This is a genomic window from Streptomyces caelestis, assembly GCF_001279005.1.
GTDB classification, from domain to species: Bacteria; Actinomycetota; Actinomycetes; order Streptomycetales; family Streptomycetaceae; genus Streptomyces; species Streptomyces heliomycini.
Map to the genome: position 1 here is coordinate 166,347 of NZ_LGCN01000119.1, position 101,459 is coordinate 267,805.

The 101,459-nt window shown below is 74.1% G+C and carries 62 protein-coding genes and 1 pseudogene (1 of these 63 only partly in view); 39 read left to right on the forward strand and 24 right to left on the reverse strand.

What is annotated here, in order from left to right:
• Both ADK41_RS11600 and ADK41_RS11605 read left to right on the forward strand, forming a co-directional pair.
• Window positions 1-361, forward strand: the 3' end of a protein-coding gene (locus tag ADK41_RS11600; protein ID WP_030821223.1) for a sensor histidine kinase. 1,370 nt of this gene lie to the left of the window's left edge; only the last 361 of its 1,731 coding nucleotides appear in the window; its start codon lies beyond the left edge, outside the window; the stop codon is at window positions 359-361.
• A gap of 177 nt (window positions 362-538) precedes the next feature.
• Entirely contained in the window at window positions 539-2,908 is a 2,370-nt protein-coding gene (locus ADK41_RS11605) for a glycoside hydrolase family 65 protein (protein ID WP_030821221.1), read from the forward strand.
• 75 nt (window positions 2,909-2,983) lie between these two features.
• Here the strand turns inward: ADK41_RS11605 and ADK41_RS11610 are convergent, their stop codons facing one another.
• From ADK41_RS11610 to ADK41_RS11620, 3 genes are all read right to left on the reverse strand, one after another.
• Complete coding sequence (locus ADK41_RS11610; RefSeq protein WP_030821218.1) at window positions 2,984-4,348, reverse strand: FAD-dependent oxidoreductase; 1,365 nt, start codon at window positions 4,346-4,348, stop codon at window positions 2,984-2,986.
• A 134-nt stretch (window positions 4,349-4,482) separates the two neighbouring features.
• Window positions 4,483-7,221, reverse strand: a complete 2,739-nt coding sequence (locus ADK41_RS11615) for a SpoIIE family protein phosphatase/ATP-binding protein (protein ID WP_199821762.1) — start codon at window positions 7,219-7,221, stop codon at window positions 4,483-4,485.
• A 208-nt stretch (window positions 7,222-7,429) separates the two neighbouring features.
• On the reverse strand, window positions 7,430-7,975 hold the full coding sequence (locus tag ADK41_RS11620) for a hypothetical protein (RefSeq protein ID WP_030821213.1): 546 nt from the start codon (window positions 7,973-7,975) through the stop codon (window positions 7,430-7,432).
• Window positions 7,976-8,686: 711 nt separating this feature from the next.
• On the opposite strand from ADK41_RS11620, the gene ADK41_RS11625 reads away from it, so the two are divergent.
• Window positions 8,687-8,917 carry a DUF397 domain-containing protein gene (locus ADK41_RS11625; RefSeq protein ID WP_030821210.1) on the forward strand — a complete coding sequence of 77 codons (231 nt, stop codon included), beginning with the start codon at window positions 8,687-8,689 and terminating at the stop codon, window positions 8,915-8,917.
• A gap of 156 nt (window positions 8,918-9,073) precedes the next feature.
• Window positions 9,074-9,994 carry a helix-turn-helix domain-containing protein gene (locus ADK41_RS11630; RefSeq protein WP_030821208.1) on the forward strand — a complete coding sequence of 307 codons (921 nt, stop codon included), beginning with the start codon at window positions 9,074-9,076 and terminating at the stop codon, window positions 9,992-9,994.
• Between the two features lie 70 nt (window positions 9,995-10,064).
• On the opposite strand, the gene ADK41_RS11635 is transcribed toward ADK41_RS11630, so the two are convergent.
• Window positions 10,065-10,886 (reverse strand): SAM-dependent methyltransferase, encoded by an 822-nt coding sequence (locus ADK41_RS11635; protein ID WP_030821206.1) that lies wholly within the window; start codon window positions 10,884-10,886, stop codon window positions 10,065-10,067.
• 930 nt (window positions 10,887-11,816) lie between these two features.
• On the opposite strand from ADK41_RS11635, the gene ADK41_RS11640 reads away from it, so the two are divergent.
• Window positions 11,817-13,502, forward strand: a complete 1,686-nt coding sequence (locus tag ADK41_RS11640; RefSeq protein WP_030821204.1) for a tetratricopeptide repeat protein — start codon at window positions 11,817-11,819, stop codon at window positions 13,500-13,502.
• Between the two features lie 42 nt (window positions 13,503-13,544).
• On the opposite strand, the gene ADK41_RS11645 is transcribed toward ADK41_RS11640, so the two are convergent.
• On the reverse strand, window positions 13,545-13,751 hold the full coding sequence (locus ADK41_RS11645; protein ID WP_030821202.1) for a hypothetical protein: 207 nt from the start codon (window positions 13,749-13,751) through the stop codon (window positions 13,545-13,547).
• A gap of 647 nt (window positions 13,752-14,398) precedes the next feature.
• Here ADK41_RS11645 and ADK41_RS11655 point away from each other — a divergent pair.
• The 8 genes from ADK41_RS11655 to ADK41_RS11690 all read left to right on the forward strand — a co-directional run bounded on the left by ADK41_RS11655 (window position 14,399) and on the right by ADK41_RS11690 (window position 24,976).
• A complete protein-coding gene (locus ADK41_RS11655; RefSeq protein WP_030821198.1) occupies window positions 14,399-15,301 on the forward strand; it encodes a bis(hydroxyethyl) terephthalate hydrolase in 903 nt (300 codons plus the stop codon).
• A 157-nt stretch (window positions 15,302-15,458) separates the two neighbouring features.
• The gene (locus tag ADK41_RS11660) at window positions 15,459-18,290 is read left to right on the forward strand and encodes a helix-turn-helix domain-containing protein (RefSeq protein WP_030821196.1); all 2,832 of its coding nucleotides are present in this window, start codon (window positions 15,459-15,461) and stop codon (window positions 18,288-18,290) included.
• A 146-nt stretch (window positions 18,291-18,436) separates the two neighbouring features.
• Window positions 18,437-19,696, forward strand: coding sequence for a helix-turn-helix domain-containing protein (locus ADK41_RS11665; RefSeq protein WP_030821194.1), 1,260 nt, complete (start codon window positions 18,437-18,439; stop codon window positions 19,694-19,696).
• Between the two features lie 386 nt (window positions 19,697-20,082).
• Window positions 20,083-20,865, forward strand: a complete 783-nt coding sequence (locus ADK41_RS11670) for an ABC transporter ATP-binding protein (protein ID WP_030821192.1) — start codon at window positions 20,083-20,085, stop codon at window positions 20,863-20,865.
• The gene (locus ADK41_RS11675) at window positions 20,862-21,665 is read left to right on the forward strand and encodes an ABC transporter ATP-binding protein (protein ID WP_030821190.1); all 804 of its coding nucleotides are present in this window, start codon (window positions 20,862-20,864) and stop codon (window positions 21,663-21,665) included. Before ADK41_RS11670 ends, ADK41_RS11675 begins: the two co-directional genes overlap by 4 nt.
• Window positions 21,662-22,558, forward strand: a complete 897-nt coding sequence (locus ADK41_RS11680) for a branched-chain amino acid ABC transporter permease (RefSeq protein ID WP_030821188.1) — start codon at window positions 21,662-21,664, stop codon at window positions 22,556-22,558. The genes ADK41_RS11675 and ADK41_RS11680 overlap by 4 nt, the downstream gene beginning before the upstream one ends.
• Window positions 22,551-23,693, forward strand: a complete 1,143-nt coding sequence (locus ADK41_RS11685) for a branched-chain amino acid ABC transporter permease (protein WP_030821185.1) — start codon at window positions 22,551-22,553, stop codon at window positions 23,691-23,693. The genes ADK41_RS11680 and ADK41_RS11685 overlap by 8 nt, the downstream gene beginning before the upstream one ends.
• Window positions 23,690-24,976 carry an ABC transporter substrate-binding protein gene (locus ADK41_RS11690; protein ID WP_030821182.1) on the forward strand — a complete coding sequence of 429 codons (1,287 nt, stop codon included), beginning with the start codon at window positions 23,690-23,692 and terminating at the stop codon, window positions 24,974-24,976. Before ADK41_RS11685 ends, ADK41_RS11690 begins: the two co-directional genes overlap by 4 nt.
• Window positions 24,977-25,022: 46 nt before the next feature.
• On the opposite strand, the gene ADK41_RS11695 is transcribed toward ADK41_RS11690, so the two are convergent.
• Both ADK41_RS11695 and mgrA read right to left on the reverse strand, forming a co-directional pair.
• Window positions 25,023-25,505 (reverse strand): MSMEG_6728 family protein, encoded by a 483-nt coding sequence (locus tag ADK41_RS11695; RefSeq protein ID WP_030821179.1) that lies wholly within the window; start codon window positions 25,503-25,505, stop codon window positions 25,023-25,025.
• 90 nt (window positions 25,506-25,595) lie between these two features.
• Window positions 25,596-26,639 (reverse strand): L-glyceraldehyde 3-phosphate reductase, encoded by a 1,044-nt coding sequence (mgrA, locus tag ADK41_RS11700; RefSeq protein WP_030821178.1) that lies wholly within the window; start codon window positions 26,637-26,639, stop codon window positions 25,596-25,598.
• 226 nt (window positions 26,640-26,865) lie between these two features.
• Here mgrA and ADK41_RS11705 point away from each other — a divergent pair, with 226 nt between their 5' ends.
• Window positions 26,866-27,432: a snapalysin family zinc-dependent metalloprotease gene (locus tag ADK41_RS11705; protein ID WP_030821177.1), complete on the forward strand. Its 567-nt coding sequence runs from the start codon at window positions 26,866-26,868 to the stop codon at window positions 27,430-27,432.
• A 321-nt stretch (window positions 27,433-27,753) separates the two neighbouring features.
• On the opposite strand, the gene ADK41_RS11710 is transcribed toward ADK41_RS11705, so the two are convergent.
• From ADK41_RS11710 to ADK41_RS11725, 4 genes are all read right to left on the reverse strand, one after another.
• Window positions 27,754-28,929 (reverse strand): S1 family peptidase, encoded by a 1,176-nt coding sequence (locus tag ADK41_RS11710; protein ID WP_030821175.1) that lies wholly within the window; start codon window positions 28,927-28,929, stop codon window positions 27,754-27,756.
• 245 nt (window positions 28,930-29,174) lie between these two features.
• Window positions 29,175-30,482, reverse strand: a complete 1,308-nt coding sequence (locus ADK41_RS11715) for a cation:proton antiporter (protein WP_030821173.1) — start codon at window positions 30,480-30,482, stop codon at window positions 29,175-29,177.
• 399 nt (window positions 30,483-30,881) lie between these two features.
• Window positions 30,882-32,780, reverse strand: coding sequence for a molecular chaperone HtpG (htpG, locus tag ADK41_RS11720; protein WP_030821171.1), 1,899 nt, complete (start codon window positions 32,778-32,780; stop codon window positions 30,882-30,884).
• Between the two features lie 69 nt (window positions 32,781-32,849).
• A complete protein-coding gene (locus ADK41_RS11725) occupies window positions 32,850-33,446 on the reverse strand; it encodes a TetR/AcrR family transcriptional regulator (RefSeq protein WP_030821170.1) in 597 nt (198 codons plus the stop codon).
• 127 nt (window positions 33,447-33,573) lie between these two features.
• On the opposite strand from ADK41_RS11725, the gene ADK41_RS11730 reads away from it, so the two are divergent.
• From ADK41_RS11730 to msrA, 9 genes are all read left to right on the forward strand, one after another.
• A complete protein-coding gene (locus tag ADK41_RS11730) occupies window positions 33,574-34,482 on the forward strand; it encodes an NAD(P)-dependent oxidoreductase (RefSeq protein ID WP_030821168.1) in 909 nt (302 codons plus the stop codon).
• Window positions 34,483-34,525: 43 nt separating this feature from the next.
• Window positions 34,526-35,332, forward strand: coding sequence for an alpha/beta fold hydrolase (locus ADK41_RS11735; protein ID WP_030821165.1), 807 nt, complete (start codon window positions 34,526-34,528; stop codon window positions 35,330-35,332).
• Window positions 35,329-36,603: a PP2C family protein-serine/threonine phosphatase gene (locus ADK41_RS11740; RefSeq protein ID WP_030821162.1), complete on the forward strand. Its 1,275-nt coding sequence runs from the start codon at window positions 35,329-35,331 to the stop codon at window positions 36,601-36,603. The genes ADK41_RS11735 and ADK41_RS11740 overlap by 4 nt, the downstream gene beginning before the upstream one ends.
• The gene (locus ADK41_RS11745; RefSeq protein WP_030821159.1) at window positions 36,600-36,923 is read left to right on the forward strand and encodes an STAS domain-containing protein; all 324 of its coding nucleotides are present in this window, start codon (window positions 36,600-36,602) and stop codon (window positions 36,921-36,923) included. Before ADK41_RS11740 ends, ADK41_RS11745 begins: the two co-directional genes overlap by 4 nt.
• 171 nt (window positions 36,924-37,094) lie before the next feature.
• On the forward strand, window positions 37,095-38,285 hold the full coding sequence (locus ADK41_RS11750) for a carboxylate-amine ligase (protein WP_030821157.1): 1,191 nt from the start codon (window positions 37,095-37,097) through the stop codon (window positions 38,283-38,285).
• 147 nt (window positions 38,286-38,432) lie between these two features.
• Window positions 38,433-40,217 (forward strand): N-acetylglutaminylglutamine amidotransferase, encoded by a 1,785-nt coding sequence (locus ADK41_RS11755; protein WP_030821155.1) that lies wholly within the window; start codon window positions 38,433-38,435, stop codon window positions 40,215-40,217.
• Window positions 40,190-42,328, forward strand: coding sequence for a prolyl oligopeptidase family serine peptidase (locus tag ADK41_RS11760; RefSeq protein WP_030821153.1), 2,139 nt, complete (start codon window positions 40,190-40,192; stop codon window positions 42,326-42,328). Before ADK41_RS11755 ends, ADK41_RS11760 begins: the two co-directional genes overlap by 28 nt.
• Before the next feature lie 90 nt (window positions 42,329-42,418).
• Window positions 42,419-42,862 carry an ATP-binding protein gene (locus tag ADK41_RS11765; RefSeq protein WP_030821151.1) on the forward strand — a complete coding sequence of 148 codons (444 nt, stop codon included), beginning with the start codon at window positions 42,419-42,421 and terminating at the stop codon, window positions 42,860-42,862.
• Window positions 42,863-43,184: 322 nt separating this feature from the next.
• A complete protein-coding gene (gene msrA / locus ADK41_RS11770) occupies window positions 43,185-43,697 on the forward strand; it encodes a peptide-methionine (S)-S-oxide reductase MsrA (protein ID WP_030821149.1) in 513 nt (170 codons plus the stop codon).
• Window positions 43,698-43,744: 47 nt separating this feature from the next.
• Here the strand turns inward: msrA and ADK41_RS11775 are convergent, their stop codons facing one another.
• Window positions 43,745-44,218 (reverse strand): carboxymuconolactone decarboxylase family protein, encoded by a 474-nt coding sequence (locus ADK41_RS11775; RefSeq protein ID WP_030821146.1) that lies wholly within the window; start codon window positions 44,216-44,218, stop codon window positions 43,745-43,747.
• A 176-nt stretch (window positions 44,219-44,394) separates the two neighbouring features.
• Here ADK41_RS11775 and ADK41_RS11780 point away from each other — a divergent pair, with 176 nt between their 5' ends.
• The 6 genes from ADK41_RS11780 to ADK41_RS11810 all read left to right on the forward strand — a co-directional run bounded on the left by ADK41_RS11780 (window position 44,395) and on the right by ADK41_RS11810 (window position 53,341).
• Window positions 44,395-44,619 carry a hypothetical protein gene (locus tag ADK41_RS11780; RefSeq protein ID WP_030821143.1) on the forward strand — a complete coding sequence of 75 codons (225 nt, stop codon included), beginning with the start codon at window positions 44,395-44,397 and terminating at the stop codon, window positions 44,617-44,619.
• Window positions 44,620-45,362: 743 nt separating this feature from the next.
• Complete coding sequence (locus ADK41_RS11790; RefSeq protein WP_030821138.1) at window positions 45,363-47,642, forward strand: catalase; 2,280 nt, start codon at window positions 45,363-45,365, stop codon at window positions 47,640-47,642.
• 531 nt (window positions 47,643-48,173) lie between these two features.
• On the forward strand, window positions 48,174-49,355 hold the full coding sequence (locus ADK41_RS11795) for a spore photoproduct lyase family protein (protein ID WP_030821136.1): 1,182 nt from the start codon (window positions 48,174-48,176) through the stop codon (window positions 49,353-49,355).
• An 80-nt stretch (window positions 49,356-49,435) separates the two neighbouring features.
• Window positions 49,436-50,290, forward strand: a complete 855-nt coding sequence (locus ADK41_RS11800; protein WP_030821134.1) for an ABC transporter ATP-binding protein — start codon at window positions 49,436-49,438, stop codon at window positions 50,288-50,290.
• Window positions 50,287-51,270: an ABC transporter substrate-binding protein gene (locus tag ADK41_RS11805; protein ID WP_030821133.1), complete on the forward strand. Its 984-nt coding sequence runs from the start codon at window positions 50,287-50,289 to the stop codon at window positions 51,268-51,270. Before ADK41_RS11800 ends, ADK41_RS11805 begins: the two co-directional genes overlap by 4 nt.
• A 4-nt stretch (window positions 51,271-51,274) precedes the next feature.
• The gene (locus ADK41_RS11810) at window positions 51,275-53,341 is read left to right on the forward strand and encodes an iron ABC transporter permease (RefSeq protein WP_030821132.1); all 2,067 of its coding nucleotides are present in this window, start codon (window positions 51,275-51,277) and stop codon (window positions 53,339-53,341) included.
• Between the two features lie 420 nt (window positions 53,342-53,761).
• Here the strand turns inward: ADK41_RS11810 and ADK41_RS44220 are convergent, their stop codons facing one another.
• The 6 genes from ADK41_RS44220 to ADK41_RS11840 form a co-directional block, all read right to left on the reverse strand.
• Window positions 53,762-54,076, reverse strand: coding sequence for a hypothetical protein (locus tag ADK41_RS44220; protein WP_053634758.1), 315 nt, complete (start codon window positions 54,074-54,076; stop codon window positions 53,762-53,764).
• 75 nt (window positions 54,077-54,151) lie between these two features.
• Complete coding sequence (locus ADK41_RS11820; RefSeq protein WP_030821130.1) at window positions 54,152-56,191, reverse strand: RICIN domain-containing protein; 2,040 nt, start codon at window positions 56,189-56,191, stop codon at window positions 54,152-54,154.
• A 121-nt stretch (window positions 56,192-56,312) separates the two neighbouring features.
• Window positions 56,313-58,358 (reverse strand): beta-galactosidase, encoded by a 2,046-nt coding sequence (locus ADK41_RS11825; RefSeq protein ID WP_030821129.1) that lies wholly within the window; start codon window positions 58,356-58,358, stop codon window positions 56,313-56,315.
• A gap of 82 nt (window positions 58,359-58,440) precedes the next feature.
• Entirely contained in the window at window positions 58,441-59,778 is a 1,338-nt protein-coding gene (locus ADK41_RS11830; protein WP_030821128.1) for an ABC transporter substrate-binding protein, read from the reverse strand.
• Between the two features lie 100 nt (window positions 59,779-59,878).
• Window positions 59,879-60,826, reverse strand: coding sequence for a carbohydrate ABC transporter permease (locus ADK41_RS11835; RefSeq protein ID WP_030821127.1), 948 nt, complete (start codon window positions 60,824-60,826; stop codon window positions 59,879-59,881).
• Window positions 60,827-60,830: 4 nt separating this feature from the next.
• The gene (locus ADK41_RS11840) at window positions 60,831-61,757 is read right to left on the reverse strand and encodes a carbohydrate ABC transporter permease (protein ID WP_030821125.1); all 927 of its coding nucleotides are present in this window, start codon (window positions 61,755-61,757) and stop codon (window positions 60,831-60,833) included.
• 367 nt (window positions 61,758-62,124) lie between these two features.
• On the opposite strand from ADK41_RS11840, the gene ADK41_RS11845 reads away from it, so the two are divergent.
• Entirely contained in the window at window positions 62,125-63,117 is a 993-nt protein-coding gene (locus ADK41_RS11845; RefSeq protein ID WP_030821124.1) for a LacI family DNA-binding transcriptional regulator, read from the forward strand.
• Window positions 63,118-63,527: 410 nt separating this feature from the next.
• The gene (locus ADK41_RS11850) at window positions 63,528-64,289 is read left to right on the forward strand and encodes a sulfite exporter TauE/SafE family protein (protein WP_030821123.1); all 762 of its coding nucleotides are present in this window, start codon (window positions 63,528-63,530) and stop codon (window positions 64,287-64,289) included.
• A 29-nt stretch (window positions 64,290-64,318) separates the two neighbouring features.
• Here ADK41_RS11850 and ADK41_RS11855 read toward each other — a convergent pair.
• A pseudogene (locus tag ADK41_RS11855) lies at window positions 64,319-64,850 on the reverse strand (SDR family NAD(P)-dependent oxidoreductase); the annotation flags it as partial.
• A 185-nt stretch (window positions 64,851-65,035) separates the two neighbouring features.
• Here ADK41_RS11855 and ppk2 point away from each other — a divergent pair.
• Entirely contained in the window at window positions 65,036-66,034 is a 999-nt protein-coding gene (gene ppk2 / locus ADK41_RS11860; protein WP_030821122.1) for a polyphosphate kinase 2, read from the forward strand.
• Window positions 66,035-66,039: 5 nt separating this feature from the next.
• Here the strand turns inward: ppk2 and yicI are convergent, their stop codons facing one another.
• Entirely contained in the window at window positions 66,040-68,310 is a 2,271-nt protein-coding gene (gene yicI, locus ADK41_RS11865) for an alpha-xylosidase (RefSeq protein ID WP_030821121.1), read from the reverse strand.
• A gap of 294 nt (window positions 68,311-68,604) precedes the next feature.
• Between yicI and ADK41_RS11870 the strand changes: the two genes are divergently transcribed.
• Genes ADK41_RS11870 through ADK41_RS11885 form a run of 4 tightly spaced genes read left to right on the forward strand, consistent with a single transcriptional unit; the run spans window position 68,605 to window position 73,076 of the window.
• Window positions 68,605-69,864, forward strand: coding sequence for an ABC transporter substrate-binding protein (locus ADK41_RS11870; protein WP_030821120.1), 1,260 nt, complete (start codon window positions 68,605-68,607; stop codon window positions 69,862-69,864).
• Window positions 69,865-69,875: 11 nt separating this feature from the next.
• Window positions 69,876-70,829: a carbohydrate ABC transporter permease gene (locus tag ADK41_RS11875; RefSeq protein ID WP_030821118.1), complete on the forward strand. Its 954-nt coding sequence runs from the start codon at window positions 69,876-69,878 to the stop codon at window positions 70,827-70,829.
• A 5-nt stretch (window positions 70,830-70,834) separates the two neighbouring features.
• On the forward strand, window positions 70,835-71,662 hold the full coding sequence (locus tag ADK41_RS11880) for a carbohydrate ABC transporter permease (protein ID WP_030821116.1): 828 nt from the start codon (window positions 70,835-70,837) through the stop codon (window positions 71,660-71,662).
• A gap of 34 nt (window positions 71,663-71,696) precedes the next feature.
• Window positions 71,697-73,076, forward strand: a complete 1,380-nt coding sequence (locus tag ADK41_RS11885) for a GH1 family beta-glucosidase (protein WP_030821114.1) — start codon at window positions 71,697-71,699, stop codon at window positions 73,074-73,076.
• Between the two features lie 10 nt (window positions 73,077-73,086).
• Here the strand turns inward: ADK41_RS11885 and ADK41_RS11890 are convergent, their stop codons facing one another.
• From ADK41_RS11890 to ADK41_RS11905, 4 genes are all read right to left on the reverse strand, one after another.
• Window positions 73,087-74,301: a PP2C family protein-serine/threonine phosphatase gene (locus tag ADK41_RS11890; RefSeq protein WP_106979384.1), complete on the reverse strand. Its 1,215-nt coding sequence runs from the start codon at window positions 74,299-74,301 to the stop codon at window positions 73,087-73,089.
• Window positions 74,302-74,441: 140 nt separating this feature from the next.
• Window positions 74,442-75,194, reverse strand: a complete 753-nt coding sequence (locus ADK41_RS11895; protein ID WP_030821108.1) for an IclR family transcriptional regulator — start codon at window positions 75,192-75,194, stop codon at window positions 74,442-74,444.
• 81 nt (window positions 75,195-75,275) lie between these two features.
• The gene (locus tag ADK41_RS11900; protein WP_030821105.1) at window positions 75,276-75,698 is read right to left on the reverse strand and encodes a DUF6003 family protein; all 423 of its coding nucleotides are present in this window, start codon (window positions 75,696-75,698) and stop codon (window positions 75,276-75,278) included.
• A 276-nt stretch (window positions 75,699-75,974) separates the two neighbouring features.
• Window positions 75,975-77,381, reverse strand: coding sequence for a cellulose binding domain-containing protein (locus ADK41_RS11905; RefSeq protein ID WP_030821102.1), 1,407 nt, complete (start codon window positions 77,379-77,381; stop codon window positions 75,975-75,977).
• 357 nt (window positions 77,382-77,738) lie between these two features.
• Here ADK41_RS11905 and ADK41_RS11910 point away from each other — a divergent pair, with 357 nt between their 5' ends.
• From ADK41_RS11910 to ADK41_RS11920, 3 genes are all read left to right on the forward strand, one after another.
• Window positions 77,739-78,584: a GntR family transcriptional regulator gene (locus ADK41_RS11910; RefSeq protein ID WP_030821099.1), complete on the forward strand. Its 846-nt coding sequence runs from the start codon at window positions 77,739-77,741 to the stop codon at window positions 78,582-78,584.
• Window positions 78,585-78,871: 287 nt separating this feature from the next.
• Entirely contained in the window at window positions 78,872-79,909 is a 1,038-nt protein-coding gene (locus ADK41_RS11915) for a GDP-mannose 4,6-dehydratase (protein ID WP_030821096.1), read from the forward strand.
• Between the two features lie 391 nt (window positions 79,910-80,300).
• On the forward strand, window positions 80,301-101,459 hold a 21,159-nt coding region (locus tag ADK41_RS11920; protein ID WP_030821093.1), incomplete at its 3' end, for a type I polyketide synthase.

Below are 101,459 nucleotides of genomic sequence, written 5' to 3' on the forward strand. Positions count from 1 at the left end.
GGTGGCCGGTGAGGCCGCGTCCGTGCTGGGCTTCCCCCCGAGCGTGCGGATGGAGGGCCTGATCGACACCCACGTCTCCAAGGAGGCCGCCGACCACCTGGTGGCCGTGCTCTCCGAGGCGCTGACCAACATCGCCCGGCACGCCCGCGCCGACCGGGCCGAGGTGGTCCTCGAGACCGACGGACGCGAGGTGCGGCTGACGGTCTCGGACAACGGCGTGGGCGTTCCGGAGGAGGGCCGCCGCAGCGGGCTGCGCAACATGGCCGAACGCGCGGAACGGCTGGGCGGCACGTTCGAGGTCACCGGTTCCGCCGGCCGGGGCACCACCCTGCTGTGGCGCGTGCCGGTGGGGGAGCGGTAGGCGGCTCCCTCCGGGCCGTGTGTGCCGGGCACCCGCCACGGGTACTCCGGTGATCGGCCGTCGGCCGTGGCGGCCGTCCGTCCGGGGCCGACGGAGGCCTCACCGTCGGTGACCGCTCCGGGACGGACCGCCGCGGCGCGCAGCCGCGCGGCAGCCGTCGGCGGGAGGAGCGTCGCAGTGACGGGCTGGACCTGGGAGTACGAGGGGTACGACGCCGCCGACGCGCGCCTGCGGGAGTCGCTGTGCGCCCTCGGCAACGGGTACTTCGCCACCCGGGGCGCGCTGCCGGAGTGCTCCGCGGACGAGGTGCACTACCCGGGCACGTACGCGGCCGGCGTCTACAACCGGCTCGTCTCCGAGGTCGCCGGACGACACGTCGAGAACGAGGACATGGTCAACCTGCCCAACTGGCTGCCGCTGCGCTTCAGGCTCCCCGGCGGGCCCTGGCTCACCCCCGACACCGCCCACGTGCTCGACCACGGTGAGACCCTGCACCTGTCCTCGGGGCTCCTGGAGCGCAGGACGCGGTACGGCCTCGGCCCCGGACGGGCCCTCCTGGTGCGCCAGCACCGCTTCGTGCACATGGCCGACCCCCATCTGGCGGGCCTGCGCACCGATTTCACCGCCGAGGGCTTCTCCGGCGCCCTGGAGACCGAGGCGGCGCTCGACGGCGACGTCACCAACACCGGGGTGCCGCGCTACCGGGATCTGGACGGCCGTCACCTGACCCATGTGCTCACCGGCACGACCGCCGCGGACACCGTGTGGCTGCGCTGCCGCACCCGCACCTCGGACGTCCGGGTCGCGCTCGCCGCCCGGCTGACGGCGCCCGCTCCCGTCACGAACCGGCACGACCGCCCGCGCGCCCTGCAGAGCACCCGTCTGGACCTGGCCGCCGGGGACACCGTCACCGTCGACAAGATCGTCGCCCTGCACACCTCCCGCGATCCCGCGATCAGCGACCCGCTGCACGCCGCCGTCGACCGGGTGGTCCGGGCGGGCGGCTTCGACGAGCTGCTCCCGCCGCACCTGACGGCCTGGGACCAGTTGTGGCGCCGGGCCGAGCTGGACGTGCCCGGCGAGGCGGGCCGCATCCTGCGGCTGCACCTCTTCCACGTCCTGCAGACCCTCTCCCCGCACACCGCGGACCTGGACGTGGGGGTCCCGGCCCGGGGACTGCACGGCGAGGCGTACCGGGGGCACGTCTTCTGGGACGAGCTGTTCGTCCTGCCGTACCTCAACCTGCACTTCCCCGAGGTCTCCCGCGCGCTGCTGCACCACCGTCACCGGCGTCTGGAGCGCGCCCGCACCGCCGCCCGGGACGCCGGGCGCCGCGGCGCGATGTACCCCTGGCAGAGCGGCAGCGACGGCCGGGAGGAGGCCCAGCAACTGCACCTCAACCCCCGCTCCGGCCGCTGGCTGCCCGACCACTCCGACCTCCAGCACCACGTCGGATCGGCGATCGCGTACAACGTCTGGCAGTACTGCGAGGCCAGCGGCGACCAGGAGTTCCTGCACACCAAGGGCGCCGAGATGCTGCTGAACGTCTCCCGCTTTTGGGCGGACTCCGCCACCTTCGACGACCGTCTGGGCCGCTACCGCATCAAGGGCGTGGTCGGCCCCGACGAGTACCACGACGCCTACCCGGACGCCACCGAACCGGGCCTCGACGACAACGCGTACACCAATGTCACGGCCGCCTGGGTGCTCGCCCGCACCCTGGACGTGCTGCGCGGTCTGCCCGAGCCGCGCCGTCGTGAACTCGCCGAGCGGACCGGTCTGGACGCGAGGGAGCTGGAGAAGTGGGAGGAGGTCTCCCGCACCCTCCACGTCCCCCTCCACCACGGCGTCATCAGTCAGTTCGAGGGCTACGGCGAACTCGCCGAACTCGACTGGCGGGGCTACCGGCACCGGTACGGCGACATCCGGCGCCTGGACCGGCTGCTGGAGGCCGAGGGCGACTCCGTCAACCGGTACCAGGCCTCCAAGCAGGCGGACGTCCTGATGCTGGGCTACCTCTTCTCGCCCGCCGAACTCCGGGGGATCTTCCGCAGGCTGGGGATGAACCTGGACGAACGGACCTGGCGGCGCACGGTCGACCACTACCTCCACCGCACCAGCCACGGCTCCACCCTCAGTGGCCTGGTCCACGGCTGGGTGCTGGCCCGGGCCCGGCGCGCCGACGCCTGGCAGTTCTGTCAGGAGGCCCTGCGGGCGGACATCGCCGACATCCAGGGCGGCACCACCGGGGAGGGCATCCACCTCGGCGCCATGGCCGGCACCCTCGACCTCGTCCAGCGCGGACTGACCGGTCTCGAGACCCGCGGCGGAGCCCTGTGGCTCGACCCGGTGCCCCTGCCCGAACTCTCCTCCTACGGCTTCACCCTGCGCTACCACGGCCACTGGGGCGTCCGGCTGCGGCTGGAACACGGCCTGCTGGAGATCACCGTGCCCTCCTCAGGCCGCTCCGCGATCGAGGTCCACCTCCCGGACCGCACGGTCCGCCTCCAGCCCGGCGAGACGGACCGCCTGGCCCTCCCGGACTGACGCACGCGGGCGCCCGCCCGGTCCGGGGGACGGACCGGGCGGGCGCCCGGCGGTGAGCCCTCGCGGGGCAGGGGGTCAGGCGCCGCTCTCCCGCAGCATGTCCTCGCGCTCCACGAGCTTCACGCGTTCGCGGCCCTGCGGCTCGCCCAGCGCCTTCTCCGCGGCGTCCAGGCGGTACCAGCCGTCCCAGGTGGTGAAGCGGACGCCGCGCTCGGCGAGGAACGCGTCCACGGCCTCCGGGGCAGGCGACGCGGGCTCCTGGAGCCGGCCGTCCGCGTAGTCCTTCAGCAGGTTCCCCACCGTCTCGTTGGCGTCGCCCTTGGTGTGGCCGATCAGGCCCACCGGACCGCGCCGGATCCAGCCGGTGACGTACGTGGAGTCCAGGTGCTCGCCGGTCTCCTGGACGACGCGCCCGCCCTCGTCCGGGACGGTGCCGGAGCCGATGTCCCAGGGCAGCTTGGGGAGCTTGTCGGAGAGGTAGCCCACGGCCCGGTAGACCGCGGTGACGTCCCAGTCCTTGAACTCGCCGGTCCCCTTCACGTTGCCGGTGCCGTCGAGCGCGGTGCGCTCGGTGCGCAGGCCGACGACCTTGCCGTCCTCACCGAGGATCTCGGTGGGGGACTCGAAGAAGTGCAGGAACAGCTTGTGCGGACGGTCGCCGACATCGCGGATCGCCCAGTTCTCCAGGGTCTTGGCGACCATGTCGGCCTGCTTGTTGCCGCGCCGGGTGGCGATCGAGCCCTCGTCGTAGTCGATGTCCTCGGGGTCGACGATCACCTCGATGGTGGGGGAGTGGTCCAGCTCCCTCAGCTCCATCGGGCTGAACTTCGCCTGCGCCGGGCCGCGGCGGCCGAAGACGTGGATCTCCATCGCCCTGTTGGCCTTCAGGCCTTCGTAGACGTTCGGCGGGATCTCGGTGGGCAGCAGCTCGTCGGCCGTCTTGGCCAGGATGCGGGCCACGTCGAGGGCGACGTTGCCGACGCCGAGCACGGCGACCTTCTCGGCCTCCAGGGGCCAGGTGCGCGGCACGTCCGGGTGGCCGTCGTACCAGGAGACGAAGTCCGCGGCGCCGTAGGAGCCGTCGAGGTCGATGCCGGGCACGTCCAGCGCGCGGTCGGCCGTGGCGCCGGTGGCGAAGATCACGCCGTCGTAGAACGCGCGCAGGTCGTCGAGGTGGACGTCGGTGCCGTAGTCCACGTTGCCGAACAACCGGACCTGCGGCTTGTCGAGCACCTGGTGCAGGGCGGTGATGATGCCCTTGATCCGCGGGTGGTCGGGGGCGACGCCGTAACGGATCAGTCCGAACGGTGCCGGCATGCGCTCGAAGATGTCGATGGACACGCCCGGTTCGGCGGCCACGTCGGACTTGAGCAGGGCGTCGGCGGCGTAGATCCCGGCGGGGCCGGATCCGACGATGGCTACCCGCAGGGGGCGGGGCATGGTCAGGTTCCCTTCGAGTGAGGACAGGCGGCTCGATGGGAAGCCTAAACTGAGGCATGCCTTACCTGGTACGCGGGTCCGGTCTATGGACTCATAAGTTTCTCTTATGAGCTCTCCCCACGTGGGCTTATGCCTCACGGAACGGGCTGTTCCGCCCAGATGACCTTGCCGGCGGGCAGATAGCGGGTGCCCCAGCGCTCGGCGAGCTGGGCGACCAGGAACAGGCCGCGGCCGCCCTCGTCCGTCATGGTGGCGTACCGCAGATGGGGCGAGGTGCTGCTGCCGTCGTACACCTCGCAGATCAGGTTGCGGTCGTACAGCATCCGCACCTGGATGGGGCCGCCGCCGTAGCGGAGCGCGTTGGTGACCAGCTCGCTCAGGATCAGCTCCGTACCGAACGTCAGCTCCTCCAGCCCCCACTCGGCCAGCTTCCGGGTGACCGCCGCCCGCACCTCGCCGACGGCCGCCGGGTCCGGCGGCACCGGCCACTGGGCGATCCGGCCGGCGGCCAGCGCCCGTGTCCGCGCCACGAGCAGCGCGATGTCGTCACCGGCCCGTACCGGGCGCCGGGACTCCAGTACGGCCCTGCACGTGTCCTCGGGGGAGTCGCCGGCCCAAGACAGCGCCTCGCGCAGCCGTTCCAGGCCGACGTCGATGTCGTGCCCCCGGTCCTCGACCAGCCCGTCGGTGTAGAGGACGAGCCGGCTGCCCTCCGGCAGTTCCCGATCGGCCGACTCGAACGGCAGACCGCCGAGCCCCAGCGGAGGGCCGGCGGGCACGTCCCAGAACTCCGCCCCGCCGTCCGGGCGGACCACGGCCGGCGGCGGATGGCCCGCGCGGGCCACGGTGCAGTGCCGGGAGACCGGGTCGTAGACCGCGTACAGACAGGTCGCCCCCGTCACCGGTGCGCTCTGCTCGTCCTGCGCCTCGTCCTGGTCGATGCGCCCGACCAGCTCGTCGAGCAGGGTCAGGAGCTCGTCGGGCGGAAGGTCCAGCGCGGAGAAGTTGTGCACCGCCGTGCGCAGCCGCCCCATCGTGGCCGCCGCGTGCAGGCCGTGGCCGACGACGTCGCCGACCACGAGCGCGACCCGGGCCCCGGACAGCGGCAGCACGTCGAACCAGTCCCCGCCCACCCCCGCCTGCGCGGGAAGGTAGCGGTAGGCGATCTCCAGGGCGCTCTGTTCGGGCAGGGTCCGCGGCAGCAGGCTCCGCTGGAGCGTCACCGCCATGCTGTGCTCGCGCGTGTAACGGCGGGCGTTGTCGATGGAGACCGCGGCCCGGGCGACCAGCTCCTCCGCGAGCGCCAGATCCTCGGCGTCGAACGGCTCCGCCTTCCGCGAACGCCAGAAGCTGACCACCCCGAGCACCAGCACCCCGGCCCGCAGCGGCACGGTGATCAGCGAATGGATGCCGTACTCCATGATCCGCCCGGAGCGCTCCACGTCCTGGGCGTGCCAGCCCGGCGCCTCGCCGAGCCGGGGCTCCAGGACCGGCCGTCCGGTGGCGAGGCTGACGCCCTGCGGGGACGACGCGACGAAGCGGATCCGCTCGTCCTCGGGGTAGAGCGGGGCGTCCGCGTCGACCCCCGCCGACGCCGCGCGGCGCAGTACGCCGGCCGCGTCGGGGTGGCCGCCGGCCAGCACCGACGCGAACAGGTCCACCGTGACGAAGTCGGCGAACCGCGGCACGGCAAGCTCGGCGAGTTCCTCGGCCGTGCGGGTGACGTCCAGGCTCGTCCCGATGCCCACCCCCGCGTCGTACAGCATGTTGAGCCGCTCACGTGACTCCTCCGCCCGGCCGGACAGGGCGCGCAGCTCGGTGGAGTCGCGGATCGTGGCCACGCTGCCGGGCGGGCCGCCCGCCCGGTCGGTGGGCCGCTGGTTGACCGCCAGCAGCCGGTCGCCCACCAGGTGCACCTCGTCCGTGGCGGTGCGGCCCGAGCACAGCAGCTCGGCGGTGCCGGGGTCCAGGCCGAGGGCCGGCACGGACCGGCCCTCGGCGTCCCCGGGCAGGCCGAGCAGCCGGCGCGCCTCGTCGTTGGCGAGCATGAGCGTCCCGTCCCCGTCGACGATGACCACCCCTTCGCGCACCGCGTGCAGCACCGCGTCGTGGTGTTCGTACATCCGGGTCATCTCGCGCGGGCCCAGGCCGTGGGTCTGGCGCAGCAGCCGTCTGCTCACCAGGGCCGCGCCGCCGGTCGCCAGGGCGAGCGCGGCGAGCGCCGCGCTCAGGACGAGGGGCAGCTGGTCCTTCGCCGCCCCGCCGACGCGCTCGGTCGTGATGCCGGCCGACACCAGGCCCACCACCTTGCCGTCGGCGTCCTTCACCGGCACCACCGCCTGCACCAGTCGCCCGATGGTGCCCTCGACCTCCTCCACCACCGGCTCGCCGGCCAGCGCGGGCCCGATGGTGCCGACGAACCGCTTGCCGATGCGGTCCGGCCGGGGATGGGTGTAGCGGATGCCGTCGGTGTTCATGACGACGACGAAGTCGACCCGCGCCCGCTCGCGCGCCGCCTCGGCACGCGGCTGGAGCACGGCCGTGGGGTCGGGGGACTCCAGCGCCTCGACGATGCCCGGCGCGTTCGCGAAGGTCTCCGCGACGGCGAGCGAGCGGTTGCGGGCCTCCTGCGTGCTGTCCCGCTGCACCTGCAGCACCAGCGCCACGACGGCCGCCACGACCAGCAGCAGCACGATCACCAGATGCAGCGCGAACACCTGTCCGGCGACGCTGCGCCCGCTCAGCACCGACCGCAGTCCCGCCGCCGGGCGCCACCGGGAGCGGCCGTCCGCGTCCCGCCGACGCCGTACGGACGCCGCGGCACCGGGCCGCAGGGACGACCGGGGCCGGGAGCGACCCATGAGTCGGACCATGTGCCATGTCTACACCGCCGTGCCACGCGAGGCGAGGGACGGCGTCCGCCCGGCCGGCGGGTCGCCACCGCCGTGGCGCCGGTTCCCCGGGTCGCGCGCGGCCGTCCCCCGTTGACCGCGCGCGACCCTCCCCCCGGCGCGCGACCGTCCCCCGAAGGCCGCGCGCGTTCCTCGACCGGGCCACCCCGGCACACTGTGCTCCGCGGCCTCAGTCGGCCAGGGCGCGGGCCAGTTCCGTGGTGGCGCGGGCGATCTCGGTGTCCGGCTCGGCCAGCAGCCGGTTCAGGTCGCCGCGCCGGGCGCGCACCGCCTGCCGGGCGGCCCGCTCCCACACCACCGGGTTCTCCCGGCGGTTGAGCAGCTTGGGATACGCGGCGGCGGTGCTCTCCCACTGCCGGGCGTCGGCGATGGCCTTGAGCAGCTGGATGATCCCGGCCCGGCAGGCGACGTGCGGCAGCTGGGCCAGCTCCCAGAGGAAGGGGACCGTGGCGGCGGTCGCCTGTTCCGTGACGAAGCCGTACTGGCAGATCCGTTTCCGCAGATCCGCCAGGGCGGCGCGGGCGGTGCCGGCGTCCCCCCAGGCGATGCCGTTCAGCAACAGGGGGATGGCCGCCGCCGAGCCGGTGGAGTCCTGCATGTCGGCCCACGGCACGCGGGACAGCGCCGTGAGGGGCGTGGTCCGTGCCACTCCGGTGGGGGGCGTGTGGCGCACGGGGCGCTCGCTGCTCGGCCGTTCCGTGGAAGCGCTGCGCATGGCGTGGGTGCCTTTCCGCGGCAGTCGTGTCGGGTGGGGGGACGGGTCGGCGACCGGGCCCGCACCGTCCTGCCCGCCGGAGGGGCGGCGGACCGGTCCCGCCTCCTCGGGCGGGACGTCGACGATGCGCGGCCCTCGGCCGTGCGCCTTTGGACCGGAGCCGGCGCCGCGGACGGGCGGGTGGTCGTCGGGGTCGGCGACGGTGGGCGGCGGGTGCCCGGGCGCCGGGCGGAACCCGGGCCGGACGTCCGGCGCACCCGTGCACCGCGGTGCCGCGCGCGTCATGGCGTCGGCGGCGAGCTCGGTGATCACGAGGGCGGTGTCGTCGCGGTCGTGGCCGAGCGGCCGGTCGCGCGGGGTGCCCCGGGTGGAGGACCGCGCCCGCGGGAGGCGCGGCGTGACCGGGGTGGAGGCGGGGCGGGCCGTCCCCGGCCCCGGGAGCCGCAGGCGCGGATCCGCCGTCGCCGCGCCGCTCGTCCGTAGGGCGGCGGCCGGTGGCCGGAATAACGGATGCGCAGGTGATGACACGGCATCTCCCTGATGCGACGTCAGGACAGGGCGCCAGCAAGGGGGTTGACGCCGCAGCTATTATCCACGCTGACGGTGCTCGCGTGCAATTGCACGAGAAATTGCGCGAGATTTTTCCGGTGCACGCGGCCGGACGCCCGGGCCGCGCGCACCGGGAGACACGGGAACAGCGAGGAGACAGCGGTGCCAGGAGTGCGCAACGGAGTGCGGGCCAGTCAGTTGGACGCCCGCTGGATCAAGAGCCGGCACAGCAACGCCGAGGGCAACTGCGTCGAGCTGGCCCCGCTGACCGACGGGGGGATCGCGATGCGCAACTCCCGTGACCCCGACGGTCCCGCCCTCGTCTACACGGCCGCGGAGCTGGCGGCGTTCCTGGCCGGCGCGAAGGACGGAGAGTTCGACCACCTGCTCTGAAACGTCCGCGCCGAACCGGCGCCGGCCGTCCGGGCCGGCGCCGGTGAAGCGGAGCTCGACGCGCCACTTCCTCGGTGCTTTCGCGCGCGGATACGGTGAGGGGCGGTCAGGTGCGATAGTGTTAACCGCCCTTGTGTCGGTCTGCTGGGAGCCAGGATGTCCGCCGCGTCGCATCGAATCTCCCGTCTGGAACCCTATCTGGACAGGCCCGAGCCCGCTCCGACCCTGCTGAAGATGCTGGTCGGCGTGCAGCTGGCGGGTTTCCGCGACGATGCCGGGCTGTCCCAGGACCAGGCGGCGCGCTCCGTCGGCTTCAGCCCGGCGAAGCTGTCCCGCATCGAGTCGGGCAAGAGCCGCCGCCCGCCGACCGAGGGCGATGTCCGGGCCCTGCTGAAGCTGTACGGCACCGACGCGTACGAGGCCTCGGTACTGCTCAAGCTGCTCCGGCGGGCCGGGGAGCCCGGCTGGTGGCAGCGGTACGACAAGCGGCTGATGCCCGAGTGGTTCGACCGTCTGGTCGGGCTCCAGGAGGCCGCCGCCACCATCCGCACCTTCGAGATCCAGTACGTCCCCGGACTGCTGCAGACCGCCGCCTACACCCGCGCGGTGGTCGAGCGGGGACTGCCGAACGTCCCGGCCGGCGAGGTGCAGCGCCGGGTCGAACTGCGCATGCGCCGCGCCGAACTGCTGCTGCGCGAGGCCGCGCCGCAGCTCTGGGCCGTCATCGACGAGTCGGTCCTGCTGCGCGTCCTGGGCAGCCCCGCGGTGATGCGCGAGCAGCTCGAGCACCTGGTGACGATGGCCGAGCGGACCAACGTGACGGTGCAGATCGTGCCGCTGGACGTGACGAACGCGTCGGCTCCCGCCATCCCCGTGACCTATCTGCGCTTCGGCGGACTCGACCTGCCCGACGTGGTTTATCTGGAGCACATCAAGAGCGCCAACTTCCTCGAGGACCGCGACGAGACGGAGGAGTACCGGATCGCGCTGGACCGCCTCGCCGACGAGGCGCTCAAGCCGCGCGACTCGGTGGAGCTGCTCCGCAGGACGATCGAGGAGCGCTACGCCACGGCGTAGTGGAAGGCGCGAACACGCCGACGCCCCGTAGGACCCGAGAGGTCCGGCGGGGGCGTCGCGGCGTCAGGGGCTACAGCGGGATCCGGCCCACACCACCGAACTCGATCCACTCGTCGGTGAGCTGGCGGGGCGCCACCTCGGTGTCCGGGCGCCAGGTGGACACCTCCACCAGGCCCGGCTCCAGGATCTCCAGACCCTCGAAGTACGACTCGACGTCCTTCGGCTCGCGCACCCGGCCCCAGTTCCCGTGGGTCGCCCGGTCCATGAAGTCGGTGACGAACGCGCGGACCTCGGCGTCGTCGCTGACGAGCTGGCACATCACCATGAAGCTGCCGGGCGCCAGCCGTTCGCGCACCCGGCGGACCAGGGCGAGCGGGCCGTCGGTGTCGTCGTCCGGGATGCAGTGGAAGACCGAGTTGAACAGCACGCACACCGGCTCCGAGAAGTCGATCAGCCGCCGGGTCTCCGGGTGGCCGAATATCCCGTCGGTGTCCCGCATGTCGGCCTGGATGACCACGGTGCGCTCGTCCTGCTCCAGCAGGGCGCGGCCGTGCACCAGCACCATCGGGTCGTTGTCGGCGTAGACCACGTGGGTGGTCGGGTCGACGCGCTGGGCGACCTGGTGGACGTTGTCCTGGGTGGGCAGGCCGGAACCGTGGTCGACGTACTGCCGTATCCCGTACTCCTGCGTGAGGGTGCGGACCACTCGCTGGAGGAAGCGCCGGTTGTTCAGCGCCAGGCGGCGGGTGCTGGGCACCACCTTGTCGAGTTCCTCGGTCGCGGCGCGGTCCGCCGCGTAGTTGTCCTTGCCGCCCAAGTAGTAGTCGTACATGCGCGCTGCCGTCGGCACGGTCGCGTCGATCTCGGTGGACAGCTGCTTACCGGTGTGCATCGTTCCCCCTGCGGGCGGCGCCAACTGGACTGGCTGGACAGGGAGTACATCCTAGGGAGCCGTAGAGGGACCGTGCCAGTCCGTTGGTGAAGGTCACCCGGAGGGAACGGCGCGCCGGTCGTCCGCGATGGCCGGGAGCGCCGCACGGGGTGAGCGCTTGCGCTCCTGGGAGGGGGTGCTCGCGGGGCGACGCCGTTTCCCCGCGGGGCGGACCTCGGACGGCTCGACGGACCGGATCGCGGACCGTCCCCGGCCGGTGAGCGGCAGTGGGCCGTGGATCCGTGCCGGTCCGCTGCGGACATCCCGGACGGTGCGGGGTGTCCTGGCCGCCCGTGTCCGCTCCGCGGCCGGCGGCGCGGACCGGGTCCGTGGTCCGGGAAGGCGGGGGCGGGGTTCCTCGCACCCGGGTGGTCCGGCGCCCGTGCGCGTCGCTCCGGTGCGCACGGGGCGGCGCCGTCCGCAGTAGGCGGGGACGCCCCTGGGCGGCGTCGTCCGACCGCGACGCCCGCCGCGTCGTGACGGGCGATCGTGCGGGTGGCGCCGGCCGGGGCCTCTGCCGGTGCCGGGCGCCCCCTTCCGAGGCGCCGGCGGGGCCGGCGGTGATGACGGCGGTCACGATCTGCGCGCCCCGCATCCGGCCGCCGCACACCACTCGCTCCGCCGGGAGATGCCCGCCCGGGCGGCCCGGACCGGGATCCGCCGGAGCCGGCCTCCTCCCGTCGTCCGCGGGCCCTCCGCCGGACGCGCCGGACCAACGCGATGAGCGAGGTGCTGTCGCCGCGGCTCCTCGTCGGCGTGCGACCGGTCCGGGCGGTGGATCCCCGACGACGCCTGCGGCAGCGGCTGTGTCCCGCTATCGTCGGTTTCGTCCCCAAGGGACGTCCGTCGCCGGCGTCACCGGCTGGCCATCCGCTGCCCCGGGAGGCACGCATGGACGACTACTACGACCTCGGCGACCACCGCAGGCCCGTGACGACCTCCTCCGCCGACGCCCAACTCTGGTTCGACCGCGGGCTGATATGGACGTACGCGTTCAACCACGAGGAGGCGGTCTCCTGTTTCGAGAAGGCGGCCGAGGCCGACCCGGACTGCGCCATGGCCCACTGGGGCATCGCCTACGCCCTCGGCCCCAACTACAACAAACCCTGGGAGGCCTTCGACGGCGACGAGCTCGTCGGCGCCGTCGCACGCACCCACCGGGCGGTGGAGCGGGCGCACGAGAAGGCCGCGCACGCCACCCCCGTCGAGCGGGGCCTCATCGAGGCCCTGCGCGCCCGCTACCCGCAGGCGGAGGCCGTACCGGACTGCTCGGTGTGGAACGAGCCCTACGCGGACCGGATGCTCGCCGTGTACGAGGACGCCCCCGGCGACCCGGACGTGGCCACGCTCTGCGCCGACGCCCTGATGAACCTCACCCCCTGGCAGCTGTGGGACCTGCGGACCGGCCGTCCGGCCGACGGCGCCCGCACCCTGGAGGCCAAGGCCGTCCTCGACGGCGCGCTCGCCACCGACGCGGGCGTCCGGCACCCCGGCATCCTCCACCTGTACATCCATCTGATGGAGATGTCCCCCACGCCGGAAGCCGCCCTCACCGTCGCCGACCGGCTGCGCGGCGCCGTGCCCGACGCCGGGCACCTGAACCACATGCCCTCGCACCTGGAGGTGCTGTGCGGCGACTACCGCCGGGTCGTCTCCGACAACACCGCCGCCGTCGCCGCCGACGAGAAGTACCTCGAGCGGGCCGGCGCCATGAACTTCTACACGCTCTACCGCGCCCACAACCACCACTTCAGGATCTACGGCGCCCTGTTCGCCGGCCAGTCGGAGGTCGCCCTGGACGCCGCCGCGCGGCTCGAGGCCGCCGTCCCCGAGGACCTCCTCCGGGTGCAGAGCCCGCCCATGGCCGACTGGCTCGAGGGGTTCCTGGCGATGCGCGTCCACGTCCTGATCCGCTTCGGCCGCTGGGACGACATCCTGGCGCTGCCGTTCCCCGCCGACCCGGAGCTGTACTGCGTGACCACCGCCATGCTCCACTACGCCCGGGGCGTCGCCCTCTCCGCGACCGGCGCCACCGACGGGGCCGGGGCCGAGCGGGACGCCTTCCGCGCGGCCGTGCGCCGCGTCCCCGGGACCCGGATGCTGTTCAACAACACCTGCCACGACGTCCTCGCCATCGCGTCGGCGATGCTGGACGGCGAACTCGCCTACCGCAAGGGCGAGTACGACACCGCCTTCGCCGCTCTGGAGCGGTCGATCGAACTGGACGACAACCTGCCCTACGACGAGCCCTGGGGCTGGATGCAGCCCACCCGGCACGCCTACGGGGCGCTGCTGCTGGAACAGGGCCGCGTCGAAGAGGCCGAAGCCGTGTACCGGGCCGACCTCGGCCTCGACGGCACGCTGCCCCGGCCCCTGCAGCATCCGGGCAACGTCTGGGCGCTGCACGGGTTCCACGAGTGCCTGCTGCGCACCGGGAGGACCGGGGAGGCGGCGATCGTCGCCCCGCAGCTCAAGCAGGCGGCCGCGCTGGCGGACGTGCCCGTCGAGTCGTCCTGCTTCTGCCGGCTGGAGACCCACCGCCCGGCAACCTCCGGCGCGGACCACCCCTGCCACTGAACCGGCCCGGCGGGCCGGTCCAACGGGCCGGGGGATGCCCCCTCAGCTCGCCTCGACGACGTCCTGGAACGTCTTCATGCAGGAGAAGCAGTGCCGATCCGTCACATGCCGACGAGTCGACTCGTCCTGCTTCTCCACTCCGCAGAGCGTGGATGACTTGTCCGACGTGAGGACATGCCACACCAGCTCCCCCGAAGTGTCTGCACCGCACCACATCTCGTGCATTTCCAGCTCCCTCCGGGTAGGCATGGAGGCCGCTTCCATACCAGCACGGCCCGGGGCCGGACGGCTCGTCCGGTGAGCCGGTCGGGTGATGTGCGGGCCCGGGACGCATACCGGCGGTACCGGCGGTACCGGCCGGATCCCGGAAGGACGACGGGGGACCGGACGCGGCGGGATCACCGGCTTCGCGCGCTCCGGCCGGGACGCGGAGGATCTCCGCGGCGCGCGGAGGCTCCCGGAGGACGAACGGCTGCCGGACGGTCCCGCCCCGGCCGAGCGGGCCGGCGGCCGGGCCCACGCCCACGACGCGGCGCAAGGGGCCGCGCGCGACCGCCGCGGGGACGGCCCCCCGTCCACCGCGGCCACCGTCAGTGCCGACTCCGACGGTGACCGCGCGCCCGGACACCCCCGTTCCACCCCGGCGCGCCGTGCGAACGGGCACGGCCGCCCCGCGCGCCCGAACCCGGCGCGAGGCGGCGCGAACCGGCCCCGGAACGTCCGGCACGGCGCACGAGACCGGTGAGATTGCCGGTCCGTACCGGCCCCCTCCTCTCCGACAGTGGCACCCCCAGTCAATCGGCGGCGCCCCCGGCCGGGGCACGACCCCCACCACGCAGTGACCCCCGTGCCCCGGCCGGGCGGGCCGCCCGCCGCGACAGAGAGGACCACTCGTCGTGCAGCAGCACCCCCACACCAGCGGGCGCAGGACCCGCAGGCTCGCCGCGCTGACCGCGGCCGTCGCCGCCGTCGTCGGTCTCACCACCCTCGGCGGCCCCGGCGCCCAGGCGGCCGGCAACCCCTACGAGCGCGGCCCGGCGCCGACCGAATCGAGCATCGAGGCGCTGCGCGGCCCGTACGCCGTGTCGGACCTCTCCGTCTCCTCGCTGGCCGTCACCGGCTTCGGCGGAGGCACCATCTACTACCCGACCAGCACCGCCGACGGCACCTTCGGAGCGATCGCCATCTCGCCCGGTTTCACCGCCTACCAGTCCTCCATCGCCTGGCTGGGCCCGCGCCTGGCCTCCCAGGGCTTCGTGGTGTTCACCATCGACACCAACACCACCCTCGACCAGCCCGCCTCCCGCGGTGACCAGCTGCTCGCCGCACTGGACTACCTGACCCAGCGCAGCGCGGTCCGCGGCCGGATCGACAGCAGCCGGCTCGGCGTCATGGGCCACTCGATGGGCGGCGGCGGAACCCTCGAAGCCGCCAAGGACCGTCCTTCGCTCCAGGCGGCGATCCCGCTGACGCCCTGGAACCTCGACAAGACCTGGCCCGAGGTCCGGACCCCCACCCTCCTCTTCGGCGCCGACGGCGACACCGTCGCCCCCGTCTCCAGCCACGCCGAGCCCCTCTACACCGGCCTGCCGTCCTCCCTGGACCGGGCCTACATCGAGCTGAACGGCGCCACCCACTTCACGCCCAACTCGTCGAACACGACGATCGCGAAGTACAGCGTCTCCTGGCTGAAGCGGTTCATCGACAACGACACCCGCTACGAGCAGTTCCTGTGCCCGCTGCCCCGGCCGAGCCTGACCGTCGAGGAGTCCCGGGGCAACTGCCCGCACACCTCCTGAGCCCCGCCGCACGACCACCCGGTGGCGGTCCGCGCACGACGCGGGCCGCCACCGGCGTCTGTGCGCGCGCACCGCCGGACGCCGGGCGGCCTGTGCCCCGGCACATGCGTGGACGCGCCCCCTCCACCTCGCCTTACGCGTGAGTAAGGTCGAGTGAATGACCGGACAGACGACCCCGCGGCGGCAGGCGGTCCACCGGCTGCTGGACGGGCTGAGCACCGGCGGCGACGTCCGCGTCGTGACCGGTGAACCCGGCTGCGGCCGTACGGCGTTCCTCGAGTACGCCGCCGGCTCCTTCCGCGCCGGACCGGTGTGGCGCGTACGCGCCGACCCCGGCCGTGCCGCACCGCCGCTGAGCGGCCTGCACACCCTGCTGCGCACCGCCGGCCGCACCGCGCGGGGCACGGGGGACGGTACGGCGGGGGAGACGCTGTTCGACGTCCTGCGCGCGGCGGCCGGCGCGTCGCCGCTCCTGGTGTGCGTGGACGACGCGCACCTGTGGGACGCCGCGTCGCGCGCCGCGCTGGGACACGCCGCCGCGCGGGTGCGTGCGACGGGGGTCCGGGCGGGGCTGCTCCTCACGGTCCCCGGGCACCGGCCCGTCGACCGTGAGCTGGCGGCACTGCCCGTGCTGCGGCTGGGGCCGCTGGCGCCCGGGGACGCGGCCCGTGTGGTCGACGACGTGACCGGCGGCGCCGTCGACCCCGGCGTGCGCGAGGAACTGGTGACGGCGGCCGAGGGCAACCCCGCGCTGCTGCTCGCGCTGATCCACCGGCTGTCGCCCGCCCAGCTCGCCGGACGCCGGGCGCTGCCCCGGCCGCTGGCCGACGGGGAGGCCCTCGCCAAGGTGGCCGGCGGGTGCCTGACCGACGTACCGCCGGACCGGGCCGGCCTGCTGCTGACGGCGGCGGCCGCCGTGCGCGCCACGGGGGAGCCGGACGCCGACGCGGACCTGGTACGGCGGGCGGCCGGGGCCGGCGCGCCGCGTCCGCTGCCCGAGGCGCTGGTCCTGGCGGAGGGCCGCCTGCGGTTTCGCAGCGCGCTGCTGGGAAGGGCGGTGTACGCGGGTGCGCCGCCCGAACGACGCCGTGCCGCGCACCGCGCACTGGCCGCCTGCCTGACGGGCACGGGTGCGGACGGTGTCCTCGCGCTGCTGCACCGCTCCTGGACCGTCACGGGCCCCGCCCCCGCCCTCGCCGCCGAGCTCGCGGCGGCGGCGGCCCTGGCGCCGCCGGGCCTGCGCTGCCGGGCGCTCACCCGCGCCGCCGAACTGACGGCGGACGAGGCGGAGCGGGCGCACCGCCGCACCGCCGCCGCGGAACAGGCCCTGCTCGCCGGGCGCCCTCCCGAGGCCCTGCGCCTGCTCGACGCCGCCCGGGGCCGTCCGGCCCCCGCCTCCGTACGCGGCGGCGCGGAGCTCCTGCGGGGCGCGGTGCTCCTCGCCGACGGGCCGGTGGACGACGCCCGCGAGTCCTTCCTGCTGGCCGCGGGGCTGCTCGCCGGGGCCGACCACGAGGCCGCCGGCACGGCGATCCTGGGAGCGGCGGACGCCGCCTGGGCGGCAGGCGATCCCACCTCCTGCCTCCAGGTCCTCGCGACCCCCGCGACGCACACGCCGGTCGCCGGGGTCCCCGTCGTGGGCGGTGCCGGGCGGGTGGTCGTCGGCGGAACCCCCGGTGGGGCGGAGGCCGGCCGAGGTGTCCTCGGCGGGGGGACCCCGGGCGCGGGCGGTGGGGGAGCCGCCGTCGGAGGTGACGCGGAGGGCGCCGTCCCGCTTTCCGGGCTGCTCCGGGACCATCGGGACGGGATGCGGGCCGTCCTGCTGGGGCGGTTCGACCGTGCCGCCGGCCCGCTGCGGCGGGTGGTCGAGCGGGGGCTGTCCGGCGACGGGCCCGAGCCGCTCCTGCGGTCCGCCTCCGCCGCGCTCATGCTCGGCGATCCGACCGCGGCCCGCCGCGCCGGCGCGCGGGCACTCGCCGCGGCCCGCACCCTCGGCTGCGCCGCCCTCGAACCGAGGGCGCTGGAATACCTGGCCTACGCCGAACTGCGGGCCGGCCGCCACCAGCTCGCCCGGACCCACGCCGAGGAAGGGCTGCGCACCGCGTCGCGGACCGGACAGCGGAACACGGCCGCCCACCACCACGCGGTGCTGGCGCTCGCCGCGTCCATCGAGGGGGAGCGGGAGATCGTCGCCGAGCACGTCGCCGCGGCCCTGCGCACCGCCCGCCGGCACGGACTCGCGCAGGCCGCGACGCTCGCCCAGTGGGCCGCGGCCCGCTCCGACCTCGGCGCCGGCCGCCCCCGCGAGGCCGCGGACCGGCTGGGCCCCCTGGTCCGCCCCGGCGTGCGCCGCGGCCACTTCGCGGTGTGGATGCTCGCCGTCCCCTGTTTCGTGGAGGCCACCGCGCTCGCCGGACGTCCCGAGGACGCGGCCGCGGTCGTCGAGGACTTCGCCCTGTGGGCCGCCTGCGGAGCCGACCCGCAGGCCCCCGCCCAACTCCTGCGCTGCCGCGCCCTCCTGGCCGCCCCGGACGCGGCCGGCCCGCTGTACCTGCGTGCCCTGGAGCGCCACGAGGAGACGGCCGGGGACTTCGAGCGGGCGCGCACCGAACTGCTCTACGGCAAGTGGCTGCGGCGCAGACGCCGGCTGCGCGAGGCGCGGAACCGTCTCGGGGAGGCGCTGATGGGCTTCGAGCGCTGCGGCGCGCACCTGTGGGCGCAGCAGGCCGCCGCCGAGTCGCGGGCGGGCGGTGCGGCCCCCGGCCGGCCGGGGGCCGGGGAGCTGTCCCGGCTGACCCCGCAGCAGCTGCGCATCGCACGGCGCGTCGCCGAGGGCGCCACCAACCGGGAGGTGGCCCTGAGTCTGTCCGTCAGCACCCGCACCGTCGACTACCACCTGCGGAACATCTTCGCCACGCTGGGGGTGCGGTCCCGGGTCGAGCTGGTCCGCCTCGTCGAACAGCCGGAAAAGACCGGTGCACAACCCTAGGGACCGACCGGACGGTATGTCATCCTTCGGGCAGGACGAGTCCGACGGCGGCCGGCCCACGGGCTCCCCCGTACCGGCCGGGCGCCGATACGGGGACCGCCGCCGCACGGGCGCCGCCGGGAAGCCGACCCTGGGGGAGATGCGCGATGCCACACGCCGTACGGCCACGTACCCTGCCGCGCCCCGGACCCGCGCCCGCTCCGCGGCCCCGGACACCGCGCGTGCGGTCGCTGATCGACGCCGACGCGCTGCGCGTGCTGCACCGGGCCGCCCGCGTCCTGCTGGACGACCTGCCCCAGCTCACCGACGGGCTGGTCGCCGCGCTGCAGGAGCGGGAGCCCGCCTACCGGGCCGCGGTGGAGGACGACGCCACCGAGACCTGGCAGGAGGTGCACCGCTCACTGCGGCACAGCATCTCCTCCCTGCTCGATCCGCGCGGCGCCCGTGACGCGGCGCGGCGCTGCTCCTGGAAGATCGGCGCCACACGCGCCGAGCAGGGGCTGCCGCTGGACGCCCTGCTGCACGCCTTCCGGCTGGGCGGCTCGCTGGTGTGGCAGGGCCTGGTCGACGAGACGTCCCGGACGGCGCCCGAGGACGTACGGCTGCTGGTGCACGTGGCGTCCGACGTGTGGGACTTCGTCGACGAGCACTGCACCCTCGTCGCGGACGCCTACCGGCAGACCGAGCGGCAGCTGGCGTGGCGGAGGGAGAACAGGGTGCGTCTGCTGGCCGCGGCCCTGCTGGACGGCACGAGCAGGATCGCCGACCTGCCCGAGGCCGCGCGGGCCCTCGGCCTGCCCGAGCACGGCCGGTACGTGGTCGTCGCGGTCGCCGGCGGCCGGCCCGCCGGTTGTCCCGGTGCCCAGGCGGCCCTCGCCCCGGGTGTGCGCGTGCACTGGCACACGGGCGTGGACGCCGATCACGGCATCGTCCTGGTCGAGGACGGTACGGAGTCCGTCGTGCCGAAGGAGCGGCCGGCCGGTGCGCGGGTGGGCGTCAGCAGCGAGGTCGACGGACTGTCCGCCGTGGGGGAGGCGCGGCGGCTGGCGGACACCGCGTTGAGCCTGTGCCCCGAGGAGGGCGGCACGGTCCATCTGACCGAGCACCTGCCGGCGGCGCTGGTGGCGTCGAGTCCCGAACTCGGCGCCGCGCTGGCCGAGCGGCTGCTCGGCCCGCTGGCCCGGCTCGAACCCGCCGACGCGGAGGTCCTGCTGGACACCCTGGCCACCTGGCTGGCCTGCGACGGCTCGGCCCAACGGGCCGCCCGGCGCCTGTACTGCCACCGCAACACCGTCCTCAACCGCCTCCGCCGCTACGAACAGCTCACCGGCCGCTCCCTCTCCCGCCCCACCGACCTGATCGAAGTCGGCCTGGCCCTGACCGCCCGCACCCTCCTCCACCCCTGACCCCACCCCACCACGGCCGGCCACACCTCCCACCCGGCCGCGGGCAGTCGTGCCTTCCCCAGTGCCTCAAGGGCCCGGGAGGCACCCCCAGGGCGGCACGGGTGGGCGCTGAGGGCCCCCTCCGGGGGAGGCACCCTGCCGGAGGCGGCAAGCGACACCCCGGCCCGGCGCCGCGGCCCCGGCGCCGCGGCCCCGGCGCCGCGGCTCCGGCGCCCCGGGTCCCGGCCCCCGCCTGGGCACCCGCACAACCCCCGCCCGACCCCCTTGGTACGCCGCAGCGCACGGGCGCCGAAACCTGTACCGGCCGCCCGCCGCCGTGCTGTCGTGAGGCACCCCTTCCCCCGAAGCCGTGACCGCCCCGCGCGGCCCGGCCCCGAGGAGCCGTGATGCCCGAAGCACCACCGGACGACCCGCCCGCGCTGCACGTCGAGAACGTCGACGTGACGTACGGGCGCGCGCTGTCCGCTCTCCGCTCCGTGTCCCTGACCGTGCCGCACGGCGCCGTCGTCGCCCTGCTCGGCGCCAACGGCGCCGGCAAGACGACCCTGCTGCGGGCCGTGTCCGGCACGCTGCGCCTGCACCGCGGCGTGATCACGGCCGGCCGCGTCCGCTACGGCGAGACGGTGCTCGACGGCAGGGACCCCGTCGCGGCGGTACGCGCCGGAGTCGTCCAGGTCCCCGAGGGGCGACGGGTGTTCGCCGGACTCTCGGTCGACGAGAACCTGCGCTCCGGCGGCCTCGGCCTCGGCCGGCGCGGGCGCGCCCAGGCCCGGGAGGCCCGCGACCGGGTCCTCACGCTCTTCCCCCGCCTCGCCGAACGCACCCACCAGGCCGCCGGCCTGCTCTCCGGCGGCGAACAGCAGATGCTCGCCATCGGCCGCGCCCTGATGGCCGCCCCGCGCCTGCTGCTCCTCGACGAGCCCTCCCTCGGACTCGCCCCGCGGATGGTGTACCGCATCGCCGAGGTGATCCGCGAGATCAACGCCCAGGGCACCGCCGTGCTCCTCGTCGAGCAGAACGCCGGCATGGCGCTCTCCCTCGCCGGCCACGCGCACGTCCTGGAGGTCGGCGAGACCCGCCTGTCCGGCCCCGCCGACGAACTCGCCCGCACCGACGCCGTACGCCGCCTCTACCTGGGCGAGCCGGCCGAGGACCAGGGGGCGGCGTGACCGACCGCACCACCACAGCACCGCCCGTGCTGGACGTACGGGACGTCACCGTGCGCTTCGCCGGGCTCACCGCCCTCGACGGCGTCTCCTTCACCGTCGCCCCGGGCTCGGTGCACGCGCTCATCGGACCCAACGGCGCCGGCAAGTCCACCTGCTTCAACGTGCTGTCCGGCCTGTGCCGCCCCGCCGCCGGCACGGTGACGCTCGGCGGCACCGAGCTGACCCGGCTCGCCCCGCACCGCATCGCCGCGCTCGGCGTGGCCCGCACCTTCCAGAACATCGTCACCACCCACGGCACCGTCGCCGACAACCTGATGCTCGGCCGCCACGCCCTGTCCCGCGCCGGGTTCGCCGCGAGCGCGCTGCGCCTGCCGAGCGCCGTGCGGGAACAGCGCGAACACCTCGCCAGAGCACGCGAGATCGCCGGACTCACCGGTCTCGCCCACCACTTCGACACCCCCGTCGCGCTGCTGTCGTACGGCGACCGCAAGCGCGTCGAACTCGCCCGCGCCCTCTGCCTGGAGCCCCGCGTGCTGCTCCTCGACGAACCCGTGGCCGGCATGAACGCCGCCGAACGCGCCCGCACCGCCGAGGTGGTGGGCGAACTCCGCGCCGGACTCGGCCTGTCCGTCGTCCTCGTCGAGCACGACATGGGCCTCGTCATGCGCCTCGCCGACGACGTCACCGTGCTCGACTTCGGCAGGCCCATCGCCCACGGCACCCCCGACGAGGTCCGCCGGGACCCCGAGGTGCTGCGCGCCTACCTCGGCACCGACGCGACCGGGGAGGACGCGGCATGACGACACTCCTCGACAACATCCTCGGCGGACTGGCGCTCGGCGCGGTCTACGCGCTGGTAGCCCTCGGCTTCGTCGTCATCTTCAAGGCCTCCGGCGTCCTCAACTTCGCCCACGGCTCCCTGCTGCTGCTCGGCGGTTACCTCACCGCCGTCCTCCACGACGACCTCGGCTTCGCCGGGGCGCTCGCCCTGGCGGTCCTCGTCACCGCCGCCCTCGCGGGCGCGCTCGACCGGTTCCTGCTGCAGCGCGGCGGCCAGGACGCCCACTCCGCCCACGTGCAGACCATCGTCACCATCGGCATCGACATCGTCCTGCTCACCGATCTGTCCCGGCGCATCGGCGGCGACCTGCTGTCCCTGGGGGACCCGTGGGGCGACGCGGTGACCGAGCTGGGCCCGGTGACCGTCGCCGACAGCCGGCTCGCCGCGATCGTGGTGTCGGCCGTGGTCATCGGCGCGGTGTTCGCGCTCTTCCGGTTCACCTCCTGGGGGCTGTCCCTGCGGGCGGCGGCCGAGGACCTGGAGGCCGCCGCGCTCATGGGCGTACGGCTCGGCCGGGTCCGCGCGGGCGCCTGGTGCCTGGCGGGCGCGCTCGCCGCGCTGGCCGCCGTGTTCCTCGCCGCGTTCCCCGCGCCCGGACTGGAGCGCACCACCGGACAGATCGCCCTCAACGCCTTCCCGGCCGCGATCCTCGGCGGCCTCGCCTCCCCGGCCGGCGCCCTCGCGGGCAGCCTGATCATCGGCCTGACCGAGGCGTTCGTCGTCGGCTACCAGTCCGAACTGCACGTCCTCGGCGAGGGCTTCGGCGACGTCGCCCCGTACGCCGTGATGCTGATGGTCCTCCTCGTACGGCCCACCGGGCTGTTCGGCGCGAAGGGGGCGGCCCGTGTCTGACCGACTCCCCGCCGCCCTCACGCGCCGCCGGGCCTCCCTCCCGCTGCTCGCCGTGGCGCTGTGCCTGCCGCCGTTCTACCTGGACGCCTTCTGGCTGCGCATCGGCCTGTTCTCCATGGCGGCCGCCATCGGCGCCGTCGGCCTCGCCCTGCTCAGCGGCACCGCCGGACAGCTCTCCCTCGGCCACGCCTTCTTCCTCGCCGTCGGCGCCTACGGCTACGCCTGGCTGGCCGGCGAACCCGGACCGGGACTGCCGCCGGCCCTCGCCGCGCTCCTCGCGGTCCTGCTCGCGGGAGCGGCCGGCGGACTGTTCAGTCCCGTGGCCGCCCGGGTGAAGGGCGTCTACCTGGGCATCGCCACCCTCGCGCTGGTCTTCCTCGGCCACCACGTCCTGCTGACCGCCGACTCCGTCACCGGCGGCTTCAACGGCCGCTCCGTGCCCCCGCTGACCCTCGGCGGGTTCGCGTTCGCTCGGAGCGACCCCGAACCGACCGTCCTCGGCGTGCCGTTCGGTGCGGAGGAACGGCTGTGGTACCTGGGCCTGGCCCTGTTCGCGTTCACCTGGTTCACCGCCCGCGGCCTGCTGCGCTCACGCCCCGGCCGGGCGCTGGCCGCCCTGCGCGACAGCGAGACCGCGGCCTCCGTGATGGGCGTCGACGTCGCCCGGCACCGCTCGGCGGCCTTCGTGGTGTCGTCGATGTACGCGGGCCTCGCGGGGGTGCTCCTGGCGCTCGCCTTCCGCCGCGTCGTCCCCGACTACTTCTCCCTCGCGCTCTCCGTCGACTACCTCGCGATGATCGTCATCGGCGGCCTGGGTTCCGTCGCCGGAGCCACCGCCGGCGCCGTCTTCGTCACCGCGCTGCCGCTGCTGATGACCCGGTACGCCGACCAGCTCCCGCTGGTGACCGCCCCGGGCTCCGCCGAGGGCGCCGTGGGCCCCACCGAGGCGGCCCGCTACCTCTACGGCGCGGCGATCGTCCTGGTCCTGCTGTACGCCCCCGACGGCCTGCACGGCCTGGCGCGCCGGGCACGGGACCGCGTACGGCGCCGCCGCTCCCGGGCCCCCGCCCCGGACGCCGTCGTCCCTCCGCCTTCGCAACCGACCGCCGCACGAACCAAGGAGCACACTCCGTGAACACCACGCACCGCACCCGCCGCACCCGGCGCCGCACCGCCAAGGCCGTCCTCGCCGGCGCCCTCGCCCTGCTGCTCGCGGCCACCGGATGCAGCTCCAAGGCGGACGACGGCGACAAGGGCGGCGAGGCCGCCGACGGCGTCCGCACCGGACCCGGCGTCGGCGCCGACACCATCAGGCTGGGCGCCCTCACCGACCTGACCGGCCCCTACGCCACCCTCGGCAAGAGCATCGTGCAGGCCCAGCAGATGTGGGCCGAGGAGACCAACGCCAAGGGCGGCATCTGCGACCGCACGGTGGAGATCGTCGTCAAGGACCACGGCTACGACGTGCAGAAGGCGGTCACCGCCTACGCCGACATCGCCCCGGACGTCGTGGCGCTGCCCCAGGTCATCGGCTCCCCGGTGGTCGCCGCGCTGCTCGACGACATCGAGCGGGACAAGGTGCTCACCTTCCCGCAGGCCTGGGCGGCCTCCCTGCTCGGCAGGGACGCCGTCCAGGTGCTCGGCACCACCTACGACGTCGACATGATCGCCGCCGTCGAGTTCCTCACCCGCACCAAGGGCCTGAAGAAGGGCGACACGATCGGCCACGTCCACTTCGAGGGCGACTACGGCGCCAACGCGCTGGAAGGATCCACCTGGGCGGCCCGGAAGGCCGGACTGAAGGTGACCGGGCAGAAGATCAAGGCCACGGACACCGACCTGTCCGCCCAGGTCTCGGCCCTGCGCAAGGAGGGCGTGAAGGCCGTCCTGATCAGCGCCGGACCCGCGCAGACGGCCTCCCTCGTCGGCGTCGCGGCCTCCCGCGGTCTGAAGGTCCCCGTCGTCAGCAGCGCACCCGGCTTCGCGCCCCAGCTGATGAAGACCCCCGCCGCGCCCGCCCTGGCGGCCATGCTCAGCATCGTGAGCGCGGCGCCCGCGGTCAGCTCCGACCTGCCCGGCGTGAAGGACATGGTGGCGTCGTACCGGAAGAAGTACCCGGACTCGCCGGTCGACTCCGGAGTGCTCTCCGGGTACAACGCCGCACAGCTCATGGGCGCCGACCTGAAGAAGGCCTGCGAGGCGGGCGGCCTCACCCGTGAGGACGTCGTCAAGGCGCACCGCGCGCAGACGAACGCCGACACCGGCCTCGGCACCCCGCAGAACTTCTCCGACGTCGACCGTCCCGCGAGCGTCGAGACGTATGTGCTCAAGCCCGACGCCGAGGCGGTCGGCGGCGTGGTGAACGCGGAGGACGCGCACGCGGCGCCGGGAGTGGAGGAGTACCTGTCCGCGCGGTGACGGACGGCCGGGCGCCCCGGCGGGCCCCGGGGAGGGGACGCCGGGATCAGCCGCCGGCCGCCTCCGGATCGCGGTCGGACGACGGCCACACGTACGGCAGGTCGTCCGGCTCCCCGGGGAAGAGCTCCGTGTAGACGTCCGGTTCCTTGCGGAGCAGCGCCGAGCGGTGGCTGCGGTGCACGGCGTCGTCCCCCAGCCAGGGCGGCAGCTCCCCGGCCTCGGCCAGCTCCCGCTGACCGCGCACCGGCGCTCCGGGCCGCACCCGGGCGAGGTCGGCGACGAGGGTGGCGGCGCAGCTGTCCTGGTGGCCCCGGTCCCGCCAGACCCGGCAGATCTCCAGGCCGTACCGCACCAGCGCCTCCTCGTAGCCGGTCCACATGCGGACCGCGGGATGGCGGCGCCACCCGTAGCCCGGCACGGTCAGACCGCGCAGCACCTGGATCGTCTCCACCCGCTGTTTGCCCAGCCGGCGCCGGTCGAGCACCAGTGCCGACGCGCAGAAGTCGGGGTACGGCAGGAAGGTCTGCATACGGCCGTCCGAACGGGGTGGGGGCCACGCGGCTCACCGCACCGCAGTTCCCCTCACACGGCGGCGCACACCTCGCACCGCCCTTGAGGCTCAGTCCAGCGTGCCCAGCCGGGCCTCGCGCCACAGGTCGACGCCGCCCTCGGTGGCGTACGCGTCGATCTCGGCCAGCTCCTCGCCGCTGAAGTCGAGGTTCTCCAGCGCGGCGACGTTCTGTTCCAGCTGCTCGGTGCGGGACGCGCCGATGACCAGCGAGGTGACCCGCGGGTCGCGCAGGGCCCAGGCCAGCGCCAGCTGCGCGAGGGTCTGCCCGCGCCGGGCCGCGATGTCGTTCAGGGCGCGCAGCCGGCGCCGCATGTCGTCGGTCAGCCACGCGGGGTCGAACGACGTGCCGGCCGCCGCCCGCGAGTCCCCGGGCACACCGTCGAGATAGCGCCCGGTCAGCAGCCCCTGCGCGAGCGCGGTGAAGCCGATGATCCCGAAGCCCTCCTCCTGGGCCACGTCCAGCAGACCGTCCGTCTCGATCCAGCGGTTCAGCATGTTGTACGACGGCTGGTGGATCAGCAGGGGGGTGCCGAGGTCGCGGAGGACGGCCACGGCCTCACGGGTGCGCTCGGCGTCGTACGAGGAGATGCCGACGTAGAGCGCCTTGCCCTGGCGGACCGCCGTGTCGAGGGCGCCCATCGTCTCCTCGAGCGGAGTGGTGGCGTCCAGCCGGTGCGAGTAGAAGATGTCCACGTACTCCAGGCCCGTGCGCCGCAGCGACTGGTCCAGCGAGGCCAGCAGGTACTTGCGGGAGCCGCCGCCCCGGCCGTACGGGCCGGGCCACATGTCCCAGCCGGCCTTGGTGGAGACCACCAGCTCGTCCCGGTACGGCGCGAGGTCCCGCTTCATCAGCCGGCCGAAGTTGATCTCGGCGGAGCCGTAGGGCGGACCGTAGTTGTTCGCCAGGTCGTGGTGGGTGATGCCCAGGTCGAAGGCGCGCAGGGCGATCTCGCGCTGCGTCTCGAACGGCTTGTCGTCGCCGAAGTTGTGCCAGTACCCCAGGGACAGCAGGGGGAGGTCGAGTCCCGAGCGGCCGGTGCGCCGGTAGCGCATGGTGCCGTCGTAACGTTCGGGGCGGGCGATGTGGTTCATCGGCGGTTCTCCGGTGGTGCGGGCGGGGGCGTCCCGTGGGACGGTGTTGATCCTTGCCACAGTGCCCCCGCCCGATCGGGAAGTCCAACCGGTCCCTTCACGGAATTCAGCGGTACGGCTTCCTGCCCGGGTCGGCCGGAATGAGGGATTGGAGGCCGTGCCGGCGGGGCAGGAACGCCAGGTGTGTCATGTGCACGACTACCTTTCCCCCACATGGAGGTCGACCATGCACGTTCGCAGGATGACCGGCGGCCTGGCCGCGGTCGTCACGATGTCCCTGGCCCTGCTGGGCGGCCAGGCCGCGGCCGCGCCGTCCGAGGAGGTCGCGCGATCGGCCGCCGCCCGGGTGCTCACCTACGACGCGAGCGGTTCCGCGGAGTTCCGGTCCGCGGTCGACCGGGGCGCGGCGATCTGGAACGAGAGCGTCGACGCCGTGGAACTGCGCCCGGTGGCGTCCGGGCAGCGCGCCAACATCCGGGTTCTGGCGGACAACGGCTGGCCGCGTGCCTTGCCGGGCTCCCTGGGCAACGGCACCGTCTACATCGGCCGCCAGGCCGTGAACCAGGGATACAACACGGTCCGCATCTCGTCCCACGAGCTCGGCCACATTCTGGGCCTGCCCGACCGCAAGCCCGGTCCCTGCTCCAGTCTGATGTCCGGTTCCACCGCGGGTGTGGCGTGCACGAACCCGTACCCGAACGCGGCGGAGAGGGCGGAGGTCGAGGACGACTTCGCCCGGGCGGCCGTCGGGCAGCCGGTACCGGCGCCGCGAGCCGTCCCGGCCGGGGACTGACGGACCGCCCGACGCCCGCTCGGGATGCTTCCTGCCCCAGCACTCGTGTGACCGATGTGACTACTGAGGCGGATGCCGCTATGGTTGAGGCACGTCACGGCGGCAGGGGAACCTGCAGCCCGACCGTGCGTTGGTGGTCCAAGGAAAGACGCCCCGCTTCCTGCGGGGAGATGCAGGTGCAAGGCCTGCCCGGCGCTCCGTCACGAGCCCCGTACCGGAATTGCGGTACGGGGCTCGTCGCATGGCCGGCGGCGGACTCCGGGCGCACGCGGGAGCGGGCCCCGCCGGTCGCCCGGCGGGGCCCGCTCGCGTCGTGGCCGGTCAGGCCGTGTGCAGCGTCAGCCCGTAGCGGTTGAGGATCTCGTTGACCGGCTGGAACCAGGTCTCGCCCCCGCCGGAGCAGTTGCCCCAGCCGCCGGAGGTGACGCCCTGCGCCTGGTCGCCGCTGATGAACGAGCCGCCCGAGTCGCCCGGTTCGGCGCAGACGCTGGTCTTCGTCATCTGACGGACCGCGCCCTGGCTGTAGTTGACCGTCTCGTTCTTGGCCAGGACCCTGCCGCAGTGCCAGTGGGTCGTGGAGCCGGAGCGGCAGATCGAGGCGCCGACCGGCGCCTCCGCCGAGCCGCGCACCAGCTGGTCCGACACGGTGCCCCAGCCGAGCACCACCGGCACCGTCCACCAGCCGCTGCCCACGTTCACCCAGGCGTAGTCGTCGCCCGGGAACGAGGAGCCCTGGAAGTTGCCGATGTACGAGCCGTCCCAGCCCCTGACCTGGCCGCCGACGCCGCCGCAGTGGCCGGCGGTGACGAAGCCGCCGTGCACCGAGAAGCCTATGGAGCAGCGGACGTTGCCGGTGTAGTACGGGTCGCCGCCCACCGTTCCGGCGGCGAAGGTCTCCGCCGGGGCCCGCACGGTCCGCACGGTGACCGGGCCGGCCTCGCGGGCCTCGTCCACGAAGGAGCGGACATCGTTGTCCGTGCGTGTGCCGGCGACGACGTTCACGACGACCGTGTTGGCGGCCGGGTCGACGGCCCAGCTGCTGACGCCCGAGGGCGCGTCGAGGCGATCGATGCGGGACTTTGCGGCGTCGAGCTGCCGTGCGCTGTGCTCGACGGTGCGGACGGCCGCGCCGGACGCGCGCAGGGACCGTACCGTCGAGGCGTCGGCGTCCGAGGTGACGGCCACGGTCAGCTTCTCGCTCCCGGCGTCGAACCAGGCGCCGCCGTAGGCGGATCCGGCGGTCCTGCGGGCCTCGGGCGCGAGATCGGTGGCCTTCCGCTCGGCGGCCAGCCGGTCCTCCGCCTCGGCGCGGGTCAGCCCGAAGTCCCGCTGCATCGCCTCCAGCAGGCCGGCGGAGGCGGGCGCGGAGTCGGCGGCGCGGGCGGTGGGGGAGTCGGGGGCGTTCTGCGCCGCGGCCGGCAGGGTACCGGCCGCGGTCCAGCTGCCGATCATGAGCAGGGCGGCCACGCCGGCATGCGTGAGTCTGGTGCGTCTCATGGGAGGTGTCCTTCGTCGTTCCAGCGAGGTGGGGGTGGAACAACCGCAGTGTGAGAGCGCTCTCAGCCTGAGTTGAGCAGAGCTTAGCGAGCCGCTCGGTGTCAGGTCTATGCCAATGCAGGGCCCAATTCCCCTGGGCTCCGGGCGCCCTGTCCGGATCCGGCCGACCTCGGGGGCGCGAGCCCTCCGGAGGGCTGCTCCGGGAGGCCTCGCGCAGGGAGCCCCTCCCTCCGGGAGGGGAGGGGTCAGAGCCGTTCGCCCGCCACCTCGACCTCGTCCGGCTCCGGTCCCGCGCCGCCCGCCCGGGCCCGGCGGGTCCGCAGTCGGTCGAGGCGCGAGATGACGGGGGTGGCGCTCACCCCGTGCAGCACCACGGACGCCAGCACCGTGAAGGTCACCACCGCCCACAACCACTCGGCCGGGACGCCGAAACCGGCGGAGCCGAGCGCGTGGGCCAGATAGAACAGCGAGCCGATGCCACGGACGCCGAAGAAGGCGGTCGCCACACGTTCGCGGGGGCCGGCGGACGTGCCGAGCTGGGCGGCCCACGCGGCCAGCGGCCGGACCACCGACAGCAGCAGCAGACCCACGGCCGCCCCCTGCCAGGTCAGCGACGCCAGCCCGCCCTGTGCGACGAACACACCGAGCAGGAACAGCAGTGCGGCGGTCAGCAGCCGCTCCACCTGCTCCACGAAGTCGTGCAGCACCGTGTGGTAGCCGTGGGCGTGCTCCGCCCGGCGTATCCGGCAGGCGGTGACGAACACGGCCAGGAAGCCGTAGCCGTGCAGCAGTTCCGTCACCCCGTAGGCGAGGAACGTGGCGCCGATGGCGACGAACCCCTCCCGGTGCTCGGACAGCCGCATCGCCCGCCGGCCCGCCCGGAAGAACAGCCACCCGAGCAGCGCGCCGACGGCGAGCCCCGCGGACACGCCCATCACGCACTTGTACAGCACGTCGACCAGCGCCCAGTGGGCGATCCCGTCGCCGGTGGGCCGCCCGCCCGCGGCGGCGAGCGCGACGGCCGCCATGACGAAGGGGAAGGCGAGACCGTCGTTCAGCCCGGCCTCACTGGTCAGCGCGAAGCGCACCTCGTCCTCGTCGTGCTCGGAGTCGGTGGGCGCGCCCACCCGGACCTCCGAGGCGAGCACCGGATCGGTCGGCGCCAGCACGGCCGCCAGCAACAGCGCGGCGACCGGCGGCCAGTCGAGCAGGCCCCAGGCCAGGAGGCCCACGGCCGCGATGGTCAACGGCATGGTGACGCCCAGTTGCCGCCAGGTGCCCTGCCAGCGCCGGCGGCCGAACGGCCGGTTCAGGGCGAGGCCGGCGCCCATGAGGGAGACGATCACACAGACCTCGGTGACGTGCTCCACCCACGTCCGGTCCGCCACCGGGTCGATGCCGGGCATGGGCAGGGGCGACACCTGGAGGGCGACCCCGCAGGCGAGGAACACCAGCGGCAGCGACAACGGTCTGCGGGCCACCAGCCGGGGCAGCACGGCCGCGCCGAGGGCGCCGGCTCCGAGCAGGGTGAAGAGGTAATCAGGTGAGCTCACCGGTCACGGATGCCCGGAGCCGGCCGGGGCACGCCACGACCCCGGCCGGAACATCACCCCCAGGGCGGCGGCCCGCCCGCCGGGAGGCGCGCTCCGGCGTGAGGGGCGGGGCCGGCGGGAAGCGCCGCGGCCGCCCGCTTCGGCCTGCCCTCGGCCACGGTGCTGTCCTGTGGTTCCCCGCGTACGACCGCGACCACGGCCGGCACGCGCCCGGACCGGTGCCGCACCCGCGGATGCTCCGGGCGGCCGCGGCCGCGGCCGACGGCATCCGCAGGTGCGGCCCGGGCAGCGGCCCCGCCCGCCACACGGCTCCCTCAGGACCCGCGAACCGCCGGTCCACGAGGGCGCCGTGGCGCGTTTGGGGCCGGCCGCGGCGGCGCCCCTGTGATCACGGGCGCGTCACAGGGTGCGCTCCAGTCGGTCCGCCATCAGCCGCACGAAGCGCGCCGGGTCCTTCGGCCGGCCGCCCTCCGCCAACACGGCCAAGGAGTAAAGGAGTTCGGCGGTGTCGGTGAGCTCCGAGCGGTCCTCGCGCTCCCCGTACGCCTCGTTCAGGCCCTTCACCAGCGCGTGATCCGGGTTGAGTTCGAGGATGCGCTTGGCGCGCGGCACCTCCTGGCCCATGGCCCGGTACATGTTCTCCAGCGCCGGCGTGAGGTCGTTCGCGTCGGCGACGAGGCAGGCCGGGGACACCGTCAGGCGCGTCGACAGCCGTACCTCCTTGACCTCCTCGCCCAGCCGCTCCCGCATCCAGTCGAGCAGGCCCGCGTACTCCTCGGCCTGCTGCTCCCGCTCGCCCTCGCTCTTGTCGTCCTCCCGCGCGCCGAGGTCGACCTCGCCCTTGGCGATCGACCGCAGCCGCTTGCCCTCGTACTCGCCCACGGCGTCGACCCACACCTCGTCGACGGGATCGGTGAGCAGCAGCACCTCGATGCCGCGCTCCCGGAACGCCTCCATGTGCGGGGAGTTGTCGATGCTCTCCCGGGACTCGCCGGTGATGAACCAGATGTCGTCCTGCCCGTCCGGCATCCGCTCCACATACTGCTTCAGCGTGGTCGTGCCGTCGTCCCCGTGCGTGGTCGCGAACGAGGCCACCGCGAGGAGGGCGTCACGGTTGTCGGTGTCGGTGACCAGGCCCTCCTTCAGCACGGCGCCGAACTCCCGCCAGAACGTGGCGTACCGCTCGGCGTCACCGGTCATCATGCTCTTGACCGACGCCAGCACCTTCTTCGTGAGCCGGCGCTGCATCATCCGGATGTGCCGGTCCTGCTGGAGGATCTCGCGGGACACGTTCAGCGAGAGGTCCTGGGCGTCGACCACGCCCTTGACGAACCGCAGGTACGGCGGCAGCAGCGCCTCGCAGTCGTCCATGATGAAGACGCGCTTCACGTACAGCTGCAGCCCGTGCCGGAAGTTCTGGGTGAACAGGTCGTGCGGGGCGTGCGACGGGACGAACAACAGGGCCTGGTACTCGAAGGTGCCCTCGGCCTGCAGCTGGATGGTCTCCAGCGGTTCGCGCCAGTCGTGGCCGATGTGCTTGTACAGCTCGTGGTACTCCTCCTCGGACACCTCCTCGCGCGAGCGCGCCCACAGCGCCTTCATCGAGTTCAGCGTCTCGGGCCCGGCCGCCGCGCCGTCCTCGCCCGTCTCCCCGACGAGCCGGATCGGCCAGGTGATGAAGTCCGAGTAGCGCTTGACGATCTCCTTGATCTTCCACACCGAGGTGTAGTCGTGCAGCTGGTTGTCGGGGTCGGCCGGCTTGAGGTGCAGGGTGACCGAGGTGCCCTGCGGCGCGTCGTCGACCCGCTCCAGGGTGTACGTGCCCTCGCCGCGCGACGTCCACCGGGTGCCCTGCCCCTCACCCGCGCGCCGGGTGAGCAGGGTGACCTCGTCCGCGACCATGAAGCCCGAGTAGAAGCCGACGCCGAACTGGCCGATCAGCCCTTCCGTCCCGGCCCCCTCCTGCGCCTCCCGCAGCTCCCGCAGGAACTGGGCGGTGCCCGAGTTGGCGATCGTGCCGATGAGCTGCCCGACCTCGTCGTACGACATGCCGACGCCGTTGTCCCGCACGGTGAGGGTGCGGGCGTCCTTGTCGGTCTCGAGCTCGATGTGCAGGTCGGAGACGTCGGCGTCGAGCGCGTCGTCCCGCAGTTTGGCCAGACGCAGCTTGTCGAGCGCGTCGGAGGCGTTGGAGACGAGTTCACGGAGGAAGACGTCCTTGTTCGAGTAGACCGAGTGGATCATCAGCTGGAGCAGCTGACGGGCCTCTACCTGGAACTCAAACGTTTCGGTCGGCATGATGCGCGATTACCTCACTGATCCACGGATCACCGGATACTGGCGCGATCACTCTAGTAAAAGACGGCGTCAGCCGGTCGCGTCCACCGCCGAGTCCAGGAGCGGGCCGAGTTCGCGGGAGACCGCCGTCAGGGGCCGGACGTCCCGCTCGGCGCGGGCCATGAGGATCGCCCCCTCCAGCGAGCTGATCATCAGGGTGGCGAGGGGCCGGGCGCGCTCGGCGGGGACGCCCATGTCCGACAGGGCCAGGGCCACCGCGCCGGTCCACCCGTCGAAGGCGGCCGACACGGCCTCGCGGGTCGACGCGCTGGACCCGGCGCGGTCCACCGTGGCGGCGGCGACCGGGCAACCGCCCTCGAAGCCGGTGCTCGTGTACTCGTCGGTCCACTGCCGGACCATCTGCGAGAACAGTCCACCGGGCGTCGGTTCGGGCAGCGCGGCGAGGAACCGGGCGACGCGCCCGGCCGCGTACCGGCCCGCCCATCCCACCGCCTCGTTGACGAGCTGCTCCTTGCCGCCCGGGAAGTAGTGCTGGAGCGATCCGCGCGGCGCCCGCGCGTGCGCGGCCACCTCGCGCATCCCCGTCGAGGCGACCCCGTCGCGCCGGATGAGCTGGGCCGCGCTGAAGACCATCCGCTCCCGCGGCCCCCGTCCGGACACCGCCATTGCGACCTCCCGCCACGCCGCGATTCTCCCGCCCTCACCCTATGACCGCCGTCATGGCGGCGGCTACTATGACAGCGGTCATAGGGCGAGGCGCCGCCTCGGCGCGGCCCGGGAACGGCGGTGCGTCGTGCGCGTGGGTTTCATCGGACTCGGAGTCATGGGCCGGCCCATGGCGCTCAATCTCGTCCGCGCCGGAACGCCCCTCGTCGTCTGGAACCGCACCCGCGGCCGGTGCGACCCCCTGCGCGAGGCCGGGGCCGAGGTGGCCGGGAGCGCAGGCGAGGTCTTCCGGAAGGCCGGCACCGTGATCCTGATGCTGGCCGACGAGACGGCCGTCGACACGGTGCTGGGGCGCGGCACCCCGGACTTCGCCGCCCGGGTCGCCGGACGCACCGTCGTCCACATGGGCACGACCTCGCCGGAGTACTCGGCCGCCCTGGAGGACGCCGTCCGTGCGGCGGGCGGCGCCTACGCCGAGGCCCCGGTCTCCGGCTCCCGGGTCCCGGCGGAACAGGGGCGGCTGGTCGCGATGCTGGCGGGCGACGCCGCCGCCGCGGCGGCCGTGCGGCCCCTGCTCGCCCCGATGTGCCGCGAGGCGTTCGACTGCGGTGCGGTGCCGGGCGCACTGCTGATGAAACTCTCGGTGAACCTGTTCCTGATCACCCAGGTCACCGGACTGACCGAGGCGTTCCACTTCGCCGACCGGCACGGGCTCGACCGCCGCCGCTTCCTCGACGTCCTGGACGCGGGCCCGATGGCCAGCGCCGTCTCCCGGATGAAGGCGCCCAAGCTGCTCGCCCGTGACTTCGCGGTCCAGGCGGCCGCCGCGGACGTGCTGAAGAACAACCGCCTGATCGCACAGGCCGCCCGCAGGGCGGGACTGGCCTCCCCGCTCCTCGACGTCTGCCACGCCCTCTTCGACGAGACCGTGGCCGGCGGCCACGGGGACGAGGACATGGTGGCCGTACTGCGCGCGCTGGAGGCGAGGACCGGCGCCGCGACCCCGGGCGCCCCGGCGGACGACGACCGCCCCTGAGGCTCGCCGACGGCTTCTCCGCACGGCGTGCGAGCATGGGTGGATGAGCATCCACCGCAGGAACAACATCCGTGTGACCGGGCGCACCTCCGGCCGCACGGTGGTCTTGGTGCACGGATTCGGCTGCGACCAGAACATGTGGCGCCTCGTCGAGCCCGCACTGGCCCAGGACTTCCGGGTGGTGCTCTTCGACTACGTGGGCGCGGGCCGCTCCGACCTGTCGGCCTGGCAGGAGGAGCGCTACTCCTCCCTCGAGGGCTACGCCCGTGACGTGGTGGAGGTCTGCGAGGAGCTCGACCTCCGGGACGCGGTCGTGGTCGGCCACTCCGTGAGCGCGATGGCCGGCGTGCTGGCCCGGGCCGCGGCCCCGGACCGGATCGGCTCCCTGGTCATGGTGTGCCCGTCGCCGTGCTACATCGACGAGGACGGCTACCGCGGCGGCTTCAGCGCGGAGGACATCGACGAGCTCCTGGAGTCGCTGGAGTCCAACTACCTGGGCTGGTCGGCGACCATGGCTCCGGTGATCATGGGCAACCCGGACCGGCCCGAGCTGGGCGAGGAGCTCACCAACAGTTTCTGCGCCACCGACCCGGACATCGCCCGGGTCTTCGCGCGCACGACGTTCCTGTCCGACAGCCGCAAGGACCTCGCGGGCGTGACCGTGCCCACGCTGATCCTGGAGTGCGAACAGGACGTCATCGCGCCCCCGGAGGTCGGGGCGTACGTCCACGCCGCGATACCCGGCAGCGAGCTGGTCACTCTGAACGCCACCGGTCACTGCCCCCAGCTGAGCGCCCCGGAGGCCACCGTCACGGCGATCCGCGCGTTCGTGTCGGCCCTCGGCCGATGAACCGGGGGGCAGGTGGTTCGGAGGAGCCGGGCACAGGCGTGCCCGGCACGCGCGCGGCCTTCAGCGCGCTGCTGGAGGACTCGGCCGAGGAGCTGTACGAATCGGCGCCGTGCGGCTACCTGTCCACCCTGATGGACGGCACCATCGCCAAGATCAACGCGACCCTGCTGGGCTGGCTCGGTCTGTCCCGCGACGAGGTGGTGGGCCGGATGCGCTTCAGCGACCTGCTCACCGTCGGCGGCAGGCTCTACCACGAGACGCACTTCGCCCCCCTGCTGCGCATGCAGGGGCGCCTCGGCGGCATCGCCCTGGAGATGAAGGGCGCATCCGGTTCCCGGCTGCCGGTGCTGATCACCTCGACCGTCAAGAAGAGCGACGACGGCGAGCCGCTGCTGATCCGGACCACCGTCTTCGACGCCACGGACCGGCGCGCCTACGAGAAGGAGCTGCTGCGCGCCCGCCGCGCGGCCGAGGAGGCCCGCCGGCAGGCCGAGGCCGACCGCGAGGCGCTGCGCGAGGCGCTGGCCGTGCTCCAGCGCAGTCTGCTGCCCGCGGCCCTGCCCGACATACCCGGTGTGGAGGCGGCCTGCCACTACCACACGGCCTCCCCGATGGAGGTGGGCGGCGACTTCTACGACCTGTTCGCGCTCGACGGCGACCGGTCGGCGTTCTTCCTCGGCGACGTGTGCGGCAAGGGGCCGCAGGCCGCCGCGCTGACCTCGCTGATCCGCCACACCCTGCGCGCCACCGTGCTCCACGACTCCGATCCCGTCGCCAACCTGCACGTGCTCGACACGGTCCTGCGGGACCGGTACACCGGTGACGATCCGCGGTACTGCACCGTGGTGTCCGGTGTCCTGGAACGCGCGGGGGACACGGTGGAGGTCCGCCTGGCCTCCGGCGGCCACCCTCCCGCGCTGGTCCTGCGCGCGGACGGCCGGGTGGAGTACCTGTGGACCCGGGGCGGCATGCTCGTCGGAGCCCTTCCCGAGGCGGAGTTCGTCCCGGTGGGCACCACCCTGCACCCGGGCGACACGTTGCTGCTCTACACCGACGGCCTCACCGAGGCGCGTACCGGCCCCGACCGGGAGCTGTACGGTTACGAGGCCCTGGAGTCCTTCGCCGCCGACCTGGCCCCCTCGGGTCCCCACCGCGTGGTCCACGCCCTGACGGACCTGCTGAAAGGTTTCGGCGATGGTCTGGACGACGACACCGCCCTGCTCGCCATCGGCCCGCCCGCCCGCACCGACACCGGATTCCGAACCTCGTGACGACATCTCTGACGATCACCGCGTCCCCCACGCCCGCCGCTCTCGTCCTCGAGGTCGCCGGCGACCTCGACCACACCAACGCGCAGCGGCTGCGCCGCGCCGCGCGGGAGGCCGCTCTGCCGGCCGGGCGGCTCCTGGCGGTGGACCTGGGCAAGTTGTCGTTCTGCGACTCGAGCGGCATCACCGCGTTGATCGCCGTCCGCAACCACGTCGTCTCGGTCGACGCCCGGCTCGTTCTCGTGGCCGTGTCGGTCAACATGCGGCGCCTGCTGAACATGACCGGCCTCGATCAAGTATTCGACATTCGCGACGCCGCCTAGCGGGGCCGGAGGCTTCCCTCTCCTCCGGAAGTCCGGCCGCTCGTTCGAGCGCGGGGGCCGCGAGCCGATTGCGCCCGTCGCATCCGGGGCACCCGGGACGTGCCGAATCCACCGCCGGTGATCCCAGGAGCCGTGCGGAGACGGCACGGAACGAGGGCAAGGGGATCAGCGGTGACGGTGCGCATCGGAGCAGAGGAAGAGTTTCACGTCCTGGACGTGGAGAGCGGCCGGCTCGTGCCACGTGCCGACGAACTGCTCGGCCGGCTCGGCGGACTGGGGTTCGGCAGTGAGCTGCAGCGGTCGGCCGTGGAGAGCAACAGCCGGGTCCACGACACGCTGGACGCCCTCTTCGCGGACCTGTCCGACAGCCGGCGCCGGCTGGACGCGGCGGCCTCCTCCCTGGGCCTGGCCGTCGTGGCCGCGGGCACCGTTCCGCTGGCCGACGCCGCCTTCCACGACGTCACCGCGGATCCCCGCTACCGTCGCATGGCCGACGACTACCGCCGGGTCGCCGACGAACAGCTCATCTGCAGCGCCCAGGTGCACGTCGACGTGCCGGACCGGGACACCGCGGTGCGCGTCATGTGCCTGGTGTCGCCCTGGCTGCCGCCCCTGCTGGCCCTGTCGGCCAGTTCACCGTTCTGGTTCGGTTCCGACACCGGATACGCCAGCTGGCGCACCATGCTGTGGCAGCGGTGGCCGACCGCGGGCCCCGCCGGGTGCTACGGGAGCGCCGCCGACTACGACGCCGCGATGACGGAGCTGATCGGCTCGGGCGTCATCAGCGACCCCGGGATGCTCTACCACGACGTACGGCCGTCGGCCCACCAGCGCACGCTGGAGCTGCGGGTCTGCGACGCCTGCCCGCGCGCCGAGACCGTGGTGCTGGTCGCCGGGCTGTTCCGCGCGCTGGTGCGCGACGCCTGCGACCGTCTGGAGCGCGGATCGGACCGCGGGTGCGACGGACACCACGAGTGGCTGCGCGCCGCCACCTGGCGTGCCGCGCGCTCGGGACTGGAAGGCCGGCTCGTCGATCCGCAGACCCGCCGCGCGACTCCGGCCCCCATGGTGGTGCGCGGGATGCTGCACCGGCTGCGCCCGGCGCTGGAGGCGTCCGGCGACTTCGCCACCGTGCGCACGCTGCTCGAAGAGGTCCTCGCGACGGGCGGCGCGGCGCACCGGCTGCGGCGGGAGGCCCGGGACCTGCTCGCCGGCATCGACATGCTGGTCGCCGAGACCCGCGGGGACCGCCTCGCGCCCAGCGCCCCCGCCCGCCGTCACCGGCCCCCGGACGCCCCGCGCGGCCCCGGCGGGGCCCCGGTCCGCGTCCACTCGGCGACGACACCGGGCACACCCGGCTGATCCGGACGGACCGCCGGCCCCTCGGCCGCCCCCTGCGCATCCGCAACCCCCTGACCAAGGAGAGGGTCACACCGTCATGTCCAGCAGTACGCACGTCCCTTCGCCCCCGCCCCAGGACCGGTACCCGAGGGAAAGGAGGGACCACTGATGTGCGGCCTCTGCGGGGAGATCCGGTTCGACGGCGGGCAGCCGGACATCGCGGCGCTGGAGCGCATGACCGACCGCCTGGCACCGCGCGGCCCCGACGGACGCGGCCTGTGGTCCCAGGGGCCCGTGGCCCTCGGACACCGCCGACTGAAGATCATCGACCTGTCGGACAGCGGCGCCCAGCCCATGACCGACCCGCGTGCCCGTCTCGCCGGGGTCTTCAACGGCTGCGTGTACAACTACCGCGAGCTGCGGGACGAACTGCACGCGCTCGGCCACCGCTTCTTCTCGCAGTCCGACACCGAGGTGGTGCTCAAGGCCTACCTGCAGTGGGGCACCGACTGCGTCGAGCGCTTCCACGGCATGTTCGCCTTCGTGATCGTCGAGCAGGACACCGGGCGTGTCGTCCTGGCACGCGACCGGCTGGGCGTCAAGCCGCTCTACCTGTCCGGCACGACCGAACGCCTGCGGTTCGCCTCCTCCCTGCCCGCGCTGCTCGCGGCCGGTGGCGTCGACACCTCGCTGGATCCCGTCGCCCTGCACCAGTACCTCAGCTGGCACGCCACCGTCGCCGCGCCCCACACCGTCCTCAAGGGCGTGCGCAAGCTGCCCCCGGCCACGGTGCGGATCGTCGAGCCCGACGGCACCCACCGTGATCACCGCTACTGGCATCCCGTCCACACCCGCCGTCCCGAGCACGCCGGCCTCGGCGCCGACGACTGGACCGACGCCGTGCTGGACGCCCTGCGCACCGCCGTACGCCGCCGCATGGTCGCCGACGTGCCGGTCGGAGTGCTGCTCTCGGGCGGTCTGGACTCCAGCCTGATCGTGGCCCTGCTGGCCGGCGAGGGCCAGCAGGACCTCGCGACCTTCAGCGTCGGCTTCGAGTCCGAGGGCGACGAGGAGGGCGACGAGTTCTCCTACTCCGACCTCGTGGCCCGGCACTTCGACACCCGCCACCACCAGCTGATGGTTCCCTCCGACCGGGTCGCCGGCGCCCTGGACGGGGCCGTCCGGGCCATGAGCGAGCCCATGATGAGCCATGACGTGGTGGCCTTCCACCTGCTGTCCGAGCAGGTGGCCAAGGAGGTCAAGGTCGTGCAGAGCGGCCAGGGCGCCGACGAGGTGTTCGCCGGGTACGACTGGTACGCGCGGATGGCGGACGTGCCGCGCCCGCGCGCCGCCGAGGCGTACATCGACACCTACTTCGACCGCTCGCACGCCGATCTCGAGGCCATGGTCCACCCGGACCTGCTGCCCGGCCGCGACGTCTCCGCCGAGTTCGTGCGCGCGCACATGGCGGCCCAGGGCGCCGAGACGGCGCTCGACGCCGATCTCCGCCTCGACACGCTCGTGATGATGGTCGACGACCCGGTCAAGCGGGTCGACAACATGACGATGGACTGGGGCCTGGAGGCCAGGGTGCCGTTCCTCGACCACGAGCTGGTCGAACTGGCCGCGGCCTGCCCGCCCGAGCTGAAGCTCGCGGACGGCGGCAAGGGCGTCCTGAAGGCCGCCGGCCGCAAGGTCCTGCCGCGCCGGGTCGTCGACCGGCCCAAGGGCTACTTCCCCGTCCCGGCGATCAAGCACATGGCCGGGCCCGTCCTCCAGCGGGTCCGCGAGACCCTCACCGCTCCCGAGGCCAGGGCCCGCGGCGTCTTCCGCGAGGAGTACGTCGCCGAGCTGCTCGCCGCACCCAACGCGCACCGGACCAGGCGAGGGGCGAACACGCTGTGGCAGATCGCGCTGCTGGAGACATGGCTGCAGACGCACGGGATCCGCTGACGCCCATGGAGACGCGCACCGACGCCACCACGCGGGCGCTTCCCGCACCCGCGCCCGCCCCGCTCGCCGACACCTCGACGCCGTACGACGTACCGCCCCCGGCCGTCCACGGCTGCTGGTACCCCTCGGTCGACCCCGGCGGCGGGCACGTCGCCTTCGTCTGCGACCGGGCCGGGGTGCCGCAGCTGTGGACCGCCCCCGTGGCCGGCGAGGAGGTGCGCCGGCTCGACGCCGGCCCCGATCCGGTCACGGAGGTGTCCTGGTCCCCGGACGGGCGCTGGATCGCCTACACCGTGGCGCCGGACGGCGGCGAGCTCACCAGCGTCCTGTGCGTACGCCCCGACGGCACCGGGCGGCGCCTGCTGGCCGGCGGTGAACCGGGCACCTCCGCACGCCTGGGCTGCTGGCAGCACGACGGCTCGGCGGTCGCGGTGACCGTCACCGATTCCGCCCCGCCCGGGCGGCCCTTCGCCGCCCACCCCGGGGCGGACGGCGTCTCCCGCCCCGCCCGGGCGGGCCGCGACGGCCGGGCCGTGCTGCTGGAACCCGGCGCACCACGGCCCGGACCCACCACGGGGGCCGGCGACGGCGACCGGACGACGTCCGCCGGGGAACCGGAACCGAGGGCCCTGTCCGCCTATCTCGTCGACCCCGAGGGCATGAGCGCCCCCGTGCTGCTGGCGAGCGAACGCGGCGCGGCCAACCAGCGGGTGTGCGACCTCAGCCGGGACGGCAGGCTCGCCCTGGTGTACCGGGGTCCCCGCGGGCGCCGCGAGGCCCTCGTCGTCCGCACCGGCGACCGCGTGGTGACCTGTGCGCTGCCGGTCGCCGACGGCGACCCGTGGATCGGCGGCTTCTCACCGGACGCCGGCACCGTGTGGCTGCGCAGCGACGGCGACCGCGAACACGCCGCCCTCGTCGCCGCGCACCTCGATCCGCGGGGACACCTGCTCGGCACCACGGTGGCAGCCCAGCGCCCCGACTGCGGCCTGGAGCTGCTCGCCCTGGGGCGCGACGGGCGCAGCGCGGTGCTGGCGTGGAACGTGCGCGGGGTCAGCGAACTGGAGGTGACCGAGCTGACCGCCGCCCGGTCGCCCGACCTCCCGGCCGGCGCCCCGTCGTCCCGGCCCGCCTCCGCCGGCGCCGCACGGGCCGTCGGCCTGCCCCACGAGGTGGTCACGCGCATCGCGCCCACCGCCGACCCCGACACCCCCGTCGTCGCGCTGTCCGGATCCCGGCGCCACCCCGGAGTGTGGTGGCTGCCGCACGGACTGCCCCTGCGCACCCCGTGGTCCTCGCGCGACGAGGACGCGTTCCCCGAAGGCCGCACGCCGGCGCGCCCGATGCCCATGAGCCCCGTGGCCCGCGACGGCCTCGTCCTGGGCGGCTGGTACTACCGTGCCCCGGGCCGCTCGCCCGGCGAACCGGCACCGTGCGTCCTGCACCTGCACGGCGGGCCGGAGGAACAGGAACGCCCGGTGCTCGACCCGCTCTACCTCGAACTGCTCGGCAGGGGACTGGACGTCTTCGCGCCCGACGTCCGCGGCTCCTCCGGCCACGGCCGCTCCTTCGTCGACGCCGACCTGGGCACGGGGCGCTTCGACGCGATCAACGACGTCGCGGACTGCGCGGCGCACGTGATGGTGCGGGGCCTCGCGGATCCCCGGCGGATGGCCGTGATGGGCCGGTCGTACGGCGGCTACCTGGTGATGGCGTCCCTGGTGTGGCACCCGGACCTGTTCCGCACCGGTGTGGCGGTCTGCGGCATGTCGGACCTCACCACCTTCTTCGCCGGGACCGAGCCCTGGATCGCGCAGTCCGCCGCCCACAAGTACGGCCACCCGGAACACGACCGGGAACTGCTGCGCGCGCTGTCGCCGATGAGCCGGATCGACGCCCTGCGGGTCCCGGTCCTCGCCGTGCACGGCGAGCACGACACCAACGTGCCTCCGGGGGAGTCCGAGCAGTTCGTCCGGGCCGCCAGGGAGCGCGGACTGGAAGCGGAACGCCTCCTGCTGCGCCACGAGGGCCACGACTTCCGCCGCTCCGACAACCGGCGCCTGTTCCGCCGGACCGCCGCCGACTGGCTGGAACGGCACCTGGCGGGCTGAGATGTCGGAGGCACCTGTCACACTTCGGTGGCGTGCGGGGGAGCGACGCGGGTAGTCGCGCGGTGTGATCGGTGAGTGAGGGCGGACCGGATGGAACCAGTTCCAGTCGACGAGGGGGACACGGTGCCAGGGGCGCCACGGCTGCGGGCTTCGTACACCCTGGACGAGGACGGCGCCTGGATAGCCCAGGCGCGCCACCTCGCCGCCGCGTTCCTGACCCGGGCACGGGCGGAGGACGGCCTGGCGGTGTCGGCCCGCGCGGTGGAGATCACCCAGCTCGTGGTCAGCGAGCTGGTCACCAACGCCCGCAAGTACGCCCCGGGTCCCGTCGGCCTCGACCTGCGGGTGGCCGGCGACGCCGTCGAGGTGGTGGTCCGGGACGGCAACCCCGAGCCGCCGGTGGCCCGGAACGCGGACCCCGGCCGGGTGGGCCAGCACGGACTGGAGATCGTGATGGCCGTCGCCCAGGCCCTGGACGTACGCCAGGAGCCGGCCGGCAAGAGCATCACGGCCCGCATCTCGCTGCTCGCCTGAGCCCGCCGGGCCCGCGGCCCACTCGCCGTTCCCGGCCGAGGAGGGCTGTTCCGTCCGGACGACCTCGCCGTCCGCCGTGCACCGCGCGCCCCGGCGTCCGGCGGACCGCACGACGGGGAACGGTCCGCGTCCGCCCTCGTGCGGGGTGGCCGCCCGCCCGGTGCGGTCGCGGACGAGCCGTACCCGGACGGGCGCGAACGCGCCGGTGGACCGCTGCCCGGCCCGCTGTCCGAAGGCGGCGGCACAACCGGAACAATGGGGTCGCCGGTGCGGTTCTCACTGGTGGACGCCGCAGGACACGTGGGAGAAGGGCGAGACGAAGATGACGACGAACGAGGAGAGGGCGCTGCTCGCGGGCGGCTGCTTCTGGGGCATGCAGGAGCTGATCCGCACGTTCCCGGGCGTACTGACCACGCGGGTGGGCTACAGCGGCGGTGACGTGCCGAACGCGACCTACCGCGACCACGGCACCCATGCCGAGTCGATCGAGATCACCTATGACCCCGCCGTCACCGACTACCGCACGATCCTGGAGTACTTCTTCCAGATCCACGACCCGAGCACGAAGAACCGGCAGGGCAACGACATCGGGACGAGCTACCGCTCCGCCATCTTCTACGTCGACGACGAGCAGAAGCGCGTCGCCGAGGAGACGATCGCCGATGTGAACGCCTCGGGGCTGTGGCCGGGCCCCGTGGTGACCGAGGTCGTGCCGGCCGGCCCGTTCTGGGAGGCCGAGCCGGAGCACCAGGACTACCTCCAGCGCTACCCGGACGGCTACACCTGTCACTTCCCGCGGCCCGGCTGGCGTCTGCCGAAGCGCGCGCAAGCCTGACCGGACGCCCGCCCCGGCCCACCGGGGGCCGGGGCGGGCGCGTTCGGTCAGCCGAACTGGCCGGGCCGGTAGCCGCCGGCGGGCTGCTGGTTGATGACGTTGATGCGGTTGTAGGCGTTGATGACCGCGATCAGCGAGATCAGCGCGGCGAGCTGGTCGTCGTCGTAGTGCTTGGCAGCGTTCGCCCAGACCTCGTCGCTGACGCCGCCGGCCGCGTCGGCGAGCCGGGTGCCCTGCTCCGCCAGTTCCAGCGCGGCCCGCTCCGCCTCGGTGAAGACGGTGGCCTCCCGCCAGGCGGCGACCAGATGGAGCCGGACCGACGTCTCCCCGGCCGCGGCGGCGTCCTTGGTGTGCATGTCGGTGCAGAAGCCGCAGCCGTTGATCTGGCTGGCGCGGATCTTCACCAGCTCCTGGGTGGCGTGCGGCAGCCCGGAGTCCGTCACCGCCCTGCCCGCCGAGTTGATGTGCCTCAGCACCTTGGCCCCGACGGGGTTGGCGAAGAAGTCGATGCGCGCTTCCATGATGATCTCCTGGTCGGTTCTTGCGGTTACGCAGCACTGACGGACGGGCTCCACTTCGTGTGACCGGAACGGAAGTGTGACCTACGTCTCTCTGTCGGGCGGCACCGCGCAGCGTACCGTTCCCGGGGCACCGGACGACCGATAACCTGGCCGAATGGACGGGGAGCGGAGCGTCGGTGAGTGAGCGTCGGGAACGCGACTGGACGGACATGACGCCCGGGGACTTCGATCTCGACGCCCCGCTGTACCTCAACGTGGGGACCGGCCCCGTCGTGGTGCCGGCCGAGCCGGACGAGTACGGCACGGCGCCGCTGTTCGGGGAGGAGACCCCGGCGCGGGAACCCGGTCCGCGCCGCACCCCGCGCCGGACCGCCCCCACCGAGCAGGGGCAGCTGTTCTGAATCCGGCGCGGGGAGCCGTCACGCTCCGCGGGCCGTGCCGAGGACGCGGACGTGCCCGCCCGAGCCGCTCACCTCGTAGGAGGCCCGGGCCCCGGGTGGCGCCGATGACGGACTCGAGCGTGGTCCGGCCCCGACCGCCGGCGGAGACCTCGATCCGGAAGTCCTCGGCGCAGGCGGCCTCCCGGTCGAGGTCCACCGCGCACAGGTCGCGCACCGCGCCCGGGCCGACCCGCGCCCACCGCGGGTCCGAGGCCCGGCTCGACCGGCGGGTGCCGGCGTCGCCGTCGGAGGCGGGGGCGCCCGTGTGCTCCGTGCGTGAGGGCGTGCCGGAGGACTGAAAGGCGGCCCCGCGACCGCTTGGTTCAGGAGGTGATTCACGTAGTGGGACATCGCGCGGACGAGTCCCCGGACGGGAAGGGGTGGGCGGGCGCCCGCCGGCGGGGTGACATGCCGGGCCGAATCCGCATGCCTTGACCGCCGGGCCGGGGGTACGCGGGCGGGGCGGTCGGATCAGGCGGGGAGGAGCGGAGAGGGGGACGGGTGTGCGAGGCGCGGGGCGTGGCGTTCCGGGGCGGGGATTTCACCCCATCGGCGGACGTCCGCTGCGCGGGCGTGACCGCCGTGAGACGTTGACGGCACCCGATGCCCTTTTCGATCCTTTTGCCCCCGGATCGCTCGCAGTCGGCAACCGAACGTACGGCCACCCGTCCGTGGCCGGTCTGAAGCGGAGGAGTGTCACCCCCATGAGCGAGGCCAACCCCGTCAAGCGGGCAGCGAAGAAGATCACCGAGAAGCTGCAGGACGACGGATCGGCCCCGGCCGACGGCATTCCCGGACGGCCCGGCCCCCAGCCGCCGTCCGTGGCGGAGCCGACCGAGCCCCGTGAGCCGTTGCCGCCGAAGCCGGACCAGAGCGGCCCGGCCACCGTGTCGCCCACCGGCCAGCCCACCGGCGCCGACCAGGCCAGGGTGGCGCAGTCCGGGAGCTATCTGACCAACGCGCAGGGCACCCGGCTGTACGACACCGACCACTCGCTCAAGGCGGGTCCGCGCGGTCCCGTACTGCTCCAGGACCACCACCTGCGCGAGAAGATCATGCACTTCGACCACGAGCGCATCCCGGAGCGTGTGGTCCACGCCCGCGGCGCGGGCGCGCACGGGGTCTTCCAGAGCTACGGCACGGCGGCCTCCGTGACCAAGGCGGGGTTCCTCGCCCCGGACGTCGAGACGCCGGTGTTCGTGCGGTTCTCCACCGTGGTCGGCTCACGGGGGTCCGCCGACACCGTGCGCGACACCCGCGGTTTCGCCACGAAGTTCTACACCAGCGAGGGTGTCTTCGACCTGGTCGGCAACAACATCCCGGTCTTCTTCATCCAGGACGCCATCAAGTTCCCCGACGTCATCCACGCCGCGAAGCCGCACCCGGACCGGGAGATCCCGCAGGCGCAGAGCGCGCACGACACCTTCTGGGACTTCGTCTCGCTGCACACCGAGGCGACCCACCACACCATCTTCTTCATGGGCGACCGCGGCATCCCGCGCTCCTACCGCATGATGGAGGGCTTCGGCGTCCACACCTTCCGGCTGGTGAACGCCGAGGGCGGCACGACCCTGGTGAAGTTCCACTGGAAGCCCAAGCTGGGCGTGCACTCCCTGGTGTGGGACGAGGCGCTGACGATCAACGGCGTCGACCCGGACTTCCACCGCCGGGACCTCGCCGACGCCATCGAGGCGGGCGCCCATCCGCAGTGGGAGCTGGGCATCCAGACCTTCCCCGACACCCCGGAGCAGACCTTCGAGGGCATCGACCTGCTGGACCCGACGAACATCGTGCCCGAGGAGCTCGCCCCGGTGCAGCCGATCGGGCTGATGACCCTCAACCGGAACCCGTCCAACTTCTTCGCCGAGACGGAGCAGGTCGCCTTCCACGTCGGTCACCTCGTGCCCGGTATCGACGTCACCGACGACCCGCTGCTCGCGGGACGGCTGTTCTCGTACCTGGACACCCAGATCACGCGCCTGGGCGGCCCCAACTTCCCGCAGCTGCCGATCAACCGCCCCCACGCCCCGGTCAACGACATGCTGCGCGACGGCATGCACCAGACCGCCGTGCACCGGGGCGTGGCCCCCTACCGGCCCAACTCCCTCGACGGCGGCTGCCCGTTCACCGCGGGCGCGGACATGAGCGCGTTCATCGAGACGCCGGTGACCGTCCCGGAGGGGCGGAAGGTGCGCGAGGCGCCGGAGTCGTTCGCGGACCACTTCAGCCAGCCCCGCCGGTTCTGGCTGAGCATGAGCCCGGTGGAGCGCGAGCACATCATCGGCGCGTATACCTTCGAGCTGGGCAAGTGCTACGAAGAGGCCATCAGGGTGCGGACCCTCCAGGTCCTGGCCAACATCGACCCCGAACTGTGCGCCGGCGTCGCCGAGGGCCTCGGTCTGCCCGCGCCCGAGCCCACCGTCCCGCTCGCCGACGTCGAACCGAGCCCGGCCCTCTCGCAGATCGGAGGGACCTGGCCGGTGGACGGCCGTGTCATCGGCATCGTCGCCGGCCCGGACGGCGACCTCGAAGGCGTCCACGCGGTGCGCGACGCGGTGCTCGAGGCGGGCATGGTCCCGCTGGTCGTGGCGCCGGCCGGCGGCACGCTCGGCTCGGGCGACTCGGCCCTGACCGTCCAGCGCAGCTACGTCACCGCGCGCTCCGTCGAGTTCGACGCCGTACTGCTGGCCGGGGCGCCGGCCATGGGCGACGACCTGCCCGGCGCGCGCGACGGCAAGGGCGCGCCGTCCGCCGCGCAGCGGACGGCGACCGATCCGCGGATCGGGATGCTGCTGGCCGAGGCGTTCCGGCACGGCAAGGCGATCGGCGCGTGGGCGGGCGGCGAGGCGGCCCTGGAAGCGTCCGGCGTCCCCACCGACGCCCCCGGCGTCGTGGTCGGCGACTCCGGCTCCGCCGTCCTCGGGCAGGTCCGCGAGCTGCTGGGCTCGCACCGCGTCTGGGAACGCTTCACGGCCCGGGCCTGACACCCCGGCCCCGGCCGCGCTCGGCCCCCGGCGACCGGCTCGCCCCGGCCGCCGGGGGAGCGGACCGGCGCCGGTGGGTCCCCGGCGGCCGGGCCGGACCCTCGGCGCGCCGTCGGAGCCCGTGCGGCGGTGCGTGAGAGCGGCCGGCCGCACGAGCGGCCCCGATGGCACCAGGCGCTGCCGGCCGCCCTGCCCGTCCGTCCGCGCGGTCGTGGGGGTGGCCGGACGGTTGTCGGCGGGTGTGTGGTGATCGGTTCGGGCTGGTGGTGGTGAGTGCCTCCGCCCTGGGTGTCCGCGCGGTCGTGGGGGTGGCCGGACGGTTGTCGGCGGGTGTGCGGCGGCCGCCTCGGACCCGGTGGCGGCGAGGTGCGTGCCACCCGTCGCCCGTCCGGCCGCGGCGCCGGACGAGCCGCGGTCCGGTCGGCCGCGGTGTGCCGTCCCGTCACCGTACAGTGGGGGGACGGCCGGATTCCGACGGAACCGGCCGGCGGGCACCCGTACCGCCTCCCCGCCCGAGAAGCCGGTCAGGACATGCGCCACCACCCCTCCCCGCCCCACGGCCCGCAGGAGCCGCTCTTCGGCCTCGACGCGTTGCCGGCGCCGCCGGCGGCCGAGCCGGCGCCGTCCGCTCCCGCCTTCCGGGACTCCGCGCAGGCGCGCCGGCTTCTCGCGATCCGGGAGATCCACGCCGAACCGGCCGCCGCCGCCTCGCCCCGCGGGCGGCAGGTCCTCGCCCGGTTCCCCGGAGCCCGGCTGATCGAGACGGACTCCCACTGGCGCGTCCCCGAACTGCACGGCAACGAGGGCAGCGCCGACCGCTGGATGCGGATCAAGCGCGAGACCCTCGTCCTGGGCGTGAAGAAGACACTCACCACGCGCCCCAACGGCCGCTCCGCCGACTGGATCGCCCCCGGCCCGTCCAACGGCTGCGCCCTGTCCTGCGTGTACTGCTACGTGCCCCGCCGCAAGGGCTTCGCCAACCCGATCACCCTCTTCACCAACATCGACCGGATCATCGCCCACCTCGGCCGCCACGTCGCCGCCCAGGGCCCCAAGACGGAGCCCAACCAGTGCGACCCCGGGGCCTGGGTGTACGACATCGGGGAGAACGGCGACTGCTCCGTCGACGCCCTCGTCTGCGACAACACCGCCGACCTGGTGCGCGCCTTCCGCGACTGGCCCACCGCGAAGGCGTCCTTCGCGACCAAGTTCGTCAACCCCGACCTGCTGGAGCTCGACCCGCGCGGCCGCACCCGCATCCGGTTCTCGGTGATGCCGGCCGACGACTCACGCCTGCTGGACCTGCGCACCAGCCCGGTCGACCGGCGGATCGCCGCCGCCGCGGACTTCCTCGACGCCGGGTACGAGGTGCACTTCAACCTCTCGCCCGTCGTCGTCCGCCCCGGCTGGCAGGACGCCTGGGCCGAACTGCTGCGGCACATGGACGACGTACTGCCGCCGCGCGTGAAGCGGCAGGCCCGCGCCGAGGTCATCATGCTCACCCACAACGCGGACCTGCACGAGGTCAACCTCCGCTGGCACCCGCGCGGCGAGGACGTGCTGTGGCAGCCCGCCGCGCAGGAGACCAAACGCTCCCAGAACGGCGCCCTCAACCTCCGCTACCGCGCCGACATCAAGCGCCGGGCCCTCGCCGACCTGCGGGAACTGGTCGCCCGGTGCGCGCCGTGGCTCGATATCCGCTACGCCTTCTGACGGAGCGGCAGCAACCCGTTCCGGCTTCCTCCCAGGTCACCCCCCGGTAACGGAAATTAAGGGTAGGCTAACCTTGCCTCGTGATTCCTGCTGAAGAGGCGGCCCCGGGCCCGCGCGGCCATCAACTGTCGGCCACCGACGTGACCGTGGCGTACGACGGCGCCGACGTCGTGCACGACGCGGCGCTGACCCTGCGGCCCGGCGAAGTGACCGCCCTGGTGGGCCCGAACGGCAGCGGCAAGTCGACCCTGCTGCGCACCGTCGCCCGGCTGCAACGGCCGCGGAGCGCCACGCTCACGATCGACGCCGGAACCGACGCACTGGCCCTCGGCCCCCGGGAGTTCTCCCGCCGCGTCGCCCTGCTGCTCCAGGGACGCCCCACCCCCAGCGGTCTCAGCGTGCGGGACGTCGTCGAGTTCGGCCGCTACCCGCACCGGGGACGGTGGGGCGGCGCGGACCCCGGCGGCCGCGCCGCCGTGGACCGCGCCCTCGCCCTCACCGGCGTCGCCGAACTCGCCGACCGCGGCGCCGAACACCTCTCCGGAGGACAGCTCCAGCGCGTGTGGCTGGCCGGCTGTCTCGCCCAGGAGACCGGCGTCCTCCTCCTCGACGAACCGACCACCTACCTCGACCTGCGCTACCAGGTCGAACTCCTCGACCTCATGCGCGACCTGGCCGACGAGCACGGCATCGCCGTCGGCGTCGTCCTGCACGACCTCGACCAGGCGGCGGCCGTCGCCGACCGGATCGTGCTCCTCGCGGCCGGACGCGTCGTCGCCGAGGGCCCGCCCGAGGACGTCCTCACCCCGCAGCGCCTGACCGAGGTCTACGGCATCCGGATCGAGGTCGACACCGACCCCCTCACCGGCCGGCTGCGCACCCGCGCCCTCGGCCGTCACCACACCCGAAGCGAAAGGCTCGGCACCACCTCATGAGACGCCTCCTGCTCACCGCGCCCCTGGCCACCGCCGCCGCTCTCCTGCTGGCGGCCTGCGGCACCACCGAACCCGCCGCCGACGACGCCGGCGCCAAGGAGTCCGCGCAGGCCATCACCCTCACCGATGCCACCGGCGCGAAGGTGGAACTCGACGGCCCCGCCGAGAAGGTCGTCGGCACCGAGTGGAACGTCGTCGAGCACTTGGTCTCCCTCGGCGTCGACCCGGTGGGCGTCGCCGACGTCAAGGGCTACACCACCTGGGACGCCGCCGTCCCGCTCAAGAACGAGCCCACGGACATCGGCACCCGCGGCGAGCCCAGCATGGACACCATCGCCTCGCTCGAGCCCGATCTGATCGTGGCCACCACCGACCTGCAGCCCGACGCCGTCAAGCAGTTGCGCAAGGTCGCCCCGGTCCTGGAGGTGAAGTCCGCCGACGCCGCCGACCCGATCGGGCAGCTGCTGAAGAACGTCGACCTCATCGCCGAGGCCACCGGCACCACCGAGCGCGCGGCCACGCTGAAGAAGGACTTCGACGCCAAGCTCGCCGAGGGGAAGAAGGCCCTCGCCGACGCCGGTCTGGACGGCGCGGAGATCGCCTTCGCCGACGGCTACGTCGCCTCCAACCAGGTCTCCCTGCGCCCCTACACCTCCGGTTCGCTGATCGGCGCCGTCAACGAGCGGCTCGGACTGAGGAACGCCTGGAAGCAGAAGGGCGACGAGGCCTACGGCCTGGCCGCCACCGACGTCGAGGGGCTGACCGACCTGGGCAAGGTGAACTTCGCCTACATCGGCAACGACGGCGACGCCGCCAGCGACCCCTTCGGCAAGGAGCTCGCCGACAACTCGGTGTGGAAGTCCCTGCCGTTCGTGAAGTCCGGCGACGTCCACCGGCTGGACGACGGCATCTGGATGTTCGGCGGCACCGGCTCGATGGAGGCGTACGCCGACTCCCTCGTCGCCTCGCTGACGAAGTAGCGCGATGGCCGTCACCGCCACCACTCCCACCGCCCGTCCGGCGACGGTGTCGTCCCGGGCGGGCGCGGCCGCGGTGACGAGCGCGCTCGTGCTCCTGGTCGCCGCCCTCGCCGTCGTCGACATCACCCAGGGCACCGCCGCGGTCGGCCCGGCCGAGGTCCTCAAGGCCCTCACCGGACGGGCCGACCCGGCCGACGCGTCCGTCGTCATCGCCTCACGGCTGCCCCGCATGACCGCCGGACTCCTCGTGGGCGCGGCCCTCGGCGCGGCCGGCGTCGCCCTGCAGGCCGTCAGCCGCAACGTCCTGGCCTCCCCGGACACCCTCGCCGTCAACGCGGGCTCCTACTTCGCCCTCGGCGTCGCCGCCGTCACCGGTGTGTCCCTGCCGCTGCTCGCCTCCTCGGGCATCGCCTTCGCCGGCGGACTCGCGGCGGCGGCCGTCGTCCTCGGACTGTCGGGGCTCGGCGCCGGCACCGTACGGCTGGTGCTCGCCGGCACCGCGCTCGCCCTCGGGCTCACCGCCGTCACCGAGGGGCTGCTCCTGCTGTTCCCGCGGCAGACCGAGGGCCTCTACCAGTGGAACCAGGGCAACATCGGCCAGAACGGCTTCGACGGCGTCCTTCAGATGCTGCCCGTCGCCGTCGTCGCACTCACCGGTCTGCTGCTCATCGCCCGCCGGGTCGACGCCCTCGCCCTCGGCGACGACGCGGCCCGCGGACTCGGCGTCCCGGTGCGGGCCACCCGCGTCACGGCCGTCGTCCTGGCGACCCTGCTCTCCGCGGCGGCCGTCACCCTGGCCGGCCCGATCGGCTTCGTCGGCCTGTGCGCCCCGGCCCTCGCCCGCCCGCTCGCCCGCCGGGCCCGTGGGCTGCGGCGGCTGCGGGCGGGCGTGCCGGTCGCGGGCCTCGTCGGCGCCGCGCTGGTGCTCGGGGCGGACGTGCTGCTGCGCGCGTTCGTCGACGCGGACACCGCCGTCGCGGTGCCCACCGGCGTGGTCACCAGCCTCGTCGGCGCGACGTTCCTGGTGGTGATGGCGGCCCGGCTCCGCGACACCGCCGGTGCCGCCGCGCCGGACAGGCTGCGCATCCGCAGCCGCGCCGTCTTCCTCACCACGCTCACCGTGCTGACGGTCGTCCTGGCCGGCGTCACCGTCGCCGCCGTCCTGCTGGGCGACAGCAAGCTGCTGCTGGGCGACGTGGCCAACTGGGCGCAGGGCAGGGCGGGCAGGACCGTCTCCTTCGTCCTGGACACCCGTGTGCCCCGGGTGTCCGCCGCGCTCCTCGCCGGAGCGGCGCTCGCACTGGCCGGCACCCTGGTGCAGGCCGTCACCCGCAACCCGCTGGCGGAACCCGCCGTCCTCGGCGTCTCCGGCGGCGGCGCGCTCGGCGCCGTGATCCTCGTGACGACGGTCCCCGTCGCCGGGGGCTGGGGCGTCGCCGGGGCGGCCTTCGCCGGATCCGCGGTCACCGCGGTCGTCGTGTTCGGCCTCGCCGCGCGCGGCGGCTACCGGCAGAACCGGCTGGTGCTCGTCGGCATCGGCGCCGCGACCGCCACGACGGCCCTGATCAGCCTGCTGATCGTGCTCACCGATCCGTTCAACGCGACCAAGGCCCTCACCTGGCTGTCGGGCTCCACGTACGGCCGGACCCTGCCCGACGTCCTCCCCCTCGCCGTCGTCCTCGCGGTCGGCGTCGCGGTGGCCGGAGTGCGGCACCGGGAACTCGACCTGGTCTCCCTCGACGAGGACACCCCCCGGCTCCTCGGACTCGACCCGGCGCGCGGGAGACTGGGCTTCCTCGTCCTGAGCGTGCTGCTCAGTGCCACCGCCGTCGCCGCCGCGGGCACCATCGGCTTCGTCGGCCTGGTCGCCCCGCACGCGGCGCGCGCCCTCGTCGGACGGCGGCACACCCGCGTCCTGCCGGTCGCGCTGCTCCTCGGCGCCGTCCTGGTGTGCACGGCCGACCTGGTGGGCCGCACCGTGATCGCCCCCGCCCAACTGGGCGCCGGCCTGATGACGGCCGTGATCGGAACGCCGTACTTCCTGTACGTGCTGGTGCGCAGCCGCCGGTAGCCCGCGCGGGCGGACTGCCGGACGCCGTCGGCCCGTCGCGGGACCGGCGGCGTCCGGCCCGGTGCACGACGGGCTCGGCCGAAGACCTTGACGGCCTGGTGGCACCTCCACGCGGTGCCGGCGCGGGCGGTCTTCGGGGAAGAGGCTGTCGAGCCGTGACGCGTGTGCGCTGAAGGCGCCCGCGGCCTTCGGCCCGGTCCGCGCTCCAGGAGGTGTGGCTCGACGCGCCGGTCCGCGTCCGGCCCGCGACGGACCTGGAGCCCGTCCGCGGGTGCGGCGTCGGCGGCCGTGGCGGTGCCGAGGACGCCGGGGCCGGGGCCGGGGCGGCGAGCGCGGTGGCGGGTCCTCGGTTCACCTCACGCGCACCCGACGGGCCGTCACCCCCCGGCCGCGCATCCGGACGATCGTGGCGGAACGTGCTCAGGCCCGCGCGGTACGGGGCGGCCGGTACGTCCATCCCCGGTCCGCGTCGGTGATCGGCCGCAGGACGCGGGCCGGGGTTCCGGCGACGACCGTCATCGGCGGCACGTCGGCGGTCACCACACTGCCCGCGCCGCCGACCGAGCCCCGCCCGACGGTCACCCCGGGCAGGACCACCGCGCCGGCGGCGGCGAGCTCCTTGCCGCGCAGCCGCTCCTCCTCGAGGCGGTCGAGACCGGGCGCCGAGTCGGTGCACAGCTCGTGGGCCGCCATGCGGCGGTGTACCTCGCGCTCGGCGCCGTCGTCCTGTGCCACGGGTTCTCCACGGGTGTCGTGGAAACGGACCGGCCGCACCACGGGGCGGTGGTGCGGCCGGGCGGGGCGGACCGGTCAGTCCGTGACGTCGGTGACCGTCCAGCGCTGATTGGCGCCGGAGTTGGGCTGCCACGTCGTGACCGCGGCGCCCTCGTGCGTGGACTGTCCGCCGACCTCGAGGAGCCGTCCGGTGGCCGCGTTGACCAGGGTCCAGGTGCCGTCGCCCGTGGTCGACATGATCCACTCGGCGGCCGGGTCCCGCTTGCCGGCGCCGGGCTCCGCCACCGGCACGTCGTCCCGTACGGCGAGACGCCTGCCGTCCACCGGGCTGGTGAACTCGTAGCGCTGCCGCACGCCGTCGTCGGGACGCACCGCGCTCAGCCGCCACCGCTGGGCGGCCGAGCCGTCACCGGAGCCGATCACGAGGTGCGTGCCGTCGTCCGCGACGGTGACCGCCTTGCCGCTCTGCACGCCGGTGAGGGTGTAGGTGTGGCCCTTGCGCAGCAGCGGGGCGTCCTTCGCGACGCCGGAGACGCCCTTGATCTCGAAGGACGTCACCGACTGGGCGGGTACGGCGAAGGTGGCCGCGCGGTCGGTGACCTTGACGGCCCGGTGCCGCTTCAGCTTGCCGTCGGCGCTGGTCACCACGGGGGTGACGGTCGCGTCGCGGCCGACGGTGCGGAACCTGGACAGGTCGACGGTGACGTTGCGGGCCTCGGTGGTGCCGTTGACGTGGACGAGTGAGGCGCCCTTGCCGTTCTTCGTCACCGCCGCCGCGCTGGAGGTGTCGTCCACCTTGATCAGCCGGTCGCCCGGCTTGATGAAGTGGGTGAAGTTGCGGGCGGTGTCGAACTTGGTGTTCGTGTGGATCGGGCAGGTCTCGAGAGTGTCCTCGGAGGTGCAGCCGAAGGGGAGCTGGATCTCGCCCCAGTTGCCGCCCGCGGCGGACTCGCCGCCGGGCTTCATGTTGTCGTGGTCCTCGACGGGCTGCCAGAACACCCAGGCGCGGGGCTCCAGTTCACGCAGGTCGTCGACGATGCGCTGGGCGAGGCCGAGACCGGGACGCATGTCCGTGAAGCTCTGTCCGTCGCCCCAGTCGCCCTCGACCTCGCTCATCCACAGCGGCTTGTCCTCGGCCTTGGCGATGTCGCGCACGGTGGTGCGCTGACCGGTGCCGTAGGTGTGGACGTTCAGCCGGCCGACGAGGTCACGCGTCTCGGGGGAGTAGGCGTTCCAGTTCTGGGCGAAGATCGACGGGTTGGTCTCGTCCATGGCGGAGATCTCCGCCTTGGTCTTCGCCTTCTTCAGCGCCGGGGCGAGCGCGTGGAGCACCTTCTCCTGGAGCCCGGGGCCGATGTGGGCGCCCTCCTGGCGTCCGCCGACGGGTTCGCCGTCCGCGCCGAGGCGGGTGCTCCAGTAGTTGGTGTTCGGCTCGTTGAAGGGGTCGACGGTGTCGACCTCGATGCCGTGCGCCTTCTCCAGCCGTTCGGTGGCGCCCGCCAGGTAGGCGGCGAAGTCGTCGACCGACTCGGTCCTCAGCTGGTCGGCGCCTGCGTCGAACCCACCGGACACGTAGCCGCTGACCGTCATGAACCAGGGCGGGGAGTTGCTGAAGGTCTCCCAGTGGGTGATGTCCTTCTTGATGCGGTCCACCCACCAGCGCTGGGTGGCGTCGGCGTTCTCGTTCCAGTCGGTGGGGTCCTCGGCGTCCCACCAGTCGGTGTCCTCCCGGGTGGTGCCCGCGGGCGCCTTCCACCAGCCCTCGACCGCGCCGCCGGCGCGCAGGTAGTCCTTCACGTCCGGGGCGTTGCCGCCGCCGATGTTGTACCGGGCGATGTTCAGGGCGAGGCCGTCGTCGCCGAACAGCAGCCGCGCGAGCTTCTCGCGGATCTCCGGCGGGTAGTCGCCGGTGGCGTTGGCGAACCAGACGAGGCTGGTGCCCCAGCCCTCGAACTCCTCCTGCTGGTAGGAGGGGTCGGGCCGGACGGTGACGGAGGGGAGGTCCGCGGCCTGGGCGGCGGACGTCGGCCCGGGGATCAGGGCGGCCCCGGTGGCCAGGGCTGCGGTGAGCCCGGCGGCCCTGAGGAGCCGTCTGTTGCGGGTGCGGCGTGCCATCGGTGTGCTCCCAACAGTGAGGTGTGGTCGCGCTTCGGTGGCCCCTCCCGACGCGGCGGCGGCCGGCGGGAGGGGACGGCCCCCGGAACGGACGCGTGCCGTTCCGGGGAGTCGTGGGGTGTCAGGCGGCGGGCTGCCGCAGTACGGCGACCGCGCGGGGCCCGAGCGTGAGGGCGCCGTCGGCGCCGGTGGAGCCGACGAGCGCCTCCCCGTCGAGGCCGCGCACCACGACGGTGTCGTCGGTCCGGTTCACCAGGAACAGGAACCGGTTCTCGGCGTCCCGGCGTACGACCGGCTCGATGAGTCCTCGCACCTCGGCGGGGAGTTCGCTCTCCACGCCGGCCGGCCCCAGCAGCCGCGGCAGCAACGAGGTGAGCCCCTCGACACCGAGCCGGGTGGAGACGTACGCGGCGGAGCCCCCGCCGGTCGGACGCCGGGTGACGGCGGGCCTGCCCGCCTGCTCGCCGGTGCGGTAGGCGGCCAGGACCTCGGTGTCGCCGTCGGTGACGGTGATCCGGTCGGTCCACAGGCTGCCCGTCAGGGAGCCGTCCAGCTCCACGCTCTCGTCGCCGAGCAGCGGGCCGAACTCCTCGACGCGGATGCCGAGCAGTTCGCGCAGGGCGCCCGGGTAGCCGCCCAGCCAGACGTGGTCGTTCTCGTCGACGACGCCGGAGAAGTAGGTGGTGACCAGGTGCCCGCCCTGCTCGGCGTAGCGGGTGAGCTCCTTGGCGAGTCGGGCGGGGACCACGTGCAGCACGGGCGCGATGAGCACCTGGTGGCGGGAGAGGTCGGCGCGGGTGGTGACCAGGTCGGCGCGGATGCCGAGGGCGAGCAGCGCCGAGTACCAGTCGAGCGCTTCCTGCCGGTAGGAGAGCAGGGCGGTGGGGTGCGAGTCCTGCTCGCTCGCCCACCACGACGCCCAGTCGAAGAGGATGCCGACCGAGGCCGTCTCGCGGTGCGAACCGGCCACCGGCGCGAGGGCCCGGAGTGTGGCGCCGAGGCCGGCCACCGCGCGGAACACCTCGCTGTCCTCGCCGGCGTGCGGGACCATCGCCGAGTGGTACTTCTCGGCGCCGGCCGCGGACTGGCGCCACTGGAAGTAGCAGACCGCGTCCGCACCGTGCGCCACGTGCAGCAGGGCGTCGCGTTCCAGGTCGCCGGGGCGCTTCGCCACGTTGACAGGCTGCCAGTTGACGGCGCTGGTGGAGTGCTCCATCAGGAACCAGGGCCGGCCGGACGCGATGCCGCTGGTCAGGTTCGCGGAGAAGGACAGCTCGTCGCGGTCCTGCGGGCCGGGGTGGACGTAGTGGTCGTTGGAGACGAAGTCGACCTCGTCGGCCCAGTCCGCGTAGTCCATGCCCTTGGTGTTGCCCATCACCATGAAGTTCGTGGTGACCGGGGTGCCGGGGGTGAGCTCCTTGAGGATCTCCCGCTCGGCGACCAGGTGGTCCTTCAGGGCGTCCGAGGAGAACCGCTTGAAGTCGAGCTGCTGCGTGGGGTTCGGGTGCGAGGCGGCCAGCCGGGGCGGCAGGATCTGGTCCCAGTCGGTGTAGCGCTGCGACCAGAACGCGGTGCCCCAGGCGTGGTTGAGGGCGTCCAGCGTGCCGTAGCGGGCGCGCAGCCAGGCGCGGAACGCGCGGGCCGCGTCGTCGGAGTAGTCGTAGACGTTGTGGCAGCCCAGCTCGTTGGAGACGTGCCAGGCGACGAGGGCCGGGTGCTCCCGGTAGCGCTCGGCGATCTTCCGGACCAGGCGCAGGGCGTGCTCGCGGAAGACGGGAGAGGTGGGCCGCCAGTGCTGGCGGGCGCCCGGCCACACCGTCTCGCCGTTCGCGGTGACGGGGAGGATCTCCGGGTGGGCCGTGGTCAGCCACGGCGGCGGGGAGGCGGTGGCGGTGGCCAGGTCGACGCCGATCCCGCCCGCGTGCAGCAGGTCCATGACCTCGTCGAGCCAGCCGAAGTCCCAGGTGTCGGGGCCCGGCTGGAGACGGGCCCAGGAGAAGATCGCCACGGAGACGACGTTCACGCCGGCCTCCCGCATCAGCCGGATGTCCTCCTCCCACACCTCCCGGGGCCACTGCTCGGGGTTGTAGTCGGCGCCGTACGCCAGTCGCGGGGCGGGGTCGCCGTCCGCTCCGCGCGACGTGCGGGAGTGGAGGGTGGAGATCATGGCGGTCCTTCCGAAGGTGGTGCACGGGGGCGGCGCGGCCGCAGGCCGCGCCGCCCGGCGTTCGTCACTGCTGTGCCGAGAACTACTTCTCGACGGTGAAGCCCTGCTCCTCGCCGTACTTCACCGAGGCGTCCTGCCAGGACTTCAGGCCGTCCGACAGCTTGGTACCGGAGATGTAGGCCTTGCCGACCGTGTCGTTGAAGATCGAGTTGGCGTACGCCTGGAAGGGCAGGTACGACCAGTTGTCGGCCACGTCGGCGGCGGAGGCGGCGAAGATCTCGTTGGCCTTCTGACCGCCGAAGTACGGGAACTCCTTGTTCAGGAACTCGGTGGACTTCAGCTCCGCGTTGGTGGCGGGGAAGGCGCCCTCCGACACACGGGTGGCGACACCGTCACCGGAGTTCGCGTACTCCACGAAGGCGTAGGCGAGTTCCTTGTTCTTGGCGAGGGCGGGCACGGTCAGCGCGCTGCCGCCGTTCTCCGCGCTGGCCTTGTCGCCCTCGGTCCAGGCCGGCAGCGCGGCCGCGCGCCAGTCGCCGGAGGCGTTCGGCACGCCGGACTCGAAGTTGGCCGGCATCCAGGCGCCGGTGGCCAGGGTGGCGATGGAGCCGTCACCGAGGCCCTTGTACCAGTCGTCGGTCCAGCCGGTGACGGGCGCGAGCAGCTTCTCGTCGATCAGCTTCTGCCAGACGGCCTCGTACTTCTTGGCGCCCGCGTCGTCGAAGTCGATCTTCACATTGGTGCCGTCGACCTTGTAGGGCCGCGAACCGGCCTGCCAGAGCAGGCTGGTGGTGAGGCCGGCGTCGCCGGTGTCGTTGGCGATGTAGACCTTGGGGTCGGCCTTGTGCAGCTTGCGGGCCGCGTCCAGGTACTCGTCCCAGGTGGTGGGGACGGCGACGTCGTACTTGTCGAAGATCTTCTTGTTGTAGAAGAGCGCCATCGGACCGGAGTCCATCGGCAGACCGTAGACCTGGTCGCCTTCGGTGACGGCGTTCCACGGGCCCGGCGTGTACGTGGAGGCCAGCTTGTCCGCGCCGTAGGCGGACAGGTCGGTCAGGCCCTTGGTGAGGGAGTACTGGCCGACCGAGAAGTACTCGAGCTGGGCGACGTCCGGGACGCCCTTGCCGGCGGAGACGGCGTTCGACAGCGCGGTGTAGTGCTTGTCGCCGGAACGCTCGCTGACCAGGTTGATCTTGACCTTGGGGTGCTTCTTCTGGAAGTCGGCGGCGACCGTCTTCAGCGTGGGCTCCCACGACCAGACGGTGACCGTGCCGCCCTTGTCCAGAGCCGCCTGGATGTCCTCGGCGGAGACCGCCTCGGTGCCCGAGCCGTCGTCCGAGCCGCCGCAGGCGGTGGCGCCGAGGGCGACGGAGGTCACGAGGGCGATGCCGCCCAGCAGGCGGCTGGTCCTTCTGCGCATGAGTGTGCTTCCACTTCTTCGTGGGTGGGTCGGGTGAGGGTGGGGGTCGGGTGGGGGTCACGCGAACGTGGGGCCCGGGGCGGCCGGTGGGCCGCGGGTGTCACTCCTTGACGCTTCCGGCGGCGAGTCCCGACTGCCAGTACTTCTGCAGGAACAGGAACGCCGCGATGAGCGGCAGGATGGTGATGAGGGAACCGGTGATCACCAGGTTGAAGATCACCTCGCCGCCGACCGTCTCCGCCTGGGAGTTCCACGCGCTCAGGCCCAGGGTCAGGGGGTACCACTCCGGGTCCTTGAGCATGATCAGCGGCAGGAAGTAGTTGTTCCAGGTGGCGACCGTGGTGAACAGCAGCACGGTCACGATGCCGGGGGCGAGCAACGGGAGCGCGACCTGGAAGAAGGTGCGCGCCTCGCTCGCGCCGTCCATCCGGGCGGCTTCCAAGAGTTCGGTGGGAATGGCCTCGGTGGCGAAGACCCACATCAGGTAGAGGCCGAACGGTGACACCAGCGACGGGATGACGACCGCCCAGGGCGTGTCGGTCAGGCCCATCTTGCTGAACATCAGGAAGGTGGGGACGGCGAGCGCGGTGCCCGGGACCGCCACCGCGCCGATGACCGTGGCGAAGATGCCGCGCTTGCCGGGGAAGTCGAACTTCGCCAGCGCGTATCCGCCGAGGACCGCCAGCAGGGTGGCGCCGCCGGCGCCCAGTACCACGTACAGCAGGGTGTTCAGCAGCCAGCGCGTGAAGACGCCGTCGTGGTACGTGAACGTGTCGTGGATGTTGTCCCACAGGGCGAAGTCGTCCGCGAACCACAGGCCGTTGGAGTCGCCCAGGCCCGACTGCGTCTTGGTGGCGTTGACGGCCAGCCAGATCAGCGGGGCCACGGTGTAGAGGACCACCAGCGAGGTCAGTGCGGTCAGCAGCTTGCTGCGCTTGGGTCTGCCGGGGCGGTGGGCCTTGGCGCGGCGCAGGCGCGGGGCGCTCTTCGCGCGGCCGGAGTCCTCGGCCGGGGCGGCGGGGACGGAGGTGGTGACAGGGGTGCTCATCGGGTCACGCTCCCTTGCGCATGCCGCGCAGCTGCACGAGGTAGGCGACCACCATGGTGATCAGGCCCATGATGATGGCCACGGTCGCGGAGTAGTTGTGCTGCTGGCCGCTGAAGGACAGCGAGTACGTGTAGAAGTTCGGCGTGTAGTCCGTGGTGATGGCGTTGCGGGCCAGCGGGCGCAGGATGTTCGGCTCGTTGAAGAGCTGGAAGCTGCCGATGATGGAGAAGATCGTCGCGATCACCAGCGCGCCGCGGATGGCGGGCAGTTTGATCGCGGTGACGACCCGCCACTGGCCGGCGCCGTCGATCTCCGCCGCCTCGTACAGGGAGTGCGGGATGACCCGCAGCGCCGAGTAGAAGATCAGCATGTTGTACCCGACGAACTCCCAGGTCACGATGTTGCCGATGGAGGCCAGCACCAGGTCGGGGGAGAGCGGGTCGGGGAGGGACCAGCCGAAGGCGGAGTTGAAGTCACCGACCAGGCCGTACTTGGTGCCGTACATGAAGCCCCACATGAGGGTGGCGACCACGGCGGGCACCGCGTAGGGCAGGAAGATCGTGATGCGGAAGAAGCTCTTGCCGTAGAGCCGGCCGCTGTCCAGGGCCAGTGCCACCAGCAGCGCGATGCCGAGCATGATCGGCACCTGGATGCACAGGAAGAGCGCGACCCGGCCGAGGGCGGCCCAGAACCGGTCGTCCTGGAGCGCCTGTTCGTAGTTGTCGAAGCCGACGAAGGTGGTTCCGCCGATGAGCTGGTCGCGGAAGAGGCTCAGATAGATCGAGTACACGATCGGCGCCAGGAAGACCAGGGCGAACACGGCCACGAAGGGGCCGATGAAGCCCCACCCCGTCCAGGAGCGGCGGTCCCGTCTGGCCGGGGGCGGGGCCGGCCGTGGCTCGGCGGCCACCGGCGGTTGCAGCGTCGTCATGTCGTTCCTCGCTCGTCAGCATGTCTGAGCCAGTGGCTCGTCCCGGCCTGGAGCCGGGGCGTCACGGCCCCTCCCGCACTGGATGTTTACGCAAACATCAGCCATTTGACAGGAGTGTCGAAGTGTTATGTTTACGTAAACATCTGGTGGCGGCATGTCTACACTGCCCCGAGGACGACGGTCAAGGGTCCCCTGGGGGAACCCGTGACGCGAGCAGCGACAGAGAGGCGGCTGACGTCGAGTGGACACGGTGGGGAGAACGCCGGTGAACCTGCCCGGCCCCACGGCCGAAGCGGCCGACGCCACGCGGGACACGGCCGGCGGCGCTCCGGCGCTCCGGCGCATCCGTGCCCGCACCACGGCCTCCATGGCCGACGTGGCCCGCCTGGCGGGGGTCTCGTCCCAGACCGTCTCCCGTGTGTCCAACGGCTACGCGGGCGTGACCGAGGAGACCCGCCGTCAGGTCCTGGCCGCGATGAAGGAGCTCGGCTACCGTCCCAACAGCGCGGCCCGCGCCCTGAAGCGTGGCGAGTTCCGCACCATCGGCGTCATCACCTTCACCCTGTCCACCACCGGCAACGTCCGCACCCTGGAGGCGATCGCCAACTCCGCCGCGCGCGAGGGCTACGCCGTGACCCTGCTGCCGGTCGCCGTGCCGACCCAGGACGAGGTGCAGGGCGCGTTCTCCCGGCTGGAGGAACTCGCCGTCGACGCCGTGATCGTCATCATGGAGGTCCACCTCCTGGACGCGGCGACGGTCACCCTGCCCCCGCACGTCCAGCTCGTCGTGGCCGACTCCGACGCCGGCAACCACTACACGGTCGTCGACACCGATCAGGCCGGGGGCACCCGGGCCGCCGTGCGGCACCTGCTCGACCTCGGGCACCGCACGGTGTGGCACCTGGGCGGCCCCGAGGAGTCCTTCGCGGCCCAGCGCCGCACGGACGCCTGGCGGGCCGCCCTCCTCGAGGCCGGACGCGTTCCGCCGCCCCTCGTCCGGGGCGACTGGTCGGCGGAATCGGGCTACCGGGCCGGCCTCGAACTCGCGGCCCGGGACGAGTGCACGGCCGTCTTCGCCGCCAACGACCAGATGGCGCTGGGCCTGTTGCGCGCCCTGCACGAACACGGCCGGCGCGTCCCCGAGGACGTCAGCGTCATCGGCTTCGACGACATCCCCGAGGCGTCCTCCTTCCTTCCCCCGCTGACCACCGTCCACCAGGACTTCGCCGAGGTGGGGCGGCTCTGCGTGCAGGCGGTGCTGAGCAAGATGCGCCGGGGCGGCCCGGAACGGGGTACCACGCTCGTCCCGACCCGGCTGGTGCCGCGGGCCAGCACGGCACCGCCGCCGGGGTCCGCCTGACGAGCGAACTCCCTTTCTCCGTGGACCGGTCGGCGTGCGGGTCCCGGTGACCGGGGGCGTGCCCGGGCCGCTTTCCTCGCGCTGCCGCACGCTGCCTTTGGCCCTCGCGCCGGGCCGGCCGGGCGGGTCACCGCCGGGTGCGCCCGCGCCGGCGTCCGCCCGGGTTTCCGGCTCCGCGCCGAGGCCGCCCGCTCCTTCGGCCCCGGCCCGGTGACCGCACCGGAACGGTTCCGGACGGACCCGGCGCCCTCTCCCGGGGCAGCGGCGTCCACGCGGGTGTGGCCAGGGTCTCCCGGTCCTTCGGTGATCGCCGGGGGGTACGGAGGCTAGCGTCCTCCCATGGACGTTTCTTCGGGCCCCGGTCCGCGCCGGCGGTCACCGGGCGGCGACGACGCGACCGGAGCCACGGCATGACGCCGCCGGAGATGCTCGGCGTCTTCGCGGCGGGCGTCGGCGCCGGCACCATGAACGCGGTCGTCGGCTCGGGGACGCTGGTCACCTTCCCCGTGCTGCTCGCCACCGGGCTGTCCCCCGTCACCGCCACGGTCTCCAACGCGCTCGGCCTGATCCCCGGCTCCGTCAGCGGCGCCATCGGCTACCGCCGGGAACTCGCCGGCCAGGGCCGGCGCGTCCGCAGGCTCGGGGTCGGCGCCGCGCTGGGCGGGCTCTGCGGCGCGACGCTCCTGCTGGCCCTGCCCGCCGAGGCGTTCGAGACCATCGTGCCGACCCTGGTGGGGCTCGCCCTCGTCCTCGTCGCGTTCCAGCCCCTGATCGGCAGGAAGGTGCGCAGCCGCCGCGCGAAGGGACACCCCTCCCGCCGCGACGGCGGATGGCCGCTGTCCGCCGGCCTGACCCTGGCCAGCGTCTACGGCGGCTACTTCTCCGCCGCCCAGGGCATCATCTACATGTCCCTGATGGGCCTGCTCCTCGACGAGCCGCTGCAACGCCTCAACGCCGTCAAGAACGTGCTCTCCGCGATCGTCAACACGGTCGCCGCGGCCTTCTTCCTCTTCGTCGCCGACTTCGACTGGACGGCCGTCGCGCTCATCGCGGCCGGATCCGCCCTGGGCGGCCAGCTCGGAGCGAAGGCCGGCCGCAGATTCAGCCCCGCGGTGCTGCGCGCCCTCATCGTCACGATCGGCACCGTCGCCCTCGTCCAGCTGCTCCGCTGATCACCGCCCGCTCCCGGGACACGTCCTCGGGGCAGGAGCGCGTCCACGCAGCCGCCGTCGACGCGCGGCGCCCCGCCCGTCGTCGCGGAGGCCTGCTCCGAGCCGGGGTGGACGACCATGTGGGCGATCTCCTCCGGCTCGCTCAGCCGTTGCGGCAGCGACCGCGGGCCGGTGCTCGCGCAGGAAGGCAAGAGCCGGGTCGGCCGCACCGCGGCTGGGGACGTCCGCCTCGAAACAGCGCCGCCACTCGTCGTCGGTGATCTCCGGCGGGTGCGCGGAACCGAAGACACCGAGGCCGGCGGCGAGGACGTCCACCCGCGGCAGGGCCTCGGCGACCTGCGCGGCACCCGCCTCGGTGGTCACGTCCGCCGCGACCGGCACCACGTCGGCGCCGGGCACCTCCCGCCCGAGGGCGGCGGCACGGCCGCGCACGCGCTCGGCGGAGCGTCCGTCGACCGCGCCCCGGGCGCCCGCCCGCGCCGGCCCGGCGGCGATCGCCGCACCGATGCCCCGGGCGGAGCCGGTGACCGGCGCCGTACGGCCCCTGAGATCGATCCGCACGTCGTGCACCCCCTTCGCCTGGGTACCAGTGCCTGCATGAGATGCCCGAACACGGACGCAAGGCGCTGCCCGCGCGCACGCTCCACCCGGTCCCGGTCCTTCCCCGCACCAGCGGTCGCATCACCGCGAACCGCCCGGCGGGCATACGCTTCTCGTAACGCACTCGCGAGGAGGCGGGAGACGACGTGACGGCCGAACACGCGGACGCGCCGGACGGCCGGACGGGGGCCGGGACCGGCGGGAACGGCGACGACCTGCTCGACGGGCTGGAGGTGGACGACCGGCGCCCGGAGCGGCCCGTGCTGCTCGACGCCGACGGCACCCCGATCGAGACCTGGCGGGAGAACCACCCCTACGACCGCAGGATCAAACGGGCGGAGTACGAGAGGACCAAGCGCATCCTGCAGATCGAGCTGCTGAAGATGCAGCGGTGGGTGAAGGACACCGGTCAGCGCGTCGTCGTGCTCTGCGAGGGACGGGACGCGGCCGGCAAGGGCGGCACCATCCAGCGGTTCATGGAACGCCTCAACCCCCGTGGCGCCCGTGTGGTCGCCCTGGAGAAGCCGACCGAGCGGGAGGCGGGACAGTGGTACTTCCAGCGCTATGTGGCCCACCTGCCGTCCCGCGGCGAGATCGTCTTCTTCGACCGCTCCTGGTACAACCGTGCGGGCGTCGAGCGGGTCATGGGGTTTTGCACGGACACCGAGTACCACCAGTTCCTCGAGCAGGCGCCCCTCTTCGAGCGGCTGCTCACCGACGACGGCATCATGCTGGTGAAGTTCTGGTTCTCCGTGTCCCGGGCCGAGCAGCGGACCCGGTTCGCGATCCGCCAGGTCGATCCGGTGCGCCGCTGGAAGCTGTCGCCGATGGACCTCGCCTCGCTCGACCGCTGGGACGACTACACCAAGGCCAAGATCGAGATGTTCCGGGCGACGGACACGCCCCACGCGCCGTGGACGGTCGTGAAGAACAACGACAAGCGCCGGGGCCGGCTGGAGGCCATGCGCAGCCTCCTGGACCGCTGCGACTATCCGGCGAAGGACCACGGGGCCCTGGGCAAGCCGGACCCGCTGATCGTGGGCGCGGCGGACACCCTGCTGGAGGCCGGTGAGGAACCCGCGGTCCTCTCACCGACCCCCCTCGCGGGACCCGGCCACGGCCCGGGCAGTCACCCGGGTACGTGACCCGCTCACCCCAGCGGCAGCGTCACCTCGCCCGCGCCCCGTGCCTGGGCCCCGCCGGCCACGCGCACCGTGAACGGGCGGTCGGTCCCGGACGCGGTGACCCGCAGGACGTCGCCGTCGCGCCGGACCCGGAACGTCGCCGCCGCGAGCCCCGCCGTGTCCGGCACGGTGACCTCGGCCGCGTAGTCGGCCGCGGCCGGGGGGTGCACGAGCAGGACCGGGGCGTCCAGCCAGTCGCCGTCGGGCCGGGAGTCGTCGCCGGCCAGCGGCAGCACGGCGCCCTCGCGGACGTAGAGCGGAAGGCTGTCGTAGCCGTGCCGTTCGGTGCGCCAGCACGGGCCGGTGACCCGCTCGCCGCTCAGCAGGTGGGTCCAGGCGCCCTCGGGCAGGTAGACCTCCACCTCGCCGTCCTCGCTGAACACCGGCGCGACCAGCAGATCGGGGCCGAGCATGTACTGGCGGTCGAGCGGGCGGCACGCCGGGTCGTGCGGGAACTCCAGCACCATGGGCCGCATCATCGGCACGCCCGTGCGGTGGGCCTCGACGGCGGCGCCGTACAGATACGGCATCAGGCGGTGCTTGAGCAGGGTGAACCGCCGGGCGACGTCGACCGCCTCGTCGCCGAACTCCCACGGCACCCGGTACGACGTGGAGCCGTGCAGCCGGCTGTGCGAGGAGAGCAGGCCGAAGGCGAGCCAGCGCTTGAACACCGAGGGGACGGGCGTGCCCTCGAAGCCGCCGATGTCGTGGCTCCAGAAGCCGAACCCGCTCAGCGACAGGGACAGCCCGCCGCGCAGCGACTCGGCCATCGCCTCGAAGGACGACCAGCAGTCGCCGCCCCAGTGGACCGGGTACTGCTGGCCGCCGGCGGTCGCGGACCGGGCGAAGAGCACCGCCTCACCCTGCCCGCGCTCCTTCTCCAGGAGCTCGAACACCGTCCGGTTGTACAGGTGCGTGTAGTAGTTGTGCATCCGCTCGGGGTCGGAGCCGTCGTGCCAGACGACATCGGTGGGGATGCGCTCGCCGAAGTCCGTCTTGAAGCTGTCCACCCCCTGGTCGAGCAGCGGCTTGAGCTTCGACTGGAACCAGGCGCGGGCGTCGGGACTGGTGAAGTCGACCAGTCCCATGCCGGCCTGCCACAGGTCCCACTGCCACACGTCGCCGTTCGGGCGGCGCACCAGGTGCCCGAGGGCCGCGGCCTCGTCGAAGAGCGGGGACTTCTGGGCGATGTACGGGTTGATCCAGGCGCTGATCCGCAGGCCCTTCTCCTTGAGCCGGGCCAGCATGCCCTCCGGGTCGGGGAAGACGTCCGGGTCCCACTGGAAGTCGCACCACTGGTACTCGCGCATCCAGAAGCAGTCGAAGTGGAACACCGACAGCGGGATGCCGCGCTCGGCCATGCCGTCGACGAACGACGTCACCGTCGCCTCGTCGTACGAGGTGGTGAAGGAGGTGCTGAGCCACAGGCCGAACGACCAGGCCGGGGGCAGGGCCGGGCGGCCGGTGAGGGCCGTGTAGCGGCCGAGGACGTCCTTCGGGGTGGGGCCGGCGACGACGTAGTACTCCAGCGCCTGGTCCTCGACGCTGAACTGGACCTGCCCGACGGACTCGGAGCCGATCTCGAAGGAGACGGCGCCGGGGTGGTTGACGAAGACGCCGTAGCCGCGGGAGGAGAGGTAGAACGGGACGTTCTTGTAGGCCTGCTCGCTGCTGGTGCCGCCGTCGGCCTGCCAGACGTCGACGGTCTGGCCGTTCTTGACGAACGGGGTGAAGCGCTCGCCCAGGCCGTAGACCTGCTCGCCGACGCCGAGCGACAGCCGGCTCAGCACGTGGTGGGCTCCCTCGCCGGTGGTGGCGAAGGCGGTGCTCTTGGCGCCGGCGCGGGTCAGTTCGCGTCCGTCCGCGTCGTGGAAGGTGAGCGCGAAGGGGCCCTCCCCGTCCAGGCGCAGGGACAGGGGACCGCTGGTCAGCTCGGTGACGGTGCCGCCTTGGCGTACCGTTCCCGCGCCGTCCGCGTCCCCGGTGAGGGCGAAGTCGGGGCCCGGCCGGTACTTGCCCGCGTGGTGGGTGACCCGCACGCCGATCACGCCCTCGGCGGGGGAGAAGCACTCGACCGTGATCAGCGGGGCGTTCAGGGTGTCGCCCCTGCGTGTCACTTTCTTCACGGCGGCGTAGCCGGTGAAGCGCTTCGATTCCGGGCGCACATCGCGCACCTCGGTGGCGTACGCGATCTGGACGCCGTCGCGGATGCGCCAGAAGCCGTCAGTGAATTTCATGGTCTTCCTCGGAGGGGGAGGGCGGCAGAGGCCCGGGAGAAAGCCTCTGACCAGGAACTATGACAGGAGACGCAGAACCTGTCACGCCTTGGGACAAGCAGATCGTATCGCTGGGGGGCTAGCGCGACCGGCTTCTGCTGACGTATTAGTAATCAGGCAAAACAAATTACACCCGGTGCAGCGCCAGGCAACACCTCGGCGAGAGTCGTCACCAGTCGAAGCGCTTCACCAGCCTCCTGAACGAGTCACCGGCTCAGCACACGCCGAGCCGGTCCCCACGCAAGGGCACCCACCGTGACAGCACTTCCTCCGGTTGCCGCACACCGCGCGCGCGGACGTTCACGCGGAGCCGCCACGTCGTTCGCCGCCGTCTCCGTCCTCATCGCCGGAGCGGCGCTGACCGGCTGCGCACAGCAGCGCGACAGCGACGTGTACACCGTGATGAACTCCTCGACCGACGAGACCTACCACCGCTGGGACGCCGAGGCGATGGCCCGCTGCGGCGAGCAGCTGGGCGTACGCGTCGAGCAGCAGAGCGTCCCCGCCTCGCAGGTGATGACGAAGGCCCTGCGGATGGCCTCGTCGAAGTCGCTGCCGGACATCGTGCAGTTCGACGCCTCCGAGATGCCGACCTTCGCCGACGCCGGCGGGCTCGTCGACCTGCGCTCCCTGGGCCTCGCCACCGACGACATCCCCGAGGGCATCGTCGACTTCGGCTCCTACAAGGGCACGTACTACGGAGCGGCCCGCTCCGTGAACACCCTCGCCCTCTTCTACAACAAGGACGTCCTGGACGAGGCGGGCGTCCCGGTGCCCACCACCTGGGACGAGCTGCGGCGGACGGCGAAGAGGCTCACCGAGGGCAACCGGTACGGCCTGGCGCTCAGCGCGGGCGGCGCCGAGGACGGCGTCTTCCAGTTCACGCCCTTCATGTGGTCCAACGGCGGTGACGAGACGGACCTCGACAGCCCTCGGGTCGTCGAGGCGCTCGACTACTGGAAGGCGCTGCTCCAGGACGGGTCGCTGTCCAAGTCCACGGTCAACTGGACGCAGGCCGACGTGAACGACCAGTTCATGGCCGGGAACGCCGCGATGATGATCAACGGCCCGTGGCAGGTCGAGACCCTCAACACCAAGAAGTCGCTGCACTGGGAGATCGCGCAGATCCCCGTCCCCGAGGCGGGCGCCGACTCGGTGGGGCCGCTCGGCGGCGCCGTGCTCACCGTGCCCCGCACCGGCGACACCGAGCGCGAGAAGACCGCCGGCCGGATCGTCGCCTGTCTGGCGAGCGAGAAGGAACAGCTCACCTACGCCCTGAACAGCTGGATGGTCCCGGCCAACGAGAAGGCCGCCGCGAAGTGGCGCGAGGAGGTGCCCGAGCTGGACGCGCTGGCCGACCAGGTCGCCGCCGCCCGGTCCCGCACCGCCAAGCTCGGCGCCGGCTGGTCGGGCGTGTCGCTCGCCCTGCAGAGCGCCTTCCAGTCCGCCCTGACCGGCCAGTCCAGCGAGACCGCCCTGCAGCGCGCCCAGCAGCGCGCCACGAGCGGGAACTGAGGTACGCGCCCATGACCACGTCCACCGTCACCGCTCCGGCGCCCGCGAAGACCTCCGGGAAGGGCGCCGCGCCGGACCCGGCCCGGCAGCGGCTGCGCCGCCGACTCGCCCAGTGGGGCTTCGTCGCCCCCGCCGTCGTCTTCATGCTGCTGTTCTTCGGCTATCCGCTCGTCCGCAACATCGTGATGAGCTTCCAGCACTACACGCCGAAGACGTTCTTCACCGGCGAGGCCCCCTTCAACGGCGCCGACAACTGGTCGTCCGTCTTCCAGGACGCCCTGTTCGGCAAGGCCCTGTGGCACACCCTCGTCTTCACCGCCGGATCCCTGCTCGGCCAGTTCTGCATCGGCCTCGCCCTCGCCGTCTTCTTCAACCGCAGGTTCCCCCTCGGGGGCGTCCTGCGGTCGCTGATCCTGCTGCCCTGGCTGGTGCCCATGGTGGTGTCCGGCATCGTGTGGCGCCGCATCCTCGACCAGGACACCGGCGTGCTCAACACCTTCCTGGACACCCTGGGGCTGGGCGGTCAGACCCCGTGGCTGACCAGCCCCGACATGGCGCTGCTCTCGGTGATCCTGGTCAACATCTGGATCGGCATCCCGTTCAACATGGTCATCCTGTACGGCGGCCTCCAGGAGATCCCCAAGGAGCTGTACGAGGCCGCCTCCCTGGACGGCGCCTCGGGCTGGCGGACCTTCCGCTCCGTCACCCTGCCGATGCTCAAGCCGGTGATCACGGTCGTCCTGGTGCTCGGCTTCATGTCGACGGTCAAGATCCTCGACCTGATCCTCGCCCTCACCGACGGCGGACCCGCCGACGCCACCCAGACCCTGGGCACGCTCACCTACCAGAACTCCTTCGTGGAGCTGGACTTCGGCGCCGGCGCGGTCGTCGGCAACGTACTCATCCTCATCTCCGCGGTGTTCGCGGTGTTCTACCTGCGGGCCAACCGCACCGAGGGGAAGTGACCGACATGGCCGCTCACACTCCCGCCGCGTCCCGACGCCGCTGGGGCTCCACCGCCGCCGGCGTGCTCGTCCTGGGCGTGATGCTCTTTCCGCTGTACTGGATGCTCAACACGGCGCTCCAGCCCGAGTCGGGCCTGCTCCAGGTCGACCCGGTGCCCGGCAGCCTGGACCTCTCCGGATTCTCCAAGGCCTTCGGCGACCAGGGCGGACATCTGCTGACCTCGCTGCTGGTCTCGTTCGGCGCCGTCGCCATCTGCCTGGCCGTCTCCGCCCCGGCGGCCTACGGGCTGGCCCGGTTCGGCCTGCGCGGCTCGCGCACGATCGTGTTCGGCACCCTGATCACCCAGATGGTGCCGGGCATCGTCATCGCCAACGCCCTCTACAACTCGTACGTCGACCTGGGCCTGGTGAACTCCTACTTCGGCCTGATGCTCGCGGACGCCTCGCTCGGCATCCCGTTCTCCATCGTCCTGATGCGCTCCTTCATGGTGTCCATCCCGGGCGAGGTCATCGAGGCCGCCGAGATCGACGGCGCCGGTCCGGTGCGGGTCTTCCTGCGGGTGGTGCTCCCGATGAGCCGCAACTCGCTGATCACCTCCGGCCTGTTCGCGTTCCTGTTCTCGTGGAGCGACTTCATGTTCGCGCTCACCCTGAACACCACCGACGACGTCAAGCCGATCACGCTGGGCATCTACCAGTACATCGGCGCCCACGTCGGGGACTGGGGCGCGGTGATGGCCGCGTCCGTGCTCTCCGCCGTCCCGGCCGCGATCCTGCTCGTCCTCGCCCAGAAGTACATCGCCGCCGGCATCACCGGGGGCTCCGTCAAGTGATCACCACCGCACACACCGGGATGGACCGACCCGCATGAGCGACTTCCCCCGTTTCCCGCCCGGCTTCGTCCTCGGCGCCGCGACCGCCTCCTACCAGATCGAGGGCGCGGCGTACGAGGACGGCCGCGGCCCGTCGATCTGGGACACCTACAGCCACACCCCCGGCCTGGTCGCGAACGGCGACACCGGTGACGTCGCCTGCGACCACTACCACCGCTACCCCGAGGACGTGGCGCTGCTGCGCGACCTCGGCGTCGGCTCGTACCGCTTCTCGGTCGCCTGGCCGCGCATCGTGCCCGACGGCGCCGGCCCGGTGAACCCCAAGGGCCTGGACTTCTACTCCCGCCTGGTCGACGAGCTCCTCGCCGCCGGCATCGAGCCCGCCGCCACCCTCTACCACTGGGACCTCCCGCAGGCGCTGGAGGACCGGGGCGGCTGGCGGGTGCGGGAGACCGCCGAGCGGTTCGCCGAGTACGCGGCCGTCGTCGCCGAGCACCTGGGCGACCGGGTGCCCCGCTGGATCACCCTCAACGAGCCGTGGTGCAGCGCCTTCCTCGGCTACTCCGTGGGCCGTCACGCGCCGGGCGCCCGCGAGGGCCGGGGCGCCCTGGCCGCCGCCCACCACCTCCTGGTCGGCCACGGACTCGCCGTCCGGGCGCTCCGGTCCGCCGGGGTCCGCGAGGTCGGCATCACCCTCAACCTCGACCACCACCTGCCCGCCACCGGCTCCGTCGCCGACCGGGAGGCCGTCGTGCGCGCCGACACCCTGCACAACCTGGTGTGGACGGAGCCGATCCTCGCCGGGCGCTACCCGGACACCGAGGAGGACACCTGGGGCGAACTGATCACCGGACAGGACTTCCGCCGCGACGGCGACCTGGAGCTGATCAGCCGGCCGCTGGACTTCCTCGGCATCAACTACTACCGCCCGATCGTCGTCGCCGACGCCCCGTACCGCGAGGGCGACCCCGCCCTGCGCGTGGCGACCGACAACCGCTACGCCGAGACGGCGATGCCCGGCGTCCGGCACACCGCGATGGGCTGGCCGGTGGCCCCGGACACCTTCACCGATCTCCTGGTGGACCTGAAGGAGCAGTACGGGGACGCCCTGCCGCCGGTGCACATCACCGAGAACGGCTCCGCCGAGGACGACGAGGTGAGCGCGGACGGCGCCGTGCACGACACCGGCCGGGTGGCGTACCTGCGCGACCACCTCACCGCGCTGCGGGCCGCGATCGACGCGGGCGTGGACGTGCGCGGCTACTACGTGTGGTCCCTGCTCGACAACTTCGAGTGGGCCTTCGGCTACGACAAGCGCTTCGGCATCGTCCGGGTCGACTACGACACGCAGCGGCGCACCCCGAAGGACAGCTACCACTGGTACCGGCGCATGATCGCCGCCCAGCGGCCCTGACGGACCGACCCTAGGCGGTGCCCTCACGAGCGTCGAAGGCGCCGCCGACGCCCGGTCCCGGCTCCGCCGTGAGCGGCCGGACGACGGGGGAGCCGGTGGGCGCGGGGCCGCCCGCGTCCCCCGTCCCCGCGGTGGCGAAGGGCTTGCGCAGCAGGAGCAGGGCCGCGTCGTCGTGCAGCCGGCCACCCACGTGGTCCAGCAGATCCTGGTGCAGCGCGGCGAGCGTGCGGGCCGGCTCGTCGCACAGGTGCCGGGCCAGGCCCTCGGCCAGCGGGTAGAACTCACGCTCGGTGTCGCGGGCCTCCGTGACCCCGTCGGTGTAGAGCAGCAACTGGTCCCCCTCGTCGAGGGACACCACCTGGAGGCCGGGGGACTCGCCCGTCAGGGCGCGCAGCCCCAGGGGAGGCGCCGGGCGGACGGGGTCCACCGGCACCACCTCGGCGCCGCGGACCAGCAGCGGGGGAGCGTGTCCGCAGTTGACCACCTCCAGCCGCCCCGGCTCCGGGTAGCCGGCGACGACGGCGGTGACGAAGTCGTCGTCGCCGAGGTTGCGGGCCAGGCTCCGTTCGATCCGGGAGACGACGTCCAGCAGCTCCGGCTCGTCGTGGGCGGCCTCCCGGAAGACACCGAGCACGAGGGCGGCCGTCCCCACCGCGGGCAGCCCCTTGCCGCGCACGTCGCCGACGATCATCCGGACCCCGTACGGAGTGGGGACGAGCGCGTAGAGGTCCCCGCCGATCCGGGCCTCCGCCGCCGCGGCGCTGTAGTGGACCGCCGTCCGGAACGGACCGACGGTCTCCGGGACGGGCACGAGCAGGGCGTGCTGCGCGGTCTCCGCGACGGAACGGACGGCGGCGAGCACCCGCTCCCGGCGGGCGCGCAGGACGCCGGCGAGCGTGCCGGCCAGGGCGACGGCCACCAGCGTGGAGAGGACGACGGCCAGCTCCGAGGCCGCCATCCCGCGCCGGACGCCGATGCCCGCGCCGAGGAGCGCGGCGAGGAGCCCGACCCCGAGGACGCCGGCCGGCCGGCTGGTGGCCGCCGCCAGCGCCGGACCGGCGGCGAGCAACGGCAGCCACACCGTGCCCGTCCCGCCGACGAGGTCGACGAACACGACGGCGCAGACGATCAGTACGGAGAGGGCGGGGGTGCCGGCGACCCAGTGCGCGACGGCCCGTGCCCGGAGCGACCACGCGTGGCGGACCCCCCGTTCGTACTGCCGCATCGGCCGGTGGTCGCGTCCATGCTGACGGGCGTGACTCATGTGTCGTCCGCAGTCCTCACCTTTGCGCGGTGTGCGCGCATCCGTCATGTCTGACTCCATCAGGAAAGATGATGGTTGAGGACGTCACAAGGGGATGCTTTTCAGATAGTGAACGACAGTCCCCGGGTCACCCGCCCGGCGGTCGGCAGGAGGCGCTCGCGGACCTCGTCGAGCCGGTGCAGCCGGTCCTTCGGCATGGAGACGCCGAGCGAGCCCAGGGTGTTCCCGCTGTAGACCGGCACCGCGATGCAGACGGTGCCCAGGGAGTACTCCTCCAGGTCGGTGACGGCCGGGGCCAGGGCGCTGCGCTCCAGCCGGCGGACCAGCTCCTCGGCCGTGGTGATCGTCCGCGGGGTGAGGTCGTTCAGCGGATGCCGGGAGAGGTACTCCCTGCGCGCCTCGTCGTCGAGCTCCCGGAGCACCGACTTGCCCAGCGCGGTGGCGTGCCCGGCGTCCTCGAACCCCACCCACAGCTCGGCCCGCGGGGTGCGGGGACCGTCGACGATCTCGGCGACGCGGATCTCGCCGTCCTCGTAGAAGGTGAGGTAGGCGGCGCTGGACAGCTCGTCCCGCAGCGCGGCGAGCGCCGGGCGGACCCGGCTGAGCAGCGTCTGGCCGTGGCCCGCCGTGTGCAGGGTCTGGAACCGGTCGCCCAGGACGAATCCACCGTCCTCCAGCTTGCGCAGGTACCCGTCGTGCACCAGCGTGCGCAGCAGGTGGTAGGCCGTGGCCAGGGGCAGGCCCGTCTCCCGTGCCAGCTGTTTCGCCGGCGCGCCGTTGCGATGGGCGCTCACCGCCTCCAGCAGCCGGAAGGCCCGCTGCACGGAGGTGATGAGCGTCGGGCTCGCGCCCATGGGACCAGCCTGCGCCGGCCGCCCGCCGCAGGCAAGACCGGCGTCGCTCCCGCTTCCCGCCGCGGCCGGACGCCGCGTCGCTCAGTGGGCCGCCGCCTTCACTGTCGTGAGGTCCTCACCGGTCAGTTCCGCGATCCGGTGGGCCGGAACCCCGGTGGCCAGCGCCCGCGTCAGCAGTCCGTCCCGTCCGTTCGTGCAGGACCGGTAGGCCAGCAGTTCCTCCTCCACCCGTGCCTGGTCCGGGGGAGTGAGTTCACCGCGCAGGCGGCTCAGCTCCTCGGCGCCGAGCGGAACGGGAAGGCGTTCGGTGCCCTCCGGAATGGCCCCCGTCTCCTCGGGCGGGAGGAGGCGCAACCGGGGGGAGGTGACGGTGACCCCCTGCGCGCCGAGCCAGGCCCGCACCGCCGGCGTGTCCAGGCAGGCGAGTTCCCCCACGGCGGTCAGGGGGACGCCGAGCGGTCCGTCCGCGTCGTCGAGCAGGACCAGGTAGGCGTCGTCGGTCATGTCCGGATGTCCCTTCCTCACGGGAAAGCGGTCACTGATCGCAGCTCCTCTACCCCGTGAAGGCACTCTCACCGCGCACCGCCCACCATGGGGTGACCACCGTCCCGCGACCTCGGTCCGGCCGTGGCTCGTCGGCGGAAGCCCCGGAAGCCCCGGAAGCCCCGGAAGGTTGCGTGAACGCGGGGGAACGGACGGGCGCCCACCGGAATGCGGCCGGGTCCGCACGGAGCGGACCCGGCCGGCGGGTTGGCGGGGATCACGCCGCCGCGCGAGGGCTCAGGGAGCGGGGACCTCGTCCACGAAGGACGTGCCGGCGTCACGGTACGCGTCGATCCTCGCGGACACCTGGGCCGGGGTGAGCACCTGGTCCTTGACGTGCAGCACGTAGTCGACCTGCTGGTCGTAGGCGCGGGGTGTGGTCGACGTCTGGCCGTCGAGGTCGATCAGCCACTGGTTGAAGTTGATCGACATCGGGCGCTCGGGCAGGTACGCGGCGTCGTGGGTGCCGAAGTGCTGCCCGTCCACGTAATAGGTGATGGCGGTGTCGTCGATGGTCACGACGAGGTCGTGCCAGCCGGCGAAGCTGCGCCGGCTCTCGCTGTGCTGGTTGACGGCCTGCCAGGGATCGGGATCGTAGGTCTCCCACGAGGTCGTGTACAGGATGTTGGACGGCTCGCCCCAGCCCCCGTTGGGCAGGTACTCGAAGTCGTACTCGGCGTAGTCGTCGGCCATCGGGGCCTTGAGGTCGTTGATGGTGAAGAAGGTCTGGACGACGCGGTCGCCGTCGGGGCCGTACTTCGGGGCGTCGGAGAACCGCACCCGGGCGGCGTAGGTGCCGTTCCTGAACTTCATGCTCCTGGTGAGGACTTCGGTGTGGACGGTGGAGGCGCCGGTGCCGGCGGTGGAGGTCTCCAGGTTCATCACCGAGTTGCCGTCCGAGGCGCTGAAGGTGACCTTGGACGGGTCCCAGGCCGCGCCGGGCACGCCGGGGCCGCCGGAGTTGGAGCGCACGCTCCAGCCGTGCGCGGAGAGCGCCGGGTCGGTGTGCGAGGTGTAGGCGAAGTCGTCGAACAGGGTCTGGCCGCCGCCTGGTGGGTCGGTCTGGTCGTCACCCTCGGGGGCCGTGCCCCACACGGTGGCGTCGGCGAGCCGGGCGGTGACCCTGTTCCAGTCGGCGTACGAGGTCTGGGCGCCGCCGAAGGAGTAGTCGTCGCTCTGCCGCAGCGTCCGCCAGTCGGCCCGGTGGAAGCGCAGTTGCATGTCCCCGGTGTCGGCGCCGGGGACCAGCGATCCGGCGGACGCGGTGAACCCGATCTCCAGGTAGCGGTCGGCCGTCGCCGTGGGGTGGGCGAGCGTCCCGAACGTGCCGGTGACGGCGGAGCAGCCCCTGACCGCCCAGGAGCAGGCGAAGCGGTACGAGGCGTCCGGGGAGTCGGCCTTGAAGTAGTAGCGGATCTTTACCTGGCTCAACTGCACGGTGGTGGAACCGGTGTTGCGGACCTTGAACCAGGGCTCGCTCTGGTCGGCGGTGGCCCCGCCGGAGCCGGTGCGGTACTGGACGGCGAGGGCGCCGTCCGCGGCGGCGGCGGTGGTGGCGGGGAGGCCGGCCAGGGCGGCGCCGCCGAGCAGGGCGGTCAGCGCGAGTGCCGCTCGGGTGCGGCGGCCGGTGGGACGAGTGTTCATCCGTGTTCCTTTCGCTGTGGGGGTGGCGCACGGTGGATCGTCTGTGCGGCGTGTGCGGGTGCCGCCTCGTGCCATGGAGCGCGAGGGGTGGCTCGGACCCTCGCGGGACACGGACGGACGGCGGGCGGCGGTACACGCACGACCCTCGGGGCTGACCAGTTGGGCTCCGAGGCTTTACCAGTCGATGTCGAACGAAGGTGGCATGGACCAATGGGGCCGTCAACCCTCCTGGCACGTGCGGCACTTGGCGTCCTCGAGTGGGTTTTCCCGACCGGTGGACCAGTTATGGTCGAGGACGTACCAGTGCCACGACGGCCCCACGGCCCGCCGGTCCGACGACGAACGAGGGTCCCCCGTATGGAGATCGATCCCGCCGCATCAGGCGCCGTGCTCAAGCGTGAACGGGTCCGCGACGCGATCCTCGAGCTCATCGAGGTCCGGCGTCCCGGCGACGCCATCCCCTCGGAACGCAGCCTGTGCGCCCGGCTCGGCGTCTCCCGGCCCACGCTGCGCGCCGCCGTGGACGAACTCGTGGTCGCGGGGCTGCTGGTGCGCGAGCACGGCCGCGGCATGTTCGTCGCCGCCGAGAAGATCACCCAGGAACTGGTCCCCGGACGGGGCTCCTTCGCCGTGCCGCGGGCCGGCGGGGTGTGGACCAGCCGGGTCCTGGAGCTGCGCACCCTCCCGGCCGGCGCGCGGGTGGGCCGCAGACTGCGTCTGTCGCCCGCGGCGCGGATCCGGTACGTGGCCCGCCTCCGGCTGGTCGACGGCTCGCCCATGGCCATCGAGTACCTGCACGTCCCGGCGGACCTCGTGCCGGAGCTGACCAGGGAGGAACTGGAACAGGGCGATCTGTACGAGCACTTCCGCGACCGCCACGGTGTGCGGGTCGGCGAGGCGGTGCAGTCCATCGAGCCCACCGTGGTGACCCGCGCGGAGGCGGATCTGCTCGAAGTGCCCGAGCTGTCGCCCGCCCTGCTGTTCGAACGCCTCACCACCGACACCGGTGACCGCCCGGTCGAGTACGTCCACTCGCTCTACCGGGGAGACCGGTACCGCATCGTCTCGCGGCTCGCTCTCGCTCCCCGCACCGTCCCCGCGCCGCCGCCCGGAGGACACCACCCCGGCATCCCTCCCGGGGACTTCCCGTCCGGCGGGCCGGTCGCCCTCTCCACACGCGGCGTGGTGCAGAACGACCGGTGAGCCGGCGAGGGCCCCGCCGGCGGCCTCGTGCCGGGGGAAGCGCGCCAGGTGTCCGCCCGTCCCCCGAAGACTCGGAAATTCCTTAGCCGTTTCGGTGCTTGCATGGCTGCCACGAGGACGGCTCGTGAGTCAGCGCGGACCGCGCGTCTCGGTATGCGGCAGGACCGGCCCTCCGGCCGGTGCGCCAGAGGGTGCGCGTCTCGCGTCGAAGGCCGCCGCTTCCGGTCCGCGGGCGCGGTGCGGACTCCCGCCGACCGGTCCTCCCCGTGGCGGTGGAAAGAGAGAAGATGTCCAAGCGCGCACTGATCACCGGAATCACCGGACAGGACGGCTCGTACCTGGCGGAACACCTGCTGAGCCAGGGGTACCGGGTGTGGGGGCTCTGCCGTGGCCAGGCCAATCCGCGAAGGGACCGGATCGCCGAGCTGATCCCCGGCCTGTCCTTCGTGGACGGCGACCTGATGGACCAGGGCAGCCTGGTCTCCGCGGTCGACCTGGTCCAGCCCGACGAGGTCTACAACCTGGGGGCCGTCTCGTTCGTCCCCATGTCCTGGCAGCAGCCCGAACTGGTCACCGAGGTCAACGGCACCGGCGTGCTGCGCATGCTCGAGGCCATCCGCATGGTCAGCGGACTCAGCAAGTCCTCCGGCGGCGGCCCCCGGGGCCAGATCCGCTTCTACCAGGCGTCGTCCTCGGAGATGTTCGGCCAGGTCGCCGAGAGCCCGCAGAGCGAGACGACCCGCTTCCACCCGCGCAGCCCGTACGGCGTGGCCAAGACCTTCGGCCACTACATCACCCGCAACTACCGCGAGTCGTTCGGGATGTACGGCGTCTCCGGCATCCTCTTCAACCACGAGTCCCCGCGCCGCGGCGCCGAGTTCGTGACCCGGAAGATCACCCTGGCCGTGGCCCAGATCAAGCTGGGCCTGATGGACAAGGTCAGCCTCGGCAACCTGGACGCCGAGCGCGACTGGGGCTTCGCCGGCGACTACGTGCGCGCCATGCACCTGATGCTCCAGCAGGAGGAGCCCGGCGACTACGTCGTGGGCACCGGGCGGATGCACACGGTGCGCGACGCCGCACGCATCGCCTTCGAGCACGTGGGCCTGGACTGGCGCGACCACGTGGTGATCGACCCCGGCCTGGTGCGGCCCGCCGAGGTCGAGACGCTGTGCGCCGATTCGACCAACGCCCGCAAGGAGCTGGGCTGGGAGCCCGAGGTCGACTTCGAGCAGCTGATGTGCATGATGGTCGAGTCCGACCTGCGCCAGGCCTCCCGCGACCGCGACTACAGCCGGCTGGTGGCCGCCACCGGCAGCTGGTAGGCCCGTCCGGCCGTCGGGCCGCCCCGCGCCCCGGCGCCACACACTAGGGATTTCCGCAGACGTACCGCCCGAGACTGGGCCCATGGTCTGCGGAAGTGTGTGCACGGCACGCGCGCTGCGCGCGTGGTGCGAAGGAGTCGCCGCGGCGGTCCCCGCCCGGCGCGGTGCCGGGGACCGGCCACGGACGGGCGGACCCCGGCACCGCGTACGGCCCGGCCCGCCCGGCGCGTGACTCCCGCACCGGCCGCGCCCCACCGGCCCGGCCCCCCGCTCTCCTCCCTCCCGCCTTCCGACACCCCGGCCGTCCCGCCGAACGGCCGCCCCGAACACCCGGTGTCCCCGCCGGACCGCCAGCCGTCCGCCGGTCTTCTTCCAGATGGGTTGCGTTGAAATGGACAAGGAACAGAAGCTCCGGGACTACCTCAAGCGAGCGAGCGCCGATCTGAAGCGTTCGCGGCAGCGGGTGAGCGAGCTGGAGGCGGCGGCCACCGAGCCCATCGCGATCGTCGGCATGGGCTGCCGCTACCCGGGCGGTGTGAACAGTCCCGAGGACCTGTGGCGGATGCTGGTCGCCGGTGAGGACGGCATCACCCCCATGCCCGACGACCGCGGCTGGGAGGTCGCCGTCGGCGACGGGCCCGCCGACTTCGCCGGCGGCTTCCTGCACGACGCGCCCGCCTTCGACGCGGACTTCTTCGGCATCTCGCCCCGCGAGGCGCTCTCCATGGACCCGCAGCAGCGCCTGCTCCTGGAGACCTCCTGGGAGGCCTTCGAGCGCGCCGGGATCGACCCGTCCGGCATCCGCGGCAGCCGTACCGGCGTGTTCGTCGGCGCCATGCCGCAGGACTACCGCGTCGGCCCCGACGACGACGTCCAGGGCTTCCAGCTGACCGGCAACGCCACCAGCATCCTGTCCGGCCGGCTCTCCTACTTCTACGGCGCCGTCGGCCCCGCCGTCACCGTCGACACCGCCTGTTCGTCCTCGCTGGTCGCCCTGCACCTGGCCGCGCAGTCGCTGCGTGCGGGGGAGTGCTCGCTGGCGCTGGCGGCCGGTGTCACCGTGATGGCGAGCCCCACCACGTTCGTCGAGTTCGCCCGCCAGGGCGGCCTCGCGGGCGACGGCCGCTGCAAGTCCTTCGCCGACGCCGCCGACGGCACCGGCTGGTCCGAGGGCGTCGGCGTCCTCGTCCTGGAGCGGCTGTCCGAGGCCCGCCGCAACGGCCACCAGGTGCTCGCCGTGGTCCGCGGTTCCGCCGTCAACCAGGACGGCGCCTCCAACGGCCTGACCGCCCCCAACGGCCCTTCGCAGCAGCGCGTCATCGAGGCGGCCCTGGTCAACGCCCGTCTCTCCGCCGCCGAGGTCGACGCGGTCGAGGCGCACGGCACCGGCACCGTCCTCGGCGACCCCGTCGAGGCGCAGGCGCTGCTCGCCACCTACGGCCGGGGCCGTGACCCCGAACGGCCCCTGCTGCTCGGCTCGGTGAAGTCCAACATCAGCCACACCCAGGCCGCCGCCGGGGTCGCCGGCGTCATCAAGACGGTCATGGCGATGCGCCACGACCTGCTCCCGCGCACCCTGCACGTGGACCGGCCGTCCACCCACGTCGACTGGACCGAGGGAGCCGTCCGCCTCCTCACCGAGCCCGTGCCGTGGCCGCGCCGCGACGACGCCCCGCGCCGGGTCGGCGTCTCCTCGTTCGGCCTGTCCGGCACCAACGCGCACACCATCATCGAGGAAGCCCCCGTCGAGGAGCCCGCCGCCGACGGCGCCGAGGAGACCCCCGCGGCCCCCGCCGTCGAGCCCGGCGTCCTGCCGTGGCTGCTGTCCGGCCGCACCGCCGACGCCCTGCGCGAGCAGGCCGGCCGGCTGCTGACCCACCTCCGCGACCGGCCCGCGCTCACCGCCCTCGACACCGCCCACGCCCTGGCCACCACCCGCTCCGCCTTCGAGCACCGCGCCGCGCTCACCGCCGCCGACCGCGACACCGCCCTCGCCGCCCTCACGGCGCTCGCCGCCGGCGAGGACGCGCCCGGCCTCACCGTTCGCCGGACCCGCGGCCGCCCCAAGCTCGCCGTGCTCTTCTCCGGCCAGGGCTCCCAGCGCCCCGGCATGGGCCGCGACCTGTACGCCCGTTTCCCCGTCTTCGCGCGCGCCCTCGACGAGATCCTCGGCCACCTCGACGCCGGACTCGACCGCCCGCTGCGCCCCCTCCTGCTGGCCGAGGAGGGCACCGCCGAGGCCGCCCTGCTCGAGCGCACCGGATACGCGCAGCCCGCCCTCTTCGCCCTCGAAGTCGCCCTCTACCGGCTGGTCGAGTCCTGGGGCGTCACCCCCGACCACGTCGCCGGCCACTCCGTGGGCGAGATCGCCGCCGCGCACGTCGCGGGCGTCTTCTCCCTGGCGGACGCCTGCACCCTGGTCGCCGCCCGCGGCCGGCTGATGGAGGCACTGCCCGGGGGCGGCGCCATGGTCTCCGTCGAGGCCACCGAGGACGAGGTGGCCCCGCTGGTCGCCGAGCACGCCGACCGGGTGGCGATCGCCGCCCTGAACGGCCCCTCGGCGGTGGTCGTCGCGGGCGCCGCCGACGCCGTCGCCGCCGTCGCCGCGCACTTCACCGCCCTCGGCCGCCGCACCCGCCGGCTGCGCGTCTCGCACGCCTTCCACTCGCCGCTGATGGAGCCGATGCTCGCGGAGTTCCGGGAGATCGTCGCCGGACTGTCCCCGCAGGCCCCCGCGCTGCCCGTGGTCTCCAACCTCACCGGCACACCCGCCACCGTCGAGCGGCTGACCTCCGCCGACTACTGGACCGACCACGTCCGCCACCCCGTCCGCTTCGCCGACGGGGTCTCCTGGCTGGCCGGCCACGGCACCGGTGTCTTCCTCGAACTCGGCCCCGACGGCACCCTTTCCGCGCTCACCCGCGCCTGCCTGGACGCCGCCGGACACGAGGACGCCGCCGCCCTGCCCGCCCTGCGCAAGGACCGGCCCGAGGCCACCGCTCTCACCGAGACCGCCGCCGGCCTGTACCTGCACGGCGTGCCGCTGCGCTGGGAGCGCTGGTTCGACGGCACCGGCGCCCGCCGCGCCGACCTGCCGACCTACGCCTTCCAGCACCACCGTTACTGGCCGAAGGGCGTCACCGGCACGGCCGGCGACGTACGGGCCGCGGGCCTGGGCGCCGCCCACCACCCGCTGCTGGCCGCCGCCGTCACCCTCGCCAACTCCGACGGGCTGCTGCTCACCGGCCGCCTCTCGGTGCGCACCCACCCCTGGCTCGCCGACCACGTGGTCCGCGGCACCGTCCTGCTGCCCGGCACCGCCTTCCTGGAGCTGGCGGTGCGGGCCGGCGACGAAGTCGGCTGCGACCGCGTCGAGGACCTCACCCTCGCCGCCCCGCTCGCCCTGCCCGGGGACGGCGGCGTCCAGGTCCAGGTGTGGATCGCCGGCCCCGACGACACCGGCCGCCGCGCCCTCAGCCTCTACGCCCGCCCCGACGGCGACGACGACCAGCCCTGGACCCGGCACGCCACCGGCACCCTCGCCCCCGGCGCCCGCCGGGAGGAAGGCTTCGACGCGGCCGTGTGGCCCCCGGCCGGCGCCGAGCCGGTCGACCTGGACGGCTTCTACGACTCGCTCGCCGACACCGGCTTCGGCTACGGCCCGGCCTTCCGCGGCCTGCGAGCGGTGTGGCGGCGCGGCGAGGAGACCTTCGCCGAGGTCGCCCTCGACGCCGGACCCGCCGGTGACGCGCCCTCCTTCGGACTCCACCCCGCGCTCCTCGACGCGGCCCTGCACGCCACCGCCTTCGCCCCGCTCGGCGAGGACGGACGCGGCGGCCTGCCGTTCTCCTGGCAGGACGTCACCCTGCACGCCGGCGGCGCCACCGAGGCCCGGGTCCGCATCGTCCCGGCCGGCGACGACGCCGTGTCGGTCGCCGTCACCGACGCCACCGGGGCGCCCGTCGCCTCCGTGGCCTCCCTGGTCCTGCGCACCGCCCCGGACGCGCGCGCCACCGCGGCCTCCGCCCTGGAACGGGATGCGCTGTTCGCCCTGGACTGGGTCCGGACCACGGCCTCCGCCGACGACACCGCCCCGCCCGCGACCGTGGACCTGCTCGGCGCCGACCCCTTCGGCCTCACCGCCGCCCTGACCGCCGCCGGTGCGACGGTCGCCGACGGCGACGGGACGCCGGAGCTGGTGCTCGTCCCCGTCGCCGGCGCGGGCGAGGACCACATGCTCACCTCGGTGCACGAGGTCACCTCCCGCGCCCTGGGCCACCTGCGGGACTGGCTCGACGACCCGGCCCGTTCCGGCTCCCGGCTGGTCTTCGTCACCCGGGGCGCCGTCGCCACCGACGGCGGCGGTGTCACCGACCCCGCCGCGGCGGCCGTCTGGGGCCTGGTCCGCTCCGCGCAGACCGAACACCCCGGCCGCTTCGGCCTCCTGGACCTCGACCCGGCGTCCACAGTCGACCCCGCCGCCCTCGTGGCCGCCCTCGGCGCCGACGAACCGCAGGCCGCCGTCCGCGACGGCGCGGTCCTCGGCGCCCGCCTCGCCCGCGTCCGCCCGCCCGCCGAACGGGACACCCCTGCCTGGAACCCCGACGGCACCGTCGTGATCACCGGCGGCACCGGCGGCCTGGGCGCCCTCCTCGCCCGCCACCTCGTCGCGCGACACGGCGTACGGCACCTGCTCCTCGCCGGCAGGCGCGGCCCCGACGCCCCCGGCGCCGCCGAACTCGCCGACGCCCTGCGCGAGTCCGGCGCCGAGGTCACGCTCCGGGCGTGCGACGCCGCCGACCCCGACGCCGTCGCCGCACTGTTCGCCGCCGTCCCCGAGGACCACCCCGTCACCGCCGTGGTGCACACCGCGGGCGTCCTCGACGACGGGCTCGTGGAGTCCTTCACCGCCGACCGCCTCACCGCCCTCCTGCGGCCCAAGGCCGACGCCGTCTGGCACCTGCACCGGGCCACGCGCGACCTCGACCTCGCCGCGTTCGTCGTCTTCTCCTCCTTCGCCGGCACCGCCGGCGCCCCCGCCCAGGCCGGCTACGCCGCCGCCAACGCCTTCCTCGACGCGCTCGCCGCGACCCGGCGCGCCGGCGGACTGCCCGGACTCTCCCTCGGCTGGGGCCCCTGGGCGCCCGGCACCGGAATGACCGGCGAACTGACCGAGCACGACCTGCGCCGCCTGTCCCGCTCCGGCACGCCCCCGCTCACCCCCGAGGACGGCCTGGCCCTCTTCGACACCGCCCTCACCCTGCCGCGCGCCGCCGTCCTGCCGGTCCGGCTCGACCTGGCCGCGCTGCGCGGCGGGGGAGAGGTGCCGCCGCTGCTGCGCGGTCTGATCCGGGCCCGCCGCCGCGCCGTGCGCACCGGCTCCGGGACCGCGCTCGGCCTCGCCCAGCGGCTGTCCCGGCTCGACGCGGAGGCCCGCACCGAGACCGTCACCGACCTGGTGCGCGCCCAGGTGGCCGCCGTCCTCGGACACGCCTCCGCCACCGACATCGACCCCGAACGCGCCTTCCAGGACCTCGGCTTCGACTCCCTGACCGCCGTCGAACTGCGCAACAGGCTCGCCGCCGCCACCGGCCTGCGCACCTCGGCCACCGTCGTCTTCGACTACCCCACGGTCTCCGCGCTCGCCGCCCACCTGCTGGAGGAACTCACCGGCGACGCCGAAGCGGAGGCGTCCGCCGCCACCCCGGCCGCCGGCGCCGCCACCGCCGACGACCCGATCGTCATCGTCGGCATGAGCTGCCGCTACCCCGGTGGCGTCAGCTCCCCCGACGACCTGTGGCGCCTGGTCACCGAGGGCACCGACGCGGTCGGCGGCCTGCCCGTCAACCGGGGCTGGGACCTGGACGCCCTGTACCACCCGGACCCCGACCACCCCGGCACCTCGTACACCCGCCACGGCGGATTCCTGCACGACGCGGGCGACTTCGACCCAGGCTTCTTCGGCATGAGCCCCCGCGAGGCGCTGGCCACCGACTCCCAGCAGCGGCTGCTCCTGGAGGCGTCCTGGACCGCCGTGGAGCACGCCGGCATCGACCCGGTCTCCCTGCGCGGCAGCCGCACCGGCGTCTTCGCCGGCGTGATGTACAGCGACTACTCCGCCACCCTCGCCGACGAGCGCTTCGAGGGCCACCAGGGCAGCGGCACCGCGCCCAGCATCGCCTCCGGACGGGTCTCCTACGCCCTCGGCCTGGAGGGCCCGGCGGTCACCGTCGACACCGCCTGCTCCTCCTCCCTGGTCGCCCTGCACTGGGCGATGCAGGCCCTGCGCTCCGGTGAGTGCTCCCTCGCCCTGGCCGGCGGCGTCACCGTGATGTCCACGCCGACCTCCCTGATCGAGTTCTCCCGCCAGCGCGGCCTGGCGCCCGACGGCCGCTGCAAGGCCTTCTCCGACGACGCCGACGGCGTCGGCTGGTCCGAGGGCGTCGGCGTCCTCCTCCTGGAACGCCTCTCCGACGCGCGCCGCAACGGCCACCGCGTCCTGGCCGTGGTGCGCGGCTCCGCCGTCAACCAGGACGGCGCCTCCAACGGCCTGACCGCCCCCAACGGCCCCTCCCAGCAGCGCGTCATCCGCCAGGCCCTGAACGCCGCCGGACTGGACCCCGCCGACGTGGACGCCGTCGAGGCGCACGGCACCGGCACCACGCTCGGCGACCCCATCGAGGCGCAGGCCCTGCTCGCCGCCTACGGCCAGGGCCGCGATCCCGAACGCCCCCTGCTGCTCGGCTCGGTGAAGTCGAACCTGGGGCACACCCAGGCCGCCGCGGGCGTCGCCGGCGTGATCAAGATGGTCATGGCGATGCGCCACGGCGAGCTGCCGCGGACCCTGCACGCCGACCGCCCCTCCCGCCACGTCGACTGGGAGTCCGGCGCGGTCGCGCTCCTCCAGGAGCACACCCCCTGGCCCGAGACGGGCCGTCCCCGCCGCGCCGCCGTCTCCTCCTTCGGCATCAGCGGCACCAACGCGCACGTCGTCCTGGAGCAGCCCGCACCGCAGCCCGCGCCCCGCCCCGCGAGCACCGACGGCACCGACGCCCCCGCCGTCCTGCCGTGGGTCCTGTCCGGCCGCACCCGGCCCGCACTGCGCGCCCAGGCCGCCCGCCTGCTGGCCCACCTGGACGAGCGCCCCGCCCTCGCGCCCGCCGACGTGACCCTCTCCCTGGCCACCACCCGGCCCGCGTTCGAGCAGCGCGCCGTCGCCGTCGGCGCCCCCGACGACGTACGGCGGGCCCTGGCCGCCCTCGCCGCCGACCGCCCCGACCCGGCGCTGGTCCTCGGCGAGACCGGCGGCGCCGCCCGCACCGCCCTGCTGTTCACCGGACAGGGCAGCCAGCGCCCCGGCGCCGGCCGTGAACTGTACGCCCGGTACCCGCGGTTCGCCGAGGCGCTCGACGAGGTCGTGGCGAAGCTCGACCCGCTGCTCACCGACCCGGAGACGGACGCCGCGCCGCGCTCCCTCAAGGACGTCCTGTTCGCCGGGGACGGCACCCCCGAGGCCGCCGCGCTCTACGAGACCGGCTGGACCCAGCCCGCCCTGTTCGCCCTCGAAACCGCCCTGTACCACCTGGTCCGCTCCTGGGGCGTGCGTCCCGGCGTGCTCCTCGGCCACTCCATCGGCGGCATCACCGCCGCCCACGCCGCCGGCGTCCTCTCCCTGGACGACGCCTGCGCCCTGGTCGCCGCGCGCGCCCGGCTCATGCAGGCGCTGCCCCAGGGCGGCGCCATGTACTCCGTACAGGCCACCGAGGACGAGGTGCTGCCGCTGCTGGACGGTCTGGAGGACCAGGTCTGCCTGGCCGCCGTCAACAGCCCCGGCTCCGTCGTGGTCGCCGGGGACGAGGACGCCGCCGAGCGCGTCGCCGCCCACTTCGCCGGCCAGGGCCGCACCACCCGCCGGCTGCGGGTCAGCCACGCCTTCCACTCGCCGCGCATGGACGCCATGCTCGACGCCTACCGCCGGGTCGCCGAGGGCCTGACCTACCACGAGCCGACCGTGCCGGTCGTCTCCGACCTCACCGGCCGCCCCGCCACCGGCGGCGACCTGCGCACCGCCGACTACTGGGTGCGCCACGTCCGCGGCACCGTCCGCTTCGCCGACGCCGTGCGCGCCGCCCACGAGGCGGGCGCCGCCACCTTCCTCGAGCTCGGCCCCGGCGGCTCCCTGGCCGCCCTCGCCGAGGACACCCTCGGCGACGACGCCGGCACCGACGCCGTCCCCCTCCTGCGCACCGACCGCCCCGAGGACGTCAGCGCCCTCACCGCCCTCGCCCGCCTGCACGTGCGCGGCGTCCGCGTGGACTGGTCCGCCCTGTACACCGGCACCGGCGCCACCACCGTCGAACTGCCCACCTACGCCTTCCAGCACGAGACGTACTGGCCCGACACCACCGCCCCCGGCGCCCGCCGCGCCGTCTCCGACCCCGCCGACGCCGCCCTGTGGACCGCCGTCGAACGCGGCGACGCCGACGGGCTCGCCGGACTGCTCGGTCTGCGCGACGAGGAGCACGCCTCCCTGTACGCGCTGCTGCCCTCGCTGTCGTCCTGGCGGCGCGCCCGGCAGGAGAAGGCCGTCCTGGACGCCGCCCGCTACCAGGTCGCCTGGCGGCCCGCCACGACCACCGGCGCCCCCGTCCTGGACGGAACCTGGCTGGCCGTCACCACCGCCGGCGACGAGGCCGGCGAGGTCCTCGACGCGCTGCGCGGCCACGGCGCCCTGCTCCGGCGCCTGGAACTCGACGCCACCCACCTCGACCGCGAGCGGCTCGCCGGCGCCCTGCGCGCCGCCGGGGTCACGGAAGCGGCCGGCGTCCTCAACCTGCTGCCGCTCGCCGACGGCCCCCACCCCACCGGCACGGCCCCGGGGGACACCGCCGCCGGCGGCCTCCCGCCCGGCTTCGCCCTCGGCGTCGTCCTCGCCCAGGCCTGCGGCGACACCGGCGCCACCGCCCCGCTGTGGACCGTCACCCGCGGCGCCGTCTCCACCGGGCCGGGCGACCCGCTCACCCACCCCGCCCGCGCCGCCCACTGGGGCCTGGGCCGGGTCACCGCCCTGGAACGCCCCGAGCAGCCGGGCGGCCTCGTCGACCTGCCGGCCGTTTTCGACGCGCCCGCGGCACAGCGCCTGGCCGGCGTGCTCGCCGCCCGCGACGGCGACGACCAGGTCGCCGTCCGCGCCTCCGGCGTACTCGCCCGCCGCGTCGTCCGCCACCCCGGCGCCGACCTGCCCCGCGAGGACGCCCTCACCGTCTCCGGCACCGTCCTGATCACCGGCGGCACCGGCGGACTCGGCGCCGAGACCGCCCGTCTGCTGGCCCGCGCCGGCGCCGCCCACCTGATCCTCACCGGCCGGCGCGGCCCCGACGCGCCGGGTGCCGCCGAACTCGCCGCCGAACTCCAGGAGTCGGGCGCCCGCGTCACCCTCGTCGCCTGCGACAGCGCCGACCGCGACGCCCTCGCGGCCGTCCTCGCCGCCGTCCCCGAGGACGCCCCGCTCACCGGTGTGGTGCACGCCGCGGGCGTCGGCCAGGCCGCGCCCCTGTCCGCCACCCCGCTGGCCGACACCGCCGCCGCGATGGCCGCCAAGACCCTCGGCGCCGCCCACCTCGACGCCCTGCTCGACGGCCACGACCTGGACTTCTTCCTGCTGTACTCGTCCGTCGCCGGAGTGTGGGGCAGCGCCGGACAGAGCGCCTACGCCGCCGCCAACGCCTACCTCGACGCCCTCGCCGAGCACCGGCGCGCCCGGGGCCTGGCCGCCACCGCCATCGCCTGGGGACCGTGGGCCGAGATCGGCATGGCCCACGCGCACCACTCCGTCTCCGACACCCTCGAACGCAGCGGACTGCGCCTGCTGGCCCCCGCCACCGCCGTCACCGAGCTGCGCCGCGCCCTGGTCCAGCGGGACACCGCGCTCACCGTCGCCGACGTCGACTGGGACCGGTACCACCCGGTCTTCACCGCCGTGCGCGCCAGCCGCCTGTTCGACGGGATCGACACCGTGCGCGCCCTCGCCGCCCCCGCGGACACCGCCGCCGCCGTCTCCGAACTGGCCGGACGGCTGCGCGGACTGACCGGCGACGAGCAGGAGCGGCTGCTCGTGGACCTGGTGCGCTCCGAGGCCGCCCTCGTCCTCGGCCACACCTCCGCCGACGGCGTCCCCGCCAGGCGTGCCTTCCGCGACGCGGGCTTCGACTCGCTGACCGCCGTGGAACTGCGCAAGCGCCTCGCCGCGCTCACCGGCCTCGCCCTGCCCACCACCCTGGTCTTCGACCACCCCAACCCGGCCGCCCTCGCCCGCCACCTCCAGGACGAACTCCTCGGCGCCGGCGACAGCGCGCCGCCCGCCACCGCCGGCCCGGTCGCCACCGACGAGCCCATCGCCATCATCGGCATGAGCTGCCGCTTCCCCGGCGGCGCCCGCTCCGCCGACGCGTTCTGGCGGCTCGTCGCCGACGGCGCCGACACCATCTCCGACTTCCCCGTCAACCGGGGCTGGGACGCCGACGCCCTCTACGACCCCGACCCCGACAACCCCGGCACCACCTACTCCACCCTCGGCGGCTTCCTGCACGACGCGGGCGAGTTCGACCCCGGCTTCTTCGGCATCTCGCCCCGCGAGGCCGTCACCATGGACCCGCAGCAGCGGCTGCTCCTGGAGACCACCTGGGAGGCGTTCGAACACGCCGGGATCGACCCCGCCGCGGTGCACTCCACGCCCACCGGCACCTTCATCGGCTCCACCTACCAGGACTACGGCGTCGCCATGGACGACGGCTCCGCCGGGCACGCCGTCACCGGCTCCAGCCCCAGCGTCCTGTCCGGCCGCCTCGCCTACACCTTCGGCCTGGAGGGCCCGGCCGTCACCGTCGACACCGCCTGCTCCTCCTCCCTGGTCGCGCTGCACCTGGCCTGCCAGTCGCTGCGCAACGGCGAGAGCAGCCTCGCCCTCGCGGGCGGCGCCACCGTCATGACCAACCCGATGTCGTTCATCGCGTTCAGCCGGCAGCGGGCGCTGGCCCGCGACGGACGCTGCAAGGCGTTCTCCGACGACGCCGACGGCATGACCCTCGCCGAGGGCGTCGGCGTCCTCGTCCTGGAACGGCTCTCCGACGCGCGCCGCAACGGCCGCGAGATCCTCGCCGTCGTCCGCGGCTCCGCCATCAACCAGGACGGCGCCTCCAACGGCCTCACCGCCCCCAACGGCCCCTCCCAGGTCCGCGTCATCCGCCAGGCCCTGAACGCCGCCGGACTCGCCCCCGACGACGTCGACGTGGTCGAGGCGCACGGCACCGGCACCGCGCTCGGCGACCCCATCGAGGCGCAGGCGCTGCTGGCCACCTACGGCCGGGACCGCGACCCGGAGCGCCCCCTGCTGCTCGGCTCGGTGAAGTCCAACATCGGCCACACCCAGTCGGCGGCGGGTGTCGCCGGCGTGATCAAGATGGTCATGGCGATGCGGCACGGCACCCTGCCGCGCACCCTGCACGCCGACCGCCCCTCCCGCCACGTCGACTGGGAGTCCGGCGCGGTCCGCCTCGTCACCGAGACCACCGACTGGCACAAGGACGACGCCCCGCTGCGCTGCGCCGTTTCCTCCTTCGGCATCAGCGGCACCAACGCGCACGCCGTCCTGGAGCAGGCGCCCGACGACCCGGAGCCCGCCGAGGCCCCCGAGCCGGCCCTTCCGGCCGGCGGCGCCCTGCCCTGGATCCTGTCCGCCGCCGCTCCCGCGGCGCTGCGCGGCCAGGCCCGCAACCTCGCCGCGCACGTCACCGCCGCCGGGCCGCACCCCGCCGACGTCGGCCACACCCTGATCACCGCCCGCTCCGTGCTGGAGCACCGCGCCGTCGCCCTCGGCGCCACCACCGGCGAACTCACCGACGCGCTCACCGCGTTCGCCGACGGCGAGTCCACCGCCCAGGTCGTCAGCGGCACCGCCGACACCGACGGCCGCACCGTGTTCGTCTTCCCGGGCCAAGGCTCCCAGTGGGCCGGCATGGGCGCCGAACTCCTCGACACCTCACCCGTGTTCGCCGAGCGGCTGCACGAGTGCGCCGCCGCGCTCGCCCCGTTCACCGACTGGTCCCTGACCGACGTGATCCGCGGCGCCGACGGCGCGCCCGACTTCGACCGCGTCGACGTCGTCCAGCCCGTCACCTGGGCCGTGATGGTGTCCCTGGCCGAGCTGTGGCGTGCCCACGGCGTCACCCCGGACGCCGTCGTCGGCCACTCCCAGGGCGAGATCGCCGCCGCCGTCGTCTCCGGCGCCCTGTCCCTGGAGGACGGCGCCCGCGTCGTCGCCCTGCGCAGTCAGGCCATCGGCCGCGTCCTGGCCGGCGCCGGCGGCATGATGTCCGTGCAGCTGCCCGCCGCCGAGGCCGAGGAGTACCTGGCCGCCCACGGCGGCGCCGTGTCCGTCGCCGCCGTCAACGGACCCCGCTCGGTGGTCCTCGCCGGCGCCCCCGACGCGCTCGACGCCCTGCACGCCGAGTTCACCGTCCGGGGCGTACGCGCCCGCCGCGTCGCCGTGGACTACGCCTCCCACTCCCCGCAGGTCGAGCGCGTCCACGACGAACTCCTCGAACTCCTGGCCCCCGTGACGCCCCGCCGGGCGCGGGTGCCGTTCCACTCCACCGTCACCGGCGAGATCCTCGGCGCCGCCACCACGGACGCCGCCTACTGGTACCGCAACCTGCGGCAGACCGTCCGCTTCGAGGACGCCGTACGCGCCCTCCTCGACGGCGGACACACCGTCTTCGTCGAGATCAGCCCGCACCCCGTGCTCACCATGGCGGTGCAGGCCACCGCCGAGGAGACCGGCGACCCGGTCGCCGTCACCGGCACCCTGCGCCGCGACCAGGGCGGCACCGGCCGCTTCCTGGCCTCCCTCGCCGAGCAGTGGGTCCGCGGCGGCCGCGCCGACTGGGCCGCCGTCTACGCCGGCTGCGGCGCCCGCAGGACACCCCTGCCCACCTACGCCTTCCAGCGCGAGCACCTGTGGACCGAGGCCGCGCCGCCGCGCGCCGCGGGCGACGGCGATCCCGCCGACGCCGAGTTCTGGACCGAGGTCGAGCAGGAGGACGTCGACTCCCTCGCCACCCGCCTGCACCTGGACCGTGACGCCCTCGCCCCCGTCCTGCCCGCCCTGTCCACCTGGCGACGGCAGCGCCGTGACCGCTCCACCGTCGGCTCCTGGCGCTACCGCGCCACCTGGAAGCCGCTCGGCGCCCTGCCCGACGCCGCCCTCACCGGCACCTGGCTGCTGGTCACCGCCGACGGCGCCGACCCCGAGCACACCGCCGCCGTACGGGAGGCGCTCACCGCGCACGGCGCCGACGTGGCGCCGCTGCCCCTCGACGCCGCCGACACCGACCGCGGCCACCTCGCCGCCCGCCTGCGCGACCTGCCCGAACCCACCGGTGTGGTGTCGCTGCTGGCCGACGCCGAGGACACCGGCACCCTCCACCCCGTGCTGTCCGCCGGGCTCGCGCTCTCCGTCGTCCTGATCCAGGCCCTCGGCGACGCCGGCGTCGACGCGCCCCTGTGGGCGCTGACCCGCGGCGCCGTCTCCACCGGCCGCGCCGACCGGCTCACCCGGCCCGCGCAGGCCATGGTGCAAGGACTCGGCTGGACCGCCGCGCTGGAACACCCGCAGCGCTGGGGCGGCACCGTCGACCTGCCCGGCACCCTCGACCACCGCGCCGCCCGGCGGCTCGCCGCCGTCCTCACCGGCGGCACCGGCGAGGACCAGCTCGCCGTCCGCGCCTCCGGCGTCCTCGCCCGCCGCGTCGCCCCGGCGCCCGCCCCCGCCGGCGGCCCCGGCTGGAGCCCGCGCGGCACCGTCCTGGTCACCGGCGGCACCGGCACCCTCGGCCCCCACCTGGCCCGCTGGCTCGCCGACCTGGGCGCCCGCGACCTGGTCCTCACCAGCCGCCGCGGCGACAGCGCCCCCAAAGCGGCCGAACTCGTCGCCGACCTCGCCGCACGCGGCTGCACCGCCACCGTCGCCGCCTGCGACGTCACCGACCGGGACGCCGTCGCCGCGCTCCTGGACCGGCTCGCCGCCGAGGGCCGGACCGTCCGCAGCGTCTTCCACACCGCCGCCGTCATCGAACTCCAGTCGATCGACGAGACCGGCCTCGACGCCTTCGCCAAGGTCGTGCACGCCAAGACCGCCGGCGCCGCCCACCTCGACGAACTCCTCGACGACGACCAGCTCGACGCGTTCGTCCTCTACTCGTCCACCGCCGGCATGTGGGGCAGCGGCCGGCACGCCGCGTACGTCGCCGCCAACGCCCACCTCAACGCGCTCGCCGAGCACCGCCGCGCCCGCGGCGCCCGCGCCACCGCGATCTCGTGGGGCATCTGGGCCGACGACATGAAGCTCGGCCGCGTCGACCCCGGCCAGATCCGCCGCAGCGGACTGGTCTTCATGAACCCCGAGCTGGCCCTCGCCGGACTCCGGGGGGCCCTCGACGCCGACGAGGGCGTCCTCGCCGTCGCCGACGTCGACTGGGACCGCTACCACCCGGTGTTCACCTCCTCGCGGCCCACCGGCCTGTTCGAGGACGTCCCCGACGTACGGCGGCTGACCGAGGAGTCCCGGACCCGCGCCGCCGACGGCGGCGAGTTCACCGGCCGGCTGCGCGCGCTGCCCGCCGGCGAACAGGACCGCCTCCTGCTGGACCTGGTCCGCTCCGAGGCCGCCACCGTCCTCGGCCACGCCTCACCGGAGGTGCTGTCCGAGCGCCGCGCCTTCCGCGACGTCGGCTTCGACTCGCTCACCGCCGTCGACCTGCGCAACCGGCTCGCCGCCGTCACCGGCCTCACCCTGCCGAGCACCCTCGTGTTCGACTACCCGGACCCGCTCACCCTCGTCACGCACCTGCGCGGCCTCATCGGCGGCCCCGGCACCGAGGACGGCGGACCGGTGCGCACCACCGCCGCCGTCGACGACGAGCCCATCGCCGTCGTCGCCATGAGCTGCCGCTACCCCGGCGGCATCACCAGCCCCGAGGCCCTGTGGGACCTCGTCGCGTCCGGCGGCGACGCCATCACCGGCTTCCCCGCCGACCGCGGCTGGGACGCCGACGCCCTCTACGACCCCGACCCCGACAAGCCCGGCACCACCTACTCCACCCAGGGCGGCTTCCTCCACGACGTCGCCGACTTCGACGCCGGCTTCTTCGGCATCTCGCCGCGCGAGGCCCTCGCCATGGACCCGCAGCAGCGGCTCCTGCTGGAGACCGGCTGGGAGGTCCTGGAACGCGCCGGCATCGACCCCGCCACCCTCCGCTCCAGCCTCACCGGCACCTTCATCGGCGCCAGCTACCAGGACTACACGGCGGGCGGCGCCTCGACCGAGGGCGCCGAGGGCCACCTCATCACCGGCACCATCTCCAGCGTGATGTCCGGCCGCCTCGCCTACACCTTCGGCCTGGAGGGCCCGGCCGTCACCCTGGACACCGCCTGCTCCTCCTCGCTCGTCGCGCTGCACCTGGCCTGCCAGTCGCTGCGCAACGGCGAGAGCACCCTCGCCCTCGCCGGCGGCGTCAGCGTCATGGCCACCCCCAGCGCCTTCACCGGCTTCAGCCGCCAGCGCGCCATGGCCCCCGACGGCCGCTGCAAGGCGTACGCGGAGGGCGCCGACGGCATGAGCCTCGCCGAGGGCGTCGGCCTCGTCCTGGTCGAACGGCTCTCCGACGCCCGCCGCAACGGCCACCCCGTGCTCGCCGTCATCCGCGGCTCCGCCGTCAACCAGGACGGCGCCTCCAACGGCCTCACCGCCCCCAACGGCCCCTCCCAGGCCCGGGTGATCCGCCAGGCCCTCAGCAACGCGAACCTCACCCCGGCCGACGTCGACGTGGTCGAGGGACACGGCACCGGCACCGCGCTCGGCGACCCGATCGAGGCGCAGGCCCTGCTCGCCACCTACGGCCAGGGCCGGCCCGCCGACCGGCCGCTGCTGCTCGGCTCGGTGAAGTCCAACATCGGCCACACCCAGATGGCGTCCGGCATCGCCGGCGTCATGAAGATGGTCATGGCGATGCGCCACGGCACCGTCCCGCCCACCCTGCACGTGGACACCCCCTCCCGCCACGTCGACTGGGACTCCGGCGCCATCGACCTGGCCACCGACACCGTGCCCTGGCCCGAGACCGGCCGGCCCCGCCGCGCCGCCGTCTCCTCCTTCGGCCTGAGCGGCACCAACGTCCACACCGTCCTCGAACAGGCCCCCGACACCCCCGACGCGGAGCAGCCGAGGACCGTGCCCGCCGCGGACCCCGGCACCCTGCCGGCCGGCGTGCCGCTGGTCCTGTCCGCCCGCACCGCCCCCGCCCTGCGCGCCCAGGCCGGCCGGCTCCTCGACCACAGCGAGGCCCACCCGGACGTCCCGCTGCTCGACGTGGCCCACTCCCTGGCCACCACCCGCGGCACCCTGGAACACCGCGCCGCCGTCCTGGCCGGCGACCGCGACGGGGTCCTGCGCGCCCTGACCGCCCTGCGCGACGGCACCCCCGACGGCGCCCTCGTCACCGGCGCCCCCTCCCGGGGCCGCCTCGCCTTCCTGTTCACCGGGCAGGGCAGCCAGCGCGCCGCCATGGGCCGCGAACTGTACGGCCGGTACCCGGCCTTCGCGGACGCCCTGGACGCCGTCCTCACCCGCTTCGACCAGGAACTCGAACACCCGCTGCGGGACGTGCTGTTCGCCGAGGAGGGCACCCCGGACGCCGCCCTCCTGCACGACACCGCCCACACCCAGCCCGCCCTGTTCGCCCTCGAAGTGGCCCTCTACCGGCTCGTCGAGTCCTGGGGCGCCGTCCCCGACAGCGTCGCCGGCCACTCCGTCGGCGAACTCGCCGCCGCCCACGTCGCGGGCGTCCTCTCCCTGGACGACGCCTGCACCCTCGTCGCCGCCCGGGGCCGCCTCATGGCCGCCCTGCCGGCCGGCGGCGCCATGGTCGCCGTACAGGCCGCCGAGGACGAGGTGCTGCCGCTGCTGGACGGCCTGGAGGACCAGGTCTCCCTCGCCGCCGTCAACGGGCCCCGCTCCGTCGTCCTGTCCGGCGACGAGGAGGCCGTCACCCGGATCGCCGCCCGGCTCGCCGGGGACGGCCGCAAGACCCGCGCCCTGCGCGTCAGCCACGCCTTCCACTCGCCGCGCATGGACGCCATGCTCGACGACTTCGCACGGGTCGCCCGCGGCCTCACCTACCACCCGCCGTCCGTCCCGCTGGTGTCCACCGTCACCGGCGGGCCCGCCGACACCGACGCGCTGCGCACCCCCGACTACTGGGTGCGGCAGGTCCGCGCCACCGTCCGCTTCGCCGACGCGGTGCGCACCCTCGCCCGGCAGGGCCACACCTCCTTCCTGGAGATCGGCCCCGACGGCACCCTGTCCGCCGCCGCCCGCGACGTCCTCGACGCCGCCGAGGACACCGGCACGCCGGCGCACGCCGAGGCGACCGCGGTGCCCGCGCTGCGCCGCGACCGCGACGAGGTCACCGCGCTCACCGCCGCCCTGGCCCGCGTCCACGTCCACGGCGCCCGCGTCGACTGGTCCGGCGTCCTGCGCGGCACCGGCGCCCGCCGCGTCGACCTGCCCACCTACGCCTTCCAGCACAGCCGCTACTGGCCCGACACCGCACACGGGCCCGCCCCGACGACCGCGGCCGGCCCGGCCGACGGCGCGGACGCCGCGTTCTGGTCCGCCGTCGAGCGCGCCGACCTGCCCGCCCTCGGCGCCGACCTCGGCCTCGACGACGACACCCTCGCCGCGTTCGTGCCCGCCCTGTCCGCGTGGCGGCGCCGCCGCACCGAGCGGGCCGCCGCCGACGCCCGCCGCCACCGCGCCGTGTGGAAGCCGCTGGACGGCGCCCCCACCGCACGGCCGGCCGGCGCCTGGCTCGTCCTGCTCCCGGCCACCGGCCCCGGCACCGACGCGGCCGGACTGCCGGACGCCCTCGGCCTGCACGCCGTACGCGTGACCACCGACGGCCGGGACCGCACGGGCCTCGCCGACCTCCTGCGGGAACTGCCGTCGCCCGACGGCGGCTTCACCGGCGTCCTGTCCCTGCTCGCCCTCGGCACGGACGACTCCGACTCCGACGACCCCGCCGGCCTCGGCGGGGTGCTGCCCACGGCCACCGCCGTACAGGCCCTCGGGGACGCGGGGATCCACGCCCCGCTGTGGATCCTCACCCGCCAGGCCGTCACCACCGGCCGCGCCGACCGCCTCGTCCACCCCGGGCAGGCCGCCGCGCGCGGCCTCCTCCGGGTCGCCGCCCTGGAACACCCCGAGCGCCGCTTCGGCGCCGTCGACCTCCCCGAAGACCTCGACACCCGGGCCGTACGCCGCCTGGCCCACCTCCTGGCCGAGCCCGGCGAGGAGAGCGACCTCGCCGTCCGCGCCTCCGCCACCTACGCCCGCCGCCTGGTCCACCACCCCGCGCCCGAGGGCGCCGCCCCCCGGCGGTTCGCCCCCGAGGGCACCACCCTGATCACCGGCGGCACCGGCGCCCTCGGCGCCCACGTCGCCCGCCGCCTCGCCGAACGCGGCGCCCCGCACCTGCTGCTGGTCGGCCGCCGCGGCCCGGACGCGCCCGGCGCCGGCGAGCTCGCGGCCGAGCTGCGGGAGCTGGGCGCGGAGGTGACCGTGGCCGCCTGCGACACAGCCGACCGCGACGCCCTCGCCGCCGTCCTCGCGGCCGTACCCGCCGAACACCCCCTCACCGCGGTGATCCACACCGCCGGCGTGCTCGACGACGGCGTGCTCGACACGCTCACCCCGCAGCGGTTCGACACCGTCCTGAGGGCCAAGGCCCGCTCCGCCGCCCACCTGCACGAACTGACCCGCGACAGCGGTCTCACCGACTTCGTGCTGTTCTCCTCCACCGCCGGCAGCCTCGGCGCCGCCGGCCAGGGCAACTACGCGGCCGCCAACGCCTACCTGGACGCCCTCGCCGAACACCGCCGCGCCGCCGGCCTGCCCGCCACCTCCATCGCCTGGGGTCCCTGGGCCGGCACCGGCATGGCCGGCGACGGCACCGGGGTGGAGGACCGCGTCCGCCGCGGCGGATTCACCCCGATGGACGCCGAGGACGCGCTCGCCGCCCTCGACACCGCCGTCGAGCACGGCGACACCGCGCTCACCGTCGCCGACATCGACTGGCAGCGGTACGCGGCGGTCTTCGCCGCCCACCGCCCCCTCGTCCGCGACCTGCCCGAACTGCGCGCCACCACCCCCGACCCCACGACCACGGCCACGACCGCCGGTCCGGCGCTCGGCCGGGAACTCGCCGCGCTCACCGGACCCGCCCGGCAGCGGTACGTCCTGGACCTCGTGCGCGCCCAGGTCGCCGGCGTCCTCGGCCATCCCGACCCGGCCGCCGTCGAACCCGACCAGGCCTTCACCGACCTCGGGTTCGACTCGCTGACCACCGTCGAACTGCGCAACACCCTCAACGCCACCACCGGCCTGAGGCTGCCCGCCACCCTCGTCTACGACCACCCCACCACCCGTGACCTGGCCGCCCACCTCCTCACCGAACTGCTCGGCGCCCTGCCCGAGCCGGCCGACGGCCGCGCGGCCGTGGACACCACCGGCCACGCGGGAGACGACGACCCCGTGGTCGTCGTCGGCATGGGCTGCCGCTTCCCCGGCGGCGTCGACTCACCCGACGACCTGTGGGACCTGCTGTACGACGGCCGTGACGCCATCACCGGCTTCCCCGCCGACCGCGGCTGGGACCTCGACACCCTCGCCCGCGGCGGCTCCGCCACCCTGGAGGGCGGCTTCCTCGACGGCGCCGGCCTCTTCGACGCCGCCTTCTTCGGGATCTCCCCGCGCGAGGCCCTCGCCATGGACCCGCAGCAGCGGCTCCTCCTGGAGACCTCCTGGGAGGCCCTGGAGCGCGCCGGCATCGACCCGGCGGGCCTGCGCGGGAGTGCCACCGGCGTCTTCGTCGGCACCAACGGCCAGGACTACGCGACCATGCTGCGCCGCGGCACCACCGACGTGCGGGGTCATGCCGCCACCGGCACCACCGCCAGCGTCATGTCCGGCCGGCTGTCCTACACCCTCGGCCTGGAGGGCCCGGCCGTCACCGTCGACACCGCCTGTTCCTCGGCGCTCGTCGCCCTGCACATGGCCGCCACGGCGCTGCGCTCCGGCGAGTGCTCCCTGGTCCTGGCCGGCGGCGTCTCGGTGATGTCCAGCCCCGACGCCTTCGTCGAGTTCACCGCCCAGGGCGGCCTCGCCGGCGACGGCCGCTGCAAGGCCTTCGCCGACTCCGCCGACGGCACCGCCTGGTCCGAGGGCGCCGGCGTCCTGGTCCTGGAACGCCTCTCCGACGCCCGCCGCAACGGGCACCCCGTGCTCGCCGTGGTCCGTGGCTCGGCCGTCAACCAGGACGGCGCCTCCAACGGCCTGACCGCCCCCAACGGCCGCGCCCAGCAGCGCGTCATCCGCGCCGCCCTCGCCGACGCCCGCCTCACTCCGGCCGAGGTGGACGCGGTCGAGGCGCACGGCACCGGCACCACCCTCGGCGACCCCATCGAGGCGCACGCCCTCATCGCCGCCTACGGCGCCGACCGCGACCCGGAGCGCCCGCTGCTGCTCGGCACGGTCAAGTCCAACCTGGGCCACACCCAGGCCGCCGCCGGTGTCGCCGGCGTCATCAAGACCGTGCTCGCCCTGCGCCACGGCGAACTGCCCCGCACCCTCCACGTCGACACCCCGTCGACCCACGTCGACTGGTCCGACGGCACGGTCGCCCTGCTCCGCGAGCGCCGCGCCTGGCCGGAGACCGGCCGGCCGCGCCGTGCCGGCGTCTCCGCCTTCGGCGTCAGCGGCACCAACGCCCACGTCCTGCTGGAGCAGGCCCCGGTGGACGTCGAGTCGCGTGGTGACGCGGCTCCCGTGGCGCCCGCCGAAGTGCCCTGGCTCGTGTCCGCCCGCACCCCCGAGGCCCTCGAGGAGCAGACCGAACGGCTGCTGTCGTTCACCGCCGCCCACCCGGACGCCCCGGCCCTCGACACCGCCTACACCCTGGCCGTCGGCCGCACCGCGTTCGAGCACCGGGCGGTGCTCCTCGCCGCAGTGGACGGCGAACAGCCGGTGGAGGTGGCGCGTGGCCGTGCGGTGGAGCGCTCGCTGGCGGTGCTGTTCTCGGGGCAGGGTGCGCAGCGGGCGGGCATGGGGCGTGAGCTGTATGCCCGGTTCCCGGTGTTCGCGCAGGCGCTGGACGCCGTACTGGCGCGGCTGGACGTGGAGTTGGAGCGTCCGCTGCGGGAGGTGCTGTTCGCCGAGGCGGGCACGCCGGAGGCGGGACTCCTGGACACCACCGGCTACACCCAGCCGGCGCTGTTCGCGGTCGAGGTGGCGCTGTTCCGGCTCGTGGAGTCGTGGGGTGTGACGCCGGAGTTCGTCGCAGGTCACTCGGTCGGGGAGATCGCGGCCGCGCATGTGGCGGGGGTGCTGTCCCTGGACGACGCCTGCACCCTGGTCGCGGCGCGTGCCCGGCTGATGCAG

Coding starts and splice junctions, on each gene's coding strand:
- ADK41_RS11895 (WP_030821108.1), bottom strand. CDS start 75,194: ATGGGCGCGAGCCCGACGCTCATCACCTCCGTGCAGCGGGCCTTCCGG.
- ADK41_RS11890 (WP_106979384.1), bottom strand. CDS start 74,301: ATGCGGCAGTACGAACGGGGGGTCCGCCACGCGTGGTCGCTCCGGGCA.
- ADK41_RS11765 (WP_030821151.1), top strand. CDS start 42,419: ATGGAACCAGTTCCAGTCGACGAGGGGGACACGGTGCCAGGGGCGCCA.
- ADK41_RS11840 (WP_030821125.1), bottom strand. CDS start 61,757: ATGACGACGCTGCAACCGCCGGTGGCCGCCGAGCCACGGCCGGCCCCG.
- msrA (WP_030821149.1), top strand. CDS start 43,185: ATGACGACGAACGAGGAGAGGGCGCTGCTCGCGGGCGGCTGCTTCTGG.
- ADK41_RS11645 (WP_030821202.1), bottom strand. CDS start 13,751: ATGCCTACCCGGAGGGAGCTGGAAATGCACGAGATGTGGTGCGGTGCA.
- ADK41_RS11875 (WP_030821118.1), top strand. CDS start 69,876: ATGACCACGTCCACCGTCACCGCTCCGGCGCCCGCGAAGACCTCCGGG.
- ADK41_RS11775 (WP_030821146.1), bottom strand. CDS start 44,218: ATGGAAGCGCGCATCGACTTCTTCGCCAACCCCGTCGGGGCCAAGGTG.
- ADK41_RS11820 (WP_030821130.1), bottom strand. CDS start 56,191: ATGGCACGCCGCACCCGCAACAGACGGCTCCTCAGGGCCGCCGGGCTC.
- ADK41_RS11725 (WP_030821170.1), bottom strand. CDS start 33,446: ATGGCGGTGTCCGGACGGGGGCCGCGGGAGCGGATGGTCTTCAGCGCG.
- ADK41_RS11615 (WP_199821762.1), bottom strand. CDS start 7,221: ATGGTCCGACTCATGGGTCGCTCCCGGCCCCGGTCGTCCCTGCGGCCC.
- ADK41_RS11795 (WP_030821136.1), top strand. CDS start 48,174: ATGCGCCACCACCCCTCCCCGCCCCACGGCCCGCAGGAGCCGCTCTTC.
- ADK41_RS11610 (WP_030821218.1), bottom strand. CDS start 4,348: ATGCCCCGCCCCCTGCGGGTAGCCATCGTCGGATCCGGCCCCGCCGGG.
- ADK41_RS11805 (WP_030821133.1), top strand. CDS start 50,287: ATGAGACGCCTCCTGCTCACCGCGCCCCTGGCCACCGCCGCCGCTCTC.
- ADK41_RS11660 (WP_030821196.1), top strand. CDS start 15,459: ATGACCGGACAGACGACCCCGCGGCGGCAGGCGGTCCACCGGCTGCTG.
- ADK41_RS11790 (WP_030821138.1), top strand. CDS start 45,363: ATGAGCGAGGCCAACCCCGTCAAGCGGGCAGCGAAGAAGATCACCGAG.
- yicI (WP_030821121.1), bottom strand. CDS start 68,310: ATGAAATTCACTGACGGCTTCTGGCGCATCCGCGACGGCGTCCAGATC.
- ADK41_RS11760 (WP_030821153.1), top strand. CDS start 40,190: ATGGCTGCAGACGCACGGGATCCGCTGACGCCCATGGAGACGCGCACC.
- ADK41_RS11640 (WP_030821204.1), top strand. CDS start 11,817: ATGGACGACTACTACGACCTCGGCGACCACCGCAGGCCCGTGACGACC.
- ADK41_RS11710 (WP_030821175.1), bottom strand. CDS start 28,929: ATGAGACGCACCAGACTCACGCATGCCGGCGTGGCCGCCCTGCTCATG.
- ADK41_RS11705 (WP_030821177.1), top strand. CDS start 26,866: ATGCACGTTCGCAGGATGACCGGCGGCCTGGCCGCGGTCGTCACGATG.
- ADK41_RS11670 (WP_030821192.1), top strand. CDS start 20,083: ATGCCCGAAGCACCACCGGACGACCCGCCCGCGCTGCACGTCGAGAAC.
- ADK41_RS11910 (WP_030821099.1), top strand. CDS start 77,739: ATGGAGATCGATCCCGCCGCATCAGGCGCCGTGCTCAAGCGTGAACGG.
- ADK41_RS11835 (WP_030821127.1), bottom strand. CDS start 60,826: ATGAGCACCCCTGTCACCACCTCCGTCCCCGCCGCCCCGGCCGAGGAC.
- ADK41_RS11695 (WP_030821179.1), bottom strand. CDS start 25,505: ATGCAGACCTTCCTGCCGTACCCCGACTTCTGCGCGTCGGCACTGGTG.
- ADK41_RS11915 (WP_030821096.1), top strand. CDS start 78,872: ATGTCCAAGCGCGCACTGATCACCGGAATCACCGGACAGGACGGCTCG.
- ADK41_RS11680 (WP_030821188.1), top strand. CDS start 21,662: ATGACGACACTCCTCGACAACATCCTCGGCGGACTGGCGCTCGGCGCG.
- ADK41_RS11830 (WP_030821128.1), bottom strand. CDS start 59,778: ATGCGCAGAAGGACCAGCCGCCTGCTGGGCGGCATCGCCCTCGTGACC.
- ADK41_RS11810 (WP_030821132.1), top strand. CDS start 51,275: ATGGCCGTCACCGCCACCACTCCCACCGCCCGTCCGGCGACGGTGTCG.
- ADK41_RS11885 (WP_030821114.1), top strand. CDS start 71,697: ATGAGCGACTTCCCCCGTTTCCCGCCCGGCTTCGTCCTCGGCGCCGCG.
- mgrA (WP_030821178.1), bottom strand. CDS start 26,639: ATGAACCACATCGCCCGCCCCGAACGTTACGACGGCACCATGCGCTAC.
- htpG (WP_030821171.1), bottom strand. CDS start 32,780: ATGCCGACCGAAACGTTTGAGTTCCAGGTAGAGGCCCGTCAGCTGCTC.
- ADK41_RS11735 (WP_030821165.1), top strand. CDS start 34,526: ATGAGCATCCACCGCAGGAACAACATCCGTGTGACCGGGCGCACCTCC.
- ADK41_RS11630 (WP_030821208.1), top strand. CDS start 9,074: ATGTCCGCCGCGTCGCATCGAATCTCCCGTCTGGAACCCTATCTGGAC.
- ADK41_RS11620 (WP_030821213.1), bottom strand. CDS start 7,975: ATGCGCAGCGCTTCCACGGAACGGCCGAGCAGCGAGCGCCCCGTGCGC.
- ADK41_RS11850 (WP_030821123.1), top strand. CDS start 63,528: ATGACGCCGCCGGAGATGCTCGGCGTCTTCGCGGCGGGCGTCGGCGCC.
- ADK41_RS11755 (WP_030821155.1), top strand. CDS start 38,433: ATGTGCGGCCTCTGCGGGGAGATCCGGTTCGACGGCGGGCAGCCGGAC.
- ADK41_RS11900 (WP_030821105.1), bottom strand. CDS start 75,698: ATGACCGACGACGCCTACCTGGTCCTGCTCGACGACGCGGACGGACCG.
- ADK41_RS11635 (WP_030821206.1), bottom strand. CDS start 10,886: ATGCACACCGGTAAGCAGCTGTCCACCGAGATCGACGCGACCGTGCCG.
- ADK41_RS11880 (WP_030821116.1), top strand. CDS start 70,835: ATGGCCGCTCACACTCCCGCCGCGTCCCGACGCCGCTGGGGCTCCACC.
- ADK41_RS11740 (WP_030821162.1), top strand. CDS start 35,329: ATGAACCGGGGGGCAGGTGGTTCGGAGGAGCCGGGCACAGGCGTGCCC.
- ADK41_RS11845 (WP_030821124.1), top strand. CDS start 62,125: ATGGCCGACGTGGCCCGCCTGGCGGGGGTCTCGTCCCAGACCGTCTCC.
- ADK41_RS11665 (WP_030821194.1), top strand. CDS start 18,437: ATGCCACACGCCGTACGGCCACGTACCCTGCCGCGCCCCGGACCCGCG.
- ADK41_RS11825 (WP_030821129.1), bottom strand. CDS start 58,358: ATGATCTCCACCCTCCACTCCCGCACGTCGCGCGGAGCGGACGGCGAC.
- ADK41_RS11905 (WP_030821102.1), bottom strand. CDS start 77,381: ATGAACACTCGTCCCACCGGCCGCCGCACCCGAGCGGCACTCGCGCTG.